Origin of the sequence: Promicromonospora sp. NPDC023805 (assembly GCF_040639635.1) — a bacterium.
In the GTDB taxonomy this organism is placed as follows: Bacteria; Actinomycetota; Actinomycetes; order Actinomycetales; family Cellulomonadaceae; genus Promicromonospora.
The window spans coordinates 57,444-172,786 of the sequence record NZ_JBFAAH010000009.1 but is presented as its reverse complement, the minus strand read 5'-3'; the positions used below and the strand labels follow the sequence as shown (position 1 = coordinate 172,786).

95 protein-coding genes (2 of these 95 cut by a window edge) are annotated in these 115,343 nt (G+C 71.4%); 50 read left to right on the top strand and 45 right to left on the bottom strand.

What is annotated here, in order from left to right; genetic code table 11:
- The 7 genes in view from AB0F70_RS11795 to AB0F70_RS11765 are tightly spaced (each overlapping or abutting the next) and all read left to right on the top strand, a layout consistent with a single transcriptional unit that may run on beyond the window.
- On the top strand, window positions 1–786 hold the 3' portion of the coding sequence (locus AB0F70_RS11795) for an ABC transporter permease (protein WP_357448023.1). It extends 150 nt beyond the left edge of the window; the window shows 786 of its 936 coding nt (coding positions 151–936); its start codon lies off the left edge, out of view; the stop codon is at window positions 784–786.
- On the top strand, window positions 786–1,778 hold the full coding sequence (locus AB0F70_RS11790) for an ABC transporter permease (protein WP_357448021.1): 993 nt from the start codon (window positions 786–788) through the stop codon (window positions 1,776–1,778). The genes AB0F70_RS11795 and AB0F70_RS11790 overlap by 1 nt, the downstream gene beginning before the upstream one ends.
- Entirely contained in the window at window positions 1,775–2,674 is a 900-nt protein-coding gene (locus tag AB0F70_RS11785) for an ABC transporter ATP-binding protein (RefSeq protein ID WP_357448019.1), read from the top strand. Before AB0F70_RS11790 ends, AB0F70_RS11785 begins: the two co-directional genes overlap by 4 nt.
- Complete coding sequence (locus tag AB0F70_RS11780) at window positions 2,671–3,534, top strand: ATP-binding cassette domain-containing protein (RefSeq protein ID WP_357448017.1); 864 nt, start codon at window positions 2,671–2,673, stop codon at window positions 3,532–3,534. Before AB0F70_RS11785 ends, AB0F70_RS11780 begins: the two co-directional genes overlap by 4 nt.
- Window positions 3,531–4,835, top strand: a complete 1,305-nt coding sequence (locus AB0F70_RS11775) for an alpha/beta fold hydrolase (RefSeq protein WP_357448015.1) — start codon at window positions 3,531–3,533, stop codon at window positions 4,833–4,835. The genes AB0F70_RS11780 and AB0F70_RS11775 overlap by 4 nt, the downstream gene beginning before the upstream one ends.
- A complete protein-coding gene (locus AB0F70_RS11770) occupies window positions 4,832–6,271 on the top strand; it encodes an aminopeptidase P family protein (RefSeq protein WP_357448013.1) in 1,440 nt (479 codons plus the stop codon). Before AB0F70_RS11775 ends, AB0F70_RS11770 begins: the two co-directional genes overlap by 4 nt.
- Window positions 6,264–9,020 carry a beta-L-arabinofuranosidase domain-containing protein gene (locus AB0F70_RS11765; RefSeq protein ID WP_357448011.1) on the top strand — a complete coding sequence of 919 codons (2,757 nt, stop codon included), beginning with the start codon at window positions 6,264–6,266 and terminating at the stop codon, window positions 9,018–9,020. Before AB0F70_RS11770 ends, AB0F70_RS11765 begins: the two co-directional genes overlap by 8 nt.
- 34 nt (window positions 9,021–9,054) lie before the next feature.
- Here the strand turns inward: AB0F70_RS11765 and AB0F70_RS11760 are convergent, their stop codons facing one another.
- Complete coding sequence (locus AB0F70_RS11760; protein WP_357448009.1) at window positions 9,055–10,872, bottom strand: HNH endonuclease signature motif containing protein; 1,818 nt, start codon at window positions 10,870–10,872, stop codon at window positions 9,055–9,057.
- Between the two features lie 203 nt (window positions 10,873–11,075).
- Here AB0F70_RS11760 and AB0F70_RS11755 point away from each other — a divergent pair, with 203 nt between their 5' ends.
- Complete coding sequence (locus AB0F70_RS11755; protein ID WP_357448007.1) at window positions 11,076–12,188, top strand: epoxide hydrolase family protein; 1,113 nt, start codon at window positions 11,076–11,078, stop codon at window positions 12,186–12,188.
- A gap of 89 nt (window positions 12,189–12,277) precedes the next feature.
- On the opposite strand, the gene AB0F70_RS11750 is transcribed toward AB0F70_RS11755, so the two are convergent.
- On the bottom strand, window positions 12,278–12,709 hold the full coding sequence (locus tag AB0F70_RS11750) for a nitroreductase/quinone reductase family protein (protein ID WP_357448005.1): 432 nt from the start codon (window positions 12,707–12,709) through the stop codon (window positions 12,278–12,280).
- Between the two features lie 83 nt (window positions 12,710–12,792).
- Here AB0F70_RS11750 and AB0F70_RS11745 point away from each other — a divergent pair, with 83 nt between their 5' ends.
- Entirely contained in the window at window positions 12,793–13,416 is a 624-nt protein-coding gene (locus tag AB0F70_RS11745; protein WP_357448003.1) for a helix-turn-helix domain-containing protein, read from the top strand.
- A gap of 60 nt (window positions 13,417–13,476) precedes the next feature.
- Here AB0F70_RS11745 and AB0F70_RS11740 read toward each other — a convergent pair whose 3' ends face one another.
- From AB0F70_RS11740 to AB0F70_RS11725, 4 genes are all read right to left on the bottom strand, one after another.
- The gene (locus AB0F70_RS11740; RefSeq protein WP_357448045.1) at window positions 13,477–14,409 is read right to left on the bottom strand and encodes a cation diffusion facilitator family transporter; all 933 of its coding nucleotides are present in this window, start codon (window positions 14,407–14,409) and stop codon (window positions 13,477–13,479) included.
- Complete coding sequence (locus AB0F70_RS11735) at window positions 14,402–15,166, bottom strand: cation transporter (RefSeq protein WP_357448001.1); 765 nt, start codon at window positions 15,164–15,166, stop codon at window positions 14,402–14,404. Before AB0F70_RS11735 ends, AB0F70_RS11740 begins: the two co-directional genes overlap by 8 nt.
- On the bottom strand, window positions 15,163–15,567 hold the full coding sequence (locus tag AB0F70_RS11730) for a metalloregulator ArsR/SmtB family transcription factor (protein WP_357447999.1): 405 nt from the start codon (window positions 15,565–15,567) through the stop codon (window positions 15,163–15,165). The genes AB0F70_RS11735 and AB0F70_RS11730 overlap by 4 nt, the downstream gene beginning before the upstream one ends.
- A 102-nt stretch (window positions 15,568–15,669) precedes the next feature.
- A complete protein-coding gene (locus tag AB0F70_RS11725; protein ID WP_357447996.1) occupies window positions 15,670–16,611 on the bottom strand; it encodes an NAD-dependent epimerase/dehydratase family protein in 942 nt (313 codons plus the stop codon).
- A gap of 80 nt (window positions 16,612–16,691) precedes the next feature.
- On the opposite strand from AB0F70_RS11725, the gene AB0F70_RS11720 reads away from it, so the two are divergent.
- Both AB0F70_RS11720 and AB0F70_RS11715 read left to right on the top strand, forming a co-directional pair.
- Window positions 16,692–17,825 carry a mandelate racemase/muconate lactonizing enzyme family protein gene (locus AB0F70_RS11720; protein WP_357447993.1) on the top strand — a complete coding sequence of 378 codons (1,134 nt, stop codon included), beginning with the start codon at window positions 16,692–16,694 and terminating at the stop codon, window positions 17,823–17,825.
- Window positions 17,826–17,856: 31 nt separating this feature from the next.
- Entirely contained in the window at window positions 17,857–18,549 is a 693-nt protein-coding gene (locus AB0F70_RS11715; protein WP_357447990.1) for an FCD domain-containing protein, read from the top strand.
- 35 nt (window positions 18,550–18,584) lie between these two features.
- Here the strand turns inward: AB0F70_RS11715 and AB0F70_RS11710 are convergent, their stop codons facing one another.
- From AB0F70_RS11710 to AB0F70_RS11695, 4 genes are read right to left on the bottom strand one after another with little or no spacing between them, the layout of a single operon-like run.
- Window positions 18,585–18,980 (bottom strand): universal stress protein, encoded by a 396-nt coding sequence (locus AB0F70_RS11710; protein ID WP_357447987.1) that lies wholly within the window; start codon window positions 18,978–18,980, stop codon window positions 18,585–18,587.
- Complete coding sequence (locus tag AB0F70_RS11705; RefSeq protein ID WP_357447983.1) at window positions 18,977–20,500, bottom strand: tripartite tricarboxylate transporter permease; 1,524 nt, start codon at window positions 20,498–20,500, stop codon at window positions 18,977–18,979. Before AB0F70_RS11705 ends, AB0F70_RS11710 begins: the two co-directional genes overlap by 4 nt.
- Before the next feature lie 41 nt (window positions 20,501–20,541).
- Window positions 20,542–21,051, bottom strand: a complete 510-nt coding sequence (locus AB0F70_RS11700; protein ID WP_357447980.1) for a tripartite tricarboxylate transporter TctB family protein — start codon at window positions 21,049–21,051, stop codon at window positions 20,542–20,544.
- Between the two features lie 6 nt (window positions 21,052–21,057).
- Complete coding sequence (locus AB0F70_RS11695; RefSeq protein ID WP_357447977.1) at window positions 21,058–22,077, bottom strand: tripartite tricarboxylate transporter substrate binding protein; 1,020 nt, start codon at window positions 22,075–22,077, stop codon at window positions 21,058–21,060.
- 164 nt (window positions 22,078–22,241) lie between these two features.
- Between AB0F70_RS11695 and AB0F70_RS11690 the strand changes: the two genes are divergently transcribed.
- The 5 genes from AB0F70_RS11690 to AB0F70_RS11670 all read left to right on the top strand — a co-directional run bounded on the left by AB0F70_RS11690 (window position 22,242) and on the right by AB0F70_RS11670 (window position 29,489).
- Window positions 22,242–23,126 carry a LysR family transcriptional regulator gene (locus AB0F70_RS11690; protein WP_357447974.1) on the top strand — a complete coding sequence of 295 codons (885 nt, stop codon included), beginning with the start codon at window positions 22,242–22,244 and terminating at the stop codon, window positions 23,124–23,126.
- A gap of 49 nt (window positions 23,127–23,175) precedes the next feature.
- Window positions 23,176–25,515, top strand: coding sequence for a protein kinase (locus tag AB0F70_RS11685; RefSeq protein ID WP_357447971.1), 2,340 nt, complete (start codon window positions 23,176–23,178; stop codon window positions 25,513–25,515).
- A gap of 94 nt (window positions 25,516–25,609) precedes the next feature.
- A complete protein-coding gene (gene kdgD / locus AB0F70_RS11680) occupies window positions 25,610–26,530 on the top strand; it encodes a 5-dehydro-4-deoxyglucarate dehydratase (protein ID WP_357447968.1) in 921 nt (306 codons plus the stop codon).
- Between the two features lie 20 nt (window positions 26,531–26,550).
- Window positions 26,551–28,164, top strand: coding sequence for an aldehyde dehydrogenase (NADP(+)) (locus AB0F70_RS11675; RefSeq protein ID WP_357447965.1), 1,614 nt, complete (start codon window positions 26,551–26,553; stop codon window positions 28,162–28,164).
- A complete protein-coding gene (locus AB0F70_RS11670; protein ID WP_357447962.1) occupies window positions 28,161–29,489 on the top strand; it encodes an enolase C-terminal domain-like protein in 1,329 nt (442 codons plus the stop codon). The genes AB0F70_RS11675 and AB0F70_RS11670 overlap by 4 nt, the downstream gene beginning before the upstream one ends.
- 120 nt (window positions 29,490–29,609) lie before the next feature.
- Here the strand turns inward: AB0F70_RS11670 and AB0F70_RS11665 are convergent, their stop codons facing one another.
- Window positions 29,610–31,010, bottom strand: coding sequence for a cation:dicarboxylase symporter family transporter (locus AB0F70_RS11665; protein WP_357447959.1), 1,401 nt, complete (start codon window positions 31,008–31,010; stop codon window positions 29,610–29,612).
- A gap of 130 nt (window positions 31,011–31,140) precedes the next feature.
- Here AB0F70_RS11665 and AB0F70_RS11660 point away from each other — a divergent pair, with 130 nt between their 5' ends.
- Window positions 31,141–32,892, top strand: a complete 1,752-nt coding sequence (locus AB0F70_RS11660) for an ATP-binding protein (RefSeq protein ID WP_357447956.1) — start codon at window positions 31,141–31,143, stop codon at window positions 32,890–32,892.
- Entirely contained in the window at window positions 32,889–33,581 is a 693-nt protein-coding gene (locus AB0F70_RS11655) for a response regulator (protein ID WP_357447952.1), read from the top strand. Before AB0F70_RS11660 ends, AB0F70_RS11655 begins: the two co-directional genes overlap by 4 nt.
- 27 nt (window positions 33,582–33,608) lie before the next feature.
- Here AB0F70_RS11655 and AB0F70_RS11650 read toward each other — a convergent pair whose 3' ends face one another.
- The 3 genes from AB0F70_RS11650 to AB0F70_RS11640 all read right to left on the bottom strand — a co-directional run bounded on the left by AB0F70_RS11650 (window position 33,609) and on the right by AB0F70_RS11640 (window position 38,875).
- Window positions 33,609–37,100, bottom strand: coding sequence for an FtsK/SpoIIIE domain-containing protein (locus tag AB0F70_RS11650; protein WP_357447949.1), 3,492 nt, complete (start codon window positions 37,098–37,100; stop codon window positions 33,609–33,611).
- 129 nt (window positions 37,101–37,229) lie between these two features.
- Complete coding sequence (locus AB0F70_RS11645; RefSeq protein WP_357447946.1) at window positions 37,230–37,763, bottom strand: hypothetical protein; 534 nt, start codon at window positions 37,761–37,763, stop codon at window positions 37,230–37,232.
- Between the two features lie 95 nt (window positions 37,764–37,858).
- Window positions 37,859–38,875 carry a WYL domain-containing protein gene (locus AB0F70_RS11640; RefSeq protein ID WP_357447943.1) on the bottom strand — a complete coding sequence of 339 codons (1,017 nt, stop codon included), beginning with the start codon at window positions 38,873–38,875 and terminating at the stop codon, window positions 37,859–37,861.
- A 115-nt stretch (window positions 38,876–38,990) separates the two neighbouring features.
- Here AB0F70_RS11640 and AB0F70_RS11635 point away from each other — a divergent pair, with 115 nt between their 5' ends.
- The 4 genes from AB0F70_RS11635 (at window position 38,991) to AB0F70_RS11620 (ending at window position 42,194) form a co-directional block, all read left to right on the top strand.
- A complete protein-coding gene (locus tag AB0F70_RS11635; protein ID WP_357447940.1) occupies window positions 38,991–40,046 on the top strand; it encodes an ATP-binding cassette domain-containing protein in 1,056 nt (351 codons plus the stop codon).
- Entirely contained in the window at window positions 40,043–40,864 is an 822-nt protein-coding gene (locus AB0F70_RS11630; protein ID WP_357447937.1) for an ABC transporter permease, read from the top strand. Before AB0F70_RS11635 ends, AB0F70_RS11630 begins: the two co-directional genes overlap by 4 nt.
- Before the next feature lie 141 nt (window positions 40,865–41,005).
- Window positions 41,006–41,638 (top strand): cation diffusion facilitator family transporter, encoded by a 633-nt coding sequence (locus AB0F70_RS11625; protein WP_357447934.1) that lies wholly within the window; start codon window positions 41,006–41,008, stop codon window positions 41,636–41,638.
- A gap of 106 nt (window positions 41,639–41,744) precedes the next feature.
- Window positions 41,745–42,194, top strand: a complete 450-nt coding sequence (locus AB0F70_RS11620) for an NUDIX domain-containing protein (RefSeq protein WP_357447931.1) — start codon at window positions 41,745–41,747, stop codon at window positions 42,192–42,194.
- 26 nt (window positions 42,195–42,220) lie between these two features.
- On the opposite strand, the gene AB0F70_RS11615 is transcribed toward AB0F70_RS11620, so the two are convergent.
- Together AB0F70_RS11615 and AB0F70_RS11610 are read right to left on the bottom strand one after the other, a co-directional pair.
- The gene (locus AB0F70_RS11615; RefSeq protein ID WP_357447928.1) at window positions 42,221–42,814 is read right to left on the bottom strand and encodes a histidine phosphatase family protein; all 594 of its coding nucleotides are present in this window, start codon (window positions 42,812–42,814) and stop codon (window positions 42,221–42,223) included.
- 32 nt (window positions 42,815–42,846) lie between these two features.
- Window positions 42,847–43,494 (bottom strand): transcriptional regulator, encoded by a 648-nt coding sequence (locus AB0F70_RS11610; protein ID WP_357447925.1) that lies wholly within the window; start codon window positions 43,492–43,494, stop codon window positions 42,847–42,849.
- Window positions 43,495–43,560: 66 nt separating this feature from the next.
- On the opposite strand from AB0F70_RS11610, the gene AB0F70_RS11605 reads away from it, so the two are divergent.
- Window positions 43,561–43,899 (top strand): PEP-utilizing enzyme, encoded by a 339-nt coding sequence (locus AB0F70_RS11605; protein WP_357447922.1) that lies wholly within the window; start codon window positions 43,561–43,563, stop codon window positions 43,897–43,899.
- Between the two features lie 140 nt (window positions 43,900–44,039).
- A complete protein-coding gene (locus AB0F70_RS11600; protein WP_357447919.1) occupies window positions 44,040–44,957 on the top strand; it encodes a M23 family metallopeptidase in 918 nt (305 codons plus the stop codon).
- Window positions 44,958–44,997: 40 nt separating this feature from the next.
- On the opposite strand, the gene AB0F70_RS11595 is transcribed toward AB0F70_RS11600, so the two are convergent.
- The gene (locus tag AB0F70_RS11595; protein ID WP_357447916.1) at window positions 44,998–45,390 is read right to left on the bottom strand and encodes a VOC family protein; all 393 of its coding nucleotides are present in this window, start codon (window positions 45,388–45,390) and stop codon (window positions 44,998–45,000) included.
- A gap of 107 nt (window positions 45,391–45,497) precedes the next feature.
- On the opposite strand from AB0F70_RS11595, the gene AB0F70_RS11590 reads away from it, so the two are divergent.
- The 5 genes from AB0F70_RS11590 to AB0F70_RS11570 all read left to right on the top strand — a co-directional run bounded on the left by AB0F70_RS11590 (window position 45,498) and on the right by AB0F70_RS11570 (window position 50,096).
- Window positions 45,498–45,950, top strand: a complete 453-nt coding sequence (locus tag AB0F70_RS11590; RefSeq protein WP_357447913.1) for a nitroreductase/quinone reductase family protein — start codon at window positions 45,498–45,500, stop codon at window positions 45,948–45,950.
- Between the two features lie 110 nt (window positions 45,951–46,060).
- A complete protein-coding gene (locus AB0F70_RS11585) occupies window positions 46,061–46,948 on the top strand; it encodes an intradiol ring-cleavage dioxygenase (RefSeq protein WP_357447910.1) in 888 nt (295 codons plus the stop codon).
- Between the two features lie 30 nt (window positions 46,949–46,978).
- Window positions 46,979–47,701, top strand: a complete 723-nt coding sequence (locus AB0F70_RS11580) for a DUF1684 domain-containing protein (protein WP_357447907.1) — start codon at window positions 46,979–46,981, stop codon at window positions 47,699–47,701.
- On the top strand, window positions 47,698–48,975 hold the full coding sequence (locus AB0F70_RS11575; RefSeq protein WP_357447904.1) for an arginine deiminase: 1,278 nt from the start codon (window positions 47,698–47,700) through the stop codon (window positions 48,973–48,975). The genes AB0F70_RS11580 and AB0F70_RS11575 overlap by 4 nt, the downstream gene beginning before the upstream one ends.
- Window positions 48,976–49,625: 650 nt before the next feature.
- Window positions 49,626–50,096, top strand: a complete 471-nt coding sequence (locus AB0F70_RS11570) for an HNH endonuclease (protein ID WP_357447901.1) — start codon at window positions 49,626–49,628, stop codon at window positions 50,094–50,096.
- Window positions 50,097–50,175: 79 nt separating this feature from the next.
- On the opposite strand, the gene AB0F70_RS11565 is transcribed toward AB0F70_RS11570, so the two are convergent.
- Complete coding sequence (locus AB0F70_RS11565; protein ID WP_357447898.1) at window positions 50,176–51,237, bottom strand: LLM class flavin-dependent oxidoreductase; 1,062 nt, start codon at window positions 51,235–51,237, stop codon at window positions 50,176–50,178.
- 159 nt (window positions 51,238–51,396) lie between these two features.
- Here AB0F70_RS11565 and AB0F70_RS11560 point away from each other — a divergent pair, with 159 nt between their 5' ends.
- A complete protein-coding gene (locus tag AB0F70_RS11560; RefSeq protein WP_357447895.1) occupies window positions 51,397–51,879 on the top strand; it encodes a GNAT family N-acetyltransferase in 483 nt (160 codons plus the stop codon).
- A 166-nt stretch (window positions 51,880–52,045) separates the two neighbouring features.
- Window positions 52,046–52,867, top strand: coding sequence for a metal-dependent hydrolase (locus tag AB0F70_RS11555; RefSeq protein WP_357447892.1), 822 nt, complete (start codon window positions 52,046–52,048; stop codon window positions 52,865–52,867).
- Window positions 52,868–52,949: 82 nt separating this feature from the next.
- On the opposite strand, the gene AB0F70_RS11550 is transcribed toward AB0F70_RS11555, so the two are convergent.
- Window positions 52,950–54,755: a chromosome partitioning protein ParA gene (locus AB0F70_RS11550; RefSeq protein WP_357447889.1), complete on the bottom strand. Its 1,806-nt coding sequence runs from the start codon at window positions 54,753–54,755 to the stop codon at window positions 52,950–52,952.
- A 179-nt stretch (window positions 54,756–54,934) separates the two neighbouring features.
- Here AB0F70_RS11550 and AB0F70_RS11545 point away from each other — a divergent pair, with 179 nt between their 5' ends.
- The 3 genes from AB0F70_RS11545 to AB0F70_RS11535 all read left to right on the top strand — a co-directional run bounded on the left by AB0F70_RS11545 (window position 54,935) and on the right by AB0F70_RS11535 (window position 59,734).
- Entirely contained in the window at window positions 54,935–56,014 is a 1,080-nt protein-coding gene (locus tag AB0F70_RS11545; RefSeq protein ID WP_357447886.1) for a hypothetical protein, read from the top strand.
- Between the two features lie 101 nt (window positions 56,015–56,115).
- The gene (locus AB0F70_RS11540) at window positions 56,116–58,371 is read left to right on the top strand and encodes a serine/threonine-protein kinase (protein WP_357447883.1); all 2,256 of its coding nucleotides are present in this window, start codon (window positions 56,116–56,118) and stop codon (window positions 58,369–58,371) included.
- 292 nt (window positions 58,372–58,663) lie between these two features.
- Window positions 58,664–59,734, top strand: coding sequence for an RIO1 family regulatory kinase/ATPase (locus tag AB0F70_RS11535; protein ID WP_357447879.1), 1,071 nt, complete (start codon window positions 58,664–58,666; stop codon window positions 59,732–59,734).
- A 53-nt stretch (window positions 59,735–59,787) separates the two neighbouring features.
- Here the strand turns inward: AB0F70_RS11535 and AB0F70_RS11530 are convergent, their stop codons facing one another.
- Window positions 59,788–60,258 (bottom strand): Lrp/AsnC family transcriptional regulator, encoded by a 471-nt coding sequence (locus AB0F70_RS11530; RefSeq protein WP_357447876.1) that lies wholly within the window; start codon window positions 60,256–60,258, stop codon window positions 59,788–59,790.
- Window positions 60,259–60,317: 59 nt separating this feature from the next.
- Between AB0F70_RS11530 and AB0F70_RS11525 the strand changes: the two genes are divergently transcribed.
- The 4 genes from AB0F70_RS11525 to AB0F70_RS11510 all read left to right on the top strand — a co-directional run bounded on the left by AB0F70_RS11525 (window position 60,318) and on the right by AB0F70_RS11510 (window position 63,309).
- Window positions 60,318–61,475: an aminotransferase class I/II-fold pyridoxal phosphate-dependent enzyme gene (locus AB0F70_RS11525; protein WP_357447873.1), complete on the top strand. Its 1,158-nt coding sequence runs from the start codon at window positions 60,318–60,320 to the stop codon at window positions 61,473–61,475.
- A gap of 80 nt (window positions 61,476–61,555) precedes the next feature.
- A complete protein-coding gene (locus AB0F70_RS11520) occupies window positions 61,556–61,951 on the top strand; it encodes a hypothetical protein (RefSeq protein WP_357447870.1) in 396 nt (131 codons plus the stop codon).
- A gap of 251 nt (window positions 61,952–62,202) precedes the next feature.
- The gene (locus tag AB0F70_RS11515; RefSeq protein ID WP_357447867.1) at window positions 62,203–62,847 is read left to right on the top strand and encodes an SRPBCC family protein; all 645 of its coding nucleotides are present in this window, start codon (window positions 62,203–62,205) and stop codon (window positions 62,845–62,847) included.
- Window positions 62,848–63,309, top strand: coding sequence for a metalloregulator ArsR/SmtB family transcription factor (locus AB0F70_RS11510; protein ID WP_357447864.1), 462 nt, complete (start codon window positions 62,848–62,850; stop codon window positions 63,307–63,309).
- Window positions 63,310–63,418: 109 nt separating this feature from the next.
- Here AB0F70_RS11510 and AB0F70_RS11505 read toward each other — a convergent pair whose 3' ends face one another.
- Window positions 63,419–64,495, bottom strand: coding sequence for a glycerophosphodiester phosphodiesterase family protein (locus tag AB0F70_RS11505; protein WP_357447861.1), 1,077 nt, complete (start codon window positions 64,493–64,495; stop codon window positions 63,419–63,421).
- 150 nt (window positions 64,496–64,645) lie between these two features.
- Here AB0F70_RS11505 and AB0F70_RS11500 point away from each other — a divergent pair, with 150 nt between their 5' ends.
- Entirely contained in the window at window positions 64,646–65,110 is a 465-nt protein-coding gene (locus AB0F70_RS11500; protein WP_357447859.1) for an HtaA domain-containing protein, read from the top strand.
- On the opposite strand, the gene AB0F70_RS11495 is transcribed toward AB0F70_RS11500, so the two are convergent.
- Entirely contained in the window at window positions 65,103–66,086 is a 984-nt protein-coding gene (locus AB0F70_RS11495; RefSeq protein WP_357447856.1) for an aldo/keto reductase, read from the bottom strand. The genes AB0F70_RS11500 and AB0F70_RS11495 overlap by 8 nt on opposite strands.
- A 52-nt stretch (window positions 66,087–66,138) precedes the next feature.
- Here AB0F70_RS11495 and AB0F70_RS11490 point away from each other — a divergent pair, with 52 nt between their 5' ends.
- Window positions 66,139–66,498, top strand: coding sequence for a MerR family transcriptional regulator (locus tag AB0F70_RS11490; RefSeq protein WP_357447853.1), 360 nt, complete (start codon window positions 66,139–66,141; stop codon window positions 66,496–66,498).
- A 102-nt stretch (window positions 66,499–66,600) separates the two neighbouring features.
- Here AB0F70_RS11490 and AB0F70_RS11485 read toward each other — a convergent pair whose 3' ends face one another.
- From AB0F70_RS11485 to AB0F70_RS11475, 3 genes are all read right to left on the bottom strand, one after another.
- The gene (locus AB0F70_RS11485) at window positions 66,601–68,163 is read right to left on the bottom strand and encodes an RNA-guided endonuclease TnpB family protein (RefSeq protein ID WP_357447851.1); all 1,563 of its coding nucleotides are present in this window, start codon (window positions 68,161–68,163) and stop codon (window positions 66,601–66,603) included.
- A 110-nt stretch (window positions 68,164–68,273) separates the two neighbouring features.
- On the bottom strand, window positions 68,274–68,540 hold the full coding sequence (locus AB0F70_RS11480; RefSeq protein WP_357447848.1) for a hypothetical protein: 267 nt from the start codon (window positions 68,538–68,540) through the stop codon (window positions 68,274–68,276).
- A gap of 10 nt (window positions 68,541–68,550) precedes the next feature.
- Window positions 68,551–69,636, bottom strand: coding sequence for a C2 family cysteine protease (locus AB0F70_RS11475; RefSeq protein WP_357447845.1), 1,086 nt, complete (start codon window positions 69,634–69,636; stop codon window positions 68,551–68,553).
- A 206-nt stretch (window positions 69,637–69,842) separates the two neighbouring features.
- Between AB0F70_RS11475 and AB0F70_RS11470 the strand changes: the two genes are divergently transcribed.
- Window positions 69,843–70,373: a hypothetical protein gene (locus AB0F70_RS11470; protein ID WP_357447842.1), complete on the top strand. Its 531-nt coding sequence runs from the start codon at window positions 69,843–69,845 to the stop codon at window positions 70,371–70,373.
- Window positions 70,374–70,571: 198 nt separating this feature from the next.
- Window positions 70,572–72,935 (top strand): protein kinase, encoded by a 2,364-nt coding sequence (locus tag AB0F70_RS11465; protein WP_357447839.1) that lies wholly within the window; start codon window positions 70,572–70,574, stop codon window positions 72,933–72,935.
- Window positions 72,936–72,982: 47 nt separating this feature from the next.
- Here the strand turns inward: AB0F70_RS11465 and AB0F70_RS11460 are convergent, their stop codons facing one another.
- Together AB0F70_RS11460 and AB0F70_RS11455 are read right to left on the bottom strand one after the other, a co-directional pair.
- A complete protein-coding gene (locus tag AB0F70_RS11460; RefSeq protein ID WP_357447836.1) occupies window positions 72,983–74,386 on the bottom strand; it encodes a threonine/serine exporter family protein in 1,404 nt (467 codons plus the stop codon).
- An 82-nt stretch (window positions 74,387–74,468) separates the two neighbouring features.
- Window positions 74,469–75,056, bottom strand: a complete 588-nt coding sequence (locus AB0F70_RS11455; protein WP_357447833.1) for a TetR/AcrR family transcriptional regulator — start codon at window positions 75,054–75,056, stop codon at window positions 74,469–74,471.
- Between the two features lie 151 nt (window positions 75,057–75,207).
- Between AB0F70_RS11455 and AB0F70_RS11450 the strand changes: the two genes are divergently transcribed.
- On the top strand, window positions 75,208–75,765 hold the full coding sequence (locus AB0F70_RS11450; protein WP_357447831.1) for a hypothetical protein: 558 nt from the start codon (window positions 75,208–75,210) through the stop codon (window positions 75,763–75,765).
- Between the two features lies 1 nt (window position 75,766).
- Complete coding sequence (locus tag AB0F70_RS11445) at window positions 75,767–77,212, top strand: NAD(P)/FAD-dependent oxidoreductase (protein ID WP_357447828.1); 1,446 nt, start codon at window positions 75,767–75,769, stop codon at window positions 77,210–77,212.
- Between the two features lie 55 nt (window positions 77,213–77,267).
- Here the strand turns inward: AB0F70_RS11445 and AB0F70_RS11440 are convergent, their stop codons facing one another.
- Window positions 77,268–79,037, bottom strand: coding sequence for a thiamine pyrophosphate-requiring protein (locus AB0F70_RS11440; protein ID WP_357447825.1), 1,770 nt, complete (start codon window positions 79,035–79,037; stop codon window positions 77,268–77,270).
- Window positions 79,038–79,249: 212 nt separating this feature from the next.
- On the opposite strand from AB0F70_RS11440, the gene AB0F70_RS11435 reads away from it, so the two are divergent.
- The gene (locus AB0F70_RS11435) at window positions 79,250–79,669 is read left to right on the top strand and encodes a tetratricopeptide repeat protein (RefSeq protein WP_357447822.1); all 420 of its coding nucleotides are present in this window, start codon (window positions 79,250–79,252) and stop codon (window positions 79,667–79,669) included.
- A gap of 92 nt (window positions 79,670–79,761) precedes the next feature.
- Here AB0F70_RS11435 and treZ read toward each other — a convergent pair whose 3' ends face one another.
- Window positions 79,762–81,585, bottom strand: a complete 1,824-nt coding sequence (treZ, locus tag AB0F70_RS11430; protein WP_357447819.1) for a malto-oligosyltrehalose trehalohydrolase — start codon at window positions 81,583–81,585, stop codon at window positions 79,762–79,764.
- Window positions 81,582–84,146 carry a malto-oligosyltrehalose synthase gene (gene treY, locus AB0F70_RS11425; RefSeq protein ID WP_357447816.1) on the bottom strand — a complete coding sequence of 855 codons (2,565 nt, stop codon included), beginning with the start codon at window positions 84,144–84,146 and terminating at the stop codon, window positions 81,582–81,584. The genes treZ and treY overlap by 4 nt, the downstream gene beginning before the upstream one ends.
- A 167-nt stretch (window positions 84,147–84,313) precedes the next feature.
- Between treY and AB0F70_RS11420 the strand changes: the two genes are divergently transcribed.
- Window positions 84,314–84,436, top strand: a complete 123-nt coding sequence (locus AB0F70_RS11420; RefSeq protein WP_357447813.1) for a hypothetical protein — start codon at window positions 84,314–84,316, stop codon at window positions 84,434–84,436.
- A complete protein-coding gene (locus AB0F70_RS11415; RefSeq protein WP_357447810.1) occupies window positions 84,433–84,735 on the top strand; it encodes an ATP-binding cassette domain-containing protein in 303 nt (100 codons plus the stop codon). The genes AB0F70_RS11420 and AB0F70_RS11415 overlap by 4 nt, the downstream gene beginning before the upstream one ends.
- Before the next feature lie 895 nt (window positions 84,736–85,630).
- Here the strand turns inward: AB0F70_RS11415 and AB0F70_RS11410 are convergent.
- The 3 genes from AB0F70_RS11410 to AB0F70_RS11400 form a co-directional block, all read right to left on the bottom strand.
- Window positions 85,631–92,206 (bottom strand): RHS repeat-associated core domain-containing protein, encoded by a 6,576-nt coding sequence (locus AB0F70_RS11410; protein WP_357447807.1) that lies wholly within the window; start codon window positions 92,204–92,206, stop codon window positions 85,631–85,633.
- 93 nt (window positions 92,207–92,299) lie between these two features.
- Window positions 92,300–95,398: a hypothetical protein gene (locus AB0F70_RS11405; RefSeq protein ID WP_357447804.1), complete on the bottom strand. Its 3,099-nt coding sequence runs from the start codon at window positions 95,396–95,398 to the stop codon at window positions 92,300–92,302.
- A gap of 841 nt (window positions 95,399–96,239) precedes the next feature.
- Window positions 96,240–99,812: an error-prone DNA polymerase gene (locus AB0F70_RS11400; protein WP_357447801.1), complete on the bottom strand. Its 3,573-nt coding sequence runs from the start codon at window positions 99,810–99,812 to the stop codon at window positions 96,240–96,242.
- A 107-nt stretch (window positions 99,813–99,919) separates the two neighbouring features.
- Here AB0F70_RS11400 and AB0F70_RS11395 point away from each other — a divergent pair, with 107 nt between their 5' ends.
- Both AB0F70_RS11395 and AB0F70_RS11390 read left to right on the top strand, forming a co-directional pair.
- A complete protein-coding gene (locus AB0F70_RS11395) occupies window positions 99,920–100,207 on the top strand; it encodes a type II toxin-antitoxin system Phd/YefM family antitoxin (RefSeq protein ID WP_357447798.1) in 288 nt (95 codons plus the stop codon).
- A complete protein-coding gene (locus AB0F70_RS11390; RefSeq protein ID WP_357447795.1) occupies window positions 100,204–100,590 on the top strand; it encodes a type II toxin-antitoxin system VapC family toxin in 387 nt (128 codons plus the stop codon). Before AB0F70_RS11395 ends, AB0F70_RS11390 begins: the two co-directional genes overlap by 4 nt.
- Window positions 100,591–100,699: 109 nt before the next feature.
- Here the strand turns inward: AB0F70_RS11390 and AB0F70_RS11385 are convergent, their stop codons facing one another.
- From AB0F70_RS11385 to AB0F70_RS11355, 7 genes are all read right to left on the bottom strand, one after another.
- Complete coding sequence (locus AB0F70_RS11385) at window positions 100,700–102,352, bottom strand: DNA polymerase Y family protein (RefSeq protein WP_357447792.1); 1,653 nt, start codon at window positions 102,350–102,352, stop codon at window positions 100,700–100,702.
- Entirely contained in the window at window positions 102,349–103,338 is a 990-nt protein-coding gene (locus tag AB0F70_RS11380) for a hypothetical protein (RefSeq protein ID WP_357447789.1), read from the bottom strand. The genes AB0F70_RS11385 and AB0F70_RS11380 overlap by 4 nt, the downstream gene beginning before the upstream one ends.
- Window positions 103,339–103,596: 258 nt before the next feature.
- Window positions 103,597–104,061, bottom strand: a complete 465-nt coding sequence (locus AB0F70_RS11375) for a MaoC family dehydratase (RefSeq protein WP_357447786.1) — start codon at window positions 104,059–104,061, stop codon at window positions 103,597–103,599.
- Window positions 104,058–104,807: a 3-oxoacyl-ACP reductase FabG gene (fabG, locus tag AB0F70_RS11370; RefSeq protein WP_357447783.1), complete on the bottom strand. Its 750-nt coding sequence runs from the start codon at window positions 104,805–104,807 to the stop codon at window positions 104,058–104,060. Before fabG ends, AB0F70_RS11375 begins: the two co-directional genes overlap by 4 nt.
- 40 nt (window positions 104,808–104,847) lie before the next feature.
- On the bottom strand, window positions 104,848–105,960 hold the full coding sequence (locus tag AB0F70_RS11365) for a zinc-binding dehydrogenase (RefSeq protein WP_357447781.1): 1,113 nt from the start codon (window positions 105,958–105,960) through the stop codon (window positions 104,848–104,850).
- Window positions 105,960–107,183, bottom strand: coding sequence for an acetyl-CoA C-acetyltransferase (locus AB0F70_RS11360; protein ID WP_357447778.1), 1,224 nt, complete (start codon window positions 107,181–107,183; stop codon window positions 105,960–105,962). Before AB0F70_RS11360 ends, AB0F70_RS11365 begins: the two co-directional genes overlap by 1 nt.
- An 80-nt stretch (window positions 107,184–107,263) precedes the next feature.
- Window positions 107,264–108,463, bottom strand: a complete 1,200-nt coding sequence (locus tag AB0F70_RS11355; RefSeq protein WP_357447775.1) for an acyl-CoA dehydrogenase family protein — start codon at window positions 108,461–108,463, stop codon at window positions 107,264–107,266.
- 191 nt (window positions 108,464–108,654) lie between these two features.
- Here AB0F70_RS11355 and AB0F70_RS11350 point away from each other — a divergent pair, with 191 nt between their 5' ends.
- Window positions 108,655–109,074, top strand: coding sequence for a thioesterase family protein (locus tag AB0F70_RS11350; RefSeq protein WP_357447772.1), 420 nt, complete (start codon window positions 108,655–108,657; stop codon window positions 109,072–109,074).
- A 120-nt stretch (window positions 109,075–109,194) separates the two neighbouring features.
- Here AB0F70_RS11350 and AB0F70_RS11345 read toward each other — a convergent pair whose 3' ends face one another.
- From AB0F70_RS11345 to AB0F70_RS11325, 5 genes are all read right to left on the bottom strand, one after another.
- Window positions 109,195–110,868, bottom strand: a complete 1,674-nt coding sequence (locus AB0F70_RS11345) for an AMP-binding protein (protein ID WP_357447769.1) — start codon at window positions 110,866–110,868, stop codon at window positions 109,195–109,197.
- Window positions 110,865–112,139: an acyl-CoA dehydrogenase family protein gene (locus AB0F70_RS11340; protein WP_357447766.1), complete on the bottom strand. Its 1,275-nt coding sequence runs from the start codon at window positions 112,137–112,139 to the stop codon at window positions 110,865–110,867. Before AB0F70_RS11340 ends, AB0F70_RS11345 begins: the two co-directional genes overlap by 4 nt.
- A complete protein-coding gene (locus AB0F70_RS11335; RefSeq protein ID WP_357447763.1) occupies window positions 112,139–113,236 on the bottom strand; it encodes a phosphotransferase family protein in 1,098 nt (365 codons plus the stop codon). The genes AB0F70_RS11340 and AB0F70_RS11335 overlap by 1 nt, the downstream gene beginning before the upstream one ends.
- Before the next feature lie 68 nt (window positions 113,237–113,304).
- Window positions 113,305–114,579 carry an ABC transporter substrate-binding protein gene (locus AB0F70_RS11330; RefSeq protein WP_357447760.1) on the bottom strand — a complete coding sequence of 425 codons (1,275 nt, stop codon included), beginning with the start codon at window positions 114,577–114,579 and terminating at the stop codon, window positions 113,305–113,307.
- A 5-nt stretch (window positions 114,580–114,584) separates the two neighbouring features.
- Window positions 114,585–115,343 carry the 3' portion of a branched-chain amino acid ABC transporter permease gene (locus tag AB0F70_RS11325; RefSeq protein ID WP_357447757.1) on the bottom strand. The gene runs 339 nt beyond the window's last position, so 759 of the gene's 1,098 nt are visible here — the last part of the coding sequence; its start codon lies off the right edge, out of view — the gene reads right to left on this strand; it ends in the stop codon at window positions 114,585–114,587.

Below are 115,343 nucleotides of genomic sequence, written 5' to 3'. Positions count from 1 at the left end.
GTGCTCACCTCGATCAGCGGCTGGACGCCGTACGAGTTCGACCAGAGCGCCATCGACCCCGACCTCGGCGGCATGCCGATCGGCGCGTGGGGCGGTATGGGCGCCGAGCACTGGCTCGGCGTCGAGCCGGGCAGCGGGCGCGACATCTTCGCGCGCATCGTCTACGGCGCGCGGGTCTCGATGAGCATCGCACTGTCGGCGACCGCGCTGACCACCGTGCTGGGTGTGTCGCTCGGGCTCGTGGCGGGCTACTTCGGCGGGCGGGTCGACCTCGTCGTCTCGCGGGTCATGGACTTCCTCATGGCGTTCCCGGCGCTCATCTTCATGATCGCCGTGCTGTCCGCCCTGCCCGCGAGCAACCGCTCGGGGCTGCTCGTGGTGGTCATCTCGGTCTTCGGCTGGCCCTACCTGGCACGCATCGTGCGCGGGCAGACCATGTCGCTCGCGCAGCGCGAGTTCGTCGAGGCCGCCCGGGCGGCCGGGGCCAGCGGGACGCGCATAGTGTTCCGCGAGATCCTGCCGAACCTCCGCTCGACGATCATCGTGATGGCGACCCTCGCGGTGCCCGGGTACATCGGCACCGAGGCGGGCCTGTCGTTCCTCGGCGTCGGCGTCGTGCCACCCGCCCCGAGCTGGGGGCAGATGATCGCGGCCTCCGTGAAGTGGTACGCCGTCGACCCCGCGTACTTCGTGGTGCCTGGCGTGTGCCTGTTCCTGCTCGTGCTCTCGTTCACCGTGCTCGGTGACCGGCTGCGCGCCGTCGTCGACGCCCAGGAGGGTCGCTGATGCTCCGGTTCCTCGTCACGCGCGTCATGTCGGGCCTCGTGGTCCTGCTGCTGGTGTGCCTGTTCACCTATCTGGTCTTCTTCGCGCTCTCGCCGGACCCGGCGGTGCAGATCTGCGGCAAGAACTGCACGCCTGAGGTGATCGACCAGATCCGCGGCAACCTCGGGCTGGACCAGCCGTTCAGTACCCAGTTCTTCCTGTTCGTCGTCGGCATCTTCGCGGGCCGCACCTACGGCGAGGGCGCGAGCGCCGTCGACTGCGCGGCGCCGTGCCTGGGCTACTCGTTCCAGTCCAGCCAGGCGGTCTGGGACATGATCGTGCAGCGGCTGCCCGTCTCGGCGACGATCGCCATCGGCGCCGCGGTGCTGTGGTTGCTCGCCGGAGTGGTCGGCGGCCTGCTCAGCGCGGTCAAGGAGGGCACGTTCCTCGACCGGTTCACCACCGGGCTGACGCTGACGAGCATGTCGATCCCCAACTACGTGCTCGCCCTGGTGCTGCAGTACGTGCTGGTGGTCCAGCTCCAGTGGCTGCCGTTCCCCCAGGCGGTCGCCTTCGCGGACGACCCCGTACAGTGGTTCCTCAACTTCGTGATGCCGTGGATAGTCCTCGCGATCGGGTACGCGGCCGCCTACACGCGGCTCACCCGCGCCAACGTGCTCGACGTGCTGCGCGAGAACTACGTGCGCACCGCCTATGCCAAGGGCCTGCCGCAGTCGCTCATCTGGCGGCGGCACGCCCTGCGGCCGGCCCTGACGCCGGTGGTGACCATCTTCGGCATGGACTTCGCCGGCCTGCTGGGCGGGGCGCTCATCACCGAGACCGTGTTCGGGATCAACGGCGTCGGCAAGATGGCCGCCGACTCCATCGCCCGCAACGACCAGCCGGTGATCATGGGCGTCACGCTGCTGGCCGGGTTCCTCGTCGTCGTCGGAAACATAGTGGTCGACGTCGTGTACAGCGCCATCGACCCGAGAGTGCGGGTGAACGCATGACGACCGAGTCCAGCGTCAAGAACGACACCGACGCCCTGCTCGAGGTGCGCGACCTGACGGTCACCTTCCAGACGCCGCGCGGCCCGCTCGACGCCGTCCGATCGCTGGACCTCGACCTGGAGCCCGGCGGCGCGCTGGGCATCGTCGGCGAGTCCGGCTCCGGGAAGTCCATGACCAGCCTCGCGATCATGGGCCTGCAGCCCAGGGCCGCACGGCGCACGGGCAGTGTGCGGCTGCGCGGGCGGGAGCTGGTCGGCATGTCCGAGGCCGACCTGCGCCGCGTTCGCGGCGACCGCATAGCCATGGTGTTCCAGGATCCGCTGTCCTCCCTGAACCCGTACTACACGGTCGGGCTGCAGATCGAGGAGGCGTACCGCGCCCACCGTCCCGGCGTGACCCGCCGGGCGGCGCGCAAGGTCGCGATAGCGGCTCTGGAGCGGGTGCGTATCCGGGACGCCGCACGGCGCGTGCACCACTACCCGCACCAGTTCTCGGGCGGTATGCGCCAGCGCGTCATGATCGCGATGGCGCTGAGCATGGAGCCCGAGCTGCTGATCGCGGACGAGCCGACCACCGCGCTCGACGTCACCGTGCAGGCCCAGATCCTGGACCTGCTCCAGGAGATCCGGCGTGAGACCGGCACGGGCTTGGTGCTGATCACGCACGACCTCGCGGTGGTCAGCGAGATCACCGACCACATAGTCGTCATGAAGGACGGCGTGTGCGTCGAGCGGGGCCCCGTCGAGCAGATCTTCACGCGGCCGCAGCACCCGTACACCCAGGCGCTGCTCGACGCCGTCCCGCGCATCGACGACGAGATCGGCGAGCTGCGCGCGGTGGCGCCGGGCGCCGTCGTCGCAGATGCCGTCGCAGAAAAGAACGGAGGTGCCGCATGAGCGAGCCGCTCCTGAGAGCCACGAACCTGGTCAAGGAGTTCCCGGTGCTGGGCACCGGCGGCCTGGTGCGTCCCCCGCAGCGGTTCCGGGCCGTCGACGACGTCAGCTTCGAGATCCGCGCGGGCGAGACGCTCGCCCTGGTCGGCGAGTCCGGTTCGGGCAAGTCGACGACGGCGCGGCTCGCCGCGCGCCTGCTCGACGTCACGTCCGGGACCGTGGAGCTCGACGGCGAGGACGTCACGACGCTCAAGCGGTCGGCGCTGAACCGGTTCCGCAGCGAGGTGCAGGTCGTCTTCCAGGACCCGTTCTCGTCGCTCAACCCGCGGCACACCGTCGAGCGGATAGTCACCGCTCCGCTGGTCTACCAGGGGCGGCCGGTCCCGGGCGGCGCCCGCGCGTTCACCCGCTCCCTGATGGAGCGGGTGGGCCTCGACCCCGACCACTCGCAGAAGTACCCCGCGCAGTTCTCGGGCGGTCAGGCGCAGCGCATCGGGATCGCCCGCGCGCTGGCGGTCGGCCCGCGTGTGGTGGTGTGCGACGAGGCGGTCTCGGCGCTCGACGTGTCGGTCCAGGCCCAGGTGATCAACCTGCTGCGGGACCTGCAGCGCGAGGAGGGCCTGACGTACCTGTTCATCGCGCACGACCTCGCGGTGGTGCGGCAGATCGCCACCCGGGTCGCGGTGATGACGCAGGGGCAGATCGTCGAGGAGGGCGACCGGGACGCGGTCTTCGGCGCGCCCAGCCACGAGTACACCCGCAAGCTGCTCGACGCCGTCCCGCGCATCCGCCCCGAGTGGGAGCGGCAGCGGCGGGCGAACGCGGCCCGGGCGTCCGAGGTCCAGTTCGGAGCGCAGGCATGAGCGCGGGTATCGGCGCGGGCTGGACCTCGTACCTCCTGCCGGGCATCGGCGTCCGCGAGCGCCGGCTCACCGTGCCGCTGGACCGGTCGGGCCGGCTGGCGGGCGGGGTGGAGCTGTTGGTCCGCGAGCTGGTGGACCCGGTGCGGCGGGACGACGACCTGCCGCTGCTCGTGTACCTGCAGGGCGGGCCGGGCGGCGCGAACCCGCGTCCGCTGCGGCGGGACGGCTGGCTGGACGTGGCGCTGCGCGACTATCGCGTGGTGCTGGTGGACCAGCGCGGCACGGGTGGCAGCACGCCGCTGGACGGCGAGGTGCTGGCGGGTCTGGACGCCCGGGCGGGCGCCGACCTCCTGGCGTGCTTCCGCGCGGACTCGCTGGTCGCGGACCTCGAGGAGGTGCGTGCGCGGGTCTATGGCGGCCGGCCGTGGACGACGCTGGCCCAGAGCTTCGGCGGCTGGATCACGCTCACGTACCTGTCGGTGGCGCCCGAGGCGCTGCGCGCCTGCTACATCGCTGGCGGGGTGCCCGGCACGCCGCCCGACGCCGCCGAGGTGTACCGCAGGACGTTCGGCCGGGTGGCCGGCCGCACGCGCGAGTACTACGAGCGTTACCCGGCCGACGTCGACGCGGTGGCGGCGATAGCGGACCGGCTCGCCGAGGGCGACGTCCTGCTGCCGGACGGCGACGTGCTGACCACCCACCGGTTCCAGTCGACGGGCATCGATCTGGGCATGAAGCCGGGGACGGAGCGGATGCACTGGTTCGTCGAGAAGGCGTTCGCGCGGCCCGGCCGGCTGTCGGCGGGGTTCCTGCAGGAGGCGATGGTGCGGACGTCGCAGGCGGACGGTCCGCTGTTCTGGACGCTGCAGGAGTCGATCTACGGGCACGGCGCCAACGGCCCGACGGGCTGGGCGGCGCAGGCCGAACGGGACCGCCGGCCGGAGTTCGGCCCGGACCGCCGTCCGCTGCTGTTCACGGGCGAGATGGCCTTCCCGTGGATGTTCGAGGAGATCCGCCTGCTGCGGCCGTTCGCGGGCGCGGTGCACGAGCTCGCGGAGCGCACCGAGTGGTCGCCGCTGTACGACCTGGAGCGCCTGGCCGCCAACGAGGTGCCCGTCGCCGCGGTGGTCTATCACGACGACATGTTCGTCGACTCGGGCCTGCAGCTCGACACGCTCTCGCGCGTCGGGTCGTCCCAGGCGTGGGTCACCAACGAGTACGAGCACGACGGGATCGGCGACCCGCGGGTGTTCACCCGCCTGCGAGAGCTGGTCCGCGACCGAGGAGGAGAGATTCGATGACGAACCCCAACACCACCCGCCCCCCGTACGCGGGGACGCGCGCACCCCGGCTGGTCGAGAGCGAGGCGTTCAACGCCCACATGGCGCGCGGCTGGGGCACGCCCGCCGTCGTCGTGCCGATGACGCCCGGGGCGGCAGCCGCCGCGGCCGGGCACCGCCGCCGGCTGTCGGAGCGGATCGGCGCGAGCGACGTCGTGGTGGGCGCGGGGCGCGCGAGCCTGCGCAACGGCGACGTGCAGTACGGGTTCCGCGCGGACAGCGACTTCGTCTGGCTCACGGGTGCGCAGGCCGAGGACGGCGTGCTCGTCCTGCGGGCGAGCGGCGGGAGCCACGACGCGACGCTCTACCTGCCGCCGCCGGCCAAGCCGGGCGACAGCGCGTTCTTCGGCAACGCGGCGTACGGCGAGCTCTGGGTCGGGCCGTCGCCGGACCTGGGCGACTGGGCGGAGGCGTTCGGCATCGCCGTCGAACCGCTGTCCGCGCTCGACGCGGTGCTGGACACCCTGGACGGGGCGCTCGCGTCGCCGTCCGTCGACGAGGAGCTGGTGCGCCGGTACGGCCTGAAGCCGTCCGAGGATCTCGCCCGGGCGCTGTCGGACCTGCGGATGATCAAGGACGACTGGGAGATCGCGCAGCTCCGCGAGGCGGTCGACCACACGGTGACCGGCTTCGAGGCGGTCGTCGCGGAGCTGCCGCGCGCGATCGGCGGGCTGGGCGAGCGCTGGTTGCAGGGCACCTTCGACAGGCATGCGCGCACGTACGGCAACGGGCCCGGGTACACGACGATCGTGGGCTCCGGCCCGCACGCGCCGACCCTGCACTGGGTGCGCTGCGACGGCCCCGTGCTGCCAGGCATGCCGCTGCTGCTCGACATGGGGGTCGAGGCGAACTCCCTGTACACGGCCGACGTGACGCGGACCATCCCGCCGTCGGGCAGCTTCAGTGCGCTGCAACGGGATGTGCACGACCTGGTCGAGAAGGCGCACCGCGCGGGCATGGCGCAGATCCGGCCGGGCGTCGAGTACCTCGACTTCCACTTCGCCTCGATGGAGGTCATCGCGCAGGGCCTGCACGACTGGGGGCTGCTGGACGTGTCGGTCGACGAGGCGCTGTCCCCCGGCGGGCAGCAGCACCGCCGCTGGCTGGTCTGCGGTATCGGCCACCACCTGGGCCTGGACGTGCACGACTGCGCACACTCCGACTACCCGACCTACCAGGCCGCGCCCCTGGAGCCGGGAGTGGTCATGACCGTCGAGCCCGGGCTGTACTTCCACGCGCACGACGAGACGGTGCCGCCCGAGCTGCGCGGGATCGGCGTCCGCCTCGAGGACGACCTGCTCGTGACTGCCGACGGCGCCGACGTGCTGTCCGACGCCCTGCCGATCTCCGCTGCGGGCATCGAGCGCTGGACCAAGGAGCGGATGGGCGATGCCTGAGCCACTCTCCGCCGCGGTCGCCGAACCGTTCCCGCTCGACGCCGTCGAGCTGCACGACGGGATCTTCACGCGCGCCCGCGACCAGATGCTGCACCTGGCGCACGCCTACCCCGTCGACCGGCTGCTCGCCGTCTTCCGCGCGAACGCCGGCCTGGACACGCGCGGGGCGCTGCCGCCCGGCGGGTGGGAGGACTTCGGCCACCCGGACGAGCAGGCCTGGGGACCCGACGAGTACCCGGGGCGCGAGGCGGCGCCCACGGCGAACCTGCTGCGCGGCCACTACGCGGGGCACTTCCTGTCCATGCTCGCGCTCGCCCATGCCGGTACGGGCGACGACGGTCCGCGGGCCAAGCTGAAGGCCAAGGTCGACCACCTGGTCGAGGGCCTGCGGGAGGTCCAGGAGGCGCTCGCGGCGTCGGGCCGCTACAGCCATCCAGGGTTCCTCGCCGCGTACGGCGAGTGGCAGTTCTCCCGGCTGGAGGGCCTGGCCCCGTACGGGGAGATCTGGGCGCCGTACTACACGTGCCACAAGATCATGGCGGGCCTGCTCGACGCGTACCGGCACGCGGGGTCGCGGACGGCGCTCGAGATCGCCGCCGGGATGGGGCGCTGGGTGCACGGGCGGCTGTGCGTCCTGTCCGCGGACCAGCGCAGGGACATGTGGTCCCTGTACATCGCGGGCGAGGCCGGCGGCATGAACGAAGTGCTGTGCGACCTCGCGGTACTCACCGGCGACAAGCAGTTCGTCGAGACGGCCCGGCTCTTCGACCTGGACTCGCTGCTGGACGCGACGGCGTCGGGCCGGGACGTGCTGGACGGCATGCACGCCAACCAGCACGCCGCGACGCTGCTCGGCTACCTCGCGCTGCACGACCTGACGGGCGAGGCGCGCTACCTGGACGCCGTGGTCAACATCTGGGACATGCTCGTCCCGGGGCGCACGTACGCGCACGGGGGTTCTGGCGAGAACGAGCTGTGGGGCCCGGCGGGCGCCGTCGCGCGCGACATCGGCAACCGGAACGCCGAGACCTGCGTGACCTACAACATGCTCAAGCTCGCCCGCGCCCTGTTCGGGCGCACCGGCGACCCGCGGTACGCCGACTACTACGAGCGGGCGGTCACCAACCACGTCCTCGGCTCGCGGCACGACGTCGACTCGGACGACTCGCCGGAGGTCACGTACATGTACCCGGTCAATCCGGGGGCGCTGCGCGAGTACGACAACGTCGGCACGTGCTGCGGTGGCACCGGGCTCGAGAACCACGTCAAGTACCAGGACTCGATCTACTTCCGGTCGGTCCCCGGCGCCGACCGCACGATCTGGGTGAACCTTTACGTGGCCTCCGCCCTGCGGTGGGCCGAGCAGGACGTACGCATCGTCCAGGAGACCACTTACCCGCTGGAGGGCAGGGTCCTTATCCGGGTGGACGCCACCGGCGACCTGGAGCTCCGGCTGCGGGTTCCGGGCTGGGTCACCGACGGCGGCAGGGTCACCGTGACTATCGACGGCGAGCCGCAGCCCGTTGACGTCGTCCCCGGCCAGTACGTCTCCCTGCGACGGGACTGGGTTCCGGGCACGCTGGTCGAGCTGACCATGCCGCTGACGCTGCGCGAGGTGCCCGCACCCGACGACGCGTCCCTGGTGACGATCGAGCTCGGGCCGACCGTGCTGCTGGCCCGCAGCGCGGCCACCACCTGGCTCCCGGTCTCCGCCGCCACCTGGCGGCGCCTGGACGGGACGCTCGACGCGCCTCTGACGAGCGCCGACGACGGCACGTGGCTGCTGGGCGGCCTCGTCCTGGAACCCGCATGGTCCGGGTCGGACGCGCGGTACCACATGTACCTGCGGCGGGCCGATGCCCGTATCGCCTTTGCGGGAGCGGGAGCGGGACCGGGAGCGGGACCGGACGCCGGCGCGGAGCCAGCCGACTCCGGTGTGCCCAACGTGGCCCGCCGGGACGGCGGCACGTTCCTCGACGTCCTCTGGTCGGACGGCGGTTTCGCCTCCCGGCCTGAGTTCCTCCGGGCCGTGCTGCGCGCCGCGCACGAATTCGTCGGGCTGGGGCTGCTCAGCGCCGCAGAGGCGCGCGACGTCCTGCAGGCTGCCGCGCGCTCCGGCGTCGGGCGAGACGCGGGAGGCGTCGACAGGATCACGGACGAGGCGGAGGGCGCGCGCGAGGAGATCTCGCGTGAAGAAGCCGCTCTCCTGGCCGAGGCACCCACAGCCGCCTTGGCCGGCTCGGCGCCCCACGTCGAGATGGTCCCGGCCATGGCGCCGAGCGTCACCGGCTGGTACCACCTGCCGGCCGAGCTCACGATCACGGCCCGGTCTGACGCCGGCGAGCCCACCGTCGAGGTCCGGGTCGGCGACGGACCGTGGCAGCCGGCCGGAGCCGAACCGCTGCGGCTCGGCGACGGCGTGCACACCGTCACGGCGCGCGCCGTCGACTCCGAGGGACGGGAACGGCACGTCGTCAGCGAGGTCAGCGTCGACACCACGCCGCCCGTGACCACCGCGACTGCCCGCCGCCTCGGCCTGCGCGGCGTCGAGATCAACCTCGCCGCCACAGACGACGTCTCCGGCGTGGACAGCATCCGGTGGAAAGGGCCGGACACGTTCTGGGCGACCTTCCGCGAACCGTTCACGCGCGCCCTGGGCGACCAGCCCCAGGTCATCGAGTTCACCGCCACCGACCGGGCGGGCAACGAGGAGCCGGTGCGGACCCTCGAGCTCCCGCCTGCCGGCTGACCGCGCGCGCGACAACCGCACCAAACGCACCGCATCAGAAAGGTGGTTCGCCGGGGCCGAGCAAGCCGGTGGACTCGTCGGGTTCGGCCGGTATGGCGCCCAGCTCGGTGGTGGCGTACTGCCGTGGCAGGCGTCGGCCGGTCAGGGCTCGCAGGCTCAGGTCGTGGCTGGTGTCCGGGTCGACCTGGTCGACGTCGACGTGAGTGTCCAGCACGGTCGGTGGTCGTTGGTGGGTGCAGCCGGTGGGAGTGGTCCAGGTAGTGATCCCGGTCGCGGGGTCGCGCACGACACCCCAGCCCGCGTGCGTCTTGAGCAGGTGATGCCGACGGCACAGGGCGTGCAGGTTCCACGCGCTGGTCTGCCCACGCCCGGCAGCATCAGCGGCGACGCCGTTGCTCTCACGCTGATGGTCGTGGTCGAAGGGCTCGATATGGTCCAGGTCGCACCGTTCGGCCGGGATGTCGCAGCCAGGGAAGGTGCAGGTGTCGTCCCTGGCCTCGACCGCTGCCCGCAGGACCCGGCCCGGCTGATAGGCGGTGGTGGAGTAGTCGATCAGCACTCCGGTGACCGGGTCGGTCAACAGGCGCTGCCAGGTCGCGTCCTGCGCGATGAGCCGGGCGATGTCGGCCGGGATGGGTCCGAATCCGGTCAGTTCGCCGGGTGCGTCGTCCAGGCCCAGGAGCACGCTGGCCGGGACCGTCACCCGCACCACCGGGCGGGTGGGAGTGATCCGCACCGGCCGCACTATGACCTGCTGGACGGGGGCCCGGCCACCGCACGAGCAGACCGGCACCTCCGCGCGCTCACCCCCATCGGTCGACGGGCCAGCATCGCTCTCGGCGGGCGCGGCCTTCGCCGTGGTCTCGGTGGCCTCGGTCGTGCCAGTCGTGCCAGTCGTGCCGCTAAAGCGGTCAGCGGGTAGGAGCCGGCCCGTGACGATCCCAGTCAACGAGTCCGCCCGGAGCTGTCCCAGGCTGCGTTCCTCGCCGCTGGTGCGGCGCAGCTGGTGGGCCATGTCGTCCACCACACCCCATACCGCCGCCGCGTCGGCCGCCGGCAGGTAGGCCGACACCCAGCCCATGTCGTTCTCGGCACGGTCCAGCTGCACGCTGCGGCGCTGTGCCTCGGCTCGCGCGGTGTCCGCCGCGCCGTGGCGGGCCTTGGCGAACGCGAGCATCCGGGCCTGCAGCCACCGCCAGGTCCGGTGCGGGGCCTGCGGCAGATACCGCTCGATCGCTTCCGATCGCTCGGCCACGGTCAGCTGAGACGCGGAGCGCAGCAGGGTGTGTGCCTTACGAACGTCGATTCGTCCGGTCGCCAGGGCCGAGATCACACTCGGGTGCCGAGCACCGGACTCGGCACGCACGACGACCTCGGTACCTTCCGACTCGGTCACCACGAGCTCGCTGGTGACCTGCCCGACCAGCGAGCTGTGCGCGAGCGGGTTGGTCTCCCTGGCGGCGCGTTCGGCCACGACCCTCGCCTGCACCCCCGCGGCCCAGGACTGCAGGTGCCCGCATGCGGCGACCATGTCACCCAGCGCGCCGTCCGGAAGATCCTCCAGAGGGTCCTCGTCCGGGACCGCGCTCGCACCGACGCCTATGCCGACCGCCTCCGCGACCACCCGCGCCAGCTCTGCGCCCGGCGCACCACGGAGCGCCGCCCGCAGCGTCTCCAGCGGCCACAACGCGACCGGCAGCGCATCCGGCGGCCAGTCCGGCATCGAGTCCAGCCAGGCCGGCACCTCCGGCGACCAGTCCGGTCCGGCGGGTGCTTCCCACGCCCCGAACGGGATCGCCTCGTCGACCGGCACACCGTCGAGCACGGCGTCGTCAGACAGAGTTTCACGCATGCCAGCACACTCCTCGCCGGGTATCTAAGATCAGGCAACCATCCGAGGCCAAGGGTAGTCACATTGGCCATTTCTGCGGACGTTTGTTCGACTCTACAACCGACCACCGACACCCACCCGCCGTCCAGATCCCAGAACGCGGAGTCCCGGGCTGAGTTCGACGGCGAGCGTCGATGTCAGTGGCTCGGCATAACGTCTTTGCCATGAGCGAGCCACGACCTTTCACAGTCCACGTCCCCGACCAGGTCCTCACCGACCTGCGCGAACGTCTTACCCGCAGCCGGATCCCGGACGACTCGCCCCGACGTCCGGCGTCGGGCATGACCGCGGCGTACCTGCGCGAGCTGGTCGACCAGTGGATCAGCTGGGACTGGCGCGCCCGGGAAGCCTGGCTGAACGAGCACCCGCAGTTCATCGCGGAGATCGACGACGTCGACCTGCACTTCGTCCACCTGCGCTCGGAGCGGCCCGACGCGCCGGCGCTCCTGGTGCTGCACGGCTGGCCGCACACGTTCGCGCTGCAGCTCGACTTCGCCGACCTGCTGCCCGACTTCCACGTGGTGGTCGCGAGCCTGCCCGGATTCGGGTTCTCCTCGCCGTACGCCGCTGGCCCGATGTCGGAGAAGCGGCTGGCCTCCACGATGCACGCACTGATGACGGAAGCGCTCGGTTACGACCGGTACTTCACGTACGGCGAGGACGTCACGGCGAACGTCAGCGACCTCATCGCCGCCCGCTACCAGGACCACGTGGCGGGCATCGTGGCGACCCATGCGCACTTCCCGACCAGCGAGGAACGCGCCATCCTCGACGACCCCGAGGTCAAGGAGTTCTTCGACGGTATCGCCGCGAAGCACCAGACCGACGGCGCCTACGGCCACGTGCAGGCCACCCGGCCCGACACCCTCGCGACCGCCCTCAATGACTCCCCCGCCGGCCTGCTGGCGTGGCTCACGGAGAAGCTGGTCGAGTGGAGCGACACACCGCCCGGCGACCCCCGCGCGGTGGAACGCCGCATCTCGCGGGACCGCATCCTCACGGAGGCGACCATCTACTGGGCGACCCAGACGATCGGCTCGTCGTTCCGCCCCTACTACGAGGGCGCCGACCAGCCGGACCCGATCCCGCCCACGACGGTGCCGGCGGCGGTGTTCATCCAGCGCCACGAGGCCGCCTACCCCGAGGCGCTCGCGCGCCAGCACTATCTCGACCTTCGCGAGTTCGACCGCCTCGATGAGGGCGGCCACTTCACGGTGGCCGAGGTGCCCGCCGAGATGGCGGCGCGCGTACGGAGGTTCGTCCGCTCGGTCGGCTGAGGCGGAGATGTGCGGCTGAGCCGAGACGCGAGGTCTGAGCCCCCGATGAACAGGGCTCAGACCTTCCGAAGGCCAGGCCGAACCGGAGCTCAGGCCTTCAGCTCGAGCCGGATCACCGGGAACTGGCGGTCGGTGTTCTTCTCGTACTCCTTGGCGTCCGGCCAGTACTCGGCCCAGATCCCGTAGAGCCGCTCCCAGTCGGGCTGCCCCGGCCGGACCACGGTGGTGCCCGCGCGGAGCGTCTTGTCGCCGAGCTCGATCGTGACCTCGCCGGTACCGTCCTCGACGTTCGCGACCCAGGCCGGGTCCTTGGGCGCGCCCCCGAGCGAGCCGCAGATGACGTAGGCGTCCCCGTCGGCCGCGGCCACGAGCGGCGTCACGTACTCCTTGCCGCTGACCCGCCCCACGTGGTGCAGCAGCACCAGGCGCTTGCCGGTGAAGTGTCCGCCCATGACGTCGTCACCCACCACGCCCGCGTTGGCCCGGAACGCCTCGATGACGCCATCGTTCAGGTCTGCCATGTTGTCCTCCACAGTCTTGGTCGGCCGTCCGGTCGACTAACCGGACTTTACCCCGCTTACGCGATTCCCGGTAGCATCCACAGATGAGTACACCGCTGACCTGGGGCACACCGCACCCCGAACGGGCCGACGCCGCCCGGAACCGTCAGCTGCTGCTCACCACCGCCCGCGCACTCATCGCCGCGGACGGTCCTGACTGCCTCACGATGGACCGGCTCGCCGAACGCTCCGGACTGGGCAAAGGCACCGTGTTCCGGCGGTTCGGCACCCGGGCGGGAATCTTCCAGGCGCTGCTGGACGACAACGAGCGCGCCCTGCAGCAGGAGATCCTCTCCGGGGCGCCGCCGCTCGGCCCGGGCGCTCCCCCGGTCGACCGCCTCGTCGCCTACGGATCCGCCCGCATCCACTTCCTCGCGGAGAACCACGAGATCGCCCGGTCCGCGATCGACGGCCGCCCGACGAACGGCCGCCGTCCGCCGCTGTCCCAGATCCACATCCGGGTGCTGCTGCGCGAGCTCGACCCGCCCGGCGCCGACGTCGACCTGCTCGCCGGTCAGCTCACGTCCGCGCTGGAGGGTCCGCTCCTGTCCCAGCTCTTCGACGGCCCGGAGCTGGGCCAGGCGGAGCTGGACCGGTCGGAGCTCACCGCCCGCTTCGAGGCCGGCTGGCGCTACCTGGTCGAACGTGTCTGCACCCTGGCGGCCTGACCTACACGTCGGTTGCTGACTGTCGACGACACGGCGCCGGACGCCCGGTGCCGAACGCCGTCATGCGTGTGTCGGCGCCTCGTGCCGCGCGTGCTCGGCGGGCTCGAGCTGGAAGGTCGAGTGCTCGACGGACACGTCGAACTCGGTGGCGACGCAGCGCTGCAGGGCGTCGAGAACCGGGGGCGCCTGCCCGTCGCGGAAGCAGACGTCCCGCACCACCACATGCGCGCTGATGGTCGGCAGTCCGGTGGCGACGAGGGAGGCGTGCAGGTCGTGCACCGACTCGACGTTCTCCACCTCCAGCAGCCGGGACCGCACCTGGTCCAGGTCGATCCCGGCAGGCGTGGCCTCCAGCAGCACGTTCGCCGAGTCGGTCAGGAGCTTCACCGCGCGGGGCAGGATCAGCACGGCGATGACAAGCCCGGCGACGGCGTCGGCCCGCTGCCATCCGGTGGTCGCGATCACGACCGCCGCCACGATCACCGCGACCGACCCGAGCGCGTCGTTCGCGACCTCCAGGAAGGCGGCACGCAGGTTGAGCGACGCCGACCGGCCGCCCGCCAGCACCAGCAAGGCGATGACGTTCCCGACCAGGCCAACTATGCCGAACACCAGCAGGCCCGGGCCGGGTGCCTGTGCCGGACCGGCCAGGCGGCTCACGCCCTCGACCAGGGCGTAGACGCCGACGGCGAGCAGCACGGCGGCCTGGGCCAGCGCGGCCAGGACCTCGGCCCGCCGGAACCCCCACGTCCGGCGCGGCGACGGCGGGCGCAGTGCGAGCGACGCGGCGAACAGCGCGATGGCCAGGCCTGCGACGTCGGTCAGCATGTGCGCGGTGTCGACAAGGAGCGCGAGGCTGCCCGTGAGCACGGCGCCTACCGCCTGCGCCACGAACACGGCAGCCGTGATCCCGAACGCGACCGCCAGGCGTCGCCGGTTGCTCTCGTCGCCGGCGGCGCCGTGAGCGCCGTGGTGGTGCTGGTGGTCACCCATCGACCGCGGCCTTTCGCTGGTCGCCGTCATGGTCGTGGTCGTTGTGGTCGTGCTCGTCGTGGTCGTGGTCGTGGTCGTGGTCGTGGTCGTGGTCGTGGTCGTGCTCGTGGTCGTGCTCGTCATGACCGTGGTCGTGCGCCAGCTCGCCCTCCCACGCCTCGCGGCCCTCGTGGATGGCGAACGCCGCGATCACGAACCCGGCGACGGCGTCCACCCAGCCCGCGCCGGTCAGGGCGAACACGACGAGACCGACGAGCGTGGACACCGACAGCAGCACACAGATCCGGGTCTCGGCGGCGTCGGCCAGGATCAGCGGGTCGGCAAGGGCCACCCCGACGCGACGCTTGGCCTCGGCCAGGAGCGGCATGACGACGAGCGACGCGACCAGGAGCCCTATCGCGACCGGCGAGCTCTCCGGCGTCGCACCGACCACGAGGCTGCGCACACCCTCGACGGTGACGTAGCCCGCGAGCAGGAAGAACGTGATCGCGACGAGCCGGAGCGTGATCAGCTCCTTGCGCTCGTCGGCCTGGCCGTGCCGGAGCCTGGCGGAGAGCCGAAGACCCACCAGCACCGCCGAGATCGACTCGATACCCGAGTCGATGCCGAACCCGATCACGGAGACGAGCCCCGCCGCGACGCCGGCGGCGATCGCGACGACACCCTCGACGACGTTGTAGGCGACGGTGAACTTGGCGAGCCGCAGGCCGCGCCGCGTCAGCCGCTCCGTCGTCTCCGCACCCGGCTGCGCGCTCATGACGCGACCGCTTCCGGCGCGGACGCATGTGCGGCGGAACCGTCGACCCCGTAGACCGGGCACAGCGCGACGGCGTCGCCGGTCAGCGCGAGCAGCCGCTCCGCGGACTCGAGCACCGCGAGCGTCGCCTCCGGGTGGGTCAGCGAGAACACGGAGGCCCGGCCCTCCGGCCGGGACTCGACGAGCCCGCAGTCCCGGAGGCACGCCAGGTGCTTGGAGACCGTCGACTGCGCGAGGTCAAGGTGCCCGGTCAGGTCGACCACGCGGTGCTCGCCGAGGGCGAGGTGCCGCAGGATCGCCAGCCGCGACGGGTCCGAGAACCCGTGGAACAGGCAGGCCGCTACCGCCATCGCCGCAGGCCCGTCCGCAACGGCATCGCCGTCTACCTCTATCATCGCCATGGAGCGATGCTAGCAGTCGCACCAACCCTTTCGAGGCCTAGGTCGATTCGCTTTGAACCCGCCGAAAGCGAATCGATCTAGGCCTCGAAGGAGATGTAGCCGCTACGCGACCGCCCGCGCACGCCAAGCCGCAGCCGTCGCGTCCAGGACCGCCGGCCACGGCGTCGGGCGGACGCCGAGCACGCTGCTGGTCTCGGCGCCGTCCGCGACGAACGGCTGGTCGAACTGGTAGAGCACGCCCAGCGCCTCCCGCACCAACGGCACCGCAAGGCCGCCGGCCCGCACCGCGATCCGCGGCACGCGCCGCAGTCGCGGCTCACCCGCCCCGGCCCGCGCCCCCAGCTCACGCAGGACCTCGCGGACAGTCGTCGGCGCGTTGGACGGCACGATCCACGGCGAACCCCAGGCCCGGTCGTCGGCGCCGAGCGCGATGAGGGTAGAGACGACGTCGTCGACGGCGGTCCAGGTGTGCGGCTGGTCGGGGTCGGCCAGGACGGATGCCGGCTTGCCCGCGAGCGTCGCGGCCGCGTACGTCGGCAGCAGCCCGTGCGACGCCGGGACGGTAGGCCCGATGTAGTCGGAGGCACGCGCCTCCGTGACGCGCACGCGCCCTGCCTGGTGCGCCGCGAGCGCGTCCTGCCAGACCCGCGCCCGGACCTCGCCGAGGGTGCCCGACGGCGCGAGCGGCCGGTTGCGCGTGATCGGCCCGTCGACCGGGCCGTAGCCGTAGAGGTTCCCGAGGCTGACGAGCACCGCGCCCGAGCGCTCGGCGGCGTGCAGCACCGACTTCGCGAGCGGCGGCCAGCCGCGCTCCCATGCCGGGTAGGGCCCGGGGTTCGCGCAGTTGTACACGACGCCGACCCCGCGGGCGGCGTCGGCGAGCGCCGTGGCGTCGGTGGCGTCGAGGGCGATCCGCTGGACGCGGGGAAGAACAGGGCCGCCGCCGGAGCGGGTCACCACCCGGACGGTGCGTCCGGCCTGGGACAACCGGTGCGCGAGAGAGGCGCCGACGGGTCCGGCGCCGACGACGAGATGCGTGGTCATGGGCTCAGAGTGCCATCCATATTCGTCATACAGGTTCGCTACTTGTATGATCGCCTGAACACTCGCCGCAAAGGAGCGCCATGACGTACCAGCCCGACGCCATCCGGACCGTGCAGCTCTCGACCCTCACGCTGCCGCTGGCCACCGCCATCTCGGACGCCAAGGTCTTCACCGGCCGCCAGAAGCCGATGACCGAGGTCGTGTTCCTCCTCGCGGAGATCACCACGGAGCAGGGTTTCGAGGGCCTCGGCTTCTCCTACTCGAAGCGTGCGGGCGGCCCCGCGCAGTACGCGCACGCGAAGGAGGTGGCGCAGACCGCCGTCGGCCAGGACCCGAACGACATCGCCAAGCTGTACACGAAGCTGCTGTGGGCGGGGGCGTCCGTGGGCAGCTCGGGGGTCGCCACCCAGGCGCTGGCCGCGATCGACATCGCGCTGTACGACCTCAAGGCAAAGCGCGCGGGCCTGCCCCTGGCCAAGCTGCTCGGCGCCCACCGCGACTCGGTACGTACCTACAACACCTCCGGCGGCTTCCTCAACGCGAGCATCGAGGAGGTCAAGGAGCGTGCGAGCCGCTCGATCGCCGAGGGCATCGGCGGCATCAAGATCAAGGTAGGCCTGCCCGACGGCGCCACGGACCTGGCGCGCGTCGCCGCCGTCCGCGAGCACATCGGCCCGGACGTGCCGCTCATGGTCGACGCCAACCAGCAGTGGGACCGCACCACCGCCCTCCGTATGGGGCGCCGGCTGGAGCAGTTCGACCTCGACTGGATCGAGGAGCCGCTGGACGCGTACGACGCCGAGGGTCACGCCGCGCTCGCCGCCGCCCTGGACACCCCCATCGCCACGGGCGAGATGCTCGCCTCGGTGGCGGAGCACGAGCGCCTCATCGCGACGCGCGCGTGCGACATCATCCAGCCGGACGCCCCGCGCGTCGGCGGGATCACGCAGTTCCTGCGCCTGCTCACGCTCGCGGACCAGGCGGGGCTGGACCTCGCCCCGCACTTCGCCATGGAGATCCACCTCCACCTGGCCGCGACGTACCCGCGCGAGCCGTGGGTGGAGCACTTCGACTGGCTGGACCCGCTGTTCAACGAGCGCCTCGAGACGAAGGACGGCCGCATGCTCGTCCCGGACCGCCCCGGGCTGGGCGTCACGTTCAGCGAGCAGGCGCGCGCATGGACGACGGACACCGCGACCTTCGGCCCGGCCTGACCCTTCCCGGAACAGATGGAAGCATGAGCACATGGCCCAGACCTTGAGCGGCACCCTCGTGGAGTCGCTGCGGACCCGCATAGTCAACGGCGACATCGCCCCGGGCGAGAAGCTGCCCAGCGAGCCGCGGCTGGCGACCGAGCACGGGGTGAGCCGCACCGTCGTCCGCGAGGCGATAGCGCGCCTGAACCTCGAGGGCCTGGTCCACACCCGGCGCGGCAGCGGCAGCTACGCGCTCACCCCCCCGGCCGACGACGCCGACGGCGCCCCGCCGCTCGCCCGCTCGCTGGCCGACCGGCTCGCCCTGGTCGAGTACCGCCTCGCGCTGGAGGCCGAGGCCGCCGCGCTCGCCGCGACCCGGCGCACGTCGGCCCAGCTCGCGGCGCTGGCCGACCGCCTCGGCTCCCTCGCGTCGTCCGACGGCCACCCGGCGACCGCGATGCAGCACGACTTCGCGTTCCACCGGCTCGTGGCCGAGGCCGCGGGGAACAGGTTCCTGCTGGAGGCCCTGGACCGGCTCGGCCCGCAGATGATCGCCATGCCGCGCGGCCGTCTCGACCGGCACGACGGCGGCCGCTTCACCGCCGTCGTGCAGGAGCACCGTGCGGTGCTCGCGGCGCTGGAGTCCCAGGACCCGCTGGCGGCCGCGGCGGCCATGCGGGTCCACCTGGCGGGCTCGCGCCGCCGCCTCCTCGAGGAGTCGTCCGCGATTACCCACCGCTGAGGTAGTCGTCTGGCGGCTACCTCAGCGCGGAGGGGCTAGCGCGGCGGCTTGACCGCCAGGACCGGGTGGTCCGCCTGCAGCAGGATGCGCTGCGCCACCGACCCCATGATGAACTTCCCCACCGTGCTCCGGCGGCGCAGGCCGATCACTATCAGCGACGCGTCGTGCTTCTCGGCCAGGTCGAGGATCTCGTCGGTGAAGTCGTCGCGGTGCGTGCCGCGCACCACCTCGGCCCGCACCCCGGCGTCGTCCGCCAGGGTGAGGACCCGGGAGAGGTCCTCCGTCGTCGCGACGGTGGCCTCCACCACCGCCCCCTCGCGCGCCGAGTTCACGACGAGCAGGTTCTCGTCCCGGAGCCGGGCCTCGGTGACCGCCGCCTGCACGGCGGCCTCCCCCGCGGGTGTGGGCACGTAGCCAACGACGATGGTCATACTGACTCTTCCTCTCGGTTCTGGGCTGGCACCTGGGCCGCCCGCCGGTTGCGGACGGACCGGACCAGGGGCAGCACGGCGACCACCACGAACACGACCAGCAGCGTCGCGGAGATGGGCCTGGTGAAGAAGCCGGCCGCGGACCCGTCGAACATCAGCAGCGAGCGCCGCAGGCTGGACTCCAACAGGGAGCCGAGCACGAACGCGAGCACGAGCGGCCCGGGCTCGAAGCCGAACTTCTTCATCAGGTAGCCGACGGCTCCGAAGACGACGACCAGGAGCACGTCGAACACGGAGTTGTTGATCGTGTACGCGCCGATCATCGTGATCAGCGCGGTGACCGGCGCGAGGATCGCGGAGCGCACCCGCAGGATGCGGACGAAGACGCCCACCAGCGGGATGGACATGATCAGGAGCAGCACGTTGCCGATGTACATCGAGTTGACGACGCCCCAGAACAGCTCGGGGTGCTCGGTGACGAGCTGCGGGCCCGGCGTGATGCCCTGGATGAGGAGCGCGCCGAACATGAGCGCCATGGTGGCGTTGGCGGGGATGCCGAGCGTGAGCAGCGGGATGAACGAGCTGGTCGCGGCGGCGTTGTTCGCGGTCTCGGGGCCGGCGACGCCTTCGATGGCGCCCTTGCCGAACCGGCTCGGGTCCTTGGCGCGCTTCTTCTCGGCGGCGTAGGCGGCCATGGAGGCGATCGTCGCGCCGCCGCCGGGCAGGATGCCCAGGAAGAAGCCGAGCACCGACCCGCGGGTCACCGCCCCTGAGGACTCCCGCAGATCCTTCCGCGAGGGCCAGACGTTCGCGATCTTGCCGGGCGCGTGCACGGCGCGGTGCCGTTCCTCCAGGTTGTAGAGGATCTCACCGAGACCGAACAGGCCCATGGCGACGGGCACGAAGTCGATGCCGTCGGCCATGCTGAGGCTGTCGAACGTGAACCGTTCCGCGCCGGTGAAGGCGTCCCGGCCGATGGTGGCGAGCAGCAGCCCGATCGCCGCGGCGATCAGCGCCTTGAGCTTGGCGCCGGACGCGATGGTCGAGACCAGCAGGATGCCCAGCAGCGCGAGCGCCGTGTACTCGGGCGGCCCGAAGTCGAGGGCGAAGCCCGCGACGACCGGCGCAAGGAACGTCAGCCCGATGATGGCAACCGTGCCACCCACGAACGAGCCGATGGCCGCGACGCCGAGCGCCGTGCCCGCCCGGCCCTGCCTGGCGAGCGCATGCCCGTCCAGGACGGTGACCACGGAGCTGGCCTCGCCCGGCAGGCGCAGCAGCACCGAGGTGATGGTGCCGCCGTACTGGGCGCCGTAGAAGATCCCGGCGAGCATGATGATCGCGGTGACCGGCTCCACGCCGTAGGTCAGCGGGAGCAGGATGGCTATGGTGGCCGCCGGACCGAGGCCCGGCAGCACTCCGATGAGCATGCCGATGACCACACCGATGAGGCAGTACAGGAGATTCGTCGGTTCCAGCACGACGGCGAAGCCGGCCAGGACGTTCTGCAGCGATTCCACGTGAGTCCCTTATGGGCAGTCAGATCGAGAGGGCGGTCAGGTCAGAAGAGGTGCGGGACGTTCGTGCCGAGCGCCCCGACGAAGACCGCGTAGAGCGCGCCGACGACCAGCACCGAGTACAGGACCGCGGAGCGCCAGGACTCGCCGCCGAGGAACTTCATCCAGACGAGGCTCAGCAGCAGGGCGGGGATCTCGAAGCCGATGACCGGCAGCAGCGCCACGAGCCCAAGAAGTGTCGCGAGGCCGGCGAGCGAGAGCCACGAGTACCGGGAGAACTTCTCGCCGTCCCCGCCCCGCCGTCCGACGACCGCCTGGGCGAGGGACAGCACGAGGACGGCGACGCTGACCGCGAGCGGCCAGAGCCCGGCTCCGGGCCGCGACGGCGTGCCGAGTCCCAGGGCCACCGCCGCCACCGCACCCGCCACACCGACGCCGGCGGTCACCAGGCACGCGGCCAGGTTGGCGACCGGGCCGGCGGCGGGCGGCGCGACGTCGTCGACGGGCTCGAAGGGCTCGACCGGCTCGGCGGTCCGCACGGCTGGGCTCTCCACGACCGGTCAGCCTTCCGCGAGGCTGATGTCGTACTCGTCGGTGAGTGCCTTGTACTTCTCGGCGAGCTCGGTCCACTCCGCGGTAACCTCTTCGCCGGAGATCTCGTGCGGCGTGAGCAGGTTGTTCTCGTTGAACGACTGGTACGTGTCGGACGCGATCGCGGCGTCTATCGACTCCACGAGCCGGGTCTTGACGTCCTCGGGCAGGCCCTTCGGGGCGGCGACGGCGCGGTACTGCGAGACGGGCACGTCGTACCCCTCCTCGACGGCGGTCGGCACGTCCGGGAGGAACTGGTTGCGCTCGGCCGAGAAGGCGAGCAGCGGCACGACGTTCCCGGCGTCGATCTGCGACTTGGCCTCGCCGAGCTGCACCGTGGCCACCTGCACCTGGTCGCCGACGACGGCGGTCAGCGCGGGCGAGCCGGAGTCGAACGGGACCGCCGTGCCCTCGACGTCGGCCTGCGCGAACAGGACCGCCTGCGCGAGCTGCGAGCCGGTGCCCACCCCGGTGGTGCCGTACGTGACGTCGCCGGACGCGTCCTTGAGGTCGTCGAACGTCTCGAAGCCGGACTCGGCGCTGGCGAGCAGCACGTAGTCGTCCTGCGAGAGACCCTTGAGCACCTCGACGTTGTCCAGGCTCACCGCCTCGTCCTCGGACACCGCCAGCGGGGTGATCGTGATGAGGGAGGCGTTGAGCAGGATCAGCTCGTGGCCGTCGGCGGGCTTGGCGGCGACCTCCTCGGTCGCGAGCGCGCCGTTGGCGCCGGCCCGGTTGACCACGGGCACGGACACGCCAAGGTCCTCGGCCATGCCCTCCGCCACGGCGCGGGCGATCAGGTCGGTGGAGCCTCCGGCGTCCTGGCCCACGGTGATGGTCACGGGGCCGGTGGGGAAGTCGGCGCCGTCGGCGTCGCCCCCTCCGCCCACGTTCCCGCCGCACGCGGCGAGGGTCAGGGCGGCGAACGCCGCGCCGGCTCCGAGGAAGGCCCTGCGGGTGCGCGGGGTCCTGCGGGCAGGAGTTGTCATCGCAGCTCTCTCCTCATTGAGATGTCATTGAGATGGACACGGGGATCAGATCGAAAGGCATATCCCGGTCGGTCGTTGAGCATAGGAAGCCCTTACGATGCCTGTCTAAGCCTCTTACTGCATTGCTTGATTCCCGGAATGCATCGAGTCTCGGAAAGGCCATCGTGTACACCCTCGATCAGGTCCGCTGCTTCCAGGCCGTCGCGGAGGAGCTCCACTTCGGCCGCGCCGCGGAGCGGCTGAACATGACGCAGCCCCCGCTGAGCCGCCAGATCCAGAAGCTCGAACGCGCCGTGGGGGTGCCGCTCCTGGAGCGGGACAACCGGCACGTCGAGCTGACGACGGCGGGCGCCGTCTTCCTGGAGGAGGCCCGCCGCCTCCTCACCGCCGCCGACGCCGCCCCGGCGCTCGCCCGGAAGATCGCCGCGGGCCGGGCGGGCGTGCTGCGCCTCGGCTTCACCGCCGCGTCCGGGTTCAGCCTGCTGGGCACGCTCGTCCAGGAGATCGCCGAGTTCATGCCCGACGTCGACCTCGACCTCCAGGAGCTCGTCACCATCGAGCAGATCGAGGCGATCCGGCGCGGTGAGCTGGACCTCGCCCTCGGCCGGCCGCCGTTCGACCAGGAGAGCTTCGACTCGCGCCTGCTCCTCTCCGAGGACCTCGTCCTGGCGGTGCCGCACGGGCACCCGTTCGCCCGGCTGGACCGGCCCGTCGTCGTCGGCGACCTGCGCGACCAGGCGGTGATCGGGCACCACCCCACCAAGGCCCGCTACTTCTACGACATGGTGGTGCGCTACATCGACGTCGAGCACGCGAACGTCGTGCACGTCGTCAGCCAGATCCTGACCATGTGCTCGCTCGTCGCCGCGGGCCGCGGCGTCGCGTTCGTCCCCGAGTCGGCCCGGCTCCTCGGCCTGCCAGGCGTCACGTTCGTCGAGCTCGGCGACGTGCCGCACGGCGTCGTCGAGCTGCACGCGATCTGGAACCGGACGTCGAAGAACCCGGCCCTCCACGAGTTCCTCCGCTTCCTCCACCCCGTGCACGACTGAGCCGGTAGCCTCCTGATCGACACCGTGTCGATACCGTGGGAGGTTCGGCGTGGCCACACCGATCGATGTCCTGAGTGCGAGCCTGCCTGCCCTCGTCGACCACCCGCCGGGCGGCACCGCCGTCGGCCCGCGGATCGGCCTACGCCGCGGCCCCGCACCCCGCCCCGCCGACACGGTCCGCGCCTGGCGGGCCCCGCAGTGGCGCGAGGCGCTGCTGGGCCTTCCGCTCGACGAACGCACGTATGCCGACCGCTTCGAGATCACGCGGCAGGCCGAGATCGAGCGCCTCTGGCGCTGGTGGTGCGCCAGGACGCCCGCGCAGACGTCCGCCGAGACCGTCGGGTACCTGGGGTTCTACCTGCTCACGGTGGTCGCCATGCACTGCTCGGACCGCATGCGGTTCCACGGCGACCGACCGGACGAGGTCGAGGTCGCCGGGACGACGTCGGACGTCCTGTGCCGCACGCTGGTCGCCGACCCGCGCGTGCAGGCAGCGATCGCGGCGCTCTACGACCCGCTGCCGCCGGCCGACGACCTCACCCTTGCCGAGTGGCAGACGATCGACGTCGGGAGCCTGGCATTCCACCGGCAGGGCACGACGTCGCTGATCCTGACGGGCCAGGTCGCCCGGCCCTCACGGGGGCGCACCGCGAAGTTCGCGCTCAAGCTCGTCATCTATCCGTACCTGACGGTCCCAGCCATCACGTCCGCCACGCGCGACTACCTGACCGACCACGGCTCGCCGACCGGCGAGCACTCCCCCGCGGTCACCGTCTGGGCCAGCCACGACAGCTGGATCCTCATGGACTTCGTGCCCGGCCGGACGCTCGCCGAGTGCCTGGCCGAACGCGCCGCCGGACAGCCCTCGCCGTCGCGGGAGATCGACCGGCCCGTCGACGTGCAGCAGCTCGAGCTGCTGGGTAGCGCGCTGCTTCACGGGCTCGCCGAGCTCGAGGCCGAGGACCGTCGGCACGGCGACCTGTCGCCGTCGAACATCATCGTGCAGCGCGACGCCGGATCGGCGTCGGCCCGGGTGCGCTTCGTCGACCTCGGCGTGAACCACCTGCACACCCAGTCGCTCGCGGGCTCGGTCCAGGGCGAGGCGGCGTACGTGGCGCCCGAGGTGCGCAGCACAGGCGTGGCCGGGGACCGCGCCGACCTGTACTCGCTCGGCATGTTGCTGATCGCCGCCGGCGGGATACCGCACGGCGCCCCGGGCACGGTGCCCGACCAGTTCTATGTCGCGTCGGCGGGGATGGCCCGGCTCCTGGAGGACCTGGTCGACGCCGAGCCAACCCGCCGTCTGCTGGTCTCGCGGATCGATCGGGGGAGCAACCGGTTCGAACAGGTCGGGGCCCTGTTCCGCGACGAGGTAGAGGTGCTCCGCGAGAGCGAGCCCGACGACGGCGCGTGGCTCCACGCCGTGCGCCGGTACGCCCCCGGTGCGGGCACCATGGCGCGTCAGCGGCGCATCTGGCGGGTGCGCAGCGCACAGGCCCGGCGGGCCGGTTCGGCGGCCGGTTCGGCACGCCCGACCCGGGATCGCCTGTCCCGGGCCCACCTGCACCGCGCGCGCCGGCTGCGGATCTGGGCCGTGCTCTGCGCGGTGGGCCTGTGGTCCACCACTGCGCTTGTCCTGACCTGGTGGGCGCGCGACCTGGGCCTGGACTGGCAGGCCAGGTGGTTCGACATGCTGAACCAGGTGGCCGGCCGTTCCGGGTCCGGCCTCGTGTTCTTCGACGATGTCCGCGACTACCCCGTCCCCGACCCCTGGGGCAACCTGCCGTCGCGGCTCGTGGCCCTCACCACCGCGCTCGTGTCCGCCCGGATCTATCTGGGCGTCCTCGCCGACCTGTCGCCGTCGTCCGGGATCCCGCGGCACGGGATGCTCCGGGTCCGGACCGTCGTCACGGCGATTGCCGTGCGGTCGCCGGCCGTGGTGCCCGCCCTGTGCGTCCTGCTGCCCACCCTGGTCCAGCGAGACTGGTGGCCGCTGGCCACCCAGGTCTTCGTCGTCTGGATCTACCTCGTGATCAGCGCCTCCCTCTGGTTCGCGCACGACGCGAACCGCCGCGCCCGCGCAGTCGGCCTGTCCACCGTGCCCGCGGGAGAGATCCCGACCCTCGCCCGGTTCGAGGCGTGGCACTCGACCCTGATCATCTACGCCGTCGTGGTGCTGCTCGTCGGCGCGCTCATCCAGCTGGGGCTGCTCCAGGACGAGCTGGCGTATGCGGCCTTCGCCAGCGTGGTCAACGTGGCCATCTGGTACTTCAAGAGCGGCGTGACCGATGCGCCGCTCGTCCGGGCGGGCCTGAGCAGAGCCATCCTGGCGGCGGAACGGCTCGACCACCTGGCGACCGGCGCACGCCGCGATACCCCCGGAGCATGACCCGATGCAACATCGGGCTTGGACAGGCATCGATCGAGATTCTTAGGTTGGCGCCAGCACGCCATCGCCGACGTCTGTCACAGGAGGGGCCCCCTTGGCCACGTACGCACCCCAGGAGCTCGCCGTCGCCCTCAAGGACGGGCTGCTCTCGTTTCCCGTCACCCCGTTCACCGGGGACGGGGCGATCGACGAGGAGCGGTACCGCGAGCACATCGACTGGCAGTCGAGCTTCGAGATCGGCGGCCTGTTCGCCGCGGGCGGCACGGGTGAGGGCTTCAGCCTGACCCCCGAGGAGTCGGCCCGCGTGGTGCGGCTCGCCGTCGAGACCGCGGCCGGACGCACGCCCGTGCTCGGCAGCGCGGGCGGCAACACCGCCCAGGCGATCCAGAACGCGCGGGCCGCCGAGGCCGCCGGCGCGGAGGGGATCCTGCTGCTGCCCCCGTACCTGACCGAGTGCGACCAGGACGGGCTCCTGGAGCACGCCTCGGCCGTCTGCGCCGCGACGAGCCTCGGCGTGATCGTCTACAACCGCGGCAACGCCGTGTACTCCGCGCAGACGGTGGCGCGGCTCGCCGAGCGGCACGCCAACTTCATCGGGTTCAAGGACGCGCTCGGCGACATCGAGCAGCTCACCCGCGTCTATGCCACGAACGGTGACCGGCTCTTCTACCTCGGTGGGCTGCCCACCGCGGAGACCTTCGCGCTGCCGCTGCTCCAGCTCGGCATGAGCACCTACTCGTCGGCCATGTACAACTTCGTGCCCGAGTTCGCCCTGGCCTTCTACCGCGACGTGCGGGCCCAGGACCACGCGGCCGTGACCGAGAAGCTGCGCCGGTTCGTGCTGCCCTACCTCGACATCCGCGACCGCGCCAAGGGGTACGGGGTATCGATAGTCAAGGGCGGCCTGAAGGCGGTCGGCCGGGACATGGGCAGCGTCCGCCCGCCCCTGCAGGACCTGACCGACCGGGACCTGAAGGACCTGGGCACCCTGATCGACGACGCCGGCGTCCGCTGACGCACCACTGGAGACGAAAAATGACCACCACCGAGCTCACCGGACACTCGATAGTCGCCGGCGCGCCCCTGGCGGGCGCCGCGGGTACCTTCGCCGGCCAGGACCCGGCGACGGCGCAGGCCCTCGAACCCGCCTACTCGCTCCTCGACGACGCCCAGGTCGCCCGGGCGACCGCCGCCGCACAGGAGGCCTTCGCCTCCTTCTCCACGCTCGCCCCGGAACCGCACGCCCGGTTCCTGGAGCAGATCGCGGACAACATCGACGCCATAGGGTCCGACGTCGTCGCGCGCGCCATGCTCGAGACCGGCCTCCCGGCGGCCCGCCTGACGGGCGAGGTCGCCCGGACCACCGGCCAGCTGCGCCTGTTCGCGCAGGTGGTGCGCCAGGGGGACCACCGCGGCGTGCGGATCGACCCCGCCCGGCCCGACCGCACTCCCCTGCCCCGCGCCGACCTCCGGCAGCGCAAGGTGCCGCTCGGCCCCGTCGCCGTGTTCGGCGCGAGCAACTTCCCGCTCGCGTTCTCCACGGCGGGCGGCGACACCGCCTCGGCGCTCGCCGCGGGCTGCCCCGTCGTCGTCAAGGCGCACAACGCGCACCCGGGCACGGCGGAGCTCGTGGGCCGCGCGGTGGCGGACGCCGTCGCGACGTCCGGCCTGCACCCCGGCGTGTTCTCCCTGGTCTACGGGCCCGGCAACGCCGTGGGCCAGGCCCTCGTGACCGACCCCGCGATCCAGGCCGTCGGCTTCACCGGCTCCCGCGGCGGCGGCCTCGCGCTGGTCGCCGCGGCGGCGGCCCGCCCCGTGCCGATCCCCGTCTACGCCGAGATGAGCTCGATCAACCCGACGATCCTGCTCGACGGCGCCCTGGCCGGCGACGTCGACTCCCTCGCCGCCGCGTACCTCACGTCGGTGACGGGCTCGTCGGGCCAGCTCTGCACGGCGCCCGGGCTCGTCTTCGTGCCCGACGGCGAGCGCGGCGACGCCTTCGTCGAGGCCGCGGGGCGCGCCGCCGCTGCCGCCGCCGGCCAGACCATGCTGACGGTCGGCATCGCCGAGGCCTGGCAGCAGGGCGTGGACACGCTGGCCGCGCAGGACGGCGTGCGCCTGGTCGGCGCGGGCTCTCCGGGCAGCACCGAGAACGCGCCCGCACCGGCCGTGTTCGCGAGCGCCGTCCCGACGCTGCTGAGCAACCCGGTGCTGCAGGCCGAGATCTTCGGCGCCGCGTCGCTGGTGGTCCGGTACGCCGACGCCGACGAGCTGCTCGCCGCGGTCGAGCGGCTGGAGGGGCAGCTCACCGTGACGCTGCACCTGACCGAGGAAGACCGGGAGACCGCGACGGCGTTGCTGCCCGTGCTGGAGCGGAAGGCGGGCCGCATCCTCGCCAACGGCTGGCCGACCGGCGTCGAGGTGGGGCACGCGATGGTGCACGGCGGGCCGTTCCCCGCGACGTCCGACTCCCGCAGCACGTCCGTGGGGACGCTCGCGATCGAGCGGTTCCTGCGCCCCGTCGCCTACCAGAACCTGCCGGAGTACCTGCTGCCCGAGCCGGTCCGGCCTAACAACCCGTGGCACCTGACGCGGCGGGTCGACGGCGTGCTCGACGTCGTCCTCGGGGCGTCCGAGGCGAGCGAGTGAGCAGCCGCCCCACGATCGCCCGTGTCGAGGTGGTCCCCGTCGCGGGCCACGACTCGATGCTGCTCAACCTGTCCGGCGCGCACGCCCCGTTCTTCACGCGGAACATCGCGATAGTCACCGACTCCGACGGCCGCACGGGGCTGGGCGAGGTGCCCGGCGGGGAGAGGATCCGGGCCACGATCGAGGAGGCGGGGCGGCTCGTCGTCGGGCAGCCGGTGGCCCGGTACCGCAGCCTGCTGCGCACCGTCTCCGCGGCGTTCGCCGACCGCGACGCGGGCGGCCGCGGCCTGCAGACGTTCGACCTGCGCACCACCGTGCACGCCGTCACTGCCCTGGAGTCCGCGCTGCTGGACCTGCACGGCCAGGACCTCGGCGTGCCGGTCGCCGAGCTGCTGGGCGACGGCGTCCAGCGCGAGAGCGTGCCGATGCTCGGCTACCTCTTCTACGTGGGCGACCCGGGCGCCACCGACCTGCCGTACCTGCGCGGGGACGACGAGTCAGACGCGTGGGGCCGGCTGCGCCGCGAGCAGGCCCTGACGCCCGACGCCGTCGTGCGGCTGGCCGAGGCCACCCGGGACCGCTACGGCTTCACGGACTTCAAGCTCAAGGGCGGCGTGCAGGCGGGCGACCTGGAGGTCGACGCCGTCGTCGCGCTCAAGGAGCGGTTCCCCGACGCCCGGATCACGCTCGACCCGAACGGCGGCTGGCCGCTGACCGAGGCGATCCGGCTCGGCCACCGCATGCGCGGCGTCGTCGCGTACGCCGAGGACCCGTGCGGCGCGGAGGGCCGGTTCTCGGGCCGGGAGGTCATGGCCGAGTTCCGCCGGGCGACCGGCCTGCCGACCGCGACCAACATGATCGCCACGGACTGGCGCGAGATGGCGCATGCGGTGCGCGCGGGCGCCGTCGACATCCCGCTCGCCGACCCGCACTTCTGGACCATGGCCGGCTCCGTGCGGGTGGCGCAGCTCTGCCACGAGTTCGGGCTGACCTGGGGTTCGCACTCGAACAACCACTTCGACGTCTCGCTGGCGATGTTCACGCACGTCGGCGCGGCGGCGCCCGGCGCGATCACCGCGCTGGACACCCACTGGATCTGGCAGGACGGGCAGGGCCTGACGACGGCGCCGCCCCAGATCCGCGACGGCGCGATCCAGGTGCCGACGACGCCCGGGCTCGGCGTCGAGCTGGACCGCGAGCGCCTGGCCGCCGCGCACGAGCTGTACCTGAAGCACGGCCTGGGCGCCCGCGACGACGCGCTAGCCATGCGGTACCTGGTCCCAGGATGGGAGTTCGACCCGAAGCGCCCATGCCTCGTTCGTTGAGTGCTGGGTATTTGCCGGGGCCATCGGTCCCGATAGCGCTCGTCGCCGTCCGGCCGAAAAGCTGACGGCGGTCCCGGCACCCCCAGAGTGCCCGGACCGCCGCCGGTCAGTTCCGCGGTCTCAGACCGTGGCCGGCTCGACCACCTTCTCCCGGGAGCCGTTTGCTCGCCCGTCGGCGTTGTCGCCGGCGGAGTCGTTGTCGGCGGGGGCGCCGTGCGGGTCGTCCATCGCGCTCTCGTCGAACGGGAGGTCGCCCGCGAGCACCTGGGTCACGCGCTCGCGGTCGATCTCCTTGGTCCAGGTGCCGATGACCACCGTCGCGACGGCGTTGCCGGTGAAGTTGGTCAGGGCACGGGCCTCGGACATGAAGCGGTCGATGCCGACGATGATCCCCACGCCGTCGACCAGGTCGGGGCGGTAGGTCTGCAGACCGCCGGCGAGGGTCGCCAGACCCGCACCGGTGACGCCCGCCGCGCCCTTGGAGGCGATGATCATGAAGGCGAGCATGCCGATCTGCTCGGGGATCGACAGCGGCGTCCCCATGGCGGAGGCGATGAACAGCGACGCCATGGTCAGGTAGATGGCGGTGCCGTCCAGGTTGAACGAGTACCCGGTAGGCACCGTGATGCCGACCACCGGCTTGGACACGCCAAGGTGCTCCATCTTGGAGATCAGGCGCGGCAGGGCCGCCTCGGACGAGGAGGTGCTGACGATCAGCAGGTACTCGCGCGCCAGGTACTTCATGAGCAGGAAGATGTTCACGCCGGACACGAGCCGCAGCACGCTGCCGAGCACGATCACGATGAACAGGATGCACGTCACGTAGAACCCGAGCATCAGCGTGCCGAGCTGGACGACGGCGCCCCAGCCGGTCTCGCCGACGACCGCCGCGATGGCGCCGAACGCGCCGACCGGCGCGACCCACAGGATCATCGTCAGGACCCGGAAGACGATCCCCTGGATCAGCCGGATCGCATCGAGGGCGGGCTTGCCGCGAGCGCCGAGCTGCTGGATGGCGAACCCGACCAGCAGCGCCACGAACAGCGTCTGCAGCACGGACTCGCCGGTGAGCGGCGAGACGAGCGTGGTGGGGATGATGCCGAGCACGAACTCGGTGAGGGTCGATGCCTCACCCTCGGCCTCGTAGGTGGTGCCGGCGATGGACAGGCCCTCGCCCGGGTGCAGCAGGTTGCCGACGACGAGGCCGATCACGAGCGCGAACGTCGACATGACGATGAAGTAGAGGAGCGCGAGGCCACCGACCCGGCCGACCGTCGCGGCCTTCGCGATGGATCCGATGCCCAGCACGATGGTGCAGAAGATCACCGGCGAGATCATCATCTTGATCAGGGAGACGAACCCGGTGCCGAGCGGCTTCAGCGCCACTCCGGTGTCGGGGGACGCGAGGCCCACGATGACGCCTGCCACGACGGCGACGATCACCGCGATGTACAGGTAGTGACTCTTGTCGAGCCGGCGGCGCGGGGTGCTCCCGGTGCCGGCGGGCAACTTTTCCGCCATTGGTCTTTTCCTCTCACAACGCTGTGTGGTCAGCTGTAAGAGTGCTGGGAGGAACGGTGATTCCCGCCATTGCGTACATAGTGTTCTCCAGATGGTCGGACCCGTCGGCGCCGGGGGCCACAATGGGTCCGTGGCGCAGCGACGGGGTGCGAGTATCGCGAGGTGGTTCCTCGCGGTGCACACGACGCTGCTGTTCGTCGGCGCGATGGTCGTCTTCGGGCTCCTGGTGCTCGACGCCCGGTCCACCGCGCAGGCGCACGCGGCGAAGGAGAGCACGGACCTCGCGGCCACGGTGGCCGCGGAGTCGCTGGTGATCGACACGGTCGCCCGGGCGCACGCAGACGCTGCCACCGGCCGTGCGGGCTCCGTGGCCGAGGCGTCGGGCGTGCTGCAGCCGTACGCCGAACGGGTGATGGAGGCGACACAGATCGACTACCTCACCGTCATGGACACCGACCGGACCCGGTACACGCACCGCAACGAGTGGCAGATCGGCCGCGCGTTCGTGGGCAGCACCGCTCCGGCCCTGCGCGGCGAGACGTTCACGGAGGTCTACGACGGCACGCTCGGCCCGTCGGTCCGCGCGGTCGTCCCGGTCGTGGCGGACGACGGCGAGGTCGTCGGCATGGTGTCGGCCGGGGTGACGCTCGACCGGCTGTGGGACAGCATCGTCCCGCGCCTGGTCATCGTCGGTATCGGGACGCTCCTGGCGTTCGGCGCGGGCGCCGTCGCCGCGGCCCTGCTCGCGCGCCGCCTGGACCGGATCACGGAGAGCAAGGGCCCGGACGAGCTGGCTTATCTCTTCACCGCGCACGAGGCGGTGCTGCACTCGGTCGAGGAGGGCATGCTGCTCGTCGGGGACGGCACGGTGGTGCTCGCCAACGACGAGGCGCTGCGCCTGCTCGGCGTGCCCGACCTCGCGGCCCCGTTCGCCGTCGCCGACCCGCGCCTGTCCCCCGCCGTCCGCGACGTGCTGGGCGGCGGCACGCCCGAGGGACCGGTGCGGGTGGGCGACCGGGTGCTGCTGGTGGGCCGGGACACCGCGGCGGCGTCGGGCCGGAACGTCGGCGAGGTCATCTCCCTGCGCGACCGCACGGAGCTGCAGCGGGTCACCGGCGAGCTGTCGTCGGTGCGCACCATCTCGGAGGCGCTGCGTGCCCAGACCCACGACTTCAGCAACCGCCTGCACACCATCGCCACCCTCATCGAGCTGGGCCGCAGCGACGAGGCGCTGCGCTTCGTCGCCAGCGAGCGCGACCTCGGTCAGCGGCTCACGGACCGCGTGGTGCAGGCCATCGAGGAGCCCGTCATCGCCGCGCTCGTGCTGGGCAAGGCGGCACAGGCACGCGAACGGGCGGTGGAGATGCACTTCGAGACGCACATCGCGCCGGGCACGCACTGGCTGGAGCCGGTCGACGTCGTGACGATCCTGGGCAACCTGATCGACAACGCGATAGACGCCGCCGCGGCCCGCGCCCTGGAGGACACCACCGAGCCGGCCGCCGAGGCGTGGGTCGAGGTGTACCTCGCGAACGGCGACGACGGCTCGCTGGTCTTCCAGGTCTCCGACAGCGGGACCGGGATCGCCGACACGGATCGCGAGCGCATCTTCGAGCACGGCTGGAGCACCAAGGACGCGACGGCGGGCGGACGCGGCTACGGGCTGGCGCTCGTGCGCCAGGTGGTCGAGAGCCTCGGCGGCGACATCGAGGTCTCGCATGTCACTGGCACGAGCACCGGCGCGAGCGCCGGCGCGAGCGCCGGGGCGGTCTTCACGGTCACGCTGCCCCGTCCGGCCGCCGTCGCGCAGCGGGTACGGGCGACCGGTACCGCGGGTGCGCGGTCGGCCGGCGCCGCCGGGGCGCAGGTGAGCGGAGCATGATCCGGGTACTGGTCGTGGAGGACGACCACCGCACGGCGGAAGCGCACGGCGAGTACGTGCGCCGGGTCGAGGGCTTCGAGCTGGCCGGGGTGGTGCACACCGCGAGCGAGACCGTGCGCGCGCTGCGCGACGCGGCGGCCGCGGGCGAGGACGTCCACCTGCTGTTGCTCGACATGAACCTGCCCGACCTGCACGGCCTGGTCCTGTGCCGGCAGCTGCGCGCGGCGGGCCTTGTCGTGGACGTCATAGCGGTGACGGCGGCCCGCGAGCTCGAGACGGTGCGCGAGGCGGTCGCCATCGGCGTCGTGCAGTACCTGATCAAGCCGTTCGTGTTCGGGCTGTTCGCCGAGAAGCTCGGCGCGTACCGCAAGTACTTCGAGCAGATGCGCTCGCCGGTCTCCACGCTCAGCCAGCGTGAGGTCGACACGGCGTTCGCCGCGCTGCGGACCTCCAACGCCGCGGGGCTCCCGAAAGGGCTGTCCCAGGACACCCTGGACGCGGTGTCCGACCTGCTGGCCCGGCGGCCCGGCGCGCTGTCGGCGAGCGAGGTGGCGGACGAGCTCCACCTCGCTCGCATCACCGCACGCCGCTACCTGGAGTTCCTCGCGGACGCCGGGGTCGCGTCCCGGGCGCCTCGTTACGGGGCACGCGGGCGGCCCGAGCTCGAGTACGCCCGGGAGCGCGCCTGAGCCCCGGCCCCCGCGTCGACTCCTGTGTCAGCCTGTTCCAGCGCCCAGCACCAGCGGGACCTGGACGCGCACGCTCTTTCCCCGCGCCACCCACACACCGCGGCCCGGGGGGAACTCGCTACGTTCCGCTCGGGGCAGCGTCGTATTCAGGATGATGTCGCCGTCCATTCTCTCTGGCTGCAGGATCAGCCCACTGCGACCCTCCTTGGCCTCGCTGAGGAGCCGCCAGCTCGAGCTCCATGCCGACGTCTCGGCCTCCGCGACCAGCAGGTGGTCGGACTTGCGGATCGCCTTGGTGAGATCCTGGATCGGCTGGTCGGCAGGGCCATCGAGGTGCTCGTCGAAGCCCTCGACGACCACCACGATGCGCCGCGATCTCTCCTCGTCCTGCACCGCGTGAAGCAGGTCCTCAGCCAGGGTTGCCACACTGTTGGCGTCTGTTGCTGTGTCCACCCAGGGCAGCTCGCCGGCGATCGCCGAACGCGCTGCGGCGAACAGGTACAGACGGGCCCCGGGGTCGGCCCGCTGCACGGCCCGGCAGATCGCGACACACGCGTTGGACCGCCCCGACCCCGGAGGACCGGCCACGACCAGCGTGCCGGTCGGCTCGAAGCCCACCGGTGCGATCCGCATATCGTCCAGCCCCAGCACGGGCCAACGCTCGGCCCCGACGAAGTCGGGCAGACGCGCGGCGGGGTACTCCCGCGGGAGCAACTGGACCGCGGGCGCAGGCCCGGCACCGGCCCGGCGCATCGACTCCGCCAGCCGCTCGGTCGCCTTCGCCTGCTCCTGTACCGACGACGTCCCGCCGACCACCGCGACCTGTACCTCCAGGGCGTCCACCACTGCCCGGCCCGACGGCGAGGCCTGGGTGACGATGTCGCGCGGTGCGTCGAACATGAGGAACCCGTCGGCGGGCATCCGCAGGAGGATGTTGCGCTGCAGCGTGGACCGCGCGTAGCTCGGCACGGCGCTGTACCGGTCGGCGGTGAAGATGACGTGCATTCCGACGCCGCGGCCGCTGTCAAAGATGTCGTGAAGCGCCGTGAACCACTCCATACGGCCCAGGCTCGTGTCGTACTCCTCACGGAATTTCGGCAACCCGTCCAGCACCACCACGATGCGCGGAAGGTCAGTGTGATCCGTGAGCGACCGGTACTCGGTCAGGCTGGAGGCGTTCGCGGCCTCGAACGCCTCACGCCGCTCCAGAAGTTTGTCGCGCAGCATGCGCAGCAGGCCGACGACCCGCTCGTGGTCCGTGCCCTGGGCGATGGTGCCCACCTGCGGGAGCGACTCCAGCATCCGCAGGGCGCCGGCGGCGAAGTCCAGCCCGTACACGTGCACGGGTCGGCCCTGGGGTGTGATGCCGGCGGCGGTAGCCAGGGTGCGCAGGGCGGTCGACTTGCCTGACCCGCTGGTGCCGTAGATGCCCAGATGCCCGTCCTGGTCCGGGTAGAAGTAGATGGGCCGCTGCACCTGTTGCTCAGGGATGTCGGCGACGCCGATCAGCAGCTCGCTGTCGGTGCGCTGGTGCAGCCGGGTCAGGTCGTAGCCGTCGGCGAGCGAGTCCAGCCACGGGCGGCGCGGCAGTGGCAGGCCGCCCGCGGTGAACGCCTCCTGGATCCGCTCGACGAGCTGCTGCTGGTCGTTCGGACCCAGGCTCACGTCATCGTCGTCCGCGTCATCGTCCGTGGGTGAAGTCATCGACCAACCGCTGGAGTATGCAGCCTGAAATGCCACGATCTCGCCGGAAGTAGATTTCTTGACGTAAGCCCGTCCGGTCTTCCGTGGGTCGATCTCGGCCGCCAGCTCGCTACCCAAGAAGACGTGTGAATCCGCACCGTCGGCTGTCCTCAGTGCCACCCGGAGCCCAGCGATCGCACTCAGGCTCTTGCTCACGACACCGGTGGGGCGCTGGGTTCCCATGATCAGATGGATGCCTAATGGTCGGCCTCGCTTCGCGATGTCGACCAATTCATCCACGAACTCCGGAAGATCCCCTGCCAGAGGTGCGAACTCGTCGACCATGATGACCAGCGACGGCGGCGCCTCGGGGTCGCCGCGCTTGTCCAGCTCAAGGAGGTCCCTGGCCTTCTTCTTGTTGAGGAGGTGCTCGCGCCTGTGCAGCTCAGCCCGCAAGGAAGTCAGGGCGCGTTGCGCGAGGCGGTGCGACAGATCCGTGATGACGCCGACGCAGTGCGGGAGCCGGACGCAGTCGGCGAACGCGGATCCGCCCTTGTAGTCCACGAACAGGAAGGTCACGCGGTCCGGGCCGTACTCGAGCGCCAGACCCAGCACCCACGTCTGAAGGAATTCAGACTTACCACCTCCGGTGGTGGCTCCGACCAGCGCGTTCAGGCCATCAGACCGAAGGTCGAGCGACAGCGGGCCGAATTCAGACTGGCCCACCACTGTCCGCAGTCCCTTGGTTCGCGGTGTGTCGGACTTCAGGTCGCCCGAGGTGCGCGTCGAACCGTTGGCGTGCCAGCGTTCCAGAATTTTCTCCGGGGTGGCGATGGCGTCCGGGCCCAAGAGTTCCACGAGGGCAATCCGTGACGGCAGGCCGTGCGGGTCGACAAGCCTCTCGGGGTCATCGGTCAGGGTCTCCGCATATGCTTCGACAGACATCTTGTTGGCGAGAATTCTGGCGCCGACATCGACGATTCGCCCTGGGTTGCATCCCAGCTCCGCGACGAGCTTTTCCGCGGCTACCTGGTGCCATTGGTGCGGTGAACCCATCGACATGAACAACAATTGCGCCGCGTCTGTTCGGTCGAGTGGATCTATGCGAAGTGTGTCGATGCGCAGTTCGGCCCACACGCTGTCCGACTGGGTCGTGATCACGATGCGCCCGCTGGCACTCCGGTGGCCGTCGACGACGTCGGTCGTTCGCACCAGGATCAGCTCGATATGCGAGACCTCTGCCAGTCCGTCCAGGACGACCAGCCAGCCAGAGTCTCTCGACAGCCACGTGAGTGCCCGTTCGGCGAGCTCGCGCGGACCTTCGCCCGGCAGGCCCAGGTCAAGCGATCTCGCGAGGTCGCCAAGGCCACGAACAACACCCTCGGCAGAACTCGCGTCGATCCACCACGCGGGTCGAAATCTCGTTCCTTCAGTGGCCAGGTATCGGGCGATCAGCGTGGATTTTCCGACACCTTCCGGACCGGTCAATGCAAGCACGTGCGACCTGCGCGCCGACAGGCGTGCGTCGATCGCATCCGTTTCACGCGTGCGTTCAATGTGCACGCTCGACAGAAGCGGAGCGTTTCGGATCGTCGCGACCATATCCGATCGAGCCAGCTCGGACTCGAGTCTCTGGTGAAGTCGGCGCGCGGCCAGACCGATGGCACCGACGATCGCCGCGAACAAGACCCATCGCAAGGTGTCCCACTGCACGAACACTGCGGGCGTCAGGTCGCTCTCGAGGATTCGTGCGCCTGCCATGTTTGCCAGCCAAATCGCACCGACCGCCGCCCCCCATACCGCAAGCTGCAGCGTCCTGCGCCACCATGTGCGCATCGTCACCTCCGTGGCGCGCAGAATATCGGACGGCCGGCGCGTGTCTCCGTCGGCGCGCCAGCCCCTTCCTGCCTGCGGCCCTGACTCGTCGTACCGAGTACGACGAGTCAGGGCCGCAGGCCGCGCTCCTCAGCGGCCGATCGCCGCCGTCAGCCGGTCGAGATAGGCCTGCTCGCCCTCGCTGACCGTGAGGCGCTTGCTGAAGAAGCCGCCCTCCTTGGACTTGGTGGCCTTGACGACCTCCGTGGCGATCCGGAGCAGCCAGTCGCCGTACGCGGCGAGGTCCTCCTGGTCCGCCCGCTCCCGCAGCACCGCTATCGAGGCCGCGGTCAGCTCGACGGCCTTCGCCGTGTCGCGCTCCGGGTCCGGACGCGGGTCCTCCGGCACGGCAACACCCTCCGGCGTGCCCACCTTGGCGGCCGGGGACGCCTCGGCCGCCTCCTCGTCCTTGATCCTGTCCCGCAGCGCGAGCGCCACCGACTGGATGAAGTCGTTCTCGTGCTGCTGCGCCTCCCGGAACACCTTGGCGCCGGTCGCGGTCTCCCGGATGAACCGGATCGCGCCGGGCCGGCCGTCCGCCAGGGTGGCACCCTTCAGCACCGCTCCCGGCGCGTCCAGGATCTGGCCCAGCTCGTCGTCGCTGAAGTCGGACAGATTCGTCATGCGCACGCTCTCTTTTGTCTGCTGGTTCGTTGTCTGTGACGACAGTTTCTGCTGTGTCCGTTGTCTGCTGTGTCCGTTTCGGGAACGCGCACAACCTACTGGCTGGGGACGCCGTCCGGCAGCGAGGCGCGGTACCGGCCGGCCAGCTCGCGGGTCGCCGCCACCAGCTCGGGCGGACCCTCCACCTCGAAGGGCACGTCGAAGGCGCCGAACCGCGCGGCCAGACCGCCCCACGACCACGAGCCCAGTCCCACGCGGCAGCGGGGCATGCCGTCGACGTCCGGCAGGGGCTCGCACAGGCCCTGGCCGTTGACCCAGGGGGCGATGTCGGTGGCCCGTGCGTGGAGCACCGCCTCGCCGTGGATCGGTGACGGCGACCCGCTGATCCGGGAGCCGACGAAGTCCGCAACGGAGCCGCCGGGCACCTCCCGGAACGTGAACCGCGGCCCGGTCCCGGTGCGGAGCCGCATCCGGTCCACCCGGAACATCCGCCAGTCGTCGCGGTCGAGGTCGAACGCCACGAGGTACCAGCGCCCGTCCGACGTCACCAGGTGGTGCGGCTCGACCCGGCGCGGCGGCCGGAAGGCGCCCACGCCCTCGCCGATCGCGGCCATCGTGCCGCCCTCGTAGTCGAAGCGCACCACCTCGCGGGCCTGGCACGCCGAGCCGAGGGAGAGGAGGAGGTCGGGGTCGACCACCGGCTCGGCGGCCCCGGCCACTCCGGCCCGCCGACGCCGCACGGTGGTCACCTCGAGCGCGTCCAGCCGGGCCCGGAGCCGCGCCGGCATCACCTGCCGGATGGTGGCCAGGGCCCGTAGCGCCCCCTCCTCGGCGCCGGGGATGGTCCCCGTGCGGAGCGCGACCGCGACGGCGACCGCCTGCTCGTCGTCGAAGAGCAGCGGCGGGAGCTCGGCGCCCGCGTCGAGGCGGTAGCCGCCGTCGGGCCCCTTGGTGGCGTTGACGGGGTAGCCGAGCTCGCGCAGGCGGTCGACGTCGCGCCGCACGGTGCGCGGGCTCACGTTCAGCCGGTCGGCCAGGAGCGCACCCGGCCAGTCCCGTCGGGCCTGGAGGAGCGACAGGAGAGCGAGGAGGCGTCCGGAGGTCTCGAGCATGAGTTCAGCATCGCACGGGATAGAGGCCAGAACCTGACCGCTACTACCGAGAGAGTGGGACACGTAGCCAGCCGGAAGAACCAGACCGTCAGCCAGATCGTAAGAAGGAGACATCGTGATCCGCACCCAAGCGCTCACCAAGGACTTCGTGGTGAGCCGTACCCGCACGGTGCACGCCGTGCGCGGCATCTCGCTCGACGTCGAGCCCGGCGAGCTGGTGGCCGTGCTCGGCCCCAACGGCGCGGGCAAGACCACCACGCTGCGCATGCTGACGACGCTCATCCCGCCGACGTCGGGCACCGCGGAGGTCGCCGGGTACGACGTCGCCACCCGGCCCGACCGCGTCCGCGCCGCCATCGGCTACGTCGGCCAGGGCGGCGCCGGCGGGGCGTCCCAGCTCGTCCGCGACGAGCTGGTCACCCAGGGCGAGATCTACGGCCTGGACCGCCGGACGGCCCGGAGCCGCGCGGCGGAGCTGGTCGAGGCCCTGGACCTGACCGAGCAGGCGGACCGCAAGATCGAGAGCCTGTCGGGCGGGCAGAAGCGCCGCCTCGATGTGGCCGTCGGCCTGGTCCACCAGCCGTCGCTGCTGTTCCTCGACGAGCCGTCGACCGGCCTGGACCCGCACAACCGCGCGAACCTGTGGGAGCACATCCTCCGCATGCGGACCGCGGCGGCCGAGCCGATGACCATCGTGCTGACCACGCACTACCTCGACGAGGCGGACACGTTCGCCGAGCGGGTGATCGTGGTGGACCACGGGCAGGTCATCGCGGACGCCACCGCCGACGCACTGAAGGCCGAGCTCGCGGGCGACCTCGTCACCCTCGGCGTGACGGCCGAGCACGCGGCGGCACTGGCCGCCATCGCGGAGCGGGCGCCCGGCACGCGTTCGGTACGGGTCGAGGCCGGCGCGGCGGGCGGGGCGAGGACCGTCGAGATCCGCACCGCCGACGGACCCGGCGCCACACCCGGGCTGCTCCGCGCGGCCGACGCCGCGGGCGTCACGGTGAGCCGCGTCGACGTCACACGGCCCACGCTCGACGACGTCTTCCTGAACCTCACCGGGCGCAGCCTGCGGGAGAGCCCGACGGGCGAGCCCGGTTCACGAGGCGAACCCGCCGAAACCACCCCCTTGACCAGCACCAACAAGAAGGAGGTCCTGGCATGAGCGCAGCGACCCTGACCCCCGGTACCACCACCTCCGGCACTGCCCGGCCGCTCCCCCGCCGCAGCTTCCTGCGCGACACCCGGATCGTCCTGGTCCGCGAGCTCCAGCCGGTGGTGCGCGACCCGTTCTCGCTGGTCTTCGGCCTCGTGCAGCCGCTGGTCTTCCTCGGACTGTTCGGCCCGCTCCTGGCCGGCTCGGCGGGCGAGGCGCTCGGCGGCGACGTCTGGCTGTGGTTCGTGCCCGCCGTGCTCGCGATGACCACCCTGTTCGGCACGTCGGTGACGGGCTCCAACCTGCAGCTCGACCTCTCCTCAGGCGTGCACGAGCGCATGCTCGTCACCCCGCTGTCCCGTCCGGCGCAGCTCGTGGGGCGAGCCCTGAAGGAGATGGTGCCGATCATCGTCCAGTCGGCGATCGTGGTCCTGGTCATGCTGCCGTTCGGCCTGCGCCCGGACCCGATCGGGACGGTGCTGACGCTGCTGCAGCTCGCGGTGCTCGGGATCGGCGTCGGCTCGCTGTCGTACGCGCTGGCGCTCGCGGTGCGCAAGCAGGAATGGATGTTCTGGGTGGTGCAGCAGACGTTCCTGTTCCCGGTCATGATGCTGTCGGGGATGCTGCTGCCCCTGGAGAACGGTCCGGCGTGGATGCGGGCGGCATCTGCCCTGAACCCGCTGCGCTACGTCGTCGACTCGGGCCGGGCGGCCTTCGCCGGCGACCTCCTGTCCGCGACAGTCGCCTGGGGCTGGGTGGCGGCGCTCGCCACCGCCGCGCTGGGCCTCGCGGTGGGCGTCCGCGCGATGATCCGCTCGGCGGACTGAGGAGCCAGGCGCGGCCCGAGCCGCTGCGCTCTACCCAGGGATCCGGCCCGGAACTCACTCGAGTCCGGACCGAATCCCTGGGTAGAACGCTGCTCCGCCAGCGGTCACCGCCGCCGCGTCCAGGCCCGACAATGGGTGACCGTGACCGACAACCGCCCCGTCAGAGATCCTCGCGTCGCCCGGCTGCGCCGGACCGTGGCCGTCGTCGCGGCGCTCAACCTCGCGTACTTCTTCGTCGAGTTCTCCGTGGCGCTCGCCGCCGGGTCGGTCTCGCTGCTGGCCGACAGCGTCGACTTCCTCGAGGACACGGCGATCAACGTGCTCATCCTCGTCGCGCTCAGCTGGCCGCTGGCGCGGCGAGCCGTGACGGGCAAGGCCATGGCGCTGATCATCCTGGTCCCGGCCGCGGTGGCGGCCTGGGAGGCGGCGCAGCGGTTCGCGGGTCCGACGGCGCCCGACGTCGTCCCGCTCGTGCTGGCCTCCCTCGGGGCGATAGCCGTCAACGGGACCAGCGCCTGGCTGCTGGCCCGGGTGCACCACGGCGGCGGTGCGCTCGGCCGCGCGGCGTTCCTCTCCGCCCGGAACGACGTGCTGGTCAACGTCGCGGTGATCGCCATGGGCCTGGTCACCTTCTGGACCGGCTCCGGGTGGCCCGACCTGGTGCTTGGCTGCGCGATCATCCTGCTGGCGCTGCACGCGGCGCACGAGGTATGGGAGGTCAGCGAGGAGGAACGCCTGGCGGCCAAGGCCCTGAACGGCGAAAAGATCGACTGACCACCCACCCTCCCCCTCCGTTGAGTGCTGGATATTTGTCCTGCTGAATCGGTTTTGAAGGACAAATACCCAGCACTCAACGGACGGCGGGCGGGAGGATGGGGCTATGTTCACCAGTACAGAAGCCGCGATCGATCTGCGGGTCGCCGCCTATGCCGTCATCACCGACAACCAAGGGCGCATGCTCCTGCCCCACTGGAGCGAGTACGCGCACAGCGGCTGGACCATGCCCGGCGGCGGGATCGACCCGGGCGAGGACCCCGCCGACGCAGCAGTCCGGGAGGTCCTCGAGGAGACCGGTTACCACGTCGAGCTGGACGGCCTGCTCGGTGTCGACAGCTTCGTGATCCCCGCCGCGGAACGCGTGCGGCCGTCGGAACGCCCCGTGCAGGCCCTGCGGATCGTGTACCGCGCGCACATCACCGGCGGTGAGCTGCGCGTCGAGGAGGACGGCTCAACCGACGACGTCGCCTGGCACACGCCCGAGGAGATCGACGCGCTGGACCGGGTACCGCTGGTAGACCTGTCCCGCCGCTGGGCGGGCCTCATCGACTGACGGGCCAGCCCTTCAGGGCCAGCCCTTCAGGGCCGGGCCGACGGCGGGAAACCCGTCCAGCGCAGGTCCTGCGGCAGGTGCCCCATGTCGTTGAACAGCACCACTGTCGGCGGCAGGCCGTCCCGGTACTCGATGACCGTCAGTGCCGTGTTGCCGCTGTTCAGCCCCAGCCACCGGGCGGGCGGCGCGTCCAGCGCATGCCGCAGCAGCCAGGCCACCTGGAACGCGTGGGTCACCAGCACCTCGTGCGTCTCCGTCTCGGCAGTCTTCGCGAACCGGTCGACCAGCGCTCCGGCGAGCCGCTCCCCCGGGGCGCGCTCGGCGTCGTCGAACCCGTCGAAGAACCCGGCCCAGGCCGCCGACAGGTCGGCGGCGGCGGGGACGTACGGCACGTGGTCGACGAGCTCCGCGGCCTCCGCGACGGGGACGCCCGGCAGGCGCTCGCCGATCACCCGTGCGCTCGCCGCCGCCCGGGGCAGCGGTGAGTGCCAGACGGCGTCGACCGGCAGGCCGGCGAGCCGCTCCCCCAGGAGGCCGGCCTGCCGGTGCCCGACGTCGGTGAGCTCGCCGAACGCGTCCGCCGCGCCGTGCCTGGCCAGGTAGAGATGTCTGGTCGCCATGCGCACGAACCTATCGCCCGGCCTGCTCGCGATCACGCGCCCCGCTGGATCCCGAGGGTCGAGATCAGGTCCTCGTGCAGCTCCATCCACACGACGTGGCACGACTCGATACCGGTCCCGGCCACCCACTCGCCACGCCCCGACCGGGCGTGCGCGAGCGCCGCGGAGAAGCGCTCGTCGTACCCCTCGAACCGCGCCAGCAGCGAGCGGAGCTCGCTCACCAGCGGGGCCAGCTCGTCGTCCAGCGCCTCGAGCTCCGCGAGCACCGCCGCGTCCCAGTCCGGGTCGGTGTGGGTGTTCACGCTGAGCCGGTCGCCGTCCTCCGGACGCAGCTGCCAGTCTGTGCATGCCTGCAGCAGGCGCGCGTTCAGCGGCCCGAACGCCTCGTGCACCTGCTCGACGCCGGGCCGGACACCCGCGTCGGACAGCTCCTCGGCCAGCCGCCGGTCGTCCTCGGCACGACCACGGTCGGTCATCGACCAGCCCGCCGTGGCGCCGAACGCCGCCTTCCTGATCCAGCCGTACGCCTCGTCGTCGAGCAAGATCTCACGGGTGTCCGCCTCGTTCAGGCCGAACCGCACGGCGACGGCGTCGTCATCGGCCATGCCCTGGATCCGGACCGAGTGGAGCACGAGCAGCTCGGGCTGAGAGGATCGGCCGAGCACCGGGTTGTGCGTCATATTTTTCACCGTGCATCCTCCTGGTCGCTGATGTCAACGCAGGTAGGTACGCCCAGGGAGGAAGACATGTCGGACAGTTCCGCCACCACGAGCATCACGGGGACGCCGGGCAGCCCCGGGCACGCGACCGGTCCGGCGCGCGTCGTGCACGGCCCCGACGACTTCGCGCGGGTCCAACCCGGCGACGTCCTCGTGTGCCGGTTCACCGAACCCGTGTGGACCGCCCTGTTCGGCGTCGTCGCCGCCGTCGTCACCGAGACCGGCGGCGTGCTCTCGCACGCGGCGATAGTGGCCCGCGAGTACGGGATCCCCGCGGTGCTCGCGGTCCCCGGTGCCATGACCGCGCTGCGCGACGGCGACACCGTCACCGTCGACGGCGCGGCCGGGCGGGTCACCGCCGCCTGACTCACTGCCTGACCCACTGCCTGACACAGCAGACCGGAACGTACGCCGTCCAGGGCAGTGCTACCCATGGGCAGCACATACCGGACGTGCCAGCCTTCCAGCGTCAGACCAAGAGTCGGACCACCTGGATGGAGAGCACCATGTCAGTCACCTCCCCGTTCCACAGAACCAGGCGCTGGGCGTTTGCCGCCCTGACGGCGTTCACGCTCGTCGCCGCACCCGCGGCAGCGGCGGCACCGGCGAGCACTGCGGCGCCCGACGCCGGCGTCCTGGCGACCGCGCACAAGTCACCGTTCAGCTGCGGCAAGACCTTCTACGCCAACAACTGGAGCGGTGGCCACAACCCCAACGGCTCCATCGACTGGCAGAGCTACGGCGGCGACGCCATCAACGGCGAGACCGTCCGGGCCACCGCGGCGGGCACCGCCACCTTCGACGACGAGGGCAGCACCAGCTACGGCAAGTGGGTGCAGATCGTGCACGGCGACGGCACGCGCACCCGCTACGCGCACCTGGACACCATGGTGCGGGCTCCGGGCCAGACCATGTCGGTGAGCCAGGGCACGGTCATCGGGACGGTCGGGTCCACGGGCGGCTCGGAGGCGCCGCACCTGCACTACGAGCAGCGCGGCTCGTCCGGCGTCGTCGACACCACCCCGACCGTTGAAGGCGTGACCGTGTCGGTCGGCCAGAAGAAGGCGGTCACGAGCACCAACGCGTGCGGCGGTGCGACCAACCCGCACACCCCGGCAGAGGTCTGCGGCAGCGGCTTCTCGGTGATCGACCAGGCGGCGCTCGGCACCGTCGGCCGGACCTACCTGCTGTACAACTCCGCAACCGGCGCCAACTGTGTGGTCACCCTGAAGTCGACAAGCCTCGGCACCCCGAGCCCGGTATCGGCCTTCCTGGAGCCCGAGGGTGCGTCGCGCACCACCGACTCCGGCAGCTACTCGTACTACGCGGGACCGGTCAAGCGGTCCGCACCCGGCACCTGCGTCAAGTGGGGCGGCTCGGTGGGCAGCACCAGCTACACCAGCCCGTTCGAGCACTGCGACTGAGCCTCCCGGCTGCGCCTCCTCCGCCTGTGCAGGGAGATACTCAGCCCTGCGCAGGCGGCTGGATCAGGTCCCACGGCATGCCGTACAGGTCCTCGAACACCGCTACCGTCCCGTAGACCTCGTGGCGGGGCTTCTCACGGAACCGCACGCCGGCCGCCGTCATCCGCGCGTGCTGGGCCGCGAAGTCGTCGGTCTCCAGGAAGAACGCGACCTTCCCGCCGGCCTGCCGCCCGACGGCGCCCGCCGCGCCAACGTCGTCGGTCACGGCGAGCACGAACCCGGTCCCGCCGTCCGCGGGGCCGACGACGACCCGGCGTCGGCCGGACTCGTTGGTCTCGTCCTCCCGGACGGCGAACCCGAGGGCGTCGACGAAGAACGTGATCGCCTCGTCGTGGTCGAGGACGAGGTAGGTGACATCGGAGAGTCGCAGCACCAGAGAATCGTAGGCCGTGCCGCACGCCGCGCCTGGCCTGCGCCCCTATAGTCGGTCGTGCGAACCATCTGTGGCCACGACAGTCGTCTGCCGGGAAGGCACCCACCATGAGCTTCACCCACCCCACTGGCACCCGCGGCGCCAAGCAGCCAGGCCGCACGTTCCGCTGGATGAACCGGCTGCTCATGGGGCGCGCCCGCCGCGCAGAGGGGAAGACCATGGGGATGAACCTCCTGGTCCTGACCACGGTCGGCCGCAAGAGCGGGCAGGAGCGTCAGACGCCGCTCGCGTGGTTCCCGGGCCCTGACGGCAGCTGGCTCGTCGTCGCGTCGGCCAACGGCGCGCCGGCCAACCCCGCGTGGTACCTCAACCTCGCCGCCCACCCCGACCAGGTGACCGTCGAGCAGGCCGGACGCAAGGTCGCCGTGACCGCCGGGGAGCTGCACGGCGCCGAGCGCGAGCAGGCCTGGCAGCAGATCAAGGCCGCGGCGGACAACTTCCGCAAGTACGAGGAGACCACCGACCGGAAGCTCCCCGTCATCCGGCTGACGCCGCGCTGACCGACCCGCGCTGACCGACCCGCGCTGACCAGCACGAACGCGTCCAGGGTTCCAGCACCCTCCCAGCGTCCCCACGGGCGTGCCCCAGCGGCCGGCCCTACGTTCGGCCCATGAGCACCCACAGCACCACGCCCGGCCGCCCCGGGGAGCACGAGGAGCCCGAACCGCACGACCTCGGGCTCTCCCACGACCTCCCCACCCTCCTGAACCGGCGGCACGCCATCGGCCTGCTGACCGCGGGTGGGCTGGTGGCGGCGCTCGCCGCCTGCTCACCGACGACGAACGCGAACGACATCGCGTCCACCGGGGCGCCGACCGGCGGTCCCGGTGGACGCGGCGCGCCGGACGACACCTCGCAGGCCGACGTCGGCGACGGCGAGATCCCCGAGGAGACGAACGGCCCCTACCCCGCCGACGGCACGAACGGCCCCAACATCCTGACGACGACGGGCGTGGTGCGCAGCGACATCACCACCAGCTTCGGCGACTCGTCCGGCACCGCGGAAGGCATCCCGCTCACGTTCTCGCTGACCGTCGTGGACGTCTCCGGCGATGGTGACGCCGGCACCCCCGTCGCGGGCGCCGCCGTCTACGCGTGGCACTGCGACCGCGAGGGCAAGTACTCGATGTACGACATCACGGACCAGAACTACCTGCGCGGGGTCCAGGAGGCCGACGCCGACGGCAAGGTCACCTTCACGTCGATCTTCCCCGCCTGCTACCCGGGCCGCTGGCCGCACATCCACTTCGAGGTCTACCCCTCGCTGGAGGACGCCACCAGCGCCACGAACCGGATGCGCACCTCGCAGCTCGCCCTCCCCCAGGCCGTCAGCGAGGCCGTGTACGCGACGGCGGGCTACGAGCAGAGCGTCGCGAACCTGCAGGGCGTGACCCTCGACTCCGACATGGTGTTCTCCGACGGGTACGCGCTGCAGATGGCGAAGACGTCGGGCTCGGTGAGCCAGGGCTACACGGCCACGCTCCGGGTGCCCGGGTGAGTGTCGGTGCGCCTCGGTAGTGTCGGACGCATGACGCACGCTGCCACCACGTCCCCGGTCACCACAGCCCTCCAGACCGCGGACTGGCGGCGGCGCGTCTTCGCGCTGTACGCCGATGTCCGTGCCCGCGCCGTGGTGAACCCGGCAGCCGCGCACACTGGGTGGGTCACGGCCCGGGACGAGCTCTTCGCGACCCATCCGGCGTCACCCATCCTGCCCGAGGAGAAGCCCGGCTTCACCGGCCTGTCCGTCACCCCGTACGACCCGGCCTGGCGCCTGACCGCCCCGGTGGTGCCCGCCGAGCCCGGGCCCGACGGCGCCCCGCGCCGCCTCGACGTCCCCACCGGAACCGACGGCGTCGTGCCGTTCGAGCTGCTCGGCACGGTCGCCCTCCGGCACGAGACCCTCGGTGACCTCGGCACGCTCGACGTCTGGCGCCTCGCCTCGTACGGCGGCGGCCTGTTCGTGCCGATCAAGGACGCTCTCGCCGGGCCGCCCGGCGGCACCTACGGCGGCGGCCGCTACCTCCTGGACACCATCAAGGGTGCCTGGCTCGGCCACACCGATGGGTCCGACGGCGGCGCGGGCGGCGGGCCGGACGACGACGGCGTCGGCGACCTGGTGCTCGACCTCAACTTCGCCTACAACCCGTCCTGCGCCTACGACCCGGCGTGGACCTGCCCGCTCGCGCAGTCGGGCAACACGCTCGACATCGAGGTCCCGGTCGGTGAGCGTACCGTTAGCGCCCGATGAACACCATCGACATCACACCGCCCCCTGCCGGCTCACCCTCGTCGGCGTACGGCGTCCACTCAGAGGTCGGCCGCCTGCGCAAGGTACTGGTCTGCGCGCCCGGCCTGGCACACCAGCGCCTCACCCCGTCCAACTCGGCAGCCCTGCTGTTCGACGACGTCCTGTGGGTGGAACGCGCCCAGCAGGACCACGCCGACTTCGTGAGCGAGCTGCGCAGCCGCGACGTCGACGTCGTCGAGCTGCACGCCCTGCTCGCCGAGACGCTGCGTGTACCCGGCGCGCGCGACTGGCTCCTGGACCGCAAGATCGTGCCCGAGATCGTGGGCAACGGCCTGGTCGAGGCGACGCGCGAGTACCTGGAGTCGCTGCCCGAGCACGAGCTGGCCAGGTACCTGATCGGCGGCCTCGCGGTCGCCGACGTGCCCGAGCTGCCGCCGGGCTTCCGCGCCCTCGCGGACATGAGCCCGGACGCGCGTGAGTACCTCATGCCGCCGCTGCCGAACACCCTCTTCACGCGGGACACGACCTGCTGGATCTACGGCGGCCTCACGCTCAACCCGCTGTACTGGCAGGCTCGCCGCGACGAGACCCTGCTCATGAAGGCGGTCTACGCGTTCCACCCCGACTTCGTCGGCAGCCGCGTGTGGTGGGGCGACCCGGAGACCAGCCACGGCGAGGCCACCTTCGAGGGCGGCGACATCATGCCGATCGGCAACGGCACGGTCCTCATGGGCATGAGCGAGCGCACCTCGCGCCAGGCGATCACGCAGGTCGCGGCGTCCCTCTTCGAGCAGGGCGCGGCCGAGCAGATAGTGGTGGCCGGCATGCCGCGCCTGCGCGCGGCCATGCACCTGGACACCGTCATGACGTTCGTCGACGTCGACACCGTCACCGTCTACCCGCGGATCGTGGACCGGGTGCACCCGTTCGTGCTGCGCCCGGACTCCGGGCCGCTCGGCGTGTCCGTCACGGACGCCGGTGGGTCGTCCTTCCTCGACGTCGTGGGCCAGGCCTCCGGGCTGGGCGAGCTGCGGGTCATCGAGACCGGCGGCGACGTCTACGAGTCGGAACGCCAGCAGTGGGACAGCGGCAACAACTCGGTCGCCGTCGAGCCGGGCGTGGTGTTCACCTACGACCGCAACACCACCACCAACGAACTCCTGCGCAAGGCGGGCGTCGAGGTCATCGAGATCGCGGGCGGCGAGCTGGGCCGCGGCCGCGGCGGCGGCCACTGCATGACGTGCCCGATCATCCGGGAGCCGGTCACCTGGTAACCCGCACGCCCACCCGCCCGCCGGCGCCCTCCGGCGTCCACCCCTTCGAGGTCTAAGTTGCTCCGCTCTGAACCGATTCAGAACGGAGCAACTTAGACCTCAAAGGCATTGGGCAGACCGTGAGCGGGAGGCGCGCGACACGCCGTGATGCAGCGCCACGCCGGACACTTGATGCATCCTTGGGTTGCAGTTCCGGAAAAGCCATAGACGCTACCAAGGTCTCGTTGTACCTTTCTTCACACACGGACTCGCGCCGTGGCGGCAGGTCGTGTGCCTTTGGTACCTGCCGATATCGATACGAGCCTTATCCATACGGTCAGATCAGAACTAGACGGAAGGACGAAACCCACGATGGTCCGCATCAGCATCGCGCTCCAGGCCTCAGGCCTGTGCAAGGTCAGTGCGACCACCGCTTCGTCCTACCCCACCACTGCGACACACCTGCGAGACGGCCGTGAGGCCATACGAGGCGCCATACGCCGCTGATCCGGTTCTGCCGGACCAGCGAACGTGAGCCGCCTCGGGATGCCTTTTCCCGGGCGGCTCTTGTCGTCCCGGGGGTAGTTGTACAGAACGGCCCGAGACAACAGCACCACCCCACGAATCACGAGAAGAACGAGAACGACAAGCTCACCGGAAGGAGCAGGCCCGTGGCCGACGTCCTAGTCCTCAATGCCGGCTACGAGCCGCTGCACCGGGTATCGGTCCGGCACGCCATCCACATGCTTGTGCGCGAGGTCGCGGTAGTGGAGGAGGCGGTCGACGGCCGCTCCTTCGGGCCGTTCCCCTTACCGCGTGTGCTGCGGCTGGTCCGATACGTCACGATGCGGTGGCTCTACAAGTCGGACGGGGCGCCCGCGTGCACCAAGCTGGGCGTCAAGCGGCGCGATGGCAGCTGCGCCTACTGCGGCGGTCCCGCCGAGACGGTGGACCACATCCTGCCGCGGTCGCGCGGGGGCCCCTCGACGTGGATGAACCTTGTGGCCGCCTGCTACGAGTGCAACTCGCTCAAGGCGGACCGCACGCCGGCCGAGGCCGGCATGGTCCTCTACGTGACGCCACACGTCCCGCGGGCGGAGTACGCGCGCGCCATCCGGCATCGGGCAGCCCGAGCGGCTTAGCCCGGGCACGGTGAGGTAGGCAAAGGGTCAGGTGATCGGCAACTGCGAAGTGCCGATCGCCTGACCCTTTTCTCGCGTCTCAGCCGTTCAGCGCAGCGGCCAGGAGCTCAAGGGTCTGCGTACGGCCGGGCGTCGCGTCCAGGGGCTCGTCGGCCCGGGACCCGGCGACCGGGACGAGCATGACCTCCTCGACGCCGTGCCGCTCGGCCAGGCCGCGTACCTCCGCGGCGACGTGCTGGGCGTCGCCGATCAGCCAGCGCTCCCGCATCGCCTCGATCGACTGGGCGATCATGCCGCCGGCGGGCTCGTCGGCGGTGGCACGCACCGCGTCCTCGACGGTCTCGAGCGGGCCCAGCTTCTGGCCCGACCGCAGCTTCGCCATCTGCCGCAGCTGCGGCAGGGCACGGTCGTGCGCCTCGTCCGACGTCGGCGCGACCACCGCGTTGGACGTGATGAACGTACGCGGCTCCGGGTGTTCCTCGGACGGCCGGTAGCCGTCCCGGTACAGGGCGAGGATCTGGTCCATGCCCTGGCCGGAGAAGTGGTTGGCGAACACGTAGGGCAGGCCGAGCTCGGCGGCGAGCCTCGCGGAGTAGTCGCTGGAACCCAGCAGCCACACGGTCGGGACGCTCCCGGCGGCGGGCGTTGCCCGCACGTCGTAGATCTCGCCGGAGACGAGTCGCAGGCGGGCGCCATCGGGCCCCATCAGGCTCAGGATGTCGGTGACGTGCTGCGGGAAGCGGTCCACGTCCGCCGTCGGACCGGTGGCACGCAGCAGGGACGTGACCACGGGGTCGCTGCCCGGGGCGCGGCCGATGCCGAGGTCGATCCGGCCGGGCGCGATGGCCTCCAGCGCCGCGAACTGCTCGGCGACCACGAGCGGGGCGTGGTTCGGCAGCATCACGCCGCCCGACCCGACCCGGATGCGGGAGGTGCGCGCGGCGGCGGCGGCGATCATGACCGGTGGCGACGACGCCGCGACGGCTGCCATGTTGTGGTGCTCCGCGAACCAGTAGCGCTCGTACCCGAGGCGGTCGGCGAGCGCCACCAGCTCGAGCGAGGCCGACAGGGCCTGAGCGCTGGTCTGGCCCGAACGGACGGGCACGAGGTCAAGGACGGACAAGCGTGGCTGGGTATTCATCGCCTCTGTCAACCGTCAGGGGGTCCGGCGTGTTCCGGAGCGGGGCACCGTGTTCGCCGGTGCGGGCTCGCGCGCCGCACGCCTCTATCACCCGCTGGATCGTCGCGGTATCCCCGAAGGTCATGGCGCCCACCCCCTTCGGCCTGACATGATCGCGAGGTGTCTGTTGACGTGCGCCCCGTGACCGACGACGACGTCGATGCCGTGGTCGACCTATTCCGTCAGTACCTCCGGTTCTACGACCAGGAGGTGCCCGACGCCGAAGCGCGCGCCTATCTGACCGCCCGCCGCGACGCCGGCGACTGCGTGCTCCTGATCGCCGTGGTGCGGCCGGAGGGTACCGAGCCCGGCTCGGCCGCCGAGGAGGTGGTCGGCTTCACCCAGAGCTACCCCACCTGGTCGTCCGTGAGCCTGAGCCGTTCCTGGGTCCTCAACGACCTGTTCGTCGCTCCGGACGCACGCGGGACGGGCGCGGCGCGTGCTCTCGTGCGGGAGACGTGCCGCCGTGCCAAGGAGGCGGGCGCCATCCGCGTCTCGCTGGCCACGGCGTGGGACAACGTTGCGGCACAGGGCCTGTACGAGTCCGAGGGCTTCGTCCGCGACCAGCACTTTCACCACTACGCGTATGTGACGGGCGCCTGACCGCCGGACCGGCGCGCCGTCCCCCGCTCCACCGCTCTCACCTGCTTCAATGCCCTGGCTCGGCCCTGCCACCAGGGACTTCGGCCTGCCCGGCCGGGGGCCGGCGGGCCACCTGCCACAACATCTGTCGATTCGGGGAGACCCGGGAACTGGAGCGCACACCACCATGATGGGAGGCCACCACGCCGCGTCGGGAGCCGCGGCCTGGATCGCTGTCACCGCCTCGACCCCGATCGCCTTCGGCTGGTACCCCGTGTCGGACGCGAGCGTGTTCACCGGAGCCCTCGTCTGCGCGGGCGCGGCGCTGCTGCCCGACGCCGACCATCACTCCGGCACCATCGCGAACTCGCTGAAGCCGGTGTCGAACGTCGTGGTCAAGGGCATCGAGGCCGTGTCGGGCGGACACCGCAAGGGCACGCACTCGATCCTGGGCGTCGCCGTGTTCACGGCGATCGCCTGGGCGCTGAGCTTCCTGAGCATCGACACGGGCACCCAGGAGTTCGGGGCGATCCTGATCGGACCGGGCATCATGTGCGTGCTGCTGGTCGCGTTCGCCCTGAAGGCGCTGAAGATCACGCGCGACACGAAGATCTTCCCGTGGACGATGTCGGTGACGCTGGCGGTCCTCATCGCGATCTTCGCGCCCGAGGAGTGGTACTGGATGCCGTTCAGCGTGGCGCTCGGCTGCGTCGTGCACATCCTCGGCGACCTGATCACGACCGCCGGTGTGCCGCTGCTGTGGCCGCTGAAGTTCCGGTCCCCGTACTGGATGCGCAACAAGCGAGGCATCGAGCTCGACTGGATGTGGCGGACCGGCGGCAACCTCTCGATCCCGATCATCGGCGACGCCGGCTCGGTGCGCGAGTGGATCCTGCTCATCCCGCTCTCGCTGTACGCGATCGTCGGCATCGTGTGGGCGCTGCTGGACCAGATGGACTTCGACACGATGGCGGTCTGGTACCAGTTCGTGGCGCTCTTCCCCGCCTGACCCGTGTCGTTTGAGTGCTGGATATCTGCGCTTTCGGGCCTCGGAAGCCGCAGATATCCAGCACTCAACGGTTTCAGGTGGGTCAGAGACCGCCCGCTACCGCCGCGGCGGCCGCCAGCCAGGCCCGCCGGGTCTCCGGGCGCAGCGCGCCGTAGCGGAGGTGGCCGTCGACCATCGCCGGGTCGAACGGGATGGTCACCACCTCGCGGGCCAGCGACCGGTAGCCGTCGGCGACCTTCTCCAGCTCGCTCGCGGGCTCCTTCTGGTCGGCCTGGCTCACGACGACTACCGCCTGCTGTGCCAGGTACGCCGACCGGCCGTCGCGGGTCGACAGCGCCTCCAGCAGCAGCGCCCCGGCCTCCGCGTGGTCGTCCCGCGTGGTCGTGGCGACCACGAGCTGGTCGGTCAGGTCGATCATCCGCTGCCACATGGGGTCGGACTCGTCGTTGCCGGAGTCGATGAGGATCATCCGGTAGTACTTGGAGAGCACGGAGTGGATGGCGTCCACGTCCTGCGGCTCGATCCGCTGCTCGTTCGCCATGGCTATCGGCTTGGACCGCAGCACGTCGAACCGGTCGCGCGTCTGGTGGTGCACGTACCGCGCGAGGTCAGCGGCCTGCGCTGACGGTCCGAGCAGGCGGTCCGTCTGCGGCAGCAGGTCCAGCAGCGTGGACTCGTGCGGGCCCTGCTCTGTGCGCCAGCCGAGCGTCCCGCGCGTCTGGTTGTTGTCCCACGTGACCACGCCCGCGCCGCCGAACTGCGCGAAGACGGCAGCGAGGAGCACGGTCGACGGCGTCTTGCCCGCCCCGCCCTTGCCGTTCACCATCGAGATCGTGCGCGGCCCCGGCCAGTGCTGGCTGACGGCGCGCTCGTCGGCCCGCTCGGCCCGCTCCGCCTCGTTCGGCCCGACCCGGATGCCGATCCGGGTCAGCATCCCGCGGAACCCGCGCGTCGCGGGCTCCTCGTCCTGCTGGTGGGTGAGGAACGACTCGCGTGCCTCGCGCCGCGAACGCGGAGTCTCCCCGTCGGTCACCGGTATCGGGTCCGACGGGGGTGCGGACAGCCCACCGCCGCTGCTCCTCGCGCCCGGCACCGCGTGGACCGGTCCGGACGGGGGGCTCGCCGGCCGGCCCGGCATGCTGCCCGGCACAGTGTTCGGAAGACTGCCCGGCATCGTGTTCGGCATGCTGCCCTGGATGGTGCTCGGCGGGCTGGTCGCCGCGCCACCCCTGGTGTCGTCCGTCGCCCGCACCCGGTCCGCGACCGGGAGCTCGCTGCCCGCCCCGGAGCTCACGTCGCTCGGCGCGTAGGCCGACGCGGAGCCGGGCGCCGCGGCCTCAGTGGCCTCGGGGGTCCGCGGGAGACGACGCACCGTGTCCTCCGGGTCGGCCTCGACCGCCGTGCCGAACGAGTCCTGGTCCGCGCCACCGGCCGCGTCAGCCGGCTCGCCTCGCGGCAGATCAACTGCCTGTGCGTCCTCGAACTGTGCGTCCTCGAACACCGGCCCGGGTCCCGCCGTCGGACCGGGCATCGCCCCGGGCTCCATAACCGGCGTCTCGCCGGGTGCCTCACCGGCCGGGGCGGTGGCCGGCGGCGCCTGCGGCGTCGGGGCCGACGGCGGCGTGGGTTCGTCCTCCTCCGGCACCACCGTCCCGTCCGGGTGGACGATCAGGTTCCAGAGCCCCTCTGGCCCCGTCGCGGACGCCCGCACCGGCCGGCCGACCTTCGCGGCGTTCTCCGTGACCCTGCGCAGCACCTCCACGCGCGCCTCTTCCAGACTGCCCGTGGTGATGGGGTGGAAGGTCCCGTCGATCGTCACCTCACCGGAACCGTCTTCCCGGACTATCGCGTCGATCCGGGGCCAGCGGGGCACGGTGTCAGAGCTCATACGTTTCCTCCGAAGTTCCTGGGCAGGCGGCATTGCGTGGATCGCCCCCGAAGCAAGGGTCGGACATGTTCGTCCGCCTGGCCACCCCAACGGGGCAATCACCCCACCTGGTAAGTTCTCGCGCAATCAGGTGCCGACTGCACGTGTCGAGACCGGGACCACAACCGAGGAGCCTTCGCGTGTCCGACGAGCCCACCCGCCGTATTCCTCCGGTGGACGACCCCACGCAGATCCAGCGGCCGCCCGCTCGCCCGGATACGCAGCCGGGCGCCCCGTCATCGTATGCCGCCACACAGTGGATGGACGCGGTCCAGGACGGGCAGGCAGGGCGCGGCGGACAGGCCGGATACGACGACCGGACCCAGGTCATGCCGCCGTCGGGCGTGCCGCAGCAGGGCGCGAACCAGGGCCGGGACTACCGGGCCGCTACCCCGCCGCCCGCGCGGCCGTACCGGCCGTACGAGACCGTGCAGCCCACGCAGGCGCAGGCGGCCGCCTTCCCTGGCGAGCCGGGCTACGGCCAGCCGACGCAGGCGTACGGCCAGCCGCCGGTCCAGCAGCCGGTCCAGCCGACGCAGGCGTACGGCCAGCCGCCGGGCTACGGCCAGGCGGGCCAGCAGCCGGGCTACGGTCAGCCGCAGCCGTTCGACCAGGCCTACAGCCCGCGGGCACCGCAGCAGACGCCGCCGATGCCGCCGGTCCCCCGCCACGAGCGAGAGCGGCGCGACGACTCCCCCGGCGGTTCCGCGGCGGGCGCCGTCCTGGCCTGGATCCCGCGGATCCTGCTCGCGCTGAGCGTCTACCAGCTCGTCCGGCTGATCCCCGGGTTCGACGTCATGCCGGACGTCTCGCAGTTCCCGCTGTTCCGCGGTATCGGCGACGGCGTGCTCGGCCTGCTCAACCTCAACCCGGAGTGGTCCGACCAGGCCGCCAACATGACGATCCCGGCGCTCGGCATCGCGCTCGCCGGTCTGCTCAACTCGATCCGTTCGCTGGGCACGTCGCTCGCGATCTGGCCCTACGGGCTCGCGGTCGTCGCCTGGATAGTGGTCTTCGCCGTCGGCGGCATCGTCGGCTACGCGCAGGAGGCGACGGAGAACATCCAGCAGGACGTCCAGAACTCCGTCGACGAGACGGTAGAGAACGCGAAGAAGGACGCCCAGGACTCCGTCGAGCAGCAGATCGAGCAGGGCGTGGACGACGCCAAGCAGAACGCGACCGACCAGCTCGAGGACGCCCTGCCCGGCGGGAACGGCTGACAGGTCACGGCTCGGGCTCTTTACTGAGCGGCGTGGCGGGACGCTGATAGATTTCCTCTGGTCCAGCCGGTTGTGCCGGCGTGCTGCTGAGGAGTCATTGCTTGTCCGACGAGACCATCCGCACGACGGCCGCACGCCCCGCCGGTCAGCCGGCTCGGGGTGGCGACCAGACCGCTGCCGTCCCTCCGCCGCCCGCACCGACACGGATCCTGACGCAGCCCGCCGCACCGCCGCTGACGGCGCCACCGCCGACCGCCGCGACCCGGGTCGTGCAGCCCTCGGGTGCCAGCCAGCCGAACGGGTCGCACGGGGCGGGGTACCCGGGCGCCGCACCCGCCACCGGTCAGCGGATCCCGGCCACCGGTGAGGTCCTCGGCCCGTTCCAGCTGGTCGGCTCGCTCGGCCACGGCGGGTTCGCGCACGTCTACCGCGCTGTCGGGCAGGGCGGCGAGGTCGCCCTCAAGGTGCTCACCAACTCCGAGTTCGGCGCGCTGGACCGGTTCGTCGGCGAGGCCGCGCTGCTGGAGCGGCTGGCCGGGCGCGGTTTCCCACGGCTCGTCACCGCCGACCTGCAGTCGCCCACGCCGTGGTTCGCCATGGAGCTCGTGCCCGGCCCGACCCTGTCCCAGCGGGTGTCCGCCGAGGGGCCGATGCCGACGCGCGACGTGCTGCGCGTGGCCGACGACGTCCTCGACGCGCTCGCGGTGCTCCAGGAGGAGCACTTCCTGCACCGGGACGTGAAGCCGGCCAACATCATCGCCGCGCCCGACCGGTACGTGCTCATCGACCTCGGCATCGCCAAGGGCCACGGCACCAGCACGTCGACGCACGCCGCCGGCACCATCTCGTACATGGCGCCCGAGCTGTTCGTGCGCAAGCCGCACGCCCGCTCCGACGTGTACAGCCTGGGCCTGCTGCTGATCTTCCTCGCCACGGGCCAGCTGCCCAACGACCTCAACTTCGTGGGCCGCGACCTGACGGCGGCCGACGTCGGACCGGTCGACCGGCGCCTGCTGCCGCTCGTCCTGGCCATGACCCGGCACCAGCCCGAGGACCGCCCGCCGCTGCACAACCTCATCGGCACCGTGGCCCAGCTCGCCAACGACAGCGCGGCGCTCGACCCCGCGCTGCTCGCCGCGGCGGGCGCCACCACCATCGAGCGCGGCCTCGTCACCGAGGTGCTCACGGGGAGCGGTGCCCCCTCGGCCGCCGTCCCGCCGACCAGTGTGCTCGCGAGCAACCCGGTGCAGCAGGGTGAGCCCATCACCAACCTGGTCTACGACCAGCAGCTCATGGGCCGCCTGCACCAGGTGCACGGCGACGGGTTCGACGGTGCTGCGGAGGAGGTCATCTCGACCTACCTGGCCGCCGTCGGACCGCAGCGGGCCGGCGGGCGCGCGCCCGTCGAGATCAAGGACTACCTGTGGGCCGCCATGCGCTGGGCGCCGGCCTTCACACCCGAGGGATACCAGGACACGTTCGACGGCTGGATCGCGTACCGGCAGCGCCACGGCCTGCCGCTCCCCGGCAGCCCGACGGCGGCTCCCCCGCTCCGGCGACAGTCCGGCCGGCCGCCCCAGCGCACGGCGCCGGTACCGGTGTCGAACCAGCAGGCCACGCAGGTGGCGCCCGCGTTCCGCCCGGTTCCGGCGTCCGACACCCGCCTCGCACCCGCGCCGGCACAGGCGCCCGCCCAGCGGCCCGCCGCCCCGGCCCGCACCCAGCCGAACCTCCCGCCGCAGTCCCCCGCCCGGCCCCCGGCCCAGCCGGCCGGGCCGCCGCCGCGGCGCGACGACCGGGGCGCCCAGGACGCCCAGGACCGCAGGGACCGCGATGCGAAGCAGCGGGACTCCGGCGGTGGCCTGGGCGTGCTGGCGGCCCTGCTCGGCTGGATCCCGCGCGTGCTGCTCGCCCTCGCGCTCTACCAGCTGGTGCGGCTCGTCCCCGGCTTCGACGTGATGCCCAGCGCGGCAGGGCTGCCGCTGTTCACGGCGCTCGGCGGCATCACGGTGTCGGCGCTGAACCTCGACCCCGTGTGGCTGCCGCGCATGGCGGAGCTGTCGATCCCGCTGCTCGGCATCGTCACCTCCGCCGTCGTGAACCTCCTCCGGGCGGTCCGGACGCGCCGCGGTGGTCGGACGTGGCCGTTCTGGCTCGTCGTCGTGCTGTGGGTGATCGTGATCGCCGTGCAGGGCGTCGTCGGCTACGCGCAGCAGGTCACGCAGAACGCGCGCGACTCGTTCGAGCAGCAGCGGGAGCAGATCCAGGACGACCTCGAGCAGGGCGTCCAGGACACCACCCAGGACGTGCGCGACTCGGTGTGGGAGTCGATAGAGAACGCCCTGCCCTGGAGCTGAGCAGCTCCCCGAAAGGACGCGGCATAAATCAGGTGCGAGCCGCCGCGCGGTCGTGACATGCTCGGCGCACGGTCACCAAGCCTGCACTTCGAGGCGGCTTGATGACCGGCCAGCACAGGTAACAGGACCCCCGTCCGATGCGCTCGGGGACAGGCACTCGCAGAGTGCGGACAGGAAGGAGGCAGTCATGGACGACGTCGTTCGCGCGGCTGCCTTCGCGGCAGCAGACGCCACTGTCACCAGGAGCACCCGGGGCTGATCCGGTAGTGCTCCAGCATCAAGGAGCACTGTCTTGCCCCGTTTTCCCGAAGCACCGAAGTCCCTCCTGGTCCACGCCGCGAACAGGAGCAACAACCAGGCCAGCACCCGGCCGACCGCTGACGAGCTGCGCGCCACCCGGCGCGCTCAGGTCGGTCGCGAGGAGCTGGAGGGCCCGCACCCGAGCACCCTCGGGGCGGACTTGTCCGACGCCGGTCTCGCACATGCCGATGCCACCCGGGATCCGAGCCGGCATCTCGACCAGCCCGGACCCGGACAGCGCTGGTCCACCTGGCGATCCGTCGCCAAGGGACAGCGCGGACCCGAGCCCCTGCCCGACTGGCTGGTCACCCGGGACGCCGCGTTCGACACCGAGCTCGGCATCCTCAAGACCGGCAAGGAGGCGGACGCCTTCCTGATCGAACGCGCGGTCCCGCCGGGGGCGACCACGCCGTCCGACGGTGGGCCTTTCGAGGGCGCCGAACGCTGCCTCCTGGTGGCCAAGCGGTACCGCAGCCTGGAGCACGGGCAGTTCCACCGCGGTACGGAGTACACCGAGGGGCGCCGGACGCGCCGCACCCGCGACCAGCGCGCCATGGAGGACCGGAAGTCCGCGTGGGGCCGCGCGGTCTCGGCCACCCAGTGGGCCGACGCCGAGTTCGTCGCCCTGCGCAGCCTCTGGTCGGCCGGTGCGCCGGTGCCCTACCCGGTTCAGATCGACGGCACCGAGGTACTCATGGAGTTCGTGGGCACCGAGGTGACCGACGACGCCGGCGGCGTCCAGGCGGTCGCCGCGCCACGGCTGACCAGGGAGCGCCCGTCGGACGACCTGCTCGAGTCGTACTGGGAGCAGCTGACGCACGGCATGTCCGTGCTGGCCAGGCTCGGTTTCGCGCACGGCGACCTGTCGCCGTACAACATCCTGGCCGACGGCGAGCGGCTGGTCATCATCGACCTGCCGCAGGTCGTGGACCTGGTGGCCAACCCGTTCGCGAGCGACGTGCTGCTGCGGGACTGCCGCACGGTGTGCGCCTGGTTCACGGCCCGGGGCCTGGACGTCGACGCGGACGCGCTGTTCGCCGACCTGCTGGGCCAGGCCCTCTGACCCCGCACGTGTCAGACGTACAGATCACTCCGGTGACCTGTACGTCTGACACGTCAGCTCGCTGGGGTGACCGGGCCGCAGGTCCAGGACGAGAACACCAGGTCGGTCTGCACCCGGCCCACCTCACCGCGAGCCGTGAGGTCGAGGACCACGCGCTGCAGCTCGTCGGTGTCGACGCAGGCCACATGGATCAGGAAGTCGTCGGGCCCGGAGACGTGGTGCACGGCCCGGGTCTGCGGGAGCCGCCGGATCCACTCGACGAACGGCCCCAGCAAGGGCCGGGAGTGGGTGGTGAGCCGCACCATCAGCATGGCCTGCAGCCCGCGCCCGACGGCGGCCGGGTCGATCTCGGCGCGGTAGCCGCGGATCACCCCGGCGTTCTGCAGCCGCTGGGTGCGGGCCAGGCACGTCGACGGCGCGACGCCCACACGCTGCGCGAGCGTCTTGTTCGAGAGTCGACCGTCCTTCTGCAGCTCGTCCAGCAGCGCACGATCTACCGAATCCAGGATCACGTTCTGGCCCATAGGCCGAATTTCTAGCATGCCTGACCGGTATGTGTGGTCCCGGGTGCCGATAGTCCTCCATGACCACGCACGCGGAGACCCCGCTCGCAGGGAGCACCCACTCCTGGAACACGCGCGCCGTCCACGCCGGCAAGGACGACCTGGCCGCCCTGGGCCTGCACGCCCCGCCGATCGACCTGTCCACCACCTACCCGTCGTACGACGTCGTCGGCGAGGCCGAGCGCCTGGACGAGTTCGCCGCGGGGCACGACGACGGGGGCCCGCCCGTGTACGGCCGCGTCGCCAACCCGACGGTGCGCCGCTTCGAGAACGCGCTCGCCGAGCTCGAGGGCGCGGAGGCCGCCGTCGCGTTCGCGAGCGGGATGGCCGCGCTGTCGGCCTGCCTGCTGGCCCAGGTCGCCGAGGGCAAGCCCGAGGTGGTCGGCGTCCGGCCCATGTACGGCACCACTGATCACCTGCTCGAGTCCGGCCTGCTGGGCAACTCGGTGCGGTGGGTGACGCCGGACGAGGCGGCGTCGGCCATCACCGACACGACGGGGCTGGTGGTCGTCGAGAGCCCGGCCAACCCGACCCTCACCGAGGTGGACCTGCGCGCGCTGGCCGACGCCTGCGGCGCCGCGCCGCTCCTCGTGGACAACACGTTCGCCACGCCGGTGCTGCAGCGGCCGCTGACACACGGCGCGAGCCTGGTCCTGCACAGCGCGACGAAGTACCTGGGCGGGCACGGCGACGTGATGGGCGGCGTCATCGCCTGCTCCGCGGAGTTCGCACGGTCGCTGCGGCAGGTCCGCTTCATGACCGGCGGCGTACTGCACCCGATGGCGGGCTACGAGCTCCTGCGTGGGCTGGCGACCCTCCCGGTGCGGGTACGTGCGGCGTCGGCCACTGCGGCGGAGCTGGCGCGCCGGCTGGCGGAGCACCCTCGGGTGACACGGGTGCACTACCCGCGCGTGGGCGGGGCGATGGTCTCGTTCGAGACGTCCGTCGACCCGGTGGCGCTGGTCTCCGCCGTCCGGCTGATCACGCCGGCCGTGAGCCTCGGCAGCGTCGACAGCCTGATCCAGCACCCCGCCTCGCTGACGCACCGGATCATGGACGAGGTTGCCCGCAAGGACGCGGGCATCTCCCCCGACCTGGTCCGCCTGTCGGTAGGCCTGGAGGACGTGGACGACCTCTGGCAAGACCTGCTGACGGCCCTCACCCACGCGGCACGTTGAGTGCTGGGTATTTGCCCTCTTGGCCGCGATGAGGGGGCAAATAGCCAGCACTCAACGGGGAGTCGGCCTACCGTGAGGGGATGACCAGTACCCCGTACGACCAGGACGACCTGGTCACGTTCTTCGTCGACTACGGTGTGGCGCTCGGCTCGGGCGACCTGGAGACCGTGACCGAGAGCCTCGCCTACCCGTCGGTGGTGGTGGAGGCCGGACGCTCCCTCGTCGTACCCGATGCCGAGGCGGCACGGGACGCCCTCGGCGGCATGCTCGCCGCCTATCGGGAGCAGGGGCTCGTCGCCGCGGTCCCGGAGGTGCGCGCGGTGGAGCAGGTCGGCGACGCCCTGCTCTGGGTCGACGTGCGCTGGAGCTACAAGGACGAGAACGCGGCGGAGGAGACGGCGGAGCGGGTGCGGTACCTCCTCCGCCGGGGCCGGGACACGTTCGAGCTGTGCGTGGTCGTGCCGGTCGAGGAGTAGCGCCCGCCGGGTGCGCGCCGATCGGCTGAGGCGGGTGGTAGTCAGCCCGGCGTTGCAGCGAGCTGGCGTCCGACCGGCGCGGGACCCACGGCGATCTGGGCCATGTTCGGAACCTGCTCCGCCTTACCGACACTCGTGGACCCAGGCGCTTGGCACACTTTTTATGCATGGCCCCGGACCCTGACAGGTTTCCTCGTTTCCGGCGCAGGCTCGTGGGCTAACATAAGTAGCCACTTATAGAAGGAGGGATCATGCCCACCGTGATCGACCCCGCCACCACAGCCGGCCTCGTGATCCGCGAGGTCCGCGACAGCAGCCGGGACGGCGTGCCGACGAAGGTCGCCGTCGCCCGCCGCACCTACGCCGCCGAGCGCGACGACCTCTGGGACGCCCTCACGTCCGCCGACCGCCTCCCCCGCTGGTTCCTCCCGGTCAGCGGCGACCTCACCGTCGGCGGCCGCTACCAGCTGGAGGGGAACGCCGGCGGTACCGTCGAGCGCTGCGCCGCGCCGGAGAGCTTTGCGGTCACCTGGGAGTTCGGCGACACCGTCTCCTGGCTCACCGTCCACCTGACCCCGGCCGACGGCGGTACCACCCTCGAGCTCGTGCACGAGGCCGCGGTCGACCCCGACCTCTGGAAGCAGTACGGCCCGGGCGCCACCGGCGTCGGCTGGGACCTCAGCCTCATGGGGCTCGGCCTGCACCTCGCCAGCGGGGAGAGCCTTCATCCCGCCGAGGTCGAGGCGTGGTCGCCCTCGCCCGAGGGAACCGAGTTCGCGCGGCTCGCCAACACCGGCTGGGTCGACGCCGCCATCGCCGCCGGGGACGACGCCGACCAGGCCCGCGCCGCCGGCGAGCGCACGCTGGCGTTCTACACCATGCCGCCGGAGTCCTGAGTGCCGTCGGCGCGTCGCGCGCCGGTCCCTGACGGGAACGCGGCGGCAGCCGACGACGTACCGGGTGGCGACGCCCTCGACTCCGCACGCGCGGGCGTGTTCGAGGCGCTCGGCGACCCGGTGCGACGTCGGCTGCTGGAGCTCCTGATTCCCGGCGAGCAGCCGGCCGGCGCGCTGGTCACCGCGCTGCAAGCCCGGGTCCGCATCACCCAGCCGGCGGTCTCGCAGCACCTCAGGGTGCTGCGCGAGGCGGGCCTGGTCCAGGTGCGCGCTGAGGGCACGCGCCGCCTCTACGCCGTGGACGACACCGGGACGGCCGCGGCCCGCGCATGGCTCGCCCGGTTCGAGGACACGTTCGCCCAGCCGCTCGACGCCCTGGCGACGGAGCTGGTCCGCGGCCGCCGGGAACGCCGTCGCGCAGCGCCTGAGGACCGGACCGCTCGGGACGAGGCGGCCGGCTGACGCCCGAACCGACGTGTTCGGCAAAAGGTCAGGAGATCGGCAATCCGAGTTGCCGATCTCCTGACGTACTACCGATCGTCCGGCACGGTGTTCCGCGCCCCGCCGCGGGTCAGTAGCGCTTCGGGAGCTTCAGGTGGCGCTCCGCCATGATCGTGCGCAGCAGGTCGGGGCGGTCGGTGATGATGCCGTCGACGCCGATGTCCATCAGCGACTCGATGGTGGCGCGGTCGTCGATGGTCCACGGGATGACGTCCATACCGGCGTCGTGGGCGGCGTCGACGAGCTCTGGCGTGGTGAAGGGGACGTAGCCGGGGTCCGTCACGGTCCCGCCCTGGGGGTCACCGTGCACGGGCGAGACGGCGTCGGCCCCGAACGAGGCGGCAGCCGCGACGAACTTCTCCTGGATCGAACCCTGGAAGTCGTCGATGTCAATGCCGCCGAGCCACGGCGACGCACCCGGCGCGCCGACCTGGAGGAACTGCTGGCCGTTGGTCAGCGCCACGAGCGGGAACCGGGGCTCGACCTCGCTCATCCGCATCAGCGAGCCCCAGTCGAAGCTCTGGATCGTGACCTGGTCCACGAGGTGCGCCTTGCGGACCTCGCGCGCGACGACCTGGATGAACTGCTCGCGCGGCGCCGTCTGCTCGGGGGCGCCGGCCTCGACCTTGGTCTCGATGTTGAGCGTGACCTGGTGGGCGCGGTGGCGGTTGACCAGCCGCAGCACCTCGGACAGCAGCGGCATGCGCTCGCCCGGGTGCAGCTCCTGCCCGGGGAACTGGGGCTGCCGGAGCGAACCGCAGTCCAGGGTCCGGACCTGCGCGAGCGTGAGGTCCTTGATGTACGTCTTGTTGGGGACGTAGGGGAACTCGGGGTCGCCGGGGAACGCGGGCTCCGTGTCGACGCACTTGGCCGGGCTCGGGTCGCGGTCGTGCGTGACGACGGCGTACCCGTCCTGCGTGATCTGCACGTCGAGCTCGAGCGTGCTGACCCCGAGCGCGAGCGCGTTGTCGAAGGCCGGGAGCGTGTTCTCGACGGTGAGCGCGATGCCGCCCCGGTGGGCCTGGAGATCGAAGCTGCGGGGATGACCACCGGAGCGGGCGGACGCCGGCGCGGCGCCCAGGGCGAGGGTGCCCACGAGCATTACGGCCAGAGCTGTGGTGATGCGGCGTTGCCGGGTAGTTCTCATGGCTCGATCCTGATCATGCGCCGTGGCCGAGGTGTGACCCCACGCCGTCACCGGGGCGACTCCCGCGTGAACGCGCGGCGACACGGGGCGACACGGGGCGGACGACAGCGCCGAGCACCACGAACCCGCACTTGGGAGTACCGTTCTCGCGTGGCTCATCTGGACTGGGAGATCAAGGCAAGCCTGCTGATGTACGTGATGGGGGCGCCCGGCGGCCGCATAGTGCAGGACGACGCCGTCGGCGGCAGCGGCGCCTCGTTCCACTTCCCGCTGGACCCGGAACGCAGCCCCGACCCGACTGCCGACGCCGGCCTGTTCGCGTTCACGGGGTCCGTTGTCTTCATCGGGCACTTCGGCTCGTTCGTCGGCGAGGTCGCGGACATCGAGGTCACCGCCCCCGCCGACGGCGGCCCCGACTGGACCATGTCCATCCGGGACCGCGACGCGGACGTGCGCACGGACGCGTTCCGCCTCGCGGGAGCTCCCGAGCGGTCCGACGACGGCACGCGGCTCACCTGGCAGCAGGTAGAGCTGACCGACGACGGCGCGAAGCTCTGGGGCGGCAGCTACCCGCCGGCCACCCCCTTCGAGCCTGTGACGATCGACCTCACCTGACCTCGTCCAGTCGCGAGACGAGGGCGGACGGGAGCTCCAGGGCGACGCCCTCGACCGCCGCGTCCAGCTGGTGCACCTTGCTGCCGCCCAGCATCGGCCGGATGCCGCGCGCCACGAGCCAGGCGAGGACCACCTGACCGCGTGACGCCCCGACCTCGGCCGCTACCTCGTCGAGCACCGCGAGGCGCTGCGTGCTGCCCGGGTGGTCGAAGATCTCGGGGATCGGCTTCGCCGGGTTGTCGTACGCCCCGGACAGCAGCGGCGTGTAAGCCCACACGTCCAGGCCTTCGACGGCGGCCAGGTCGGTCAGCTCGTCGCCCAGCCAGCCGAACCGGTGGTTGCCCGTGAGCGTCCCGGGGCGGGGCTGGAGGTAGCTGTAGGCGTGCTGCAGCACGCTGAACGGCTCGACCCCCTGCGCGACGGCGTGCTGCCGGGCCCGCTCGACCCGCCACGCCGGGTGGTTGGAGAGGCCGATGCGGGCCGCTACGCCGTCCGACACGAGGGCCGCGCAGGCGTCGGCGGTCTCCTCGACCGGGACCGAGCGGTCCTCCATGTGCCCCCAGGCGAGGTCCACGTGATCGGTGCCGAGGCGGCGCAGGCTGCCGGTGATCTGCTCGCGGATCGCGGCGGCGGAGAGGCCGGTGCGGGAGGCGGGCCAGTCGGAGGCGTCGCGCGGCTCGGCCCCGAACTTGGTGGAGAGCAGGATGCGGTCGCGGACGCCGGGACGAGCAGCGAACCATCGTCCGAGCAGCTCCTCGCTCTGCCCGCCGTAGCCGGACTCGCTCGCCCAGAAGGCGTAGCAGTCGGCCGTGTCGATCCACCGGCCGCCGGCGTCGACGAACCGGTCCAGGACGGCGAACGACGTCGCCTCGTCGACCGCGGTGCCGAACATCATGGCGCCGAGCACGAGGCGTTCGGCGGGCGGGGTGCCGTGGGTGGTGGCGGGTGCCGTGCTGCTCTGCAGTGATGTGGTCATGGCATGAGTGAAAATCCTGGAGCGCGCTCCAGGTCAAGGGCAAGATCTGAACATGACCACCTATTCGCCCGCGCAGGCCGCCGAGGTCTCGGGTTTCAGCATCGACACGCTGCGGTACTACGAGCGCGAGGGCATCCTGCGCCCGATCGCGCGCACGTCGGGCGGGCACCGCGCCTACACCGACGGCGACCTCGGCTGGCTCGACCTGGTCCACTGCCTGCGCGACACGGGTATGCCGATCGCCGACCTCAAGCAGTACGCGGAGCTGGCGCTGGACGAGGCGACGCTGGCGGCGCGGGTGGCGCTGCTCGAGGACCACGACCGGCGGGTGCAGGAGTCGATAGCTGCCTTGCGCGGCCAGCAGGAGAAGCTGCGGGAGAAGATCGCGTGGTACCGGTCGCAGGGGGTGTGAGGTAGCGCCTACGGCGTGTTTCAGAAGCCCTCAGGCTCCTGGAACACCGCCCTTCTCGGGCGTCCGGATTTCAGGCCGCTGGTGCGGTCTGAGGGTTGGTTCCTACGTCGTCCAGTCCCTTACCGCCACGACGTCGGACGTCGTGGTGGGTGGGGGTGTTCTGTCGGTAGGCGTTGGTGACGGGGCCGGCTGCTTGACGGTCCCCGACCCGGGCAGTGCCACGCCCGCCACCATCCGCGGCGTTACCTGCCCGCGGGGTGGGGTGTGGTTCTCGGCCCAGGCGGCGAGATTGACGGCGGCATTCAGATCCCGGTCCATGACATGCCCACACGACCGGCACTCGAAGGTGCGGTTCTTGAGCGTCAGGTCCTTGCGCAGGGTCCCGCAGGTCGAGCAGGTCGAGCAGGTCTTGGAGGACGGGAACCACCTGTCCGCGACCAGGACTTGCCCGCCGCGCCAGGCTTGCTTGTAGGTGACCTGCCGTGCGAGCTCACCCCACGCCGCGTCACTGATCGCGCGGGAGAGTTTGCGGTTGGATCGCATGCCGGTGATGTTCAGGTCTTCCAGGACCAGCCGGGCGTGGTTCTTGACCAGCTGGTTGGACACCTGATGCAGCACATGACGACGACGGTCACGGATCCGGGCATGCTGCCGTCCCAGACGCACGACAGCCTTCTTGCGGTTCTTCGATCCCTTCTTCTTCCGGGTCACGGCTTTGGACAGGCGGCGCAGGCGCGGCAGCCCGTGCCGAAACGCTCGTGGGTTGTTGACCCGTAAGATCTCGGTGCCGTCGGACGAACCAGCCACGGCCAGGGCGTGCAGGCCGCGATCCACACCCACCCAACCGCTCTCACCGCGGGGATCGCCGTGCTCTGAGTTCTCCGTTGTTCCGTCCGGCCGCGTGGCCAGGTCGGCTCCCTGGGGTGTGTGGCGCCTGGCCGGGTGCAGCTCGGCGGCCTCGACCGTGATCGAGATCCACCACCGGTTCGCACCTCGGGACACGGTCACGTGCAGGATCCGGGCCCGGCCGGTGGTGATCATCCGGCGCAGTCGCCGGGTGTCCTCCAGCACGCGCAGGACGCCGATCTTCGGCAACGTCACCGACCGGACGCGTTCCCCGTCACCGACCCGGATGCTCGACCGCCCCTTGCTGACCTTGTTCCGAATCCGGAACGACCCGCCTGTGGCGCTCTTCTTCTTGAACCGCGGGAACCTGACCTTCGGCCCCTTCCGGGAACCGGTACGCGAGTCTGCCCACGCTTTCAGGGCACGGCCTAGGTCGACAGCGGCTTCCTCGAACACCTGCGCCAGCACCTGGCCACGCCAGACCAGACCCGTCACCTCAACCAGGGCCCGGCCTACGGCGTCGACCAGGAACCGGCGCCCGGCGGCCTCGGACCGCTTCCAGTCGTTGAACGCGTTGATCAGATCAAACCCCGTCCACGGCACCTGGACGCCCCGGTCACCGTCGTCCACGAACTGCTCACCGGAAGGCCCGGTTCCTATGCCGGAAGTGCGCTTGCGGTGCGCGGCCTCGTACGCGTTCTTGTGCAGGCGCAGGGCCTGGTTGAACGCGAACCTCGCCGCCCCGACGTGCTGGGACAGCACGCGTTCCTGCTCGACCGACGGGTCGAGACGGAACCGGAACGACGTGTGCCTGGGCATGAAAACCATGCTGCCAGGCACCATCCCATCAATCGAACGCGCGTACGATTGTGCCGATAGAATCTCCCCGAGCATCCATCCGCTCGCGACGACGACTTCCGAAACACGCCCTAGTCCTCCACCGGGATGAAGGTGAACGTCACCTTGCCCCCGACCGTTCCCGGCCTGCCTTCGATCGCGTCGACACGGAGCGTCCCGGCACCGGCCAGGTCGAGCGAGCCACCGCGGGCCACCACCACTACCTCGTCCTGGCGCGGCGAGCGCACCATCAGCTGCACCTTCGCCTCCTCACCGCGTACGCCCACGCGCATGATGCCCACCTTGACGTCGGCGAAGAGCGGCTGCGCCCCTTGCGAGGCCGTGATCTTGCGGTTCATGTCGCTCCCCTCACTTGGTGGACGGCGTGGTGTACAGGGTGTCGAAGTTCTCTTCCCACTGCTGCTGGGTCAGCCACATGTCGCCCACCTTGTTGGAGCCGTCGCTCTGGTTGTGGTCGCCCGGGCCCCACGGGTTGATGACGTGGACCTCCAGCTCGCCGTTCGCGTTCTCCCGCACCTCGTCGACGACGTAGGCGTGGTTGGGCACGACCCGATTGTCGTCCATCTCGCCGTCCCACCAGAGGAAGGAGCCGTCGTCCTCGGTGCCCCCTGCTACCGGGCCGTTCTTGAGCGCCTCCCGGACGTCCTCGAGGCTGCCCTCGCCGGAGCTGTTCGACTCCTTGCCCGTGATCGCCTCGAACGCCTTGTCCGAGTACCCGCCGTCCAGGTCCTCGTACTCCCCGCCCCAGTACTCGGCGGCCGCCTTCTCGTAGATCGACGCCCAGCTCGGGTTGCCCTTCGGGTCCATGACGCCGCCGCTGGCGACCTCGGGCTCGACGGTGATCTCGACCGGCTCGCCGTCCTTGTACATGGTGACCGTCCAGGTACCGTCCGGGTTCTTGACCATGTGCTCGCGGAAGAACTCGGGGTCGTTCTGGGCGATGGAGCCCATCGCGGCGAGCAGCCAGCAGTCGCCGAGCCCTTGCTGGTTGAGCTGGTCGGGGTCGATCGCGTTGTCGTCCATGGGGATGTTGGTGGCCGGCTTGTAGGTGCCGTGGTCCCCCAGCTCGGGGTTGCCCGGCCGGTCCTCGCCGGAGTAGTCGCCGCCGCCGCCGGAGCTGCTGCCCGGCAGGCCGGGGCCGCCGACCGCACCACCGCCATCCAGGTTCTGGCTGGTCCGCTCCTGGTCGTCCGCGTTGCGGCGCAGGACATCGCCCACGCGCGCCAGATCCGTCTCCACGGCGGTCAGGCCCGGGGCGTGCTGGCCGGACCACTCGCCGCGGAACATCTCGCCGCTCGGTCCCCACCAGTCGGCGGCGTCGACGCCGGACTCCACGAGGCGTCGCGCCGCGCTGAGCTGCGCCGCGGCCTCGTCGAAGACCTGCCCGAGCTGACGAAGCGCCTCGATGTCCGCGCCGTACATGTTGCCGCTCACGCCGCATCCCCCTCGATGTGCCCAGGCTCGGGTGAGCAGCACGATATCGGATGCGTCCGGCACGCACGATGGAGAGAAGTCCCCGTCGTGCGTGCCGCGCGAACCACTCCACGGATGTGCCGGCCCTGGTAACGTCCCGGGCCTGAGAGCCTGGACCTGTCCAGGCCCGGCGGCCGGTGACCACGACCAAGGAGCAGCTGCGGTCCATGTTCCAAGCACTCCAGCTACGCCAGGTGCGACGGATCGGCGCGGCGCTGCTCGCCGTCGGCATGCTGACGTCCTGCTCGACGAGCTCGGACGACGAGCCGGCCGAACCGCCGCCCGGGCTCGATTCCGCGATGGCGGACTACACGGCCGCATACGCCGACGTCGTCGAGGCACTCGAGCAGTCCGTCCCGGAGGTGGAGTGGACCGCCAAGGATCGCTTCCCGGCCGTCACCGAGCAACCCGACGGCCGGTGCCAGCTCTTCCTCGCCGAGAGCCTGGGCGAGGGCGACCTGTACGAGCCCAGCGACGGTCTCGCCGACCTGGCCGCCGCACTCGACCCGGTCCTGGACGAGCACGGCTTCGGCCCGCTGTCCGAGGCGATCTATCCGGAGAACGGCGGCGACGTGTACGTGACCGCCACGGACCCGGCCGGCTGGGAGCTCGAGGTCACCGCCTACCCGCCGACCGTCGGGATCTCGGGTCCGGTCGCGACCCGCACGTGCGACGAGAGCATCCTCGAAGGGTCATGACGCCGGGACGGCCCCGGCAAAGCCTCAACCTCAGGTCGAGGTCGAGGTTCAACTATCGGTTGAAGGTTCGCTGATACGGCCTCGTACAGCCCTCGCACGGTAGAGGGTCCGGCGTCGGCCACCGCCGACAGGAATTTCCGTCGGCGACAGGCTGGGACTTTTCTGGGACCGGCGCGAAGGCGCTGGTAGGTTGCCCGCATGACGTCACCAGCGCCAGGCGTCGGCGAGGTCGCGCCAGCGGCCGTCGGCCCCGGTCCGGTCCCGTTGCCCGATCCTGAGCTCCCAGCCGCAGCCGCACCGACTTCCGTCCTGGACCCCGAGCCGGCTCCGGCCCCAACGACCGACCAGGCCTCCGCAGCGGAGCCTCCGCCGGCCCCGCCGGCCGACCCGGACCCGGTCCTCGGCGAAGCCCCGGCACCCGACCCGGCTTCCGACCCGGCACCGGCACCCGACCCGGCTTCCGACGAACCCCAGCCGCCTGCCCCGCCGTCCGACTTCGTGCCGGTCCTCGCACCTGAGCCCGCACCCGACGTCGCACCGGTCCGGCGCGCCCCGCTCGCCGGAGCGCTCCCCGTGCGCCCCGTCCGGCGCATCCCCGCGAGCGGCGAGCGCATGGGCCGGTTCACGCTCGCCGAGGCGCTCGGCCACGGCGGCTTCGCGCACGTGTACCGCGCGGTGGCCGACGACGACTCCGAGGTGGCCCTCAAGGTCCTCACCGGCCTGCACGACGACGCCAGGGAGCGCTTCGCGCAGGAGGCGCAGCTCCTGGAACGCCTGGACGGCAGGGGTTTCCCGCGCTTCGTGGAGTCCGGTCTGGACGCTGACCAGCCCTGGTTCGCGATGGAGCTCGTACCCGGCACCACGCTGCGGGACCGGGTGCGCGAGGAGGGCCCGCTGTCCGGAAGCGAGGCGCTGGGCCTGGCCATGCAGCTGGTCGACGCGCTGCTCGTGCTGCAGGAGCAGCGCGCCCTGCACCGTGACCTCAAGCCCGCGAACATCATGGTCGACGGCGACCGCGCGGTGCTCATCGACCTGGGCATCGCCAAGGTGTTCGACGCCGCGACGTCGACCCAGCCGGCCGGAACCGTCTCCTACATGGCGCCGGAGCTGTTCGGGCGCCGGGTGCACCCGCGGTCGGACGTGTACAGCCTCGGCCTGCTGCTCCTGTACGCGAGCACGGGCACGCTGCCGCTGGACCTGAACTTCCTGGGTCGCGACCTGGTGGCCACCGACCTCGTGGACGAGGAGCCTTCCGGCGTCGTCCCCGACGAGGAGCCCCTGCCCGCACCACCGGTCATCGACAGGCACGTGCGGTCGCTGGTGCTCGCCATGACGCGGTACCAGCCGGACCACCGGCCGCCGCTCGAGAACATCGCGGGTGTGGTGCGTGCTCGCCTCGCGAGCGCGACGCCCGACCCGACGCTGATGCTCACCTCGCAGGTCCTCAGCGCCGGCGTGACGGCGGCCGAGGTGGCCGCCCTCCCGGCGACCGACGTGCTGACCGGGCGCGGCCACACCAAGCTGTTCCAGCCGGGCCGCGCACTGTCCGACGCCGCCACGCCCTCCTCGCGCGTCACGGAGCCCTGGCACGCCCTCGTGTACGACCGCGCACTCATGAGCGTCCTGACGGAGGTGCACGCGGACGGGTTCGACGGCGCAGCGGAGCAGGTCGTCGCCGACCACGTCGCGGAGATCGGCGCGCACGTCGCCGAAGGCCGCACCCCCGCCGAGATCAAGGACTGGATCTGGCAGGCGATGCGCTGGCGGAGCGCGACTCCGCCCGACGGCCACGCGGACACGCTCCGCGGCTGGCGCGCGTTCCGCAGCCCCGAACCCGTCCGGGAGGCCGAGCCGGCCGCCGCCGGCAGACAGGGGTCCGCTCCCCCGGCCGTCCTGCCCGGGTCGGCCGCGCCCCTGTCGGCCGCGGCGACCCAGGTCGTGCGCAAGCTGGCCGCGCCGCCGCAGTCGTACGAGCCGCGCAAGAGCCCCGTCAAGCATCTCGGCCCGGCCCCGAAGCCACCGGTGGTGAAGCAGGTCGCGCACGCGACGCGCCCGATGCCCGTCACCCAGCCGCCGGCCGCCCGGCAGCAGCCCGCGGCGCGTCCGCCGAGCATGCAGCCAGGCGTCCGGCCGGCCGTGCAGCAGGGCGCCCGTCCGGGTGTCCAGCCAACTGTCCAGCAGGGTGTCCGGCCCGGTGCGCAGCAGAGGGTGCAGCCGGCCGGCCAGCAGGCCGCGAAGCAGAGGCCTCCGGCTCAGGTCGCCGCGCCGTCGCGCAAGAAGAGGCCGTGGCCGCTGCGCCTGCTCGGCGCCCTGCTGCGCTGGGTCCCGCGGTTGCTGCTCCTGGGAGCCGTGTACCTGCTGGTCACCCGGGACCCGCAGGCGGGCGACCCGTTCCTGGCCGCGCCGGCGTTCGCGATCGCCGCGCTCGGCCTGGCCGCTCTGCTGCGCATCCTCGGGCAGCCGATGCGGATCTGGTTCTACGTGGTCTCCGTGCTGCTCGTGGGCGTGGGTTCGGCGGTGCTGTGGGCGATCAGCTCCAACCTGCTGTACCTGGGGATCTGACGAGGCACCCGCGCTGACGGGGCCGCGCCGACGGAGCCCCGCAGCCGTCAGTGGCGGACGCGCGCACGGGAGCGTGCCACGCCGGCGAGCGTGGCCCGTACCGGCGTCCCGAGATAGATCCCCAGCGACGCACCCGCCGCCAGCCCGACACCGACCGATGCCGCGAGCACCAGGGAGCCGGCCCCGCTGCCGGCCGCCAGCGCCGACGTCGGGTCGGCATGCACCATGCCGAGCAGCCCGTAGAACACCGCTCCGCCGGGCACGAGCGGCACGATGGCCGCCGTCGTCACCGCGACGGACGGTACGTGCAGGTTGTGGGCGATCAGGACGCCGACGAAGCTCGCCAGCAGCGCCGCGATGCCGCTGGCAGCCGCCGGGTGCAGGCCCGCCGTCTGCGCGACCGCGTACCCGAGCGCAGCGACCGCGCCCAGCACCCCGCTGACGGCGATGATCCGCGTGCCCGCGCCGTTGAACAGCGCCACGGCGACCGCGATGATCACCGCTCCGACGAGCTGGTCCGGCAGCGGGCCCAGCGGCGGCGGGCCGTCCGGCAGGGTCATCCGGAACCCGAGCGTGCTGCCGAGCTCCAGCCCGGCCAGGATCCCCACGACCAGCCCGAGAGTCTGCAGCGTGAGGTCGAGGATGCGTCCGGCCGCCGTCAGCGCGAAGCCGTCGATGGCGTCCTGCGCCGCGCCCACCACGGTGAGGCCCGAGAGCATGAGGACGATCCCGGACGCCACGATGATGGAGGGCTGCACCCCGGCGAACGGCTCGACGTCCGCGGCGGCGAGCGCGGATACGACCACCGCGACCGCTGTGGTGACGAAGGCGCCCGCGATCTGGCTGAAGAACGACGGCACGCGGAGCCTGGCGAGCCCGGACTGCGTCGCGGCGGCTCCCAGCGCCGCGACGAAGGTGAGCGCCACGACCACCGGTGATCCCCCGGAGAGGATGCTCGCGCCGACCGCGAGCAGCGCCCGCGCGATCACGACGACGGGCTGCCGGTACCGGAACGGCACCCGGCGGATCGCCCGGAACGCGGTCCGGGCCTCGTCGAGGTCCAGGCCCTCGTCGATGTCGACCAGCAGGGCCTGGAGCCGCTGCAGCTTCATGTGGTCGGGTGCCGCGACGCGCACCACCCGGAGCAGCGTGTGCGGCCAGCCCTCGCCGCTGGGGTGGTACGACAGGGCGATCGACGTGTAGGTGACGTCCGCGTGCACGCCCCGGAGCCCGTACGCGTCGGCCACGCGGGTGATCGCCAGGGTCACCTCGTGGGCGGACGCCCCGACGGCGAACATCGACTCGCCGATGCGCATCGCCAGGTCCAGTGCCCGGATGACCATCGTGTCGTCGACGGCTGGATGCACCTCGGTGGCTGGCGCCTCCGAAGGGTCGGTGCGCAAGACCTTGCGCACCGACGAGTACAGGCTTCGACGAGCGGGTTGGGGCATGCATCCCATTGTGCGGAGGGACGCCGTCACCGGCACACGCCCACCGGAACGCACCGGCACCCGCCAGGGAGTGCGCCCGCCCCTACCCGACGGACGTACGGGCCGCGCACCGGATGACGGCCTGGCAGCTGCGCAGGAACGAGGCGGCGACCTTGGTGGGGTCCCCGAGGTAGCCGGCGACCATGATGCCGTCGCGCAGCAGCATCAGGTCGTCGGCGATCGCGGTGGGGTCGGCCAGCCCGAGCGGCGCGACGAGCCGTTCGAACGCGCTCGTCCACCAGTCGCGGTGCGCGTCGACGAGCTTGCGGACGGCGCTCTCCGGGTCGGGGTACTCGGCGGCGGCGTTGATGAAGGGGCAGCCGCGGAAACCCGGGCTGCACGCCGCCGCCCCGGTGTGGTCGGCCATGAGGCGCAGCGTGACGTCGACATCGCCGTCCCCGTAGGCGATCGCCGCGTCGACGCCGTTGCGCTCGAGCTCCGCGCGGGACTCCAGGTACGCGACGATCAGGTCGTCCTTGCTCTGGAAGTGCCGGTAGAACGTCACCTTCGTGGTGCCCGCGCGCTCGATCACCTTGTCGACGCTCACGGCGCGCAGCCCCTGCGCGTAGAACAGCTCGTTGGCCGCCTCGATCAGGCGTTCTCGCATCGACCCTTGCACGGTCGCGATCATACGTGGCCCCTCTCCTCGCTCCCCTTGCGCCCGGCGCTGATGGCTGTGTACTGTCCGGACAGGTGGAGTTACTAGTCATTCTACCTAGACGTATCGCCGCTGGGAAGGGCGCACCCGCTCCCGGTCCGCGGCCTCGATCACAAGGAACCTCATGACAACCGCTACGGATTCGCCCGCTGCCACCGCCGTCTCGCTGCGGAACCTGTACTTCGTCCGGTTCGGCTTCGCCATCGTCTGGGCGGTGCTGCTGTTCGCCGTCGGCAAGAGCCTGGGGCCGGTCGCGATCGGCCTGCTGGTGCTCTACCCGCTGTTCGACGTCGCCGCCGCCGTCGTCGACTTCCGGTCCTCGAAGACCGCGCGACCCACCGTGGGCCTGTACCTCAACATGGCCCTGAGCCTGCTCACCGCCATCGGCCTGGCCGTCGCCGTGACCTCGGGCATCCCCGCCGTCCTGCGCGTCTGGGGCGTGTGGGCGATCACCGCGGGCATCGTGCAGCTCGTCGTCGCCGTCCGTCGCTACCGGCTCGGTGGCCAGTGGGCGATGATCCTCAGCGGCGGCATCTCCGTGTTCGCCGGCACGGGGTTCTTCCTGATGGCCGGCGGGCCGAACGCCATGCTGACCTCGCTGGCCGGTTACGCCACGCTCGGCGGCGTCTTCTTCCTCGCCTCCGCGCTGCGCCTGCACCGCGTCGCCAAGAAGGACAGCTGACATGGCCGAGAACACCTTCGACGTAGTGGTCATCGGCGCCGGTCCGGTCGGCGAGAACGTCGCCGACGGCGCGGTCAAGGGCGGCCTCACCGTCGCCATCGTGGAGAGCGAGCTGGTCGGCGGCGAGTGCTCCTACTGGGCCTGCATGCCCACCAAGGCGCTCCTGCGCGACGCCGCCGCGCTGCGCGCGGTCCGTCACCTCCCCGGGGCGAACGCGGCAGCGACCGGCGAGCTCGACCCCGCCGCGGTGCTCGCCCGCCGCGACGCTTTCGCCGCCCACTGGCACGACGACGGCCAGGTCGCCTGGCTGGAGAGCGCCGGCATCGAGCTCGTGCGCGGCGTCGGCCGGATCAGCGCCCCCCGCACCGTCGAGGTCGCGGGCGCCGACGGGAGCACCACGGTCCTGACCGCCCGGCACGCAGTGGTCGTCGCGACCGGCAGCAGCGCCCGCATCCCGCACGTCCCCGGCCTGGCCGACGCCGCGCCGTGGACGAGCCGCGAGGCCGCGTCCGCCCAGGCGGTCCCGGGCCAGCTGGCGGTCATCGGCGGCGGCGTGGTGGGCGCCGAGATGGCCACCGCGTACGCGGCCCTCGGCTCACAGGTCACGATGATCGCCCGCGACGGGCTGCTGCCCACCGTGGAGTCGTTCGCGAGCGACCTCGTGGCCGAGACGCTCAAGGCGCACGGCGTGACCCTGCATCTGCGCACCGAACCCGAGAGCGTCCACCGCGACGAGGCCGGGACCGTGCACGTCCGCCTGGTCGACGGCACGACGTTCGACGCCGACGAGGTGCTGGTCGCCACGGGCCGCACGCCGAACACGGCCGCCATCGGCCTGGAGCACGTGGGCCTGACCCCCGGCGACTGGCTGCGCGTTGACGACTCCCTGCGGGTACTCGGCAGCAACGGCACGCCCGTCGGCGACGGCTGGCTGTACGCCGCGGGCGACGTCAACCACCGCGTGCTGCTGACCCACCAGGGCAAGTACCAGGCCAGGGCGCTGGGTGAGACCCTCGTCGCCCGCGCCGGTGGCAAGCCCGTCGACCTCGAGCCGTGGGGCCGGCACGCGGCGACCGCCGACGACCGCGCCGTCCCCCAGGTGATCTTCACCGACCCGGAGATCGCGTCCGTAGGCCACACCGCCGCCTCCGCCGCGGCGGCCGGGCTGCGCGTCCCCGCCGTCGAGTACGACCTCGGAGCCGTGGCCGGCGCCGGGCTGCACGCCGACGGGTACACCGGTCGCGCGGGCATGGTCGTGGACGAGGACCGCAAGGTGCTGGTCGGCTTCACCGTCGTCGGCCCCGACGTCGCCGAGCTGCTGCACGCCGCGACGATCGCCATCGCCGCGGAGGTGCCGATCGACCGGCTGTGGCACGCGGTCCCCGCGTACCCCACGATCAGCGAGATCTGGCTCCGGCTGCTGGAGACCTACGGCCGGTCCGCATAGAGCGCAGGGGCGGCCCCTACCGCCGCCGGCCGCGCCGAGCGGCCGGCGGCTCGTCTCACCGCTCGTCGCGGTGCTGCTCGCGCAGGAGGTCGGCCGCCTGGTCGCCGTCCCGCTCGTGCCCGATCGCCTCCAGGGTCTGTTCGACCTTCTGGTCCGGCTGACGCGGCGGGAGGAGCGGGGTGTCGCGGTCGACGATCGCCTCGACGACCACCGGCCGGTCGGCCAGGAGCGCCGTCCTCCATACCTCGCGCACCTGGTTGGGTTCCTCGACGCGCACACCCTCCAGCCCGAGCAGCTTCGCGTAGTCGGCGTACGGGAACGAGGGCACCGTCTGCGACGTCGGGAACCGGGGGTCGCCCTCCATCTCACGCTGCTCCCAGCTGACCTCCGCGAGGTCGCCGTTGTTCAGCACGAGGACGACGAACCGTGGGTCGGCCCACTCGTGCCAGCGGTGGGCGACCGTGATGAGCTCGGACAGGCCGTTCATCTGCATCGCCCCGTCCCCCGCGAGGGCCACCACTGGACGGTCGGGATGGAGCAGCTTCGCCGCGATCCCGTACGGCAGGGCGGAGCCCATCGAGGCAAGCGTGCTCGACAGGTGCGCCGGAGTGCCGGACGGCAGGCGGAGGAACCGCGCGTACCAGTAGGTCACGGAGCCGACGTCGACAGCCACCTGGGCGTCGGGCGGGAGCTGTGCGGACAGCTCGCTCAGGACGAGCTGCGGGTTGAGCCGGCCGGTCCGCTGGGCGATGCGCCGCTCGGCGACGTCGTGCCAGGTGGCAACGAAGCCCTCGACGTCCTTCCGCCAGCCGTCCCGTTCGGGGAGCAGGGGCAGGAGTGCGTCGAGCGTGGAAGCGGCGTCGCCGGGCAGGGCCGCCTCGACAGGGAACTTGGTGCCGATGTTGCGGGCCGTCACGTCGATCTGCACGGCGCGGGCCTGGCCCGGCGCCGGGTAGTACTCGGTCCAGGGGTCGTTGCTGCCGACGATGAGGAGGGTGTCGCAGCCGGCCATGAGGTCGGCGGAGGCCGTGGTGCCGAGGTGGCCCATGACGCCGCAGTGGTACGGCAGCGACTCGTCGAGGAGCGGTTTGCCGAGCAGCGAGGTGGTCAGCCCCGCGCCGAGGCGTTCGACGACGTCGCGCACCTGCCGCTCGGCGCCCGCCGCGCCCTGTCCGACGAGGACGGCGACGCGCTCGCCTGAGCTGAGGAGCTCGGCGGCGGCGCGCAGCTGTGCCTCGTCGGGCACGGTCCGGGGGTGGGCGTAGGCCGTCGAGGACCGCACGATCCCGTGCCCCTGCTCGTCCGGGGCGGGAGCCTCTGCCTGCTGGACGTCGTGCGGCACGATCACGCACACGGGGCTGGACGTCGCCAGGGCGGTGCGGAACGCGTCGTCCAGGACGTGCGGCAGGGCTTGCGGCGACGCCACCACCTGCAGGTACTGCGCGCACACGTCCTTGAAGAGGGTGTGCAGGTCGACCTCCTGCTGGTAGCCGGACCCGAGCGCGCTCGTGACCACCTGCCCCACGATGGCCACCACGGGCCTGCGGTCCAGCTTGGCGTCGTACAGCCCGTTGAGCAGGTGGACCGCGCCCGGGCCCTGCGTCGCGAGGCAGACGCCGACCCCGCCGCCGTACTTCGCGTGGCCGGTCGCCATGAAGGCCGCCATCTCCTCGTGGCGCGCCGTGACCAGCTCGATCCGGACCTCCTGCCTGCGCAGGGCCGCGAGGATTGGGTCGACCCCGTCCCCCGCGTACCCGAAGACTCTCTCGACGCCCCAGTCGACCAGCCGGTCGACGACGCCGTCTGCCACGGTGGTGGAGCTCATTCGTTCTCCCCCGTACTCGGCGGGCGCCGGCGCCGGCGTCGGCTCCACCGGGGGCGCCCTCGTCCCAGTCTGGCGGGGTGGGGCTGCGCTCGCAGGGCCATCGTGATGGGCCGAGCGTGGCTGTGCGCGGGACCGGTCCCCGGCCAAGCCCAATACCCTGCCCAAGGAGTGCTGCGAACGGCACCCAAGGAGGAACCCACAAGGAGGAACCTGTGATCTGGCCCCTTCGCTGGCGAACGCCACGTGCGGTGATCAACGCGGGTGTACGCCGTCAGCTCCGAGGAGATATCGCCGGGGCGCGGCGGGCGTATCAGCGAGCGATCGACACGGACAACCACCACTCGAAACCTGCGGGACTCTGGTGGATGGGAAGCCTGCTGCACAGGGAGGGGCAGCACGACGACGCTAGGTGGTACTTCCAACGCGCAGTCGACTCGCGCCACGAGGCATGGGCGCCGCGCGCCGCAATCGATATCGGGGACATCCTGGTTGCACAAGGCAAGACGTCGAGAGCGCGCAGGTACTACCTCACAGCGATCGCTTACGACAGCCCGAGCAATCCTGGCGGCGCCGTCTGGGCACGCCGCGCCCGCGCGCGCCTCGACGCCATGCTGGATCAAACCAACGACTGACTTGGGCCCTCAGCCCAGGCCCCTTGCCCATGTCGTACCGTCCGGGCGATAGCCACCCGGCGGCCCAGACGGCTTCCCCGGTACCGCGCGTCTCACCGCAGCACGACGACGCCCGGTCCTCGCACCGTCACGGTCGTCGCGCCGGGTTGGCTCTCCACCGTCGCCGGGTCGGTCCCGAGCCACACCGCGGAGTCCAACGCAACCGACGGCGGCTCGCTGTCGTGCTCTACCACCACCGACACCGGCCGCTCCTCCGGCACGAGCAGCACGTCGACGCGGTCACCGCCCTCGACCGCACCGCGCGTCAGGACGACCGCACCGTCCTCGAGCCGCACCGTCGTGACCCGCCGGTCCCCCGACGCGATCGCCGGCTCGGTGTGCCGGAGCCGGACCAGAGCCCGGTACAGGTCGAGCATCCGGCGCCCGCCGTCGGAACTGGGTTCCGCCCAGTCGAGCCGGGACGCCTCGAACGTCTCGCGCGCCTGCGGGTCGGGCACCACGACGTCAGCTCCGTACAGCTCGGCCCAGCCGTGTCCGCCGAACTCCCGCGCGCGCCCGCGCGATATGGCCTCCGCGAGCTCCGGCTCCTCGTGGTCCGAGAAGTACTGGAACGGCGTGGTCGCACCCCACTCCTCCCCCATGAACAGCATCGGCGTGAAGGGTCCGAGCAGTACGACCGCCGCACTCACCGCGAGCGACCCCGGTGCCAGTACCCGGGAGGGCCGGTCGCCGAGCGCCCGGTTGCCCACCTGGTCGTGGTTCTGCGAGCAGACGACGAAGCGGCGTCGGTCCAGGTCCTGCGGCACTGGCACGCCCCAGGGCTTGCCGCGGAAGGTGGACCAGCCGCCGTCGTGCACGAAGGCCCCGGTGAGGGCCTTGGCGAGCGTCTCGGGCGCGCCGAAGTCGTCGTAGTAGCCCTGCCGCTCGCCGGTCAGCAGGGCGTGGAGGGCGTGGTGGACGTCGTCGGCCCACTGGGCGGTCATGCCGTATCCGGGGCGGCCCTCGAACGCCTCGCACGTGGGCGTGACGGTGCGGGGGTCGTTGGCGTCGGACTCGGCCACCAGCGAGAGCGGCCGCCCGATCTCCTCGGCCAGCGTCGCGACTGCGTCGGACAGCTCGGCCAGCAAGTGTCGGGGCGAGTCGTCGACCAGGGCGTGGACGGCGTCGAGGCGCAGTGCATCGACGTGGAAGTCGCGGAACCAGCGCAGTGCCTTGTTGATGACGAAGGCCCGCACCTCGGCGGCACCTTCGCCGTCGAGGTTCACGGCCGCGCCCCAGGGCGTCTGGTGCCGGTCCGTGAAGTAGGGGCCGAACTCGGCGAGGTAGTTGCCCGAGGGGCCCAGGTGGTTGTCGACGACGTCGAGGCAGACGGCGAGGCCGCGCGCGTGTGCGGCGTCCACGAAGCGCTGCAGCGCGGCCGGGCCGCCGTACGGCTCGTGCACTGCCCACAGGGCGACGCCGTCGTACCCCCAGCCGTGGTGTCCGCCGAACGCGGCCACCGGCATGAGCTCGACGACGTCGACGCCCAGGTCGACCAGGTGGTCCAGGCGTTCGACGGCTGCGCCGAGCGTGCCCTCTGGCGTGAACGTGCCGACGTGAAGCTCGTAGGTGACGGCGCCGAGGACATCGCGGCCGGGCCAGGCGGCGTCGGACCACTGGTGCGCGGCTTCGTCGAACGTGCGCGACGGACCGTGCACGCCGGCGGGCTGCCAGGGGCTGCGCGGGTCGGGGCGCGGCGGGCCGCCGTCGAGCGAGTACGCGTAGTCGGTGCCGGGTGGCAGCGGGTGCGGGGCCCGCCACCAGCCGCCGCCGTCGGACATGGCGTCGGCAGACATGGGTTCGGCGGTGCCGGTCGCCGGAAGGACGAGGTCGACGCGGGACGCGCGCGGCGCCCAGACGCGCAGGGGCGCGGTCATGCGGTCGCCCCGTCCGTCGTCGTGCGGTCCGGTGTCGACGCGTCCGCCGACCCAGCAGTGCCAGCGGGCTCCGCCACGAGCAGGGCAACAGGCCAGGCGCCGAGGAGGTCGCCGAGATGCACGGCGCCGCCGTCGGCCGTCGAGCCCGTGAGCAGCGACCGCCATGCCTCGCCCGGGTTCGCCTCGGGCAGCACGACCGTCGCCTCCGCCTGGCCGGACGCGTCGCCGAGCCGTGTCGCGACCACAACCACCCGGGGCCCGGAAGCATCCCGCCGTGCGAACGCCACCGCGCGGCCCGTGGTCACCGGCAGCGGCTCGTAACCGGCGTCCTCCCCGACGAACGCATCCGGGTGCGCCCGACGGAGGCGCAGCGCCGCCGCCGTCACCGCGAGCTTCTCCTCCGCGAGGTCCGACGGCGTCCGGCCCGTGTCGAGCGCCGCGAGCGTGCTCGCGAGCGCCTCCAGGTCGACGGGCCGCCGGTTGTCGGGGTCGACCAGTGAGGTCCCCGTGACCTCGGTGCCCTGGTAGACGTCGGCGACGCCGGGCACGGTGAGCTGGAGCAGCTTGGTCGCGAGCACTGAGCGCCGGACGGTCGGCGTCACCCGATCGACCCAGCCGGTGAAGCCGTCGACGACGTCAGGGTGGGTGAGCAGGTCTGTCGCGTACCGGACCAGGCCCTCCTCGCGGGCCTCGTCGGGCGCGGTCCAGGTGGTCCACGCCTTCTGCTCACGCGCTGCCTTGATCAGGTACGCGGTGAGGCGGTCGGTCACTATCGGTCCCGCCGGGGTCCAGGTGCCCGCGAGCGTCTGCCACAGCAGGTTCTCGGTGCGGCCGTCGAGGTCAGCAGGGCGCAGGTCCGCCGTCGCCTCGCGCAGGCGCCGCACGAGCGCCGTCCAGGCGTTGGCGTGCGCGGCGATCGCCCCGATGCGCGAGCGCACGTCCTCGCCGCGCTTCGTGTCGTGCGTCGAGCCCGCGGTCATCGTCGCGGGCCACGACTCGGACGTGCGCCGTGCGAGCGCGTGGAGCTCGTCCGGCCCGACGCCGAAGCGGTCCGGCGCCCCGCCCACCTCGCACAGGCTCACCAGGTGCGTCCAGCGGTAGTACGCGGTGTCCTCCACGCCCTTGGCCATGACGGCGCCGCACACCTGGGGGAACCGGACGACGAGCTCGGCCCGCCGCTCCTCGTTCTGGCGGCCCGCGGAGCCGACCTCCCGCCCGAGCACCAGGTCGACCACGATGTCCAGCGTGTCGTGCCGGTCCGGGTCGAGCCGCGACCGGGCGACGTCGGCTGCCTCGCGCACCACGCGCTCGGCCCCGGGCGGCGCCACCTCACCTGGTACGACGTAGGCGCGGTACCGGCCGAACGCGACGATGAGCTCGGTGACGCAGTCCTGCAGCGACCGGAACGTGTGGTCGCGTAGCCGCACGTCCTCGCGGCAGATGTCGGCGAGCATGGTGGTCAGGAGGTGGGTCTCGGCGTACAGCGAGGTCTCGACGATCTGCCGTTTGGCCTCCTCGATGAGGTCGTCGAGGGTGGTGTGCTCGCCCGTCACCTCGTGCAGGAGGCCGGCGAGCGGGGCGGCGCCGTCCGGGTCGACCTGCAGCGCGTGCAGCCGCCAGGCCGTGTCGTAGCCGGTGGTGCCGGCGACGGGCCAGTCGTCGGGTAGCTCCTCGTCCTCCTCGAGGATCTTTTCGGCCGCTATCCACGCCCCGCCGGTCGCCTCGCTCAACCGCCGCAGATAGCCCCGAGGATCGGCCAGCCCGTCGGGGTGGTCGATCCGGAAGCCGTCGATGACGCCCACCTCGAAGAGCTCGAGCAGCAGCGCGTGCGTGGCGTCGAAGACACCCGGGTCCTCCACGCGGATGCCCGCGAGGGTGCCGACGTCGAAGAAGCGGCGGTAGTTGAGCTCCTCGTCGGCCACGCGCCAGTACGCGAGCCGGTAGTGCTGGCGGCCCACGAGCTCCGCGAGCGGCAGGTGCTCGGTCTCCGGCCGGACGGGGAACAGGTGGTCGAAGTAGCGCAGGACCGGCTGCTCCTCGTCGGTGCCGGCGCCGCCGTCCCCCGGTACGACGGTGTGGTCGAGTACGAGCTCGTCAGCGGCGAGCACCGTCCCGATCCGGGCGCCCAGCACCGGCATGAGCAGCCCCTCGCCCTCGGCGAGGTCGACGTCGAACCACTTCGCGTAGGGAGACTCGGGCCCGTACTTCAGCACGGACCACAGGGCGCGGTTGTGCCAGGCGGGGGTGGGCACAGCCATGTGGTTCGGCACGACGTCGACGACGACGCCCATCCCGCGCGCGTGCGCCGCGGCGGCGAGCCGTTCGAGCCCTTCCCGGCCACCGATCGTGTCGCTGATCCGGGTGTGGTCGACGACGTCGTACCCGTGCGTGGAACCCGGCGCGGCCTGCAGGACGGGCGAGAGGTAGAGGTCGGTGATCCCCAGGGTGTCGAGGTAGGGCAGTGCTTTCTCGGCCTCGGCGAACGTCAGGTCAGGGCCGAGCTGCAAGCGGTAGGTGCTGACCGGGGTGCGGCGGCCTGGTCCGGGGAGATGGGAATGCACTGTGCCTCCGTCGCTCGTGGTCTCTCGGGCTTCACCGTAGGCGGGGAGACTGACACTCGCCTCGCATTGAGCACGAAGGCTCCGTGTCGGACGCCGGAACCTGCGGAATTCCCTGAACGGGTGTGAATCCTTGAGTAGGGTCCGCTCCTGGGTGAAACTGCTTTCCAGTGCGCCGGGCCGTCGAATCGAGCAAGCAGGTCACGCGGGCCGCCACCGCCGCGGAGCGCTACGTGTGGCTCAAGGACTACGCCCAGCGCGAGAGGGTCGCCGCCGGCTCCGACCCGGTGTGATCGGTCCGGTCGGCCGGATCGAGCTGCGCGGTGCGAGCTTCACCTACCCCGGCGCCGCCGAACCGGTCCTGCGCGGCATCGACCTGACGCTGGAGTCCGGGCAGACCGTCGCCCTCGTCGGCCTCGACGGCGCGGGCAAGACCACACTCGTCAAGCTGCTCACCGGCATGTACGCGCCCACCGAAGGCGACGTGCTGCTCGACCGGCGCCCGCTCGCGGACTTCAACGCGGCCTCGTGGCGGCGGCGCACCACCGGCGCGTTCCAGGACTCGTACCGACTCAGGACTACGGTGTCATGATCAACAGTGGCGCCGTACTCCTGGTGAAGGCGCGCGCTCAACGGCCACAATCCACGGTCAATTCACCTTCACGCTGCTTCGACCTGATTGATCAGGCCTTGAACATCCCCGTCAGTCAGCAAGATAGGCGCCACGCGGTGTCGAAGGAAGTCCCGCTGCTGCTCGACTGCCCAGCCTTCCCAGGTCAGCAGAGACGCTACACACTTCTCGACGATCTGACGCTCACGGTCGCGCGCACTCCAGTCCTGCCAGGCCCTCCGTCCCCTCGCCCGTCCGAGATGGCCCGCCTCCTCACTCTCGGCAATCACCGAGCCGCGCCTGCCGACAAACGGGATCCCGAAATATGACTCGGGGACCCCGTCCTCGTTGAATTTCAGCCGCACGACCGCCGAAACGAGTACCTCCCCTTCGGCGATAGCGATTTCCAGGGGCGATAGTGGTTGAACTACTCGACGTGCTCTCCAAGACGTCGTCGAGCTCAATCGTATTCGCAAGCAGGACGCCGAAGCCGGGGCCGGGCGCACCACGGTTGGCAGTCCGCGGCACGACGGCCCCGAACGGCCCCGACCTGAGCAACTCAGAGGCACTTCAGCCGTCCGGACAGCCAGCAAGGACGGACCGGCACAGGACATATTTCAGGCGAACCACCGCGACGGCACAGCTCAGGGCCCCTCTCCAGGAGCATAGATTGTCACCCATTGCCCGTCCGACCCGTCCCATTCAGCGTCGGCGGCCGTGACCATGGCCGAGGCGTCTCCGGTCCCGACGATTTTCTCTAGGTCGAACACCGGATAAGGCGTGACCTTGTGCCATCCTTCGCCAGATTCGGCTGGGCGGTACTCCACCTCATACGGTCGGCGCCGAAATCGCCGCTTCGGCAGACGTCGGACCCGGATCATGGCTGGACATCTTTGAAGTAGTTTCCATATCCACGCACCTGTTGGAGCTCCATCTCATAGAAGGCACTCTGGGGATATCCGGACGGCTCTCCGATATCGATGATCCGGTTACCTTGGCGCATCTGGCTTTTGATCCAGCGTTTGTTAAACCCGAGATCAACCTTGTCGACCGTCGCCTTCGACGTTACCCGGCGGATCATCTCGCGAGGCACCAATTTCGGCGTTCCACGATAATATCCAAAGTTATTCGCCTCCGCATAGGGAATCACTCTCTGAGGCATATTTCGCCCTATCGCAACAGTGCTTGAAGACGCAGCTACCCCCGCTCGCCCTAGCGCTTTCACACCGGTTTTGATACCGACACCAGCGAGCCCGCCGCCCACGGGCAGAAGTAGGACGCCAGCAAGAACCCATCCACAGCTGTCGCCGATGCGACCTTGGAGGAAGCAGCCGCTGTAGTCAGAGATCCCTGAGTAGGCAGCGATGTTGGGGTGCTTCTGCTCGAAGCTTGCCAGCCACTGTGGTCGATCGTCAGAATACTTGAGTCCGGGTACCGGTAGTCCCCAGCATCCGGGGCATTCTTCGGGGGAGAGGATCGGCAGCGTCAGCACGGGAGGTTCTTCGTTGTCACCACCACCCTGGTCGCCATCGTCCGGGTCGCTATCGGAGCCACCTTCGTAGCCGTTGTCGCAGCCGCAACCGCCGCCGCTACCAGGGTCCAGTACGTAACCGGGGTAGAGCCCGGTCGGGTCGGAGTAGGTGGTGGGATTGTTATTGGAGTACGAGTACGCGTTCCACTGCTGTGGGTTCGTCAGGTCCATGACCGGGTCCACGGATGCGAACACCCCGAGGATCGGGTCGTACATGCGGGCGCCGATCGCAGTCAGACCGGTTGTGTCCGTGGGTTTGTCCAGGTACCCGTGGTCGCCTGCCCATCCGGCTGGCAGCCCGGTTCCAGGCTGTCCGGCTTGGGTGGTGCCGGTGTCGCCCGGGGTGGTGGTGCCGCGGGGTGCGCCGTAGGGGTCGGTTCGGTTCCGGGTGACAGCGGTGGTGAGCTCGTTGGTCTGCAGCCCTGGTGTGCCGTGCTGGTCAGGGATGATCGTGGTGAGGTCGGAGAACGCGTCGCCCTTACTCGAACTGACCGTGACACCGTTGAACGCGAAGTAGCGGGTCCCAGTCACGTCTCCCGATGCGGTAATCGTGGCTTCCTGCCCGCCGGGCAGGTACACGGTCGTGGTCTTGCCGGTTCCGGTGCCCTGGGTTCGGACCAGGCGGTCGCCATCCGCGGAGTACACGTAGCGTCCGCCGGCCGTAGGCTCACCGGTGTCTTCGGTGTCGCCGTCACCGTTGGTGTCGGCGCTGACGGTGGCCAGCTCGCCCTCCACGTCCCACGTGAGCGCCTGGACGACCCGGTTGGTTGTGCCTGTGCTGGTGGTGGTTGTCAGGCTGCGCCCGGTCGTGTTGCCCGTCGCGTCGTAGGTGAACGACGCGTTGCCGCTGGTGCCGGTTCCGGTCGCGGTTGACGAGACTCCGGTGGTCGAGTGCGGGCGTACAGCACGCGCATCGGGGTGGGCGTAGGTCGCGGAGGCTGTCCCGTCCGGCGTACGGCCGGTGGCCGTCAACCGGTTCCCGATCTTGTCGTGAGTCCAGGTCGTCCAGTACGGGTCTACCCCACCCAGCCCCGCCACCGATGGCGTGGCCGCGCAGTCGCCCGACGACGGGGTCCACGCGTGGGTAAGCCGGTTGCCCCAGTCGTACCGGTAGCACTGGCGGTCGGTGCCGCCGGTCTGCGGGGTGTCCTTCACGCTGGACAGGTTGCCCGCGTCGTCCCACGCGTAGGCCGCATCCTGCACTGTGGTCGAGGAGTTGTCGGTCTGCTCGTTGGTCACCACCCGCTGCGCCAACCTGCGGGTGCCGTACTCGTAGCGCAGGTCCGTCGTGAACGTGTACGGCGTTCCTTGATCCAGGTGCTCCAGCGGACCGTAGGGTGAGTAGTTAGCCCGGTATACCGGGGTTGCGTAGTCGCCGTAGATAGCTGTGGGCTGGTTGGCGTCGTCGAACATCGTCTCGACCGTCTCGGCAGGCAGGTTTGTCCCGACCGCCGGTAGAGACGTGGTGCGCACCCGTCCGTCGACGGTGTAGGTGAATCCGGTGGTGAAAGTGTCCCCTGCCAGTGCTCCGAGCGCGCTGTCGTTCGGCAGGGTCAGCGACTGCCCGGTCGGCTGGTACCGGTTGGTGTACCCGGTCACCGCAGTGACGTAGTTCCCGGCACTGGTGATCCGGGTGGCGGAGGTCAGCTGCCCGACCGCGAGGGTGTCATAGACCCACTTCGCTCGTTCGGTTCCGGTGGCCGTCTCGGAGCGCAAGGAGGTCTTGCGGCCCAGTGCGTCGTACTGGTAGGCGAGGGTCCGCCCACGGCCGTCGGTCGTGGTCTCGACATTCCCTACCGTGTCGTAGTTGGTGGAGCTCGTGCCCTTGTCCGGGTCGGTCGCGCTCGTCTGTCGGCCGCGCAAGTCGTACGTGTAGGACCACTCGTTGCCGGCCGGGTCGTTCACACCTACAAGCCGGTCAGCGGCGTCGTGCCGATAGGACGTCACGTGGTGTGTCCCGGTCGGGGCCGAACCGGTGTACTGCCACAGTGCGGTGGTGTTGCCCCGCACGTCACTGATCACCGTGGTCGGCGTTCCACCGGTCGGGGGGTCCACATGCACCCGGTCGCCCGCGTAGCTGGTCGTCGTGGTCCACTGCGGGGAGTAGTTGCCATGGTCGTCAGGGACGCCGTCCTCTCCGACGTGGAACGTGGACTCCACTACGCGCCCGGCGCCATCAAAGCTGCTGTAGGTGCGAGCGGGAACCGCGAACGTCGGCACGGCCAGGCTCGCGGCCGGCGCGGACGCGTTGCGCCACCCGTCGTTGGTGATCACAGCCAGCCCTCGCGAGTCGTAGATCGTGTCCGTCATGACCCGGCCCGGGTTGCGGACGTCCGCGGACGGCGTCTGGTTCTGGATGTGCCGCAGCAGCCCGTCGTACACGTCGACGCTCTTGCGCTGCACCGACCCGTCGTGGTTCAGAGTGAGGCTGGTGACGGTGTTCAGGCCAGAGGCCGCGACGGCATAGGTGTAGGAGAGGTCTGGGGTCTGAGTGCTGGTCCGGCCTGGCTTCCATACGTGCCGCAGCCTGCCCAGCCGGTCGTAGACGCCAGTGGTGATCTTCCCGTCGGGGTCAGTGACCTTGGTCGGCACCCCCCACGCAGGCTGGAGCTCAGTTGTGGTGACGTGCCGGTCCAGCGGCCCCGAACCGTCCGGGTCCGGTGAGGTGGCCACCGTGCGCGTCGTGAGGCCTAGCGTGTCGGTGTACGCCGTCCGGGTGACCCGGTCCTTCGCGTCAGTGACCGCCAGAGCGCGCGCGTACCCTGTCCCAGCCTCCTCGTACGTCGTTCGAGCGGTTGGCACATACACCGCGGTTGCGCCGTTGTACGAGTCAAGCGCCTCGGTCCTGGTAACCAGGCCCCGGGTGGGTGCCGACCCGAACGCGCCCTCGTCGTAGAACGTCTGATTGTGCGAGATCACTTTCCCTGCAGCAGGTTCACCTGTCTCCAGGCACGCTCCGGAATAGACCTTCACCCCGGAGACCAGGTCGACGATGTTCGCTCCCGGGTTGCGCGCATAGGTCGTCGTGGTGCAGCGCTCGTCGCCGGTGACTGCCGTGTTGCCCAGGTCGGCCACCGTGGTCGGCATCCCGTAGTCCGCGTCGTACTCGGTCTGTACTCGCGAGGTCCGTACGCCGCCGGCGGCGGCCGGGGCGGTCACGACTGTCTCCTGGGCTGCCACGCGCAGGAAGTAGGAGGACGCATCCACGCCCTCCGGGTCGGTCGCGGTCCGCCGCGACCACGGCCCCGAGGTCACTGCCTTCACGACGGCCGACCCGTCCAGAGTCGTCTCCCGGCGGACCATACCCGCGTACTGGTCGGAGTCGTCGTAGATATCGACCTTGACCGCTTTACGGGTCGAGAGGGCCGCGTTGTTGTAGTCGCCGTCCATGCCCCGGAAGTAGTCGTACAGCGTACGCAGCGGCGGTGCGGCCGTGTTACCGCGGTCGCCGACGATCACCTCGACCTGGGAGTAGCCGCGCAGCTCACCCCAGGTGCGGTTCTTCGGGTCGACCAGCTCATTGTCGTCGTAGTGCCATGCCGGGCCGCCGGTGTAGACATAGTCAGTCATCACCGGTGTGCCGCCGATCGCAGTACCGGCCGACTCGGTGATCTTCTCCACGCGATAGTGGTGGAACCAGTCGATGGCGGGATCTTCGGCACCGGACCGGGTCCAGTACACCGGGAAGCACCGCTTCGTGTTCGACCACGCATTGACGGGCAGACTTGAGGGGCCGCACTCTGCCGCAGAGTACGCCACCGCGATCCGGCCACCGGTCTCGGTCCGGATGGCGATGATCCGAAGCCGCGTCATGGAGTTCTCGTCGTCGCCGCTGGAGGCCCGGTTGACGAGGTCCGTACCGACGAAGTCCACGGCCGGCATCGCGTCGTCGTCGTTGTCGTTGGTGTTCGCACCGTGGCCGGTATGCACGATCTTTTGCAACCAGACCGTGCGCATCGTCGCGCCGACCGCAGGCAGTTCCTGGGTCAGCGCCCATGAGTCCACCGGCACGAACCCGGTCGACGCACGCACGAATGTCGCCACCTTCGTCAGGCGATGGATGTCATAGAACACCGGTGACTGCACCGACGGGCACGACGACGTGGACGTGCAGAACTGGTCCAAGGGCAGGTCGGGCCAATGCGTGCCGTTCTCGACCGTCCGATCGGCCACGTCGCAGGCGAACGTCGACGACGGGATGCACCGCTGCGCGTAGGTGAGCTCCACCCGCGCCGGAGCATCACCGGTCGCGCCGCTCCGGGTGCCGTACTCGATGTTCATTAATCGCGACCCGGACACGTAGGCCGTCGTCCCGGCGTTGTTGTTGTACCCGTACCGGTTCGCGTCCTTGTCGTACGTGTAGGTGATCGAGTTGCCCCGCGGGTCGATCACATGGTCCAGGTTCCACCGGTACCCCATGGCGCACCGCGAGGCCGCGTACGTGGTCGCGTTGCACGGTTCCCCGGGGTGGTTGCCGAATACCGGCACGTGCTGGACCGAGCCCAGGTCGGCACCGGTCGATTCGGTCTTGCCGCGTCCGAAGTAGTACCTGGTCCCGTCCTTGGTGGTCACGATGAAGTACTCGGTGTCGTTGATCGCACCACCCCAACCGCCGGTGTGCCGGACGACCCTGATGTTGTCGTCGCTCTTGGCCCGCCACGTGTTCGTGTCACCGTCGCGCACGAGCTCGGTCGCCGACCCGTTGAAGGACAACGTCAGGTTGTTCGTCCGCCAGCACAGGTCGCCCGTGTCACGGGACGCGTTGTTCGCGACCTTGTCGCCGCGGGCGTCCTGGTCCTCGATACAGGGCACGTACTTGCGCTCCACGAATCCGGAAAGGTCCGCCTCCCAGCCGTCACCCACGATCGAGGCCTGCGCATTGCCGGAGGCGACCTTCCCATCCAGCGACGAGGACGAGTAGGACAACCCCAGGTCCGGCGCAAGCCCGCCGGGTACCGGCGGGGTCCGCATCGGGTAGGACCACGAGAAGGCGCCCGTCTGCGCGGACACGTCCCAGGCCGAGGCAGCAGCCAGCTTCGTCGCGCCCCAGTCTCCGTTCGGGCCCTGCTCGTCCGCCATCAGTGCTACCACCGACGTGTCACTCTCGGCAGTGCGCTCCGCCACGCGGGCGCTGGCCTGGGGTGTTGCGGTCGAGCCGGTCGGCGCGGCAGGTTCGGGTGCGTCGGCCGCGGCGGACAGCATTGTCCGACCATCCTTGGTGACCAGGTCGACGTCCTCGAGCGGTGTACCGGCCTGACAAGCGGGCTCTTGCGGGCTGGTGAGAGCACATGCCGGCAGCCGGACCGGGACCAGTCGGGTGGCAAGGTCACCGCCGGCCAGGTGCGTCACGTCCACCGACACCCGCACCTTGTCACCTGCTTCTGAAGCGCCCTTGGACGGCTGCGTCCCCGACGTCTTCCCGTCACTGGCGGGCTCCTTGGCGCCTGCCGTCTCCTCACTGCCCGCCTCGGGGATGCTGGTCAGGCTGAACAGCCCGGCCACGGCGCCGACATCGTCCGCCACAGCATCGGGCTGGGTCGCGACGCGCACGGACGGGTCGGAGACCGTCATCTCGACCGGACCCTGTGCCGCCGCCCGGGCAGCGTCGGCCTGCGCCGCAAGCATCGCGGCCTCGGCGTCGGTGGGCTCTTCGCCCGCACCAGGCAGCGGCTCCGGCTCGTCCGCTGTCACGTCCATGGCAGGGATCGCGGGCTCGGTGGCGCCCTCGCCACCGGCGCGCAGCTTCTCACCGTGCGCGGTCCGTTCTTCGGTCGACCACTCCAGACGCTCCTCAAGGGTGAGGCCGTCATCGTCCGCCCAGGCGGGACCCGCCGCCGTCGTGGACACCAACGCCGTAACCGCGGCCATCGCCACGACCCGCATCCACCTGCTGGCCGTGCCTCGCCTGCTGCTGGTCCTCATCGCCCTGCCCGTCCTCGTCATCTGGCTGGCTGTTCGTGCTGGTGCCGGTCATCGAGACCGTCCCTGTGCTGCTCGTGCTCGTCCTGCGAACGATCAGGGCGTCGGACCCTCCAGGGCCCCTCCGCGGCACATCTTCGAGATCTCGGTCGGGACATCGCGGTCCTCGCCCAACCCGAGCTTCTGGTCGGCATACACCCGCACCTCGTCCACGGAGCCGTGGAAGGCCCAGGTCGAATCTCCCAGCTCATTCATCCCGGACCCCAGCCGCAGGGCAGAGCCCGCGTTCCACGACGCGTCGTAGGCCGTATCCACCCAGTCGGCAGGGCTCGTCCCACGCTTCCCGGACCGCACCACCCGCGGGTCCCCGGCCACGCACGCGTAGGCGTGCAACGTCCCAGTGCGCGCGTCGTGCACGCCGACCACGTTCACCCACTGACCCGCCACGACCGGCAATGGTGTCCGGGCGATCACGTTGTTGGTGGTGCCCTCGTCCGTGGTCATCCAGAACGCCCAACACCTGCGTTCCTCCGGCGCGATGTCCTCGTCGTCGACCGGGCACAACGGTGACTTCGAGAATCCCAGGTGCGGGCCAGTGACCTGGCGGCCCTCCTGGCTGACGCCCGCGGCTGACCCACCCAGCTCCACCACTGCGGCATCCGGATCGCGGTCACCCGCGCGCATGAATGCAGAGAACGAGAACGACTTGTCGGTGGCCATCGCCGGATGGACGGTCCGAGCGACATCCGTCGGACTGTTGAACACCAACCCCCCGTCAGGAACGCCGCCCGGCTCGTTGCGGGGAAAGACCCCGCCGGCTCCCTGCCATCCCCAGGCCCAAGTCACCCCGCTCGACGGTGTCAAAGGCCCCGTCACGGGCGCCGCCCCCGGGGTGCTGTTCCCGGCAGCCGTCGGACGCGTCGTCGCCCAGGCTGTGTCGTTGAACTGCCACCACGACGTCGTATGCGGGTTCCCCACGAAGAACTCATATATCGTCACCGCGCTGCGCCGCCCCGAGGCATCCTGAGCCTGAGCCGCCAGGTAGTTGTATCCCGTGCGCGGCACCAGCACGGAGAACGACTTCGACTCCCCCGGCGCGACATCCGACTGGTTGTCCGGTTCAGAGGTGTTGAAGTCCCAGTAGAAACGGACCACGTCGTTCGACCCGTTCGGCGAGATCTTGATCCAGGCCAGGTCACCGAACCCGCCGGATACCTGCCCCTCGGGGAAGTTCCCGATCGTGATCTTTGGGGCGGCGGGATCGATCGCGTCCACCCCGAACCGGCAGGCCGGCGACTCGTCCCATCCCGTGTACCGGCCGCCGGACCGCACCGCGGCCTGCCACCGGTACTCGCCAGACCTGGCCAGACCAGTAGGCATCGCGGTGGCATCCGTCGACGGCCCGACCGGTCCCTTCCATCCCGAGGTCCACAACGTCTGCCCGCCGTCGCCCAGCACCCGGAAGGCGATCTCAACGTTCGTACCGTCCGGGTCCGAGGCCCGTGCGGACAAGGTCGGCTTGTTCGACCGGATCAGTGGCCGGTCCGCCCACTCCGTCTCGCACGCCACCACCGCCGTCGCGCCCCCGGGGTCATGACGCAGCTTCATCGTCGAAGCCGCAGGCGGGTTCGGCGCACGGTCGTACGCGATCTCCAAGGTTGCTGTGGAGCCCTGGTACCTCTTCCACCACAGCATCGAGGACTCGTTCGAGGCGGAGACCCGGAACGTCAGCCACGAGTTCCCGGCCGTAGCGGCCGCTCGGGCCGCCGACAGGACGTCAAAACGAATCCGCCCCACCTGATCGGTACACCCGGACCGATGCGTCACGGACCGGTAGTCCTGCAGGGACCACACCGCGGGCTGCGAGTCCCATACCAGACCCGCGTCGATCGTGTCCGTCATGTGCGCGTTCACCTGCCGGTTCGAGCAGTCGACCTGGTGGTCGCCCACCGGGCGGAACCCCGCACCGATCACGTCAGAGGCATCCAGCTGTCCCAACCAGTTTCCCGACCCGTTGTTCAGGTTCTGGAACTGGAAGTAGAGGCGCTGCACATTGACGACGCCCGCACACCGAGCATCGAGGTTGGGGTCGCAGTACCCCATTCCCTCGGAGCCCTCGAAGTTGACGTGCGGTGTGTTCTTCCAACCCGAATAGTTCTGCACCATCCCGTACCGGAACGGGCGGTCGGCACCGATGCGTGGGTCGAGCCGAACCGGCCATGATGTGGCGGGATCGGTCAGCATTCCCACATCGGGAACCACCTCGACGACGTCCCTGGAGCCCTCAGCAGTCACCCGGACGTCCATCTGCGTCACGGTGTCCCCCGGCAGCGGCTCCGACTCCCGGTCCACAGGTCCGTCACTGGCTGCGGTCGTCCCGTCATCGGCGTCAGATGCCGCCGTTTCGGCGTCCATTGCTCGCGCGCGGGTCTCTGCCTGGCCCAGCGCCTGGTCGACGCCCTGAGACTGGTCCGCGCCCGCGCTGTCCCACTGGACGGCGGCGCCGGACTCGAACCGCACGTCCCCGGTCGCGTCGACGATCTCGAACCCGACCTCACGCTGCACGACGCTCAGGCCGTCGGAGACCTCCAGCGGGAAAGCTAGAACCAGCTCTCCCGAGTCACTACCCGCTGTCTCAGCTGCGGCGGACTCTGCTGTACCAGTCGAGGATGCCGCAGCCGTAGACGCGACGCCGGCCGCAGGCGAGCCCGCGAGCACCACATCGGTCAGGTGAGCCAGCGCCTGCGGGTCCGCCAGGCGAACCACCGGCGTCACGTGCGTGCCGTCGTCATTGACCGACACAACCAGCGTGACCCCGCCACCGAAGTCGTACTCGACACGCCCCTCAAGGACCACAGCCGCGGCGGCCTCGACCAGCGGCAACGATTGCGAGAACATCCCCACCCGTGAGCCCTCGGGCCCGATCATCGCCAGCGGCAGCCCGTCGCCGGCCTCACCACCCGGGTTGAGCCAGATCGGCTCGACACCACCAGTGACCGGCAACATCCCGGACGCCTCCTGGTCGCCGGCGTCGCCCATGGGCGACGCTCCGACCTCGACGTCCACCGGCGCCCACGTGCCATCACCGTCAGAGTCCTGCCGAACCGCCGACATGCTGGAGGAGACGATCACGGCCCCGGACTCGCCGTCGACGATGCCCGTGCTCCACGGCGTCAGCGAGTCGGTCACTGTCACCGAGGTTCCGCAAGCGTCCGCCAACGCACCGGCGGCCTGCACGTCCGCAGCCTCTTGCACGTCGCAGTTCGTCGCAACATCCGTCACCGCCGGTGGAGCATCCAGGCTCAGAACATCTCGCTGCTCGGCGGCGGCTGCCGAGCCTTCGCCCAACACGGCAGTAGCCAGCAGCACCATCACCACCGAGATTGCCGCACCCCGCGGGCGGGCGGGCCTGGCCGAAACAACACGGCGTGTTCGGTATACAACACGCGCCAACGCGTCCCGCACCGAAGGCCGACTCCCCATGGGCACCTGAGCCATCACCGCTCCCCGCTCAACGATCAAGTCCAGCCCCAGGAACGGCCCCAGAACCCCTGCCGCCGCGCACATTAGCCGCACATCGGGCACCGATACGACCCACCTGCCGCAGGATCTTGGCGTTTTCACCCGAAATTTCACTCGAAAAATCACCCGAAACGGCCCACAAGACCGGGCCCAGCTTGGGAATTAGGCAACCTGAGCAGACCAAACCAAGCCTCGTAGATGACTGAGTTCAGGGTGTCCGGTGACATGCAGGCGCGCACATCGCTGTCAAGTAAACAAACGTGATTACATCGTTACAAAGAAGCTGGCCACCACGTACCTCCGTGGCACGCGGGTACCGATTCTCACCGCGCTGACGCCTCTCGTTGGGGACCCGAGCCTCGGCGCTCGACCTGCGTCGGCATGCCCACGCAACCGCCGCCACTCGGCCCGACCGGACGCTCGCCGCAGCACCAGCTACCAGGTGCGGCGTTGCGGATCCTGGATCGCCGCACTGCCCCGCTCACGAGCGGCTCACGCCGTCGTCACGCCATGCCTACTGGAAGTCCCGCGACCGCGCCGGGACATTCAGCGTGAGCGTCACCAGATGCTCCGCCACGAGGTTCACGGCGCCGTCGGCCGACTCGATGCGGCCCCGCACCACCATGGCCCGCGCCGACCGCGCGACCTTCCGGAACCGCTGCCACAGCCCGACGCTGCAGATCACGTTGAGCAGCCCCGTCTCGTCCTCCAGGGACAGGAAGGTCACTCCCCCGGCCGTACCCGGCCGCTGCCGGTGCGTCACCACCCCGCCGACGGCGATCCGGCGGCCCTGCTCGGTGGCTATCGCCTGCGCCACGGTGAGCACCCCCGCCGCCTCCAGCCCGGGGCGCACGTGCTGCGTCGGGTAGGAGTCGGGTGTGACGCCGGTGGCCCACGCATCGGCCTGGGACAGCTCGATCTCGCTCATCCCGGGCAGCATCGGGGCGTCGACGCCGACGCTGACGCCGGGCAGCGTCGTCGGCCCTTCCTGGCCGAGCGCTCCCGCTGCCCACAGGCCTTCCCGCCGGTCGATGCCGAGCGGTTCCAGGGCGCCGGCCGTGGCGAGCGCCTCGAGCTGCGGTGTCGACAGCTCGACGCGTCGGACGAGGTCCCGCAGGTCCCGGAAACCGGTGGTCGAGCCCTCGGTGGTCGAGCCTGTCGCGACCCGCGCCGCCACGATCTCCTCCGCCTTGTCCTTGCCGATGCCGCGTACGGACTCCAGGCCCATGCGGACCGCGAGCGCCGGGTCTGCCCGGACAAGCCCCGCCACGGACGAGACCGAGTCCGCCGGCGGCCCGGCCTCGGCGTCGCCGTCGAGCACCCGCTCCACGCCGGCCAGCACCCGCGACTGCGTCACCGACGGCCGCAGCACGCGCACCCCGTGCCGGCGTGCGTCGGCCGCCAGGGACTGCGGTGAGTAGAACCCCATGGGCTGGGCCGCGAGCAGTCCCGCGTAGAACGCGGCCGGATGGTGCACCTTGAGCCACGAGCTCACGTACACGAGGTGCGCGAAGGAGTAGGCGTGCGACTCGGGGAAGCCGAAGTCGGCGAAGGCTCTGAGCTTCTCGAAGATCTCCTCCTGCACCTTGGGCGGGATCTTGTTCTCGGTCATCCCCGCGTAGAGCCGTTCGCGCAGCGCCTCCATGCGCTCCTGGGACCGTTTGGAACCCATGGCGCGCCGCAGCTCGTCGGACTCCTTGGGCGAGAACCCGGCGACGTCGATCGCCATCTGCATGAGCTGCTCCTGGAACAGGGGCACGCCCTTGGTGCGGCTCAGGGACTTCTCGAGCAACGGGTGCAGATACTTCACGTCCTCCCGGCCTTGCGCCCGCTCGATGTACGGGTGCACCGACCCGCCCTGGATGGGGCCGGGCCGGATGAGCGCCACCTCGACGACGATGTCGTAGAACTTCCGCGGCCGCAGGCGCGGCAGCGTCGCCATCTGGGCGCGCGACTCCACCTGGAACACGCCAACGGTGTCGGCGGCACACAGCAGGTCGTACACGAGCGGGTCCTGCGGCAGGCTGTGCAGCTCGAGGCGCTCCCCGGTGTGCTCGTCGATGAACTCGAAGGCGTACCGGATGGCGGTCAGCATGCCCAGGCCCAGCAGGTCGAACTTCACCAGCCCGGCGTCCGCGCAGTCCTCCTTGTCCCACTGCAGCACCGTGCGACCCTCCATGCGGGCCCATTCCACCGGGACCACCTCGATCACCGGGCGGTCGCACATGACCATGCCGCCGGAGTGGATACCCAGGTGGCGGGGCAGGCGGAGCATCCGGTCGGCGAGGTCGAGCACGTCGTCGGGCACCTCGCCCTCCTCCGCGGCCGACGGCGGCGTACGGAACGGCACGACGTCGTGGGAGTCGTCGGCGCGGGCCGGCCGAGGCTCGCCCGGGGCGCGTGATTCCTCGGCGAGCACGTCGACGAAGATCCCGGGGCTCGCACCGGGTCCCGTGTGGCCGACGTGCGGCCGCGGTTCCCGCGGGCCCCACAGCGCCGCCACCTGGGCGTCCTTGGCGGCGGTCTTGTTCGGCGTCGTGCCCGACGTCGCCGGGGTCGCCTTGGGTTTGAGCGACCCCCAGCGCTCGATCGACTTGGACCAGGCGTCCTGCTGCCCGATGTCGTAGCCGAGCGCGCGGGCGGCGTCCCGTACGGCGGAGCGCGGCCGGTAGGAGATGACGTTCGCGACCTGTGCCGCGTGCGTGCGCCCGAACTTCTCGTAGACGTACTGGATCACCTCCTCGCGGCGTACCGACTCGATGTCGATGTCGATGTCCGGCGGGCCGTCCCGCTCCGGCGCGAGGAACCGCTCGAACAGCAGCCCGTGCCGCACCGCGTCCACGGCCGTGATCCCCAGTGCGAAGCAGACCGCCGAGTTCGCGGCGCTGCCCCGTCCCTGCGCGAGGATCCCGTTGCGCCGGCAGAACTCCACCAGGTCGTAGACCACGAGGAAGTACCCGGGAAACTTCAGGTCGGTGATCACCTTGAGCTCATGGTCGATCTGCTTCCAGGCCTTCCTGTTGCTCTCCCGGGAGCCGTAGCGCCTTGTCGCGCCGCGGTAGGTGAGCTCGTGCAGCCAGGACTTCTCGTCGTGCCCCTCGGGGACGGGGTAGGGCGGCAGGTTGGGCGCGATGAGGTCCAGGTCGAACGCGCACTCCTCGCCCAGCGCGGCCGCCGTCGGCACGGCCTGCGGGTGCCGGTGGTGCAGGCGCGCCATCTCCACACCGCTGCGCAGGTGGGCGGTGGGTGCGCCGGGCAGCCAGCCGTCCAGGTCGTCCAGGGAGGAGCGGGCCCGGACGGCGGCGAGCGCCCCGGCGAGGTCGGCGTCCCGGGGACGCGCGTAGTGCGCGGCGGTGGTGGCGACCAGCGGCAGGCGCGCCTCTTCGGCCAGCAGGGCGAGCGCGTCGTGCAGGTCGGCGTCGCGCGGATCGCCGGTAGCGGTGATCTCGACGGCCACATTCTCCCGCCCAAAAACCCCAACAAGCCGCCCAAGCTCGTATCGCGCGAGGTCAAGCCGATCCCCCCGGTTCCCCCCAAACCGTTGAGTGCTGGATATTTGTCCTGTCGGAACGTTTCGAGAGGACAAATATCCAGCACTCAACGAGGGCTGGAGGGCCTGGCGGACGGCGCCCTTGCGGCAGCCCGTGAGGACCAGCCACTCGCTCTTTGATGCCTCGCCCAAAGCCTCCAGCGTGTAGGTGGCGGCGCCCTTGACGCCTGCGTCCAGGTGCGCGGTGCCGATCGCGCTCGACAGGTTGCGGTAACCCTGATCGCCGCGCGCCAGCACGAGCAGATGCGTGGCGCGCGGGTCGGGGGTCCCGGTGGGCGGGTCGAGCACCGGCGCACCGTTCGCGCCCGCCGGGACCGGGAGGTGCAGCTCCGCCCCGAACGAGGTCTTCAGCCCGACCTTCTTCGCCGCCTGCGAGAACCGCACCACCCCGTACAGCCCGTCGTGGTCGGTGATCGCGAGCGACGTCAGCCCGAGCCGCGCGCCCTCGGCCGCGAGCTCCTCGGGGTGGGAGGCGCCGTCCAGGAAGCTGAACGCGGAGTGGGCGTGCAGCTCGGCGTACGCGGGCCCATCAGTCACGCGACCACCGCGCCGTTGTCTTCTCCGGCCGCCGGGTCCATACTGGACTAACCAGGTTAGTCCAGTGCGTCCGAGAGGGGGCGCAGCCGATTCCACGGGGGGACCTCATGCCGATCACCACACCACCAGTCAGCGTCACGCCGGCATCCGTGAACGTGCACGAGGCCAAGACCCACCTGTCCCAGCTCCTCGCACGGGTCGAGGCCGGTGAGGAGTTCCTGATCGCTCGCGCGGGCAAGCCCGTCGCGCGGCTGGTCGCCGCTCGTCCCCCTGCCACTCCTCGGCGCCCACTGGGTCTCCTGCGTGGTCGCGCCGTCATCCCTGACGACTTCGACACCTGGGGGCAGGACGAGACCATCGCGATGTTCGAGGGAACGGACCAGGCCCAGCCATGAGGTATCTCCTGGACACGCACGTCCTCCTCTGGACGCTCTACGCACCAGAGAAGCTCTCCCCGAAGATGCGGGACGTCCTCTCGGATCCGGAGCCGGAGATCTGGTTCAGCGCCGCGAACATCTGGGAGATCGCCATCAAGTCGGGGTTGGGCCGCCCTGACTTCACCGTCGATCCTCTGGAAGCCCGCATGGGCGCGCTGCATCTCGGGTTCATCGAGGTGGCGGTCGACGGCGCGCACGGATGCGCCGTCAGCGCCCTCCCCGACATCCACCGGGACCCGTTCGACCGCATTCTCGTCGCCCAGGCCGCCTCCATCGATCTCACCCTGCTCACGCACGACGAGTCCGTCGCCAAGTACCCCGGGAAGATCCAGCTCGTCTGAGCCGGAGGTGCAGTGCAGGGTGGGGGCCGAGGAACGAGGCACCCGCCCGAAGCGGAACCGCAGGCTCAGACGACAACAAGCAGAGTCTGAACGGCCACGTGACCAAGATTCAGTCATAGAGCGCCTCCAGGGACCATTCCCCCGCCGACGACGACAGCAGCAGGCCCAGCGTCGGGGCCTCCGCGCTGTCGGCCACCACCTGGAGGAACACGCGGCGCCTGCCCTGCGGCGTCCACCATCGCTCGGCGACGGGCCACGGCCCCGCCCAGTCGACGACGGCGGCGTCGATCCCGCCCCACGCCCCCTCACCGGGCACGACGACGCGCGCCGGGTCCCCGCTGACCGCGAGCCGCACGTCGACGACGACGGGGCGCCCGGCGTCGTCGAGCACGTGCGCGGGGACCGGCTCCGGCAGCACGACGGACGGCGCGGGAGGCGGCAGGGCGCCGGGCCAGGGCCGGTCAGGTTCACGCTCCGGCGGGACCTGCTCGCCGAACGGGACGAGCTGGACCCGGTCCCGGGGATCGCGCCCGCCCTGGAGCCGGACGGTGAGCACGGCGTCGCCGCCGGCCAGCGCCTGCACCCGCTCGACGGCGCGGCGCGCCCGCAGGTCCTCGCCCGCCCCCGGGCCCCACAGGCGCGGCTGCAGCGCCCCGGCGGGAGCGACCTCCTCGGCGGCCAGGGTCAGGCCGGCGATCGGGGCGGGCGCCTCGCCCTTCCCGAGGGACGACGCCGTGAGCCAGCCCTCGAGCTGCCAACGCACCCGGTCGGTGATCCGGGCCGCCGACAGCCCGCCGAGCGTGTCGTCGGTGCGCCACAGCCGTTCCAGGGTGCGGGCCTCGCCAGTGACCGGGTCGACGGCGCGCGCCGTGATCCGCAGCCGCCCGCAGGCGAGGCCGCTCCGGCTCAGGTCGTCGTGCAGGTGTTCGGCCAGACGGCGGGCCGCGAACGTGGCGACGTCGACCCGGTCCGCCGGCGGGTCCAGCTCCTCGGTGACGGTCAGGTCCTCCTCGAGCCGACGCCGGGCCGGCGGCCGCACGTCCTGCCCCCTGGCGAGACGCTGCGCCCAGACGCCGAGGTCGCCGAAGCGGGCGGCGACGGCGGCGTCGGGCAGCGCGGACAGCTCGGCCAGGGTGCGGATGCCGAGGCGGCGCCACAGGTCGACGAGCTCGGTCAGGGTGCGGTCCCCGGGCCGGGCGTGCACGAGCACGGCCGCCGGCCGTGGCGCGAGGTAGTCCCGCGAGGCACCAGGCGGCACGACGTCGTCCTCCCGGGCCGCGAGCACCGCGGCCAGGAACCCGTCGGCGACCCCTACCTGGCACTCGTGACCGGTGCGGACGGCGACCTGCTCGGTCAGCTCGCGGGCCAGGTCGCGCTCCGAGCCGTGGTACCGCGCAGCGCCGCCCGACGGCAGCAGGAGCAGGCCGGGGCGGGCGATCTCCAGCCCGGAGACCACGGTCTCCGCGGCAACGGCGACCGGCTCGAACTCGCGGGCGTCGCGGGCGTCGTCGGCGGTCCAGAGCTGCAGGTCGGGGCAGCGGCCCTGGGCCTCACGACGGCGCATGCCGCGGCGCACCCCGGCGCTGCGGGCGGGTGCGGACACCGCGACGATCCGCCCACCCGGGCCGCCCGTCACGGCCGCGGGCGTCTCGGGGCCCAGGCCGGCGACGACCAGGGCCGCGACGACCGGCCAGTCGGGCACCCAGAGGCAGGCGGTGCGGGTGGCCGCTCCCGCCGCCGTGGGGCCGGAGCGGTCGGTCATCCGACGAGCTCCAGCAGCGGACGGCGCTCGGAGCCCTCGTCCGGCGACGCCGTCACGGAGCCCTGGCCGCCAGAAGGCTCGACGACGCCGATGGTTCCGCCGCCTGTTCCTCCGCTGGCCGCCCGGCACACCGGCACCTCGACGTCCAGGTGCAGGGGCCGCGCGGCGTTCCCTCGCCCGGTGCGCCGCACCCGCAGGGTCCGACGCCGCAGCCAGCCCGCCCCGTGATCGACCCCCGCCCAGTCCCCCTCGGTCGCCTCGAGCACCACGTGCGCCCCGGCCCAGCCGACCGCCTCTCGTTGAGTGCTGGACTTTCGCCCTGTTGAAGGCAGTTGGCGGGGCGAATACCCAGCACTCAACGAACCGGCGGGGGTGGGGAGAGCGGCTACCAGCACCGTTTCCCGGTCGCGGGCCCGAGTGGTCAGCCGACGGCGGTCCTGGTCCAGCAGTGCGACCTCCGGCCCGATCACCACGATGTCCATGCCGTCGATCAGCGCGGCGAGCACTGCGGACGCGTCGACACCCGACCCGGCCGGCAGCGGCACCACGAGGGTGCGCGCCAGGTCGCATCCGGCGTCGGCCGCAGCGGCCATCCCGGCGGCCGGGTAGCCGACCAGCACCGTCCAGGCACCGTCGCGGGACGCCTCGGCGAGCAGCGTGAGCAGGAGCGACGTCGAACCCTGGACCACGACAGTGGTGCCGGTACGCAGGCCGCCGTCGGGCAGGAGGGACGCGAGGCGCGGGTCCACCGGCAGGACACGGGTGTCCCCGTCGACGGGGCGGTCGACGGGCCGGTCAGTGTGAGGCTCGGGGCGGACCGCCTGGATGGTCCGTGCGGCCGTAGCCTGCTTCCGTACGCCGGTGCGCACCTCGGCGGACCGCAGGGCAGCGAGCGCCCGTGCGTGCCGGGTGGCGGCGGTGTCGTCAGTGTCGTCGACATCGACGTCGAGGGTGATCGCCTCCGAGGATGCTGTTACAACGGTCATGATCCTCCAGCGATGGTGTCTGCCGGTGGTGACCAGATCGGTCGAGCACCTCATCGAACGCCTGTTCGATAGAACACCAGTACACCTCTCACGAGGTGCGCCTGTCAAACCATCGACCTCGCAACACTGCGACCTGGCCCGACATCCCGGACCCCTGAAGAGGGCCGCCGCCCCAACCTCTTCGAGGTCTAAGTTTCTCCGCTCTGAATCGGTTCAGAGCGGAGGAACTTAGACCTCGAAAGACAGCTGGGACAGCGCTCAGGCCTCCGGCACGTAGAGCGACAGCGTGTGCGCGACCAACGCCGGCTTCTCGGCGCCCTCGATCTCCACGGTGACCTTGGCGGCGAGGCGCACGCCGGTGGGCGCCGGGTCGGCGGAGAGGATCTCGGTGTGGGCCCGCACGCGCGAGCCGGCCGGGACCGGGGCGAGGAACCGCAGCCGGTCCAGGCCGTAGTTCATCACCATCGCGGCACCGCCGACCGAGATGAGCGGCGCCGCCAGGTGCGACAGCAGCGACAGCGTGAGGTACCCGTGCGCGACAGTGGAGCCGAACGGCCCGGCGGCCGCCCGCTCGGCGTCGAGGTGGATCCACTGGTGGTCCTCGGTGGCGTCGGCGAACGCGCTGATCCGCTCCTGCGTGATCTCGAACCAGTCGCCGGAGGCCGTGTGCCCCACGGCGTCCGCGAGGGCCGCCGGCGAGTCGACGGTGATGACGCCGCTCACGCCTTCGGCCCGCCCGCCACGTACAGCACCTGGCCCGAGACGAACCCCGACTCCTCCGCGCAGAAGAACGACACGGCGTTGGCGATGTCCTCGGGCTGGCCCACGCGACCGACGGGCACGTCCTTGGCCGCCACGCCCAGGTAGTCGGCCAGCGGCATGCCGATGCGCTCGGCGGTCTCCCGGATCATGTCGGTCTCGATCACCCCGGGGGCGACGGCGTTCGCGGTGACGCCGAACTTGCCGAGCTCGATCGCCAGGGTCTTGGTGAAGCCCTGCATACCCGCCTTGGCGGCCGAGTAGTTGGCCTGGCCGCGGTTGCCGAGCGCCGAGGTCGAGGAGAGGTTCACGATGCGGCCGAACTTGGCCTCCACCATGTGCGCCTGCACGGCCCGGGTCATGAGGAACGCGCCGCGCAGGTGCACACCCAGCACGGAGTCCCAGTCGCCCACGGACATCTTGAACAGCAGGTTGTCGCGCAGGATGCCGGCATTGTTCACCAGCACGGTGGGCGCGCCCAGCTCGGCGACCACCCTTTCGACGGCGGCAGCGACCGACTCCTCGGAGGCGACGTCCACGCCCATGGCGAGCGCGCGTCCGCCGTCGGCCACTATGGCCTCCGCCGTGGCCTTGGCCTGGTCCTCCAGCAGGTCCAGGACGGCGACGGCGTAGCCGTCCTTCGCGAGCCGGCGGGCGGTGGCGGCGCCGATGCCGCGGGCCGCTCCGGTGACGATGGCAGTGCGGGTCATGAGGTTTCCTCTCGGTACGGGGTACTAGGAATTCAGAGATTCAGAAGGTCACGAGCTGCCGCAGCGCCGCACCGGAGGCGAGGCGGTCGAGCGCGGCAGGTAGGTCGTCCAGGGTGATGCGGTCGGAGACCAGCCGGTCCAGTGGCAGCCGTCCGGCCCGCCACAGCTCGACGTAGCGCGGGATGTCCCGGCTCGGCACGGCCGACCCGAGGTAGGAGCCCACGACGGTGCGGGCCTCCGCTGTGAGGCTGAGCGGCGAGATGCTCGCCCGGGCGTCGGGATGCGGCAGCCCCACTGTGACGGTGGTGCCGCCCGGGGCGGTGATCGCGTACGCGGTCTCGAACGCGCGGGCCGAGCCCGCGGCCTCGATCACTACCGGCGCACGCAGCCCTTGTTCGACGGCCTCCTGCGGCCCGACGGCGGTCGCCGCGCCGAGCTCGCGCGCCAGGTCCAGCTTGGCGGGCACGGCGTCGACGCCGATCACCTCGTGCCCGAGCGCGACGGCCACCAGCAGCGCCGCCATGCCGACCCCGCCCAGGCCCACGACAGCGACCCGGTCCCCGGGCGCGGGTCGCCCCGCGTTCACGACGGCACCGCCGCCGGTCAGGACCGCGCAGCCGAGCAGGGCGGCGACGTCGGGCGGGACGTCGTCGTCCACGGGAACCACCGAGGTCTCGGACACCACGGCGTGGCTCGCGAACGCGCTCACCCCGAGGTGGTGGTGCACCTCCTGCGCCCCGCCGTCCGGGACGGAACGGGTCAGCCGCCGTCCGCCACCCACGAGCGCGCCTGCCCCGTTGGCCGCCGACCCCACCGAACAGGGCAGGCGTCCGTCGGTGGCGCACTCGGCGCACGTGCCGCAGCGCGGCAGGAACGTCATCACCACGCGTTGCCCAACATCGAGCCGCGTGCCAGGCCCGGCGACCTCCACGATGCCTGCCGCCTCGTGGCCGAGCAGCATCGGCACCGGCCGCACGCGGTTGCCGTCCACTACCGACAGGTCGGAGTGGCACAGCCCGGCCACCTCGATCCGCACCAGGACCTCGCCGTCCCGCGGCGGATCGAGCTCCAGCGGCCCGACCGTCACCGGCCGGGACTCCGCATAGGGCGCGGGCGCGCCGCAGCGCTCCAGCACCGCACCGGTGATCCGCATCAGAGCTTCTCCAGCACCATCGCCATGCCCTGGCCGCCCCCCACGCACATCGTCTCCAGACCGTACCGGCCCCCGGCGTCCGCGAGCGCGTTGATCAGGGTGGACGTGATGCGCGCCCCGGTCATCCCGAACGGGTGCCCGACGGCGATCGCGCCGCCGTTGACGTTCAGCCGCTCCTCATCGATGCCGAGCTCGCGCGCCGAGGGGACCACCTGGGCGGCGAACGCCTCGTTGATCTCGACGCGGTCCATGTCGTCGACGGTGAGCCCCGCACGGGCCAGCGCCTGCCGGCTGGCGTCGACGGGGCCGAGGCCCATGATCTCGGGTGACAACCCGCTGACCCCCGTGGACACGATGCGGGCCAGCGGCCGCAGGCCCAGCTCGTCGACGACCCGGTCCGAGACGATCACGAGCGCCGCGGCGCCGTCGTTCAGGGGGCAGGCGTTGCCAGCGGTGACCGTGCCGTCGGGGCGGAACACCGGGTCCAGCGTGGCCAGCGTCTCGACGGTGGTCCCGGCGCGCGGGCCGTCGTCGGCGGAGACCACCGTGCCGTCGGCGAGGGTGACCGGCGTGATGTCGCGCGCCCAGAAGCCCGCCGCGATCGCTGCCTGCGCGCGCTGCTGGCTGCGGGCGGCGAACTCGTCCTGGTCCGCGCGCGTGACGTCGCGCAGGGCGGCGACGTTCTCCGCGGTCTGGCCCATGCTGATGTACGCGTCGGGCAGCACACCCGCCAGGCGCGGGTCGGTCCACAGCCCGGTTCCGGCCCCGGCCCGCTTCTCGGTACGGGCCAGCGCGTCGGCGAACACGGGATTGCGCAGGTCCACGCCCGGGATGTAGTCGCTCGACCCGGTGGCGAACGAGCTCACGGACTCGACGCCAGCGGACACGAAGACGTCGCCCTCGCCCGCCTTGATGGCGTGGAACGCCATGCGGGTGGTCTGCAGGCTCGAGCTGCAGTAGCGCGTGACGGTGGCGCCCGGCACGGTGTCCCAGCCGCACAGCACCGCGACGATCCGGGCCATGTTCATGCCCTGCTTGCCGCCGGGCAGGCCGCAGCCGAGCAGCAGGTCGTCGATCCGGGCCGGGTCCAGCCCCGGCACCTGTTCGACGGCGGCGGCGACCATCCGGGCGGCGAGGTCGTCGGGGCGGACGTCCTTCAGCGACCCCTTGTGCGCGCGCCCGATGGGCGAGCGGGCGGTCGCGACGATGTAGGCCTCGGTCATAACTCCTCCTTGAGCTGAACTGAGCTGTGCTGCGACGGTACGACGACGGCGCGCTGAGGCGACCGTAGATCAGGTCCGGCTCAGACGAACGCCGCGTGGCCGGTGATCGCCCGGCCCACGATGAGCTGGTTCATGTCCTTGGTGCCCTCGAACGTGTACACGGCCTCGGCGTCGGCGAAGAACCGGGCCACGCCGTGGTCGAGCGTGATGCCGTTGCCGCCGCACGCCTCGCGACACAGCGCGACGGTCTCCCGCATGCGGGTGGTGACGAACGCCTTGGCCATCGCGGCGTGGGCGTCGATCTGGGTGCCGTTGTCCTGAAGCTGGGCCACGCGCACGCACATGGCGAAGCCCGCGGTCACGTTCGCGTACGCGGTGGCGAGCTTGTCCTGGATCAGCTGGTAGCTGGCGATCGGGTTGCCGAACTGCTCGCGCTGCTTGGTGTACGCCACGGCCGCCTCGTAGGCGCCGATCATGGTGCCCAGCGCCTGCCAGGAGACGCCGTCGCGGGTGATCCGCAGCACCTTGGCCAGGTCACGAAAGTTGTTGATGTGCGCCAGGCGGTCCGCCTCGTGCACCTCTACGCCGTCGAGCACGATGTCCGCGTTCTGCACGATCCGCAGGGACTGCTTGCGCTCGATCTTGGTGGCCGTGAAGCCAGGCGTGCCCTTGCGCACCAGGAAACCCTTGACCTGGTCGTCTTCGGTGTCCTTGGCCCAGACCACGACGACGTCGGCGAACGTGGCGTTGCCGATCCAGCGCTTGGCGCCGTTCAGCACCCAGGTGTCGCCCGTGCGGGTGGCGGTGGTGCGCAGGCCCTTGGCGGTGTCGGAGCCGGCCAGCGGCTCGGTGAGCCCGAACGCGCCGATGAGGTCACCGCTCGCCATGGGCGGGAGCCATTTGGCGCGCTGCTCCGCGGAGCCGCCCACGCCGATCGACGTCATCGCCAGGCCGCCGGACACGCCGATGAAGGTGCAGAACGACGAGTCGACGCGCGCCGTCTCCATGCCGATCCAGCCGCGGAACACCGCGGAGGTCTCCTCGCCCTGCGTCTCGGCCCAGCCCGACCCGATGGTGCCGAGCTGCGCGTAGGGCTTGAACAGGTGCACTGGACACTCGGCGCGCTCCCAGTAGTCGTCCGCGATGGGGCGCACCTCGCGCTCCATGAACTCGCGGACGGCCAGCGCCTTCTTCTGCTCGGCCGGGGTGAGCAGGTCCTGGAACGAGTAGAAGTCGGCCTCCAGGATGTCCGTGCGGGGCGACTCGGGTGCGAGCGTCATCGGTCCTCCGATCATCGTCGATCTGGTTGGTCGGTGCTGGTCGATCCGGTACCGGCAGTCGGTACCGACCGACCGGTCGGTGTCCAGTATGCATCAATCACGAATATGTTGCACTCCTCCCCCGGAGCCGGGCTACGCTGCGGTTCAGCGACCCCCTGATCGACCCCCGAACTCGAAGGAGAGACCTCTCGATGGGCTATCGGCACCCCTTCCCGCTGCGCTGGAACGACAACGACCAGTACGGCCACATGAACAACACCGTCTACTACGAGGCCATGGACACGGCGGTGAACATGTGGCTCATCCGGCACACCGGCATGGACCCCACGGGCGACGTGATCGGGCTCGCCCGGGCGTCGTCGTGCGAGTTCCTGGCCTCGGTGTCGTTCCCGGACGAGATAGAGGTCGACGTCGCCGTGGGGCGCCTCGGGCGGACGTCGCTCACCTGGGACCTGGCAATCCTCCGCGCGGGCGCGGCTGACCGCGGCGAGCCGTACGCGACGGGCAGCTTCACGCACGTGTTCGTCGACCAGGCCGCCCGCCGGCCCGTGCCCGTGCCGGACCGGGTGCGCGAGGCGGTCGCCGAACACCTGCCGCCCCCGGCAGCGTGACCGCCCGGCCTGGCAGCGCGCACCTCGCGCAGCCCAGTGATTCGGCCCGAAAACCACACGTCTTCGGGCCGAATCACTGGGCTGTCGCGAGGCCTGGCGCCGCAAGCCGGGCGCATCCCGCTACTCCGTCGGCGGCGCCGAGTGCCGGGCCGTCAGCTCGCGCTTGAGCACCTTGCCGCTCGGGCCCAGCGGCAGGTCGGCGGACACGTGCACCACGCGCGGGTACTTGTACGCCGCCACGTGCTCCTTCATGTACGCGACCACGGCGTCCGGGTCGACGTCCGCCCCGTAGGACGGCACGACGGCGGCGTGCACCTCCTGCCCGCGCACCTCGTCGGGCACGCCGAACACCGCGGCCATGGCGACGCCCGGATAGCGGGCCAGCACGGCCTCGACCTCCGTCGGATACACGTTGTAGCCGTTGCGGATGATCATGTCCTTCTTGCGGTCCACGATCGTGACGATGCCGTCCGAATCCACGGTGCCGAGGTCGCCCGTGCGGAACCAGCCGTCCACGACGGCCGCGGCCGAGGCGTCCGGCCGGCCCAGGTACCCCTTCATCAGGTTGTGCCCGCGCACCACTATCTCGCCCAGCTCGCTGGTCGCGCCCGGCCCGCCTGCTTCGCCCGACGGCGCCGGCAGCAGCTCCACCCGGTCCTCCACCTCCGCGACCGCCACCGCGACGTCGACACCCCACATCGAGCGGCCAACGGTCCCTGGCCGGATCGGCTCGAACGTCACGTTGAAGGTGCACGACGGCGACGTCTCCGTCAGCCCGTACCCCTCGTGCACCTGCGCGCCGTACGCCTCCTCGAACGCCTCCAGCAGCGCCACCGGCAGGGCCGCACCGCCGGACACCGCGTACCGCAGCGGGGGCCGTGCCGCCGAGCGGCGAGCCGCCTCGACCATGCCCGCGAAGTTGGTCGGCACCGCCGTGAACACGGTCGCGCCGTGGGCCACGAGCAGCTCGAGGGCCTCGTCGGGGTCGAACTTGGGCAGCAGGATGATGGACGCCGCCCGCCGGAAGGCCATGTTCAGCACCGCCATCTGGCCAAACGAGTGGAAGAACGGCAGGCCGCCGTAGACGACGTCGTCGGGCCGCAGGTCGAACGAGTCGATCAGGGAGCAGTGCACCTGCTCGACCATCGCCAGGTGTGACCCCACCGCGCCCTTCGGGGTGCCCGTGGTGCCGCTCGTGTACAGGATCGTGGCGGCGGCCAGCGGGTTCGTGCCCACGTGCCGCTCGATCGGGGACGCAGCCGCCGCCTCGTCCTCGAGGCGCGCCACCTCCAGCTGCCGGGCTGCGCCCTCGGGCATCAGGACGGTCACCAGCGGCACTCCCGCCCTCGCGGCAGCGGGCGCGGCCTCCGCCAGCATCGGGGCGGCGACCACGACGACGTCGGCCCCAGCGTCCTTCAGGACGAACTCGATCTCGTCGCTGCGGAACAGCAGGTGCACGGGGATCACCACGGCGCCGAGCGCGAGCGTCGCGTAGTAGACGCGCGCGAAGTCTGGAACGTTCGGCACGATCATCGCCACGCGCGAGTCCAGCCCGATCCCGCGGGCCGCGAGCGCACCTGCGTACGCGCGGGTCTGGTCCCAGAGGTCGCCGTAGGTGGTGGGCTGACCCATGAAGTACAGCGCGGTGCGTCCGGGGAACCGGCCGGCGGTCTCGGCGAGGATGCTCGCTATCGAGAGGGTGCCGTAGCCGGGGCCGTCGACCGCACGATCGACCGCTCTGTCGACGGCGCGGCTTGCGACGGGTTCGGGCAGGACGCCTGGGGTGTGCGTCATGTCGGGTCTCCTTCCGGGGAGGGGTGGGGCGCGGGCTGGGTCAGGAACGGTGCGCGACGGCGGAGCTCGGCCCGGCCGAGGGACGCGAGGTGCACCTCGTCGGGGCCGTCGGCCAGCCGCAGGGTGCGGACGCCCGCGAACAGCTCGGCCAGGGGGTGGTCGCCGGAGACGCCCGCGGCGCCGAAGACCTGGACGGCGCGGTCCAGGATCTGCCCGACGGCGCGGGGTACCGCGATCTTGATGGCCTGGATCTCGGTCATGGCGGCCTTGTTGCCCAGGGTGTCCATGAGCCAGGCGGTCTTGAGCACGAGCAGGCGCAGGGACTCGATCTCGATGCGTGAGAGGGCGAGCCATTCGCGCACGACGCCCTGGTCGGCCAGCGGCGCACCGAACGCAACGCGTTCGGTGGCCCGCTCGCGCACGAGGTCCATCGCGCGTTCGGCGATGCCGAGCGCGCGCATGCAGTGGTGGATGCGGCCCGGTCCGAGGCGGGCCTGGGCCATGGCGAACCCCTCGCCCTCGCCGCCGAGCAGGTTCGCGACGGGGACGCGGACGTCGTCGAAGACGATCTCGGCGTGGCCGCCGTGGTCGCGGTCGTCGTAGCCCAGCACGGTCAGGCCGCGCACGACGGTGACGCCGGGGGTGTCGCGGGGCACGAGCACCATGGACTGCTGCCGGTGCCGGGGCGCCTCGGGATCCGTCTTGCCCATCACGATCAGCAGGCCGCAGTCGGGGTTCATGGCGCCGGTGGCGAACCACTTGCGGCCGGTGATCACGTACTCGTCGCCGTCGCGCACGATGCTCGTTGCGATGTTCGTGGCGTCCGACGACGCGACGGCGGGCTCGGTCATGCAGAACGCGGACCGCAGAGCGCCGTCCAGCAGCGGGTCGAGCCACCGCTCGCGCTGCTCGGGCGTGGCGAAGTGCGCGAGCAGCTCCATGTTGCCGGTGTCGGGCGCGGCGCAGTTCATGGCGACGGGCGCGAGCTTGGGGCTGTATCCGGTGAGCTCGGCGACGGGCGCGTACTGCAGGTTGGTCAGGCCGCCGCCGCGTGCGCCGACCGGCCCGCCCGGGGGCAGGAACAGGTTCCACAGCCCGCGCTCGCGCGCGGTGGCCTGCAGGTGGCGCACCACCGGCCGGAAGGACCAGTCACCGGGGGTGGCGGCGAGCTGGTCGGCGAGCACGGGCTCGGCGGGCAGCACCTCCTCCGTGACGAAGTCCCGGACCCGCCGGGTGATCTCGCGGGTGGTCGTGTCGGGGGCGAAGTCCATCAGGCTCCTCCTGCTGTCGTGGTGGCGGTCGTGGGCGGGGTGTCGGCGAGCCGGTCCAGCCCTTCGGCGGCCAGCGGTTCCACCAGTTCCCCGATCCGGTCGAACCCGTCGCCGACGGTCTGCCCGCCGGTGAACCGGTAGTGGATGCCCTCGAGGATGACCGCGAGCTTGAAGCAGGCGAACGCGCGGTACCAGGAGAGGTCGGGCACGGCGATCCCGGCGCGGGCGGCATAGGCGTCGATCACCTCGCCGAAGTCCGGATAGCCGGCGCCGGGCACTATCGCCCCGGGCACGACGTCGACGCCGGAGGTCGTCGTCAGCTCCCGGATGTGCCAGTACATGCCGAGCATGCCGAGGTCCACGAGCGGGTCGCCGAGGGTCGCCATCTCCCAGTCCAGCACCGCCGCGATCCGCGGGGCGTCGGGCGGGCCGGCCACGATTACGTTGTCGAGCCGGTAGTCGCCGTGCACTATCGCGGTGCGGACGCCGTCGTCGGGCACCGCGGCCTCCAGCCGCCCCTGGAGCGTGTCCAGGAGCGGCTGGGGCCGCGACCGGGAGGCGTCGTACTGGCGCCGCCAGGTCTTCATCTGGCGGCCCAGATAGCCGGCGGGCCGGCCGAAGTCGGCAAGCCCCACCGCCGCCGGATCGGTGGCGTGGAGATCCGCGAGGACCTCGGCCAGCTCGACCCCGAGCCGGCCGAGCCCCTCGCGGGTCCAGGCCGCGTTGTGCTCCGGGCGGGCCAGCACCATGCCCGCCACGTGCTCCATGACGAAGAACACCGTGCCCGTGACCTCTGCCCGCTCCGTGTCGTCCACCACCGCGACGGTGCGCGGCACCGGGATCGTCCCCGCCAGGGCGGTGATGACCCGGTGCTCGCGCCGCATGTCGTGCGCGCTGGACAGCACGTGCCCCAGTGGCGGGCGCCGCACCACTAGCGGCAGCGCGGCGCCGTCCACCCGGTAGGTGAGGTTGCTGCGCCCGCCGGTGATGAGGCTCGCGGTCAGGCCCGGGCCGGCGGGATCCGCCAGCTCCGGGTGCTCCCGGGCCAGCCAGGCGGCCAGGCCCGCGACGTCCAGGCCGGGTGGTTCGTGCGTCATGGTTCCCCTCTCGTGCGCCCGAGGTCGTCGTGCGCGGTGTCTCCGGTGCCCCCTGCCCCGGGGCGGGGTCATTCAGTGGCCGGGATGCCCTCGTTCTCGAGCGGCGCCTGCTCCGGTTCGACGGCGGTGGCGCCCGCGTCGGACACCTCGTAGGCGCTGTCGGTGAAGTCCTGCGCGCCGTCGGCCACGACGGCGATCCGGACGGTGCGGTGCCCGAAGTGGTCGTCCGCGGAGTAGGTCAGCGGCGCTATGCCGTTGCCCCCCAGGTCACCGGACTCCACCGCCGCCACTATCGACTCCCTCGTCGGGTTCTCGCCGGCCGCGGCCAGCGCCTCGGCGAACTGATAACCCACACTCATGCCGAACGTGGTGTTGCCCGTGTAGGGCGCGCCGTCGTTGTACTCCTCGTTGATCTGGGAGAACAGCTCGTACCACTCGGACGACGGGCTGTTGGGCAGGTAGTTCACCGAGACCAGGCCCTCCAGCGCCGGTGTGCCCTCCTCACCGAGATACTCCGCGAGCGTCGGGTAGTCGGCGCCCGAGGAGGAGACGTGCCACTTCGGGAACCACTCCATCTGCGCGGCCGTACCGACGGCGAGCGCCGTGAAGCCGTTGATGGTGCCGAGCACGTTGTGCGTGCAGCCGGCCTCCTTCATGGCGCCGAGCTGCGCGGTGACGTCCTGGTCAGCGGTGGAGTAGGTCTGGTTGGTCGCGACCTCGCCGTCGCCCAGCGCCAGCTCGACGCCCTGGAGGATGCCCGCGCCGAAGTCGTCGTCCTGTCCCAGTACGCAGACGACGGCGTCCGGGTCGGTGTCGAGCGCATGCTGCGCGAGTGCCGCGCCCTCGGTCACGTAGTCGGCGTTGAAGCCGAACGTGTTCGGGTACTCGTCCGGCTGGTTCCACGTCAGGGAGCCGGAGGCGACGAACAGGTCGGGCACGCCGTTCTGGTCCAGGTAGTCGAGCACGCTGGAGTGCGTGGGCGTGCCCAGGCCGTTGACTATCGCGAAGACCTCGTCCTCCTGGACCAGCTCGCGCACCACCGTCTGGGTGTTGGCCGGGTTGTAGCCGTCGTCCTTGACGATGTACTCGATCTCGCGGCCGTGGATACCGCCGTTCGCGTTGACGTACTCGAAGTACGCGGCGGTGGCCGCCGAGATCGACGCGAAGCCTGCAGCGGCCGGTCCCGTGAGCGGCTGGTGCGTGCCGATGACGACCTTGTCGTCGGTGACGCCCGGGACCTCGGCGGCCGCGGGGGTGGAGCAGGCCGACAGGGCAGTGGCTGCGGCCAGTCCCATGGTGGCTGCGATGGCGGTGGACCGTGCAGTGGATCGTGTGGTGCGCATTCCGATCACCTCTCTGTGTTCTGGGAAAGCGATGTGTTCTGGAAGAGCTGCGTGTTCTGAGAAAGCTTTTTGGTCGGGAGAAGTCGCGAGAGCCCGCCCGGCCAGAGCACGGTGACGACGATGACCACCACGCCGAACAGGACGATCTCGAGGTTTCCCTGCAGGCGGTGCCCGAGGTCGGCGGGCAGCCCGGCGGTGGCCTGGTCGACCACCCAGGGCAGCAGCGTCACGAGCACCGCCCCGATGGCGGCGCCCCCGAGCGAGCCGAGCCCGCCGACCACGGCGGCGACCACGAGCAGCAGCGAGAACCCGAGTCCGTACGCCCCCGGGCTGACCTGCTGCGTGACTATCGCGAGCACCACGCCGCCCAGGCCAGCGGCGAGCGAGCTGATCACGAACGCCCCGGCCTTGACCCGGCCGGGGTCGACGCCGGCGAGCCGGGCCGCCGTCTCGTCGTCGTGCACCGCGCGCATGCGCAGGCCGGCGCGCCCCGCGCGCAGGGCGACCAGGGGTGTGACCGCGCAGGCGGTCACCAGGATCGCGAGCCAGGCGTGCCACTGCTCCACCGCGATGAGAGCGGCGAGCGCGTCGGGCACCGGGACGAACGGGGCGCTGATGCCCTGCGCCCCCGCCAGCCCGGGGATGGTGCTCGCCGCCGACGGCAGCGCGATCACCAGGGCGAGCGTCAGGCCCGCGAGGTAGGGGCCGCGCAGCCGGGCCGCCGCGAGCCCGAGCAGCAGGCCGAGCGCACCCGAGGCGACGAG

Coding starts and splice junctions, on each gene's coding strand:
- AB0F70_RS11620 (WP_357447931.1), top strand. CDS start 41,745: ATGTTCACCAGTACAGAAGCCGCGATCGATCTGCGGGTCGCCGCCTAT.
- AB0F70_RS11550 (WP_357447889.1), bottom strand. CDS start 54,755: ATGAGCTCTGACACCGTGCCCCGCTGGCCCCGGATCGACGCGATAGTC.
- AB0F70_RS11585 (WP_357447910.1), top strand. CDS start 46,061: ATGAGCACCCACAGCACCACGCCCGGCCGCCCCGGGGAGCACGAGGAG.
- AB0F70_RS11330 (WP_357447760.1), bottom strand. CDS start 114,579: ATGCGCACCACACGATCCACTGCACGGTCCACCGCCATCGCAGCCACC.
- AB0F70_RS11520 (WP_357447870.1), top strand. CDS start 61,556: ATGACCAGTACCCCGTACGACCAGGACGACCTGGTCACGTTCTTCGTC.
- AB0F70_RS11470 (WP_357447842.1), top strand. CDS start 69,843: ATGTTCCAAGCACTCCAGCTACGCCAGGTGCGACGGATCGGCGCGGCG.
- AB0F70_RS11655 (WP_357447952.1), top strand. CDS start 32,889: ATGATCCGGGTACTGGTCGTGGAGGACGACCACCGCACGGCGGAAGCG.
- AB0F70_RS11340 (WP_357447766.1), bottom strand. CDS start 112,139: ATGGACTTCGCCCCCGACACGACCACCCGCGAGATCACCCGGCGGGTC.
- AB0F70_RS11615 (WP_357447928.1), bottom strand. CDS start 42,814: ATGGCGACCAGACATCTCTACCTGGCCAGGCACGGCGCGGCGGACGCG.
- AB0F70_RS11610 (WP_357447925.1), bottom strand. CDS start 43,494: ATGACGCACAACCCGGTGCTCGGCCGATCCTCTCAGCCCGAGCTGCTC.
- treZ (WP_357447819.1), bottom strand. CDS start 81,585: ATGACCGCGCCCCTGCGCGTCTGGGCGCCGCGCGCGTCCCGCGTCGAC.
- AB0F70_RS11530 (WP_357447876.1), bottom strand. CDS start 60,258: ATGGGCCAGAACGTGATCCTGGATTCGGTAGATCGTGCGCTGCTGGAC.
- AB0F70_RS11380 (WP_357447789.1), bottom strand. CDS start 103,338: ATGACCGTTGTAACAGCATCCTCGGAGGCGATCACCCTCGACGTCGAT.
- AB0F70_RS11745 (WP_357448003.1), top strand. CDS start 12,793: ATGAGTACACCGCTGACCTGGGGCACACCGCACCCCGAACGGGCCGAC.
- AB0F70_RS11395 (WP_357447798.1), top strand. CDS start 99,920: ATGCCGATCACCACACCACCAGTCAGCGTCACGCCGGCATCCGTGAAC.
- AB0F70_RS11565 (WP_357447898.1), bottom strand. CDS start 51,237: ATGAATACCCAGCCACGCTTGTCCGTCCTTGACCTCGTGCCCGTCCGT.
- AB0F70_RS11365 (WP_357447781.1), bottom strand. CDS start 105,960: ATGCGGATCACCGGTGCGGTGCTGGAGCGCTGCGGCGCGCCCGCGCCC.
- AB0F70_RS11755 (WP_357448007.1), top strand. CDS start 11,076: ATGAGCGAGCCACGACCTTTCACAGTCCACGTCCCCGACCAGGTCCTC.
- AB0F70_RS11590 (WP_357447913.1), top strand. CDS start 45,498: ATGAGCTTCACCCACCCCACTGGCACCCGCGGCGCCAAGCAGCCAGGC.
- AB0F70_RS11785 (WP_357448019.1), top strand. CDS start 1,775: ATGACGACCGAGTCCAGCGTCAAGAACGACACCGACGCCCTGCTCGAG.
- AB0F70_RS11460 (WP_357447836.1), bottom strand. CDS start 74,386: ATGCCCCAACCCGCTCGTCGAAGCCTGTACTCGTCGGTGCGCAAGGTC.
- AB0F70_RS11735 (WP_357448001.1), bottom strand. CDS start 15,166: ATGAGCGCGCAGCCGGGTGCGGAGACGACGGAGCGGCTGACGCGGCGC.
- AB0F70_RS11450 (WP_357447831.1), top strand. CDS start 75,208: ATGACAACCGCTACGGATTCGCCCGCTGCCACCGCCGTCTCGCTGCGG.
- AB0F70_RS11525 (WP_357447873.1), top strand. CDS start 60,318: ATGACCACGCACGCGGAGACCCCGCTCGCAGGGAGCACCCACTCCTGG.
- AB0F70_RS11350 (WP_357447772.1), top strand. CDS start 108,655: ATGGGCTATCGGCACCCCTTCCCGCTGCGCTGGAACGACAACGACCAG.
- AB0F70_RS11710 (WP_357447987.1), bottom strand. CDS start 18,980: ATGACCATCGTCGTTGGCTACGTGCCCACACCCGCGGGGGAGGCCGCC.
- AB0F70_RS11480 (WP_357447848.1), bottom strand. CDS start 68,540: ATGAACCGCAAGATCACGGCCTCGCAAGGGGCGCAGCCGCTCTTCGCC.
- AB0F70_RS11740 (WP_357448045.1), bottom strand. CDS start 14,409: ATGGGTGACCACCAGCACCACCACGGCGCTCACGGCGCCGCCGGCGAC.
- AB0F70_RS11390 (WP_357447795.1), top strand. CDS start 100,204: ATGAGGTATCTCCTGGACACGCACGTCCTCCTCTGGACGCTCTACGCA.
- AB0F70_RS11720 (WP_357447993.1), top strand. CDS start 16,692: ATGACGTACCAGCCCGACGCCATCCGGACCGTGCAGCTCTCGACCCTC.
- AB0F70_RS11790 (WP_357448021.1), top strand. CDS start 786: ATGCTCCGGTTCCTCGTCACGCGCGTCATGTCGGGCCTCGTGGTCCTG.
- AB0F70_RS11335 (WP_357447763.1), bottom strand. CDS start 113,236: ATGACGCACGAACCACCCGGCCTGGACGTCGCGGGCCTGGCCGCCTGG.
- AB0F70_RS11725 (WP_357447996.1), bottom strand. CDS start 16,611: ATGACCACGCATCTCGTCGTCGGCGCCGGACCCGTCGGCGCCTCTCTC.
- AB0F70_RS11770 (WP_357448013.1), top strand. CDS start 4,832: ATGACGAACCCCAACACCACCCGCCCCCCGTACGCGGGGACGCGCGCA.
- AB0F70_RS11730 (WP_357447999.1), bottom strand. CDS start 15,567: ATGGCGATGATAGAGGTAGACGGCGATGCCGTTGCGGACGGGCCTGCG.
- AB0F70_RS11575 (WP_357447904.1), top strand. CDS start 47,698: ATGAACACCATCGACATCACACCGCCCCCTGCCGGCTCACCCTCGTCG.
- AB0F70_RS11630 (WP_357447937.1), top strand. CDS start 40,043: ATGAGCGCAGCGACCCTGACCCCCGGTACCACCACCTCCGGCACTGCC.
- AB0F70_RS11515 (WP_357447867.1), top strand. CDS start 62,203: ATGCCCACCGTGATCGACCCCGCCACCACAGCCGGCCTCGTGATCCGC.
- AB0F70_RS11780 (WP_357448017.1), top strand. CDS start 2,671: ATGAGCGAGCCGCTCCTGAGAGCCACGAACCTGGTCAAGGAGTTCCCG.
- AB0F70_RS11360 (WP_357447778.1), bottom strand. CDS start 107,183: ATGACCGAGGCCTACATCGTCGCGACCGCCCGCTCGCCCATCGGGCGC.
- AB0F70_RS11445 (WP_357447828.1), top strand. CDS start 75,767: ATGGCCGAGAACACCTTCGACGTAGTGGTCATCGGCGCCGGTCCGGTC.
- AB0F70_RS11455 (WP_357447833.1), bottom strand. CDS start 75,056: ATGATCGCGACCGTGCAAGGGTCGATGCGAGAACGCCTGATCGAGGCG.
- AB0F70_RS11665 (WP_357447959.1), bottom strand. CDS start 31,010: ATGGCGGAAAAGTTGCCCGCCGGCACCGGGAGCACCCCGCGCCGCCGG.
- AB0F70_RS11750 (WP_357448005.1), bottom strand. CDS start 12,709: ATGGCAGACCTGAACGATGGCGTCATCGAGGCGTTCCGGGCCAACGCG.
- AB0F70_RS11440 (WP_357447825.1), bottom strand. CDS start 79,037: ATGAGCTCCACCACCGTGGCAGACGGCGTCGTCGACCGGCTGGTCGAC.
- AB0F70_RS11605 (WP_357447922.1), top strand. CDS start 43,561: ATGTCGGACAGTTCCGCCACCACGAGCATCACGGGGACGCCGGGCAGC.
- AB0F70_RS11715 (WP_357447990.1), top strand. CDS start 17,857: ATGGCCCAGACCTTGAGCGGCACCCTCGTGGAGTCGCTGCGGACCCGC.
- AB0F70_RS11765 (WP_357448011.1), top strand. CDS start 6,264: ATGCCTGAGCCACTCTCCGCCGCGGTCGCCGAACCGTTCCCGCTCGAC.
- AB0F70_RS11410 (WP_357447807.1), bottom strand. CDS start 92,206: ATGAGGACCAGCAGCAGGCGAGGCACGGCCAGCAGGTGGATGCGGGTC.
- AB0F70_RS11555 (WP_357447892.1), top strand. CDS start 52,046: ATGATGGGAGGCCACCACGCCGCGTCGGGAGCCGCGGCCTGGATCGCT.
- AB0F70_RS11485 (WP_357447851.1), bottom strand. CDS start 68,163: ATGCCCAGGCACACGTCGTTCCGGTTCCGTCTCGACCCGTCGGTCGAG.
- AB0F70_RS11675 (WP_357447965.1), top strand. CDS start 26,551: ATGACCACCACCGAGCTCACCGGACACTCGATAGTCGCCGGCGCGCCC.
- AB0F70_RS11775 (WP_357448015.1), top strand. CDS start 3,531: ATGAGCGCGGGTATCGGCGCGGGCTGGACCTCGTACCTCCTGCCGGGC.
- fabG (WP_357447783.1), bottom strand. CDS start 104,807: ATGACCCGCACTGCCATCGTCACCGGAGCGGCCCGCGGCATCGGCGCC.
- AB0F70_RS11650 (WP_357447949.1), bottom strand. CDS start 37,100: ATGCGCACATGGTGGCGCAGGACGCTGCAGCTTGCGGTATGGGGGGCG.
- AB0F70_RS11465 (WP_357447839.1), top strand. CDS start 70,572: ATGACGTCACCAGCGCCAGGCGTCGGCGAGGTCGCGCCAGCGGCCGTC.
- AB0F70_RS11695 (WP_357447977.1), bottom strand. CDS start 22,077: ATGACAACTCCTGCCCGCAGGACCCCGCGCACCCGCAGGGCCTTCCTC.
- AB0F70_RS11760 (WP_357448009.1), bottom strand. CDS start 10,872: ATGCGTGAAACTCTGTCTGACGACGCCGTGCTCGACGGTGTGCCGGTC.
- AB0F70_RS11385 (WP_357447792.1), bottom strand. CDS start 102,352: ATGACCGACCGCTCCGGCCCCACGGCGGCGGGAGCGGCCACCCGCACC.
- AB0F70_RS11355 (WP_357447775.1), bottom strand. CDS start 108,463: ATGACGCTCGCACCCGAGTCGCCCCGCACGGACATCCTGGAGGCCGAC.
- AB0F70_RS11345 (WP_357447769.1), bottom strand. CDS start 110,868: ATGACGCACACCCCAGGCGTCCTGCCCGAACCCGTCGCAAGCCGCGCC.
- AB0F70_RS11505 (WP_357447861.1), bottom strand. CDS start 64,495: ATGAGAACTACCCGGCAACGCCGCATCACCACAGCTCTGGCCGTAATG.
- AB0F70_RS11600 (WP_357447919.1), top strand. CDS start 44,040: ATGTCAGTCACCTCCCCGTTCCACAGAACCAGGCGCTGGGCGTTTGCC.
- AB0F70_RS11640 (WP_357447943.1), bottom strand. CDS start 38,875: ATGCTCGAGACCTCCGGACGCCTCCTCGCTCTCCTGTCGCTCCTCCAG.
- AB0F70_RS11645 (WP_357447946.1), bottom strand. CDS start 37,763: ATGACGAATCTGTCCGACTTCAGCGACGACGAGCTGGGCCAGATCCTG.
- AB0F70_RS11495 (WP_357447856.1), bottom strand. CDS start 66,086: ATGACCACATCACTGCAGAGCAGCACGGCACCCGCCACCACCCACGGC.
- AB0F70_RS11490 (WP_357447853.1), top strand. CDS start 66,139: ATGACCACCTATTCGCCCGCGCAGGCCGCCGAGGTCTCGGGTTTCAGC.
- AB0F70_RS11580 (WP_357447907.1), top strand. CDS start 46,979: ATGACGCACGCTGCCACCACGTCCCCGGTCACCACAGCCCTCCAGACC.